114 protein-coding genes and 1 tRNA gene are annotated in these 110,328 nt (G+C 65.1%); 69 read left to right on the forward strand and 46 right to left on the reverse strand.

Annotated elements, in window-relative coordinates; translation table 11 throughout:
* Positions 1-787: cache domain-containing protein (locus ISS20_RS00620; protein WP_291432743.1), on the reverse strand; the 787-nt coding region annotated here is incomplete at its 3' end.
* 242 nt (positions 788-1,029) lie between these two features.
* Between ISS20_RS00620 and ISS20_RS00625 the strand changes: the two genes are divergently transcribed.
* Complete coding sequence (locus ISS20_RS00625; RefSeq protein WP_291432744.1) at positions 1,030-2,400, forward strand: dicarboxylate/amino acid:cation symporter; 1,371 nt, start codon at positions 1,030-1,032, stop codon at positions 2,398-2,400.
* Positions 2,401-2,523: 123 nt separating this feature from the next.
* Positions 2,524-2,970 carry a DUF2214 family protein gene (locus tag ISS20_RS00630; protein ID WP_291432745.1) on the forward strand — a complete coding sequence of 149 codons (447 nt, stop codon included), beginning with the start codon at positions 2,524-2,526 and terminating at the stop codon, positions 2,968-2,970.
* Between the two features lie 93 nt (positions 2,971-3,063).
* Here the strand turns inward: ISS20_RS00630 and ISS20_RS00635 are convergent, their stop codons facing one another.
* Complete coding sequence (locus tag ISS20_RS00635; protein WP_291432746.1) at positions 3,064-3,357, reverse strand: PsiF family protein; 294 nt, start codon at positions 3,355-3,357, stop codon at positions 3,064-3,066.
* A 132-nt stretch (positions 3,358-3,489) separates the two neighbouring features.
* Positions 3,490-4,011 carry a hypothetical protein gene (locus ISS20_RS00640; RefSeq protein ID WP_291432747.1) on the reverse strand — a complete coding sequence of 174 codons (522 nt, stop codon included), beginning with the start codon at positions 4,009-4,011 and terminating at the stop codon, positions 3,490-3,492.
* A gap of 110 nt (positions 4,012-4,121) precedes the next feature.
* On the opposite strand from ISS20_RS00640, the gene argS reads away from it, so the two are divergent.
* The 6 genes from argS to ISS20_RS00670 all read left to right on the forward strand — a co-directional run bounded on the left by argS (position 4,122) and on the right by ISS20_RS00670 (position 10,602).
* On the forward strand, positions 4,122-5,831 hold the full coding sequence (argS, locus tag ISS20_RS00645) for an arginine--tRNA ligase (protein WP_291432748.1): 1,710 nt from the start codon (positions 4,122-4,124) through the stop codon (positions 5,829-5,831).
* A 15-nt stretch (positions 5,832-5,846) separates the two neighbouring features.
* Entirely contained in the window at positions 5,847-6,503 is a 657-nt protein-coding gene (locus ISS20_RS00650; RefSeq protein WP_291432749.1) for an SPOR domain-containing protein, read from the forward strand.
* 92 nt (positions 6,504-6,595) lie between these two features.
* The gene (locus ISS20_RS00655) at positions 6,596-7,252 is read left to right on the forward strand and encodes a thiol:disulfide interchange protein DsbA/DsbL (RefSeq protein ID WP_146872007.1); all 657 of its coding nucleotides are present in this window, start codon (positions 6,596-6,598) and stop codon (positions 7,250-7,252) included.
* Between the two features lie 107 nt (positions 7,253-7,359).
* The gene (gene lptA / locus ISS20_RS00660) at positions 7,360-8,019 is read left to right on the forward strand and encodes a lipopolysaccharide transport periplasmic protein LptA (RefSeq protein WP_291432750.1); all 660 of its coding nucleotides are present in this window, start codon (positions 7,360-7,362) and stop codon (positions 8,017-8,019) included.
* An 11-nt stretch (positions 8,020-8,030) separates the two neighbouring features.
* Positions 8,031-8,828 (forward strand): LPS export ABC transporter ATP-binding protein, encoded by a 798-nt coding sequence (lptB, locus tag ISS20_RS00665; RefSeq protein ID WP_291432751.1) that lies wholly within the window; start codon positions 8,031-8,033, stop codon positions 8,826-8,828.
* Positions 8,829-9,000: 172 nt separating this feature from the next.
* Positions 9,001-10,602 carry an RNA polymerase factor sigma-54 gene (locus tag ISS20_RS00670; protein WP_291432752.1) on the forward strand — a complete coding sequence of 534 codons (1,602 nt, stop codon included), beginning with the start codon at positions 9,001-9,003 and terminating at the stop codon, positions 10,600-10,602.
* Positions 10,603-10,663: 61 nt separating this feature from the next.
* Here ISS20_RS00670 and ISS20_RS00675 read toward each other — a convergent pair whose 3' ends face one another.
* On the reverse strand, positions 10,664-11,143 hold the full coding sequence (locus ISS20_RS00675; RefSeq protein ID WP_291432753.1) for a glutaredoxin domain-containing protein: 480 nt from the start codon (positions 11,141-11,143) through the stop codon (positions 10,664-10,666).
* Between the two features lie 241 nt (positions 11,144-11,384).
* Between ISS20_RS00675 and ISS20_RS00680 the strand changes: the two genes are divergently transcribed.
* Genes ISS20_RS00680 through ISS20_RS00690 form a run of 3 tightly spaced genes read left to right on the forward strand, consistent with a single transcriptional unit; the run spans position 11,385 to position 13,647 of the window.
* Complete coding sequence (locus ISS20_RS00680) at positions 11,385-11,867, forward strand: thioesterase family protein (protein WP_291432754.1); 483 nt, start codon at positions 11,385-11,387, stop codon at positions 11,865-11,867.
* A complete protein-coding gene (locus tag ISS20_RS00685) occupies positions 11,864-13,159 on the forward strand; it encodes a THUMP domain-containing protein (RefSeq protein ID WP_291432755.1) in 1,296 nt (431 codons plus the stop codon). Before ISS20_RS00680 ends, ISS20_RS00685 begins: the two co-directional genes overlap by 4 nt.
* Entirely contained in the window at positions 13,156-13,647 is a 492-nt protein-coding gene (locus tag ISS20_RS00690; protein WP_291432756.1) for a putative toxin-antitoxin system toxin component, PIN family, read from the forward strand. The genes ISS20_RS00685 and ISS20_RS00690 overlap by 4 nt, the downstream gene beginning before the upstream one ends.
* Before the next feature lie 11 nt (positions 13,648-13,658).
* Here ISS20_RS00690 and ISS20_RS00695 read toward each other — a convergent pair whose 3' ends face one another.
* The 3 genes from ISS20_RS00695 to ISS20_RS00705 all read right to left on the reverse strand — a co-directional run bounded on the left by ISS20_RS00695 (position 13,659) and on the right by ISS20_RS00705 (position 18,227).
* A complete protein-coding gene (locus ISS20_RS00695; RefSeq protein WP_291432935.1) occupies positions 13,659-15,404 on the reverse strand; it encodes an ABC transporter ATP-binding protein/permease in 1,746 nt (581 codons plus the stop codon).
* 268 nt (positions 15,405-15,672) lie between these two features.
* A complete protein-coding gene (locus ISS20_RS00700; RefSeq protein WP_291432757.1) occupies positions 15,673-16,488 on the reverse strand; it encodes a hypothetical protein in 816 nt (271 codons plus the stop codon).
* Entirely contained in the window at positions 16,485-18,227 is a 1,743-nt protein-coding gene (locus ISS20_RS00705) for an FMN-binding glutamate synthase family protein (protein WP_291432758.1), read from the reverse strand. Before ISS20_RS00705 ends, ISS20_RS00700 begins: the two co-directional genes overlap by 4 nt.
* Positions 18,228-18,443: 216 nt before the next feature.
* On the opposite strand from ISS20_RS00705, the gene ISS20_RS00710 reads away from it, so the two are divergent.
* A complete protein-coding gene (locus ISS20_RS00710) occupies positions 18,444-19,295 on the forward strand; it encodes a UPF0149 family protein (protein ID WP_291432759.1) in 852 nt (283 codons plus the stop codon).
* A gap of 545 nt (positions 19,296-19,840) precedes the next feature.
* On the opposite strand, the gene ISS20_RS00715 is transcribed toward ISS20_RS00710, so the two are convergent.
* The 7 genes from ISS20_RS00715 to ISS20_RS00745 all read right to left on the reverse strand — a co-directional run bounded on the left by ISS20_RS00715 (position 19,841) and on the right by ISS20_RS00745 (position 25,719).
* Positions 19,841-20,329: a nuclear transport factor 2 family protein gene (locus ISS20_RS00715; RefSeq protein ID WP_291432760.1), complete on the reverse strand. Its 489-nt coding sequence runs from the start codon at positions 20,327-20,329 to the stop codon at positions 19,841-19,843.
* Positions 20,330-20,423: 94 nt separating this feature from the next.
* Positions 20,424-21,329 (reverse strand): alpha/beta hydrolase, encoded by a 906-nt coding sequence (locus tag ISS20_RS00720; RefSeq protein ID WP_291432761.1) that lies wholly within the window; start codon positions 21,327-21,329, stop codon positions 20,424-20,426.
* A 94-nt stretch (positions 21,330-21,423) separates the two neighbouring features.
* Positions 21,424-21,951, reverse strand: coding sequence for a CinA family protein (locus ISS20_RS00725; protein ID WP_291432762.1), 528 nt, complete (start codon positions 21,949-21,951; stop codon positions 21,424-21,426).
* Complete coding sequence (locus ISS20_RS00730; protein WP_291432763.1) at positions 21,951-22,475, reverse strand: phosphatidylglycerophosphatase A; 525 nt, start codon at positions 22,473-22,475, stop codon at positions 21,951-21,953. Before ISS20_RS00730 ends, ISS20_RS00725 begins: the two co-directional genes overlap by 1 nt.
* An 18-nt stretch (positions 22,476-22,493) precedes the next feature.
* Positions 22,494-22,973, reverse strand: coding sequence for a universal stress protein (locus ISS20_RS00735; protein ID WP_291432764.1), 480 nt, complete (start codon positions 22,971-22,973; stop codon positions 22,494-22,496).
* 110 nt (positions 22,974-23,083) lie between these two features.
* Complete coding sequence (locus ISS20_RS00740; RefSeq protein WP_291432765.1) at positions 23,084-24,766, reverse strand: DUF4139 domain-containing protein; 1,683 nt, start codon at positions 24,764-24,766, stop codon at positions 23,084-23,086.
* Positions 24,767-24,834: 68 nt separating this feature from the next.
* On the reverse strand, positions 24,835-25,719 hold the full coding sequence (locus ISS20_RS00745; protein WP_291432766.1) for a LysR family transcriptional regulator: 885 nt from the start codon (positions 25,717-25,719) through the stop codon (positions 24,835-24,837).
* A 142-nt stretch (positions 25,720-25,861) separates the two neighbouring features.
* Between ISS20_RS00745 and ISS20_RS00750 the strand changes: the two genes are divergently transcribed.
* The 3 genes from ISS20_RS00750 (at position 25,862) to ISS20_RS00760 (ending at position 29,587) form a co-directional block, all read left to right on the forward strand.
* The gene (locus ISS20_RS00750) at positions 25,862-26,902 is read left to right on the forward strand and encodes an NAD-dependent epimerase/dehydratase family protein (protein WP_291432767.1); all 1,041 of its coding nucleotides are present in this window, start codon (positions 25,862-25,864) and stop codon (positions 26,900-26,902) included.
* Positions 26,903-26,935: 33 nt separating this feature from the next.
* Positions 26,936-28,117, forward strand: a complete 1,182-nt coding sequence (locus ISS20_RS00755) for a twin-arginine translocation pathway signal protein (RefSeq protein ID WP_291432768.1) — start codon at positions 26,936-26,938, stop codon at positions 28,115-28,117.
* A gap of 153 nt (positions 28,118-28,270) precedes the next feature.
* Positions 28,271-29,587: a ferric reductase-like transmembrane domain-containing protein gene (locus ISS20_RS00760; RefSeq protein ID WP_291432769.1), complete on the forward strand. Its 1,317-nt coding sequence runs from the start codon at positions 28,271-28,273 to the stop codon at positions 29,585-29,587.
* Between the two features lie 23 nt (positions 29,588-29,610).
* Here the strand turns inward: ISS20_RS00760 and ISS20_RS00765 are convergent, their stop codons facing one another.
* The 4 genes from ISS20_RS00765 to ISS20_RS00780 all read right to left on the reverse strand — a co-directional run bounded on the left by ISS20_RS00765 (position 29,611) and on the right by ISS20_RS00780 (position 32,423).
* Positions 29,611-30,162 carry an RNA polymerase sigma factor gene (locus ISS20_RS00765; RefSeq protein ID WP_291432770.1) on the reverse strand — a complete coding sequence of 184 codons (552 nt, stop codon included), beginning with the start codon at positions 30,160-30,162 and terminating at the stop codon, positions 29,611-29,613.
* A 6-nt stretch (positions 30,163-30,168) separates the two neighbouring features.
* The gene (locus tag ISS20_RS00770; RefSeq protein WP_291432771.1) at positions 30,169-30,372 is read right to left on the reverse strand and encodes a DUF2892 domain-containing protein; all 204 of its coding nucleotides are present in this window, start codon (positions 30,370-30,372) and stop codon (positions 30,169-30,171) included.
* A 119-nt stretch (positions 30,373-30,491) separates the two neighbouring features.
* A complete protein-coding gene (gene thiL / locus ISS20_RS00775; protein WP_291432772.1) occupies positions 30,492-31,466 on the reverse strand; it encodes a thiamine-phosphate kinase in 975 nt (324 codons plus the stop codon).
* 48 nt (positions 31,467-31,514) lie between these two features.
* Positions 31,515-32,423 (reverse strand): LysR family transcriptional regulator, encoded by a 909-nt coding sequence (locus ISS20_RS00780; protein ID WP_291432773.1) that lies wholly within the window; start codon positions 32,421-32,423, stop codon positions 31,515-31,517.
* A gap of 315 nt (positions 32,424-32,738) precedes the next feature.
* Here ISS20_RS00780 and ISS20_RS00785 point away from each other — a divergent pair, with 315 nt between their 5' ends.
* On the forward strand, positions 32,739-33,137 hold the full coding sequence (locus tag ISS20_RS00785; RefSeq protein WP_291432774.1) for a 4-oxalocrotonate tautomerase: 399 nt from the start codon (positions 32,739-32,741) through the stop codon (positions 33,135-33,137).
* Between the two features lie 24 nt (positions 33,138-33,161).
* Here ISS20_RS00785 and ISS20_RS00790 read toward each other — a convergent pair whose 3' ends face one another.
* The 4 genes from ISS20_RS00790 to apaG all read right to left on the reverse strand — a co-directional run bounded on the left by ISS20_RS00790 (position 33,162) and on the right by apaG (position 38,208).
* The gene (locus tag ISS20_RS00790; protein WP_291432775.1) at positions 33,162-34,286 is read right to left on the reverse strand and encodes a YbdK family carboxylate-amine ligase; all 1,125 of its coding nucleotides are present in this window, start codon (positions 34,284-34,286) and stop codon (positions 33,162-33,164) included.
* Positions 34,276-35,535: a cation:proton antiporter gene (locus tag ISS20_RS00795; RefSeq protein ID WP_291432776.1), complete on the reverse strand. Its 1,260-nt coding sequence runs from the start codon at positions 35,533-35,535 to the stop codon at positions 34,276-34,278. Before ISS20_RS00795 ends, ISS20_RS00790 begins: the two co-directional genes overlap by 11 nt.
* Before the next feature lie 158 nt (positions 35,536-35,693).
* A complete protein-coding gene (locus tag ISS20_RS00800; RefSeq protein WP_291432777.1) occupies positions 35,694-37,712 on the reverse strand; it encodes a site-specific recombinase in 2,019 nt (672 codons plus the stop codon).
* Between the two features lie 88 nt (positions 37,713-37,800).
* Positions 37,801-38,208, reverse strand: a complete 408-nt coding sequence (gene apaG / locus ISS20_RS00805) for a Co2+/Mg2+ efflux protein ApaG (protein ID WP_291432778.1) — start codon at positions 38,206-38,208, stop codon at positions 37,801-37,803.
* Positions 38,209-38,296: 88 nt separating this feature from the next.
* Here apaG and rpe point away from each other — a divergent pair, with 88 nt between their 5' ends.
* A complete protein-coding gene (gene rpe, locus ISS20_RS00810) occupies positions 38,297-38,977 on the forward strand; it encodes a ribulose-phosphate 3-epimerase (RefSeq protein ID WP_291432779.1) in 681 nt (226 codons plus the stop codon).
* 69 nt (positions 38,978-39,046) lie between these two features.
* Here rpe and ISS20_RS00815 read toward each other — a convergent pair whose 3' ends face one another.
* The 3 genes from ISS20_RS00815 to ISS20_RS00825 all read right to left on the reverse strand — a co-directional run bounded on the left by ISS20_RS00815 (position 39,047) and on the right by ISS20_RS00825 (position 42,457).
* Positions 39,047-39,439 carry a hypothetical protein gene (locus ISS20_RS00815; protein WP_291432780.1) on the reverse strand — a complete coding sequence of 131 codons (393 nt, stop codon included), beginning with the start codon at positions 39,437-39,439 and terminating at the stop codon, positions 39,047-39,049.
* Positions 39,440-39,566: 127 nt separating this feature from the next.
* A complete protein-coding gene (locus ISS20_RS00820; protein ID WP_291432937.1) occupies positions 39,567-41,729 on the reverse strand; it encodes a HAMP domain-containing sensor histidine kinase in 2,163 nt (720 codons plus the stop codon).
* Between the two features lie 29 nt (positions 41,730-41,758).
* Entirely contained in the window at positions 41,759-42,457 is a 699-nt protein-coding gene (locus tag ISS20_RS00825) for a response regulator (RefSeq protein WP_291432781.1), read from the reverse strand.
* Positions 42,458-42,686: 229 nt separating this feature from the next.
* On the opposite strand from ISS20_RS00825, the gene ISS20_RS00830 reads away from it, so the two are divergent.
* The 4 genes from ISS20_RS00830 (at position 42,687) to gph (ending at position 46,696) form a co-directional block, all read left to right on the forward strand.
* A complete protein-coding gene (locus ISS20_RS00830) occupies positions 42,687-44,036 on the forward strand; it encodes an SPFH domain-containing protein (protein WP_291432782.1) in 1,350 nt (449 codons plus the stop codon).
* A 2-nt stretch (positions 44,037-44,038) separates the two neighbouring features.
* Positions 44,039-45,559 carry a hypothetical protein gene (locus tag ISS20_RS00835; RefSeq protein ID WP_291432783.1) on the forward strand — a complete coding sequence of 507 codons (1,521 nt, stop codon included), beginning with the start codon at positions 44,039-44,041 and terminating at the stop codon, positions 45,557-45,559.
* A gap of 51 nt (positions 45,560-45,610) precedes the next feature.
* Positions 45,611-45,910, forward strand: a complete 300-nt coding sequence (locus ISS20_RS00840) for a putative quinol monooxygenase (protein WP_291432784.1) — start codon at positions 45,611-45,613, stop codon at positions 45,908-45,910.
* 120 nt (positions 45,911-46,030) lie between these two features.
* Positions 46,031-46,696 (forward strand): phosphoglycolate phosphatase, encoded by a 666-nt coding sequence (gene gph, locus ISS20_RS00845; protein ID WP_291432785.1) that lies wholly within the window; start codon positions 46,031-46,033, stop codon positions 46,694-46,696.
* A 38-nt stretch (positions 46,697-46,734) separates the two neighbouring features.
* Here gph and ISS20_RS00850 read toward each other — a convergent pair whose 3' ends face one another.
* Positions 46,735-48,384: a methyl-accepting chemotaxis protein gene (locus ISS20_RS00850; RefSeq protein WP_291432786.1), complete on the reverse strand. Its 1,650-nt coding sequence runs from the start codon at positions 48,382-48,384 to the stop codon at positions 46,735-46,737.
* A 280-nt stretch (positions 48,385-48,664) separates the two neighbouring features.
* Positions 48,665-49,264, reverse strand: coding sequence for a chalcone isomerase family protein (locus ISS20_RS00855; RefSeq protein WP_291432787.1), 600 nt, complete (start codon positions 49,262-49,264; stop codon positions 48,665-48,667).
* A 361-nt stretch (positions 49,265-49,625) separates the two neighbouring features.
* On the opposite strand from ISS20_RS00855, the gene trpE reads away from it, so the two are divergent.
* The 8 genes from trpE (at position 49,626) to ISS20_RS00895 (ending at position 55,514) form a co-directional block, all read left to right on the forward strand.
* Positions 49,626-51,125: an anthranilate synthase component I gene (trpE, locus tag ISS20_RS00860; RefSeq protein WP_291432788.1), complete on the forward strand. Its 1,500-nt coding sequence runs from the start codon at positions 49,626-49,628 to the stop codon at positions 51,123-51,125.
* The gene (locus ISS20_RS00865; RefSeq protein ID WP_291432789.1) at positions 51,122-51,457 is read left to right on the forward strand and encodes a chorismate mutase; all 336 of its coding nucleotides are present in this window, start codon (positions 51,122-51,124) and stop codon (positions 51,455-51,457) included. Before trpE ends, ISS20_RS00865 begins: the two co-directional genes overlap by 4 nt.
* Complete coding sequence (locus ISS20_RS00870) at positions 51,454-52,038, forward strand: aminodeoxychorismate/anthranilate synthase component II (RefSeq protein WP_291432790.1); 585 nt, start codon at positions 51,454-51,456, stop codon at positions 52,036-52,038. Before ISS20_RS00865 ends, ISS20_RS00870 begins: the two co-directional genes overlap by 4 nt.
* Positions 52,035-52,706, forward strand: a complete 672-nt coding sequence (locus ISS20_RS00875) for a LysE family translocator (protein ID WP_121941201.1) — start codon at positions 52,035-52,037, stop codon at positions 52,704-52,706. Before ISS20_RS00870 ends, ISS20_RS00875 begins: the two co-directional genes overlap by 4 nt.
* Positions 52,707-52,723: 17 nt before the next feature.
* Positions 52,724-53,761: an anthranilate phosphoribosyltransferase gene (trpD, locus tag ISS20_RS00880; protein ID WP_291432791.1), complete on the forward strand. Its 1,038-nt coding sequence runs from the start codon at positions 52,724-52,726 to the stop codon at positions 53,759-53,761.
* A 20-nt stretch (positions 53,762-53,781) separates the two neighbouring features.
* Positions 53,782-53,931: a hypothetical protein gene (locus ISS20_RS00885; RefSeq protein ID WP_291432792.1), complete on the forward strand. Its 150-nt coding sequence runs from the start codon at positions 53,782-53,784 to the stop codon at positions 53,929-53,931.
* Positions 53,924-54,727, forward strand: a complete 804-nt coding sequence (gene trpC, locus ISS20_RS00890; RefSeq protein ID WP_291432793.1) for an indole-3-glycerol phosphate synthase TrpC — start codon at positions 53,924-53,926, stop codon at positions 54,725-54,727. Before ISS20_RS00885 ends, trpC begins: the two co-directional genes overlap by 8 nt.
* Positions 54,728-54,797: 70 nt before the next feature.
* The gene (locus ISS20_RS00895) at positions 54,798-55,514 is read left to right on the forward strand and encodes a uracil-DNA glycosylase (protein WP_291432794.1); all 717 of its coding nucleotides are present in this window, start codon (positions 54,798-54,800) and stop codon (positions 55,512-55,514) included.
* A 12-nt stretch (positions 55,515-55,526) separates the two neighbouring features.
* Here ISS20_RS00895 and ISS20_RS00900 read toward each other — a convergent pair whose 3' ends face one another.
* The gene (locus ISS20_RS00900; protein ID WP_291432795.1) at positions 55,527-56,438 is read right to left on the reverse strand and encodes a LysR family transcriptional regulator; all 912 of its coding nucleotides are present in this window, start codon (positions 56,436-56,438) and stop codon (positions 55,527-55,529) included.
* 152 nt (positions 56,439-56,590) lie between these two features.
* On the opposite strand from ISS20_RS00900, the gene ISS20_RS00905 reads away from it, so the two are divergent.
* Both ISS20_RS00905 and ISS20_RS00910 read left to right on the forward strand, forming a co-directional pair.
* Positions 56,591-57,574: a tripartite tricarboxylate transporter substrate binding protein gene (locus tag ISS20_RS00905; RefSeq protein ID WP_291432796.1), complete on the forward strand. Its 984-nt coding sequence runs from the start codon at positions 56,591-56,593 to the stop codon at positions 57,572-57,574.
* Between the two features lie 166 nt (positions 57,575-57,740).
* A complete protein-coding gene (locus ISS20_RS00910; RefSeq protein ID WP_291432797.1) occupies positions 57,741-59,342 on the forward strand; it encodes a gamma-glutamyltransferase family protein in 1,602 nt (533 codons plus the stop codon).
* Between the two features lie 107 nt (positions 59,343-59,449).
* Here ISS20_RS00910 and ISS20_RS00915 read toward each other — a convergent pair whose 3' ends face one another.
* From ISS20_RS00915 to ISS20_RS00930, 4 genes are all read right to left on the reverse strand, one after another.
* Positions 59,450-60,361: a DMT family transporter gene (locus tag ISS20_RS00915; RefSeq protein ID WP_291432799.1), complete on the reverse strand. Its 912-nt coding sequence runs from the start codon at positions 60,359-60,361 to the stop codon at positions 59,450-59,452.
* Positions 60,358-61,521 carry a tRNA preQ1(34) S-adenosylmethionine ribosyltransferase-isomerase QueA gene (queA, locus tag ISS20_RS00920; protein WP_291432800.1) on the reverse strand — a complete coding sequence of 388 codons (1,164 nt, stop codon included), beginning with the start codon at positions 61,519-61,521 and terminating at the stop codon, positions 60,358-60,360. Before queA ends, ISS20_RS00915 begins: the two co-directional genes overlap by 4 nt.
* A gap of 86 nt (positions 61,522-61,607) precedes the next feature.
* Positions 61,608-62,570 carry a 1-phosphofructokinase family hexose kinase gene (locus tag ISS20_RS00925; protein WP_291432802.1) on the reverse strand — a complete coding sequence of 321 codons (963 nt, stop codon included), beginning with the start codon at positions 62,568-62,570 and terminating at the stop codon, positions 61,608-61,610.
* Between the two features lie 3 nt (positions 62,571-62,573).
* Positions 62,574-63,854 (reverse strand): HD-GYP domain-containing protein, encoded by a 1,281-nt coding sequence (locus tag ISS20_RS00930; protein WP_291432804.1) that lies wholly within the window; start codon positions 63,852-63,854, stop codon positions 62,574-62,576.
* Positions 63,855-63,965: 111 nt separating this feature from the next.
* On the opposite strand from ISS20_RS00930, the gene recG reads away from it, so the two are divergent.
* The 5 genes from recG (at position 63,966) to ISS20_RS00955 (ending at position 70,220) form a co-directional block, all read left to right on the forward strand.
* Positions 63,966-66,125 (forward strand): ATP-dependent DNA helicase RecG, encoded by a 2,160-nt coding sequence (gene recG / locus ISS20_RS00935; protein WP_291432806.1) that lies wholly within the window; start codon positions 63,966-63,968, stop codon positions 66,123-66,125.
* A gap of 41 nt (positions 66,126-66,166) precedes the next feature.
* Positions 66,167-67,132, forward strand: a complete 966-nt coding sequence (locus ISS20_RS00940) for a LysR substrate-binding domain-containing protein (protein WP_056065331.1) — start codon at positions 66,167-66,169, stop codon at positions 67,130-67,132.
* A gap of 146 nt (positions 67,133-67,278) precedes the next feature.
* A complete protein-coding gene (locus ISS20_RS00945; RefSeq protein ID WP_291432811.1) occupies positions 67,279-69,012 on the forward strand; it encodes a dipeptidase in 1,734 nt (577 codons plus the stop codon).
* A gap of 151 nt (positions 69,013-69,163) precedes the next feature.
* On the forward strand, positions 69,164-69,682 hold the full coding sequence (locus ISS20_RS00950; RefSeq protein ID WP_056647935.1) for a Dps family protein: 519 nt from the start codon (positions 69,164-69,166) through the stop codon (positions 69,680-69,682).
* Between the two features lie 169 nt (positions 69,683-69,851).
* The gene (locus ISS20_RS00955) at positions 69,852-70,220 is read left to right on the forward strand and encodes a response regulator (RefSeq protein ID WP_291432821.1); all 369 of its coding nucleotides are present in this window, start codon (positions 69,852-69,854) and stop codon (positions 70,218-70,220) included.
* Positions 70,221-70,316: 96 nt separating this feature from the next.
* On the opposite strand, the gene ISS20_RS00960 is transcribed toward ISS20_RS00955, so the two are convergent.
* The 4 genes from ISS20_RS00960 to ISS20_RS00975 are packed head-to-tail and all read right to left on the reverse strand — an operon-like array spanning position 70,317 to position 76,402.
* Entirely contained in the window at positions 70,317-71,441 is a 1,125-nt protein-coding gene (locus ISS20_RS00960; RefSeq protein WP_291432823.1) for a hybrid sensor histidine kinase/response regulator, read from the reverse strand.
* Between the two features lie 52 nt (positions 71,442-71,493).
* Positions 71,494-72,117: a chemotaxis protein CheB gene (locus tag ISS20_RS00965; RefSeq protein ID WP_291432825.1), complete on the reverse strand. Its 624-nt coding sequence runs from the start codon at positions 72,115-72,117 to the stop codon at positions 71,494-71,496.
* Complete coding sequence (locus tag ISS20_RS00970; RefSeq protein WP_291432827.1) at positions 72,114-72,950, reverse strand: CheR family methyltransferase; 837 nt, start codon at positions 72,948-72,950, stop codon at positions 72,114-72,116. The genes ISS20_RS00965 and ISS20_RS00970 overlap by 4 nt, the downstream gene beginning before the upstream one ends.
* A gap of 8 nt (positions 72,951-72,958) precedes the next feature.
* Entirely contained in the window at positions 72,959-76,402 is a 3,444-nt protein-coding gene (locus ISS20_RS00975) for a response regulator (protein ID WP_291432828.1), read from the reverse strand.
* A gap of 205 nt (positions 76,403-76,607) precedes the next feature.
* Here ISS20_RS00975 and ubiA point away from each other — a divergent pair, with 205 nt between their 5' ends.
* Positions 76,608-77,501 carry a 4-hydroxybenzoate octaprenyltransferase gene (gene ubiA / locus ISS20_RS00980; protein WP_291432830.1) on the forward strand — a complete coding sequence of 298 codons (894 nt, stop codon included), beginning with the start codon at positions 76,608-76,610 and terminating at the stop codon, positions 77,499-77,501.
* A gap of 43 nt (positions 77,502-77,544) precedes the next feature.
* On the opposite strand, the gene proC is transcribed toward ubiA, so the two are convergent.
* From proC to ISS20_RS00995, 3 genes are all read right to left on the reverse strand, one after another.
* Positions 77,545-78,381 carry a pyrroline-5-carboxylate reductase gene (gene proC / locus ISS20_RS00985; RefSeq protein WP_291432832.1) on the reverse strand — a complete coding sequence of 279 codons (837 nt, stop codon included), beginning with the start codon at positions 78,379-78,381 and terminating at the stop codon, positions 77,545-77,547.
* Positions 78,382-78,454: 73 nt separating this feature from the next.
* Positions 78,455-79,948 carry a glycerol kinase GlpK gene (gene glpK / locus ISS20_RS00990; RefSeq protein WP_291432834.1) on the reverse strand — a complete coding sequence of 498 codons (1,494 nt, stop codon included), beginning with the start codon at positions 79,946-79,948 and terminating at the stop codon, positions 78,455-78,457.
* A gap of 21 nt (positions 79,949-79,969) precedes the next feature.
* Complete coding sequence (locus tag ISS20_RS00995; RefSeq protein ID WP_099729089.1) at positions 79,970-80,734, reverse strand: DeoR/GlpR family DNA-binding transcription regulator; 765 nt, start codon at positions 80,732-80,734, stop codon at positions 79,970-79,972.
* Between the two features lie 235 nt (positions 80,735-80,969).
* Here ISS20_RS00995 and ISS20_RS01000 point away from each other — a divergent pair, with 235 nt between their 5' ends.
* The 25 genes from ISS20_RS01000 to ISS20_RS01120 all read left to right on the forward strand — a co-directional run bounded on the left by ISS20_RS01000 (position 80,970) and on the right by ISS20_RS01120 (position 98,014).
* On the forward strand, positions 80,970-82,061 hold the full coding sequence (locus ISS20_RS01000; RefSeq protein WP_099729090.1) for an ABC transporter ATP-binding protein: 1,092 nt from the start codon (positions 80,970-80,972) through the stop codon (positions 82,059-82,061).
* A gap of 1 nt (position 82,062) precedes the next feature.
* Positions 82,063-83,154, forward strand: coding sequence for an ABC transporter ATP-binding protein (locus ISS20_RS01005; RefSeq protein ID WP_291432839.1), 1,092 nt, complete (start codon positions 82,063-82,065; stop codon positions 83,152-83,154).
* A gap of 58 nt (positions 83,155-83,212) precedes the next feature.
* A complete protein-coding gene (locus ISS20_RS01010) occupies positions 83,213-84,109 on the forward strand; it encodes a sugar ABC transporter permease (RefSeq protein ID WP_099729092.1) in 897 nt (298 codons plus the stop codon).
* Positions 84,102-84,914, forward strand: a complete 813-nt coding sequence (locus ISS20_RS01015) for a carbohydrate ABC transporter permease (RefSeq protein WP_099729093.1) — start codon at positions 84,102-84,104, stop codon at positions 84,912-84,914. The genes ISS20_RS01010 and ISS20_RS01015 overlap by 8 nt, the downstream gene beginning before the upstream one ends.
* Positions 84,915-84,926: 12 nt before the next feature.
* On the forward strand, positions 84,927-85,235 hold the full coding sequence (locus ISS20_RS01020; RefSeq protein WP_099729094.1) for a DUF2160 domain-containing protein: 309 nt from the start codon (positions 84,927-84,929) through the stop codon (positions 85,233-85,235).
* Positions 85,236-85,348: 113 nt separating this feature from the next.
* Positions 85,349-87,079: an ABC transporter substrate-binding protein gene (locus tag ISS20_RS01025; protein WP_099729095.1), complete on the forward strand. Its 1,731-nt coding sequence runs from the start codon at positions 85,349-85,351 to the stop codon at positions 87,077-87,079.
* 188 nt (positions 87,080-87,267) lie between these two features.
* Positions 87,268-88,860: a glycerol-3-phosphate dehydrogenase/oxidase gene (locus ISS20_RS01030; RefSeq protein WP_291432844.1), complete on the forward strand. Its 1,593-nt coding sequence runs from the start codon at positions 87,268-87,270 to the stop codon at positions 88,858-88,860.
* A gap of 194 nt (positions 88,861-89,054) precedes the next feature.
* Positions 89,055-89,423: a 50S ribosomal protein L14 gene (gene rplN / locus ISS20_RS01035; RefSeq protein ID WP_007861702.1), complete on the forward strand. Its 369-nt coding sequence runs from the start codon at positions 89,055-89,057 to the stop codon at positions 89,421-89,423.
* A gap of 9 nt (positions 89,424-89,432) precedes the next feature.
* A complete protein-coding gene (gene rplX, locus ISS20_RS01040) occupies positions 89,433-89,753 on the forward strand; it encodes a 50S ribosomal protein L24 (RefSeq protein ID WP_008906524.1) in 321 nt (106 codons plus the stop codon).
* A gap of 9 nt (positions 89,754-89,762) precedes the next feature.
* Positions 89,763-90,302 carry a 50S ribosomal protein L5 gene (rplE, locus tag ISS20_RS01045; protein ID WP_005793632.1) on the forward strand — a complete coding sequence of 180 codons (540 nt, stop codon included), beginning with the start codon at positions 89,763-89,765 and terminating at the stop codon, positions 90,300-90,302.
* 8 nt (positions 90,303-90,310) lie between these two features.
* Positions 90,311-90,616, forward strand: coding sequence for a 30S ribosomal protein S14 (rpsN, locus tag ISS20_RS01050; protein WP_015016017.1), 306 nt, complete (start codon positions 90,311-90,313; stop codon positions 90,614-90,616).
* Between the two features lie 20 nt (positions 90,617-90,636).
* A complete protein-coding gene (gene rpsH / locus ISS20_RS01055; RefSeq protein WP_291432885.1) occupies positions 90,637-91,032 on the forward strand; it encodes a 30S ribosomal protein S8 in 396 nt (131 codons plus the stop codon).
* Positions 91,033-91,057: 25 nt separating this feature from the next.
* Positions 91,058-91,591 (forward strand): 50S ribosomal protein L6, encoded by a 534-nt coding sequence (rplF, locus tag ISS20_RS01060; RefSeq protein ID WP_056065384.1) that lies wholly within the window; start codon positions 91,058-91,060, stop codon positions 91,589-91,591.
* 11 nt (positions 91,592-91,602) lie between these two features.
* Positions 91,603-91,968 carry a 50S ribosomal protein L18 gene (gene rplR / locus ISS20_RS01065; protein WP_005793639.1) on the forward strand — a complete coding sequence of 122 codons (366 nt, stop codon included), beginning with the start codon at positions 91,603-91,605 and terminating at the stop codon, positions 91,966-91,968.
* A gap of 17 nt (positions 91,969-91,985) precedes the next feature.
* Positions 91,986-92,504 (forward strand): 30S ribosomal protein S5, encoded by a 519-nt coding sequence (gene rpsE, locus ISS20_RS01070; protein ID WP_015016014.1) that lies wholly within the window; start codon positions 91,986-91,988, stop codon positions 92,502-92,504.
* 14 nt (positions 92,505-92,518) lie between these two features.
* Positions 92,519-92,701: a 50S ribosomal protein L30 gene (rpmD, locus tag ISS20_RS01075; RefSeq protein ID WP_005793644.1), complete on the forward strand. Its 183-nt coding sequence runs from the start codon at positions 92,519-92,521 to the stop codon at positions 92,699-92,701.
* A gap of 10 nt (positions 92,702-92,711) precedes the next feature.
* Positions 92,712-93,143, forward strand: coding sequence for a 50S ribosomal protein L15 (rplO, locus tag ISS20_RS01080; RefSeq protein WP_015016013.1), 432 nt, complete (start codon positions 92,712-92,714; stop codon positions 93,141-93,143).
* 24 nt (positions 93,144-93,167) lie between these two features.
* Positions 93,168-94,487 carry a preprotein translocase subunit SecY gene (secY, locus tag ISS20_RS01085; protein ID WP_291432892.1) on the forward strand — a complete coding sequence of 440 codons (1,320 nt, stop codon included), beginning with the start codon at positions 93,168-93,170 and terminating at the stop codon, positions 94,485-94,487.
* A gap of 137 nt (positions 94,488-94,624) precedes the next feature.
* Positions 94,625-94,738: a 50S ribosomal protein L36 gene (gene rpmJ, locus ISS20_RS01090; RefSeq protein WP_005793651.1), complete on the forward strand. Its 114-nt coding sequence runs from the start codon at positions 94,625-94,627 to the stop codon at positions 94,736-94,738.
* 23 nt (positions 94,739-94,761) lie between these two features.
* Positions 94,762-95,127, forward strand: coding sequence for a 30S ribosomal protein S13 (rpsM, locus tag ISS20_RS01095; RefSeq protein WP_008906516.1), 366 nt, complete (start codon positions 94,762-94,764; stop codon positions 95,125-95,127).
* 16 nt (positions 95,128-95,143) lie between these two features.
* Positions 95,144-95,548 (forward strand): 30S ribosomal protein S11, encoded by a 405-nt coding sequence (gene rpsK / locus ISS20_RS01100; protein ID WP_005793662.1) that lies wholly within the window; start codon positions 95,144-95,146, stop codon positions 95,546-95,548.
* Positions 95,549-95,638: 90 nt separating this feature from the next.
* Positions 95,639-96,262: a 30S ribosomal protein S4 gene (rpsD, locus tag ISS20_RS01105; protein ID WP_010466299.1), complete on the forward strand. Its 624-nt coding sequence runs from the start codon at positions 95,639-95,641 to the stop codon at positions 96,260-96,262.
* Between the two features lie 113 nt (positions 96,263-96,375).
* Complete coding sequence (gene rpoA / locus ISS20_RS01110; RefSeq protein WP_005793666.1) at positions 96,376-97,368, forward strand: DNA-directed RNA polymerase subunit alpha; 993 nt, start codon at positions 96,376-96,378, stop codon at positions 97,366-97,368.
* 154 nt (positions 97,369-97,522) lie between these two features.
* On the forward strand, positions 97,523-97,915 hold the full coding sequence (rplQ, locus tag ISS20_RS01115) for a 50S ribosomal protein L17 (protein WP_291432905.1): 393 nt from the start codon (positions 97,523-97,525) through the stop codon (positions 97,913-97,915).
* A 22-nt stretch (positions 97,916-97,937) separates the two neighbouring features.
* Positions 97,938-98,014, forward strand: a tRNA-Met gene (locus ISS20_RS01120).
* A 150-nt stretch (positions 98,015-98,164) separates the two neighbouring features.
* On the opposite strand, the gene nhaR is transcribed toward ISS20_RS01120, so the two are convergent.
* Positions 98,165-99,061 carry a transcriptional activator NhaR gene (gene nhaR, locus ISS20_RS01125; RefSeq protein ID WP_291432907.1) on the reverse strand — a complete coding sequence of 299 codons (897 nt, stop codon included), beginning with the start codon at positions 99,059-99,061 and terminating at the stop codon, positions 98,165-98,167.
* Positions 99,062-99,211: 150 nt separating this feature from the next.
* Here nhaR and ISS20_RS01130 point away from each other — a divergent pair, with 150 nt between their 5' ends.
* Positions 99,212-99,760: an Rrf2 family transcriptional regulator gene (locus ISS20_RS01130; protein WP_291432909.1), complete on the forward strand. Its 549-nt coding sequence runs from the start codon at positions 99,212-99,214 to the stop codon at positions 99,758-99,760.
* An 84-nt stretch (positions 99,761-99,844) separates the two neighbouring features.
* On the opposite strand, the gene ISS20_RS01135 is transcribed toward ISS20_RS01130, so the two are convergent.
* From ISS20_RS01135 to ISS20_RS01155, 5 genes are all read right to left on the reverse strand, one after another.
* Complete coding sequence (locus ISS20_RS01135) at positions 99,845-100,438, reverse strand: MarC family protein (protein ID WP_291432911.1); 594 nt, start codon at positions 100,436-100,438, stop codon at positions 99,845-99,847.
* Positions 100,435-100,848: a VOC family protein gene (locus tag ISS20_RS01140; RefSeq protein ID WP_291432913.1), complete on the reverse strand. Its 414-nt coding sequence runs from the start codon at positions 100,846-100,848 to the stop codon at positions 100,435-100,437. The genes ISS20_RS01135 and ISS20_RS01140 overlap by 4 nt, the downstream gene beginning before the upstream one ends.
* 51 nt (positions 100,849-100,899) lie before the next feature.
* Positions 100,900-101,274 carry a hypothetical protein gene (locus ISS20_RS01145; RefSeq protein WP_291432915.1) on the reverse strand — a complete coding sequence of 125 codons (375 nt, stop codon included), beginning with the start codon at positions 101,272-101,274 and terminating at the stop codon, positions 100,900-100,902.
* Between the two features lie 65 nt (positions 101,275-101,339).
* On the reverse strand, positions 101,340-101,711 hold the full coding sequence (locus ISS20_RS01150; protein ID WP_291432916.1) for a TraR/DksA family transcriptional regulator: 372 nt from the start codon (positions 101,709-101,711) through the stop codon (positions 101,340-101,342).
* 121 nt (positions 101,712-101,832) lie between these two features.
* Positions 101,833-102,480 (reverse strand): glutathione S-transferase, encoded by a 648-nt coding sequence (locus ISS20_RS01155; RefSeq protein WP_291432918.1) that lies wholly within the window; start codon positions 102,478-102,480, stop codon positions 101,833-101,835.
* Between the two features lie 122 nt (positions 102,481-102,602).
* Here ISS20_RS01155 and ISS20_RS01160 point away from each other — a divergent pair, with 122 nt between their 5' ends.
* The 6 genes from ISS20_RS01160 (at position 102,603) to ISS20_RS01185 (ending at position 108,886) form a co-directional block, all read left to right on the forward strand.
* On the forward strand, positions 102,603-102,968 hold the full coding sequence (locus ISS20_RS01160) for a DUF2946 family protein (protein ID WP_291432920.1): 366 nt from the start codon (positions 102,603-102,605) through the stop codon (positions 102,966-102,968).
* An 80-nt stretch (positions 102,969-103,048) separates the two neighbouring features.
* A complete protein-coding gene (locus ISS20_RS01165; RefSeq protein ID WP_291432922.1) occupies positions 103,049-105,379 on the forward strand; it encodes a TonB-dependent receptor in 2,331 nt (776 codons plus the stop codon).
* 14 nt (positions 105,380-105,393) lie between these two features.
* Positions 105,394-105,954 carry a YcnI family protein gene (locus ISS20_RS01170; RefSeq protein ID WP_291432924.1) on the forward strand — a complete coding sequence of 187 codons (561 nt, stop codon included), beginning with the start codon at positions 105,394-105,396 and terminating at the stop codon, positions 105,952-105,954.
* Positions 105,955-106,010: 56 nt separating this feature from the next.
* On the forward strand, positions 106,011-106,496 hold the full coding sequence (locus ISS20_RS01175; protein WP_291432925.1) for a copper chaperone PCu(A)C: 486 nt from the start codon (positions 106,011-106,013) through the stop codon (positions 106,494-106,496).
* Positions 106,497-106,601: 105 nt separating this feature from the next.
* Complete coding sequence (locus tag ISS20_RS01180; protein WP_291432927.1) at positions 106,602-107,471, forward strand: PhaM family polyhydroxyalkanoate granule multifunctional regulatory protein; 870 nt, start codon at positions 106,602-106,604, stop codon at positions 107,469-107,471.
* Positions 107,472-107,551: 80 nt separating this feature from the next.
* On the forward strand, positions 107,552-108,886 hold the full coding sequence (locus ISS20_RS01185; RefSeq protein WP_291432929.1) for an FIST N-terminal domain-containing protein: 1,335 nt from the start codon (positions 107,552-107,554) through the stop codon (positions 108,884-108,886).
* Positions 108,887-108,938: 52 nt separating this feature from the next.
* Here the strand turns inward: ISS20_RS01185 and ISS20_RS01190 are convergent, their stop codons facing one another.
* A complete protein-coding gene (locus ISS20_RS01190; protein WP_291432931.1) occupies positions 108,939-110,264 on the reverse strand; it encodes a hemolysin family protein in 1,326 nt (441 codons plus the stop codon).
* Between the last annotated feature and the right edge of the window lie 64 nt (positions 110,265-110,328).

Here is a 110,328-nt window from a genome sequence, read left to right on the forward strand (position 1 = left end):
GTTGCACGCGCACCAGCCGCCCACCGTTGTCCAGGCGGTCGTCCACGCGCACGTCGAGCGGGCGCAGCGGCTGGTCGGAGTATTGCCGCGTGGCGTTCAGCTCGCGGCGCTCCTCGTCGTCCAGCGGCTCCAGCAGGCGGTAGCGCCATGCGTCCTGGCTGGCGAGAAAGACCACGCCATGCGCGTCCGACGCGAGCACGATGTCGGGTGTCTGCAGCCATTCGCGCTCCAGCTCCTGCAGCGCAATCTTGATGGCCACCAGCCCCAGGATGTGGCCGCTGTCGTCACGGATGGCCTGCGACAGGAAGTAGCCCGGCTCGCCCGTGGTCACGCCAATGCCGTAGAAGCTGCCGCGCCCCTGGGCCAGCGCCTGCTGCACATAGGGGCGAAAGCTGTAGTCCACGCCCACGTTGCTGGTGGCCGTGCGCCAGTTGCTGGCGGCCACGGCCAGGCCGTCGCGGTCGAGCAGGGTGAGGGTGGAGGACTGGCTGGCGCCGTTGGCCTGCTCCAGCTTGCGGTTGAGCTGCGCTATCTCGTCGGTGCTCAGGGTGCGGCGCAGGGCGTCCTGCAACTGCGCGTCCAGGGCCAGCACCTCGGGCAGAGTGCGGTAGCGGTCGATGCGCTGGGCCAGCGTCTGCCCGTACAGGGCCAGCTGGCGCTGCACGCTCTCGCTTTCGTCCAGCAAGGACCGGTGCCAGGCCCACTGGCCGGCGGCGAACATGCTGGCCACCGTGCCCGCTAGCAGGATGAGCAGCGTCCAGAACTGGCGAAGGCGGGGCGTGGGCATGGGAATCCAGCGGGGTGGTTGTGCGGCACCAAGGCCAATTGGGTGCGGGTGGGAGGGTGCTGCACCAGGCTGGGGACTAAGTAGTTACCCTGATTTGGTGCACGCGCTCTCCTATGAAGCCGCTCTCGACTAATACCAATAGGTTATCGGCTGAAACAAAGTGCAGCGGTACAAACGGCACCCTTGACGCGCGCCGGAGGCACCCCGGTGGTGCAGACCCGTGACCCCAGGAGACCCGTTCCATGCACAACCATTCCGCTCCCGCAGCCTCGACCTTGAAGCTGCCTTTTTACCGGCAACTGTACTTCCAGGTGGTGTTCGCCATCGTCCTGGGCGTTCTGCTGGGCCATTTCGAGCCGTCCTACGGCGAGGCGCTCAAGCCGCTGGGTGACGCGTTCATCAAGCTGGTCAAGATGATCATCGCTCCGGTGATCTTCCTGACCATCGTGACCGGCATCGCTGGCATGTCGCAGCTCTCCACCGTGGGCCGCGTGTTCGGCAAGGCCATGGCGTACTTCCTGTTCTTCTCCACGCTGGCCCTGGTGGTGGGCCTGGTGGTGGCCAACGTGGTGCAGCCCGGCGCGGGCATGAACATCAATGTGGCCGACCTGGACCAGACCGCCGTGAAGGGCTACGTGGCCAAGTCGCATGAGATGACACTCACTGGCTTTGCGCTGGACATCATCCCCAAGACGCTGGTGAGCCCGTTCGTGGGCGACAACATCCTGCAGGTGTTGCTGGTGGCCGTGCTGTTCGGCATCGGCCTGGCCATGGTGGGTGAGGCAGGCCGGCCGGTGCTGAACTTTCTGGACGCGCTGACGACGCCCGTGTTCAAGGTGGTGGGCATCGTGATGAAGGCCGCTCCCATCGGTGCCTTTGGCGCCATGGCCTTTACCATCGGCAAGTTTGGCCTGGGCTCGCTGGTCAACCTGGCGTGGCTGGTGGGCTCGTTCTACATCACCTCGCTGCTGTTTGTGGTAGTGATCCTGGGCTTTGTGGCGCGCCTGTGTGGCTTCTCTGTGTTCAAGCTGTGCCGCTACCTCAAGGCCGAGCTGATGCTGGTGCTGGGCACTTCGTCTTCTGAATCCGCCCTGCCATCGCTGATGGAAAAGATGGAAAAGGCCGGTTGCAGCAAGTCGGTGGTGGGTCTCGTGGTGCCTACGGGCTACTCGTTCAACCTGGATGGCACCAACATCTACATGACGCTGGCGGCGCTGTTCATCGCCCAGGCCACCAACACCGAACTGACGCTGGGCCACCAGGTAGCATTGCTGCTGGTGGCGATGTTGTCGTCCAAGGGCGCAGCGGGTGTGACGGGCGCGGGCTTCATCACCCTGGCCGCCACCCTGGCCGTGGTGCCCGAAGTGCCGGTGGCTGGCATGGCGCTGATTCTGGGCGTGGACCGTTTCATGAGCGAATGCCGGTCGCTGACCAACTTCATCGGCAATGCCGTGGCCACGGTGGTGGTCTCGCGCTGGGAGAATGCGCTGGACCACGAGCGCCTGGACGCGGCGATGAACGGCCATCCGATGCCGCTCGCGGTGTCTGCGGCCTTGGGGCCTGTGGTGCCGGCGGATGTGCCCGTGGGTTCGGTGGCTCGCACCGTGGCCTGATTGCCGCTTTTGTGGTGGGTAGTGTCGAGTCAGCGCCATCAAGCACAATGACTGCCCTGCCTGACAGTACTGTGAGCGCTCTGAGCCGCTCAGGAGCCTGGGGCACTACAAGGAACTCCCACCATGACCCTCGAAGCCGTTCTGGCCGCCTTTCATCTGCTGGCCATCCTGACCTTTGTGGTTTTCCTGTCCAGCCAGGCGGCGCTGTGCCGCATCGAGTGGCTCAATGCCGCCGTGGTCGAGCGGCTGGCCCGGCTGGATGTGATCTACGGTGTGGCCGGGGCGGTGATGATTGGCAGTGGTCTGGCCCGGTTGATCTGGGGCGTCAAGGGCGCGTCGTGGTACCTGTCGCAGCCCCTGTTCCACATCAAGATCACCCTGGTGCTGGCCATGGTCCTGTTGTCGTTTGTGCCTTCGGCCGCGTTTCGCCGCTGGCGCCAGAACCTGCGCAGCACCGGCGCGCTGCCGCCCGCCACGGAAGTCGCGCGGGTGCGCCGCCTGGTGATGATCCAGTCGCATGTGCTGCCCGTGGTGGCTGTGATTGCGGTGTTCTGGGCGCGCGGCTGGTAAGTGCAAGTACCCCATAAAAAAAAGCCCGCCAGGCTTGCTGCTGGCGGGCTTTTCTTTTGAGGGCGCACCGAGGAAGGTGCACTGTGCGCGAATTTACTTCTTCAGGCACTCGCTCATGAAGGCCTTGCGCTCATCGCCCTTGAGGGTCTTGGCCTTGGCATCAGCGTTGCAGGTTTTCATCTTGTCCTGCTGGGTGGCGGGCTTGTTGCTCAGGCAGGTCTTCATGAACGCCTTGCGCTCGTCGCCTTTCATCTCTCCGGCGTCCTTGTTGCAGGTCGCCATCTTCGATTGCTGCTTGGTGGGGGCCTTGGCGTCTTCGGCGGCGTGGGCACCAAAGCCCACTGACAGGGCCAGTCCGAGTGCAGTCAAGGAAAGAAGCTTTTTCATGGAATCTCCTGGTGTGAATGCGTTATGGGGGGTCCCGGGGGCATTGCACCATAGAACATGGCGTGCGACAACGCGCACAAGTCCTGACAACCCAATACGCAGCGTGCGGCAAGAGCCGGGTGCGTTGATCTCTCAGAGAGTGCGGGGTTTGGGCGCTGCGGCTGCATGGAACGCCTTGAGCGCGGTCTGGATCTGCCGGGTGTCGTAGGCCAGGCCTCCCAGGAAAAACACCACATCTCCCCGCTGCTGCCAGCGTTGCAGCGCTTTGAAGATCACGCGCAACGCAGAGTCCTTGTGGCCAGGGCGCAGCTTGACAAGGATCACGTTCTCATAATTGTCCAGGTGCACACGTTCCATGGCCTCCCAGGGCACGGTGTGCGGGTCGTCCTGGCGCAGGTCGGTGATGCCGGTGGCGTCGATGACCACCGCAGGGTCTCGTACCCGGTAGGCCTCCAGGGTGGACCTGCCCAGGGTTCCGCCTACACAGAACGCCACAAACGCGGCGCACAAGCAGAGGATCGTGAGCAGCCGGTCATTCGATACAGCCGCCCAATACAGCGAAAAGGCCAGACACGCGAGCACCAGCAGGGTAAAAGGCACCTGAAACACCAAGGTCCAGCGGCGCCGGTAGAGCATGATGGGCTGAGGCTGCATGCGCTTTCTCCTGTGGAATGGGCACTATTGTCCATTGTGCCTTTGGCTGTGGGACCGCCTCTGGTGGCAGGTCCGGCGCCTTGCGGCTGGCGCACCCGTAAAATCCGCCGATGCTCACAGCCAAAAATGAATTGCTCGCTGCGCTCGCAGCCGAGCTGGAAAACCTGTCCCCCGGCGCTGGCGCCAAGGCGGCATTTGAATCTCCCAAGGTGGCGGCCCATGGCGACTTCGCCTGCACCGCAGCCATGCAACTGGCCAAGCCCCTCAAGCTCAACCCGCGCGCACTGGGAGAGCAGCTCAAGACCGCACTCGAAGCCACGCCTGCCTTTCAGCGCTGGGTGTCCGCCATCGAAATCGCGGGCCCTGGCTTTCTGAACATCCGCCTCCAACCCGCCGCCAAGCAGGAAGTGGTGCGTGAGGTGCTGGCTGCGGGCGAGCGCTTTGGTTACCAGGCCAGCAATGGCCAGCAGGTGCTGGTCGAGTTCGTGTCGGCCAACCCCACGGGCCCGCTGCACGTGGGCCACGGCCGCCAGGCCGCGCTGGGCGATGCCATCTGCAACCTGTTCAGCACCCAGGGCTGGAAGGTGCACCGCGAGTTCTATTACAACGACGCGGGCGTGCAGATCGACACTCTGACCAAGAGCACGCAGCTGCGCGCCAAGGGTTTCAAGCCCGGAGACGACTGCTGGCCTACCGACAGCGACAACCCGCTGGCCAAGAACTTCTACAACGGTGACTACATCGCCGACATTGCCGAGGCCTTCAAGGCCAAGGCCACCGTCAAGGCCGACGACCGCGAGTTCACGGCCAATGGCGATGTGGAGGATTACGACAATATCCGCCAGTTTGCGGTGGCCTACCTGCGCAACGAGCAAGACAAGGACCTGCAGGCGTTCAACCTCCAGTTCGACGAGTATTACCTCGAGTCCAGCCTGTATACCAGCGGCCGCGTCGAGGCCACGGTGAACAAGCTCATTGCCAACGGCAAGACTTACGAGCAGGACGGCGCGCTGTGGCTCAAGAGCACTGACTACGGCGACGACAAGGACCGCGTCATGCGCAAGCAGGACGGCACGTTCACCTACTTCGTGCCCGACGTGGCCTACCACATTGCCAAGTGGGAGCGCGGCTTCACCAAGGTCGTCAACATCCAGGGCACGGACCACCACGGCACCATCGCCCGCGTGCGCGCCGGCCTGCAGGCGGCCGATGTGGGCATTCCGCAGGGCTACCCCGACTACGTGCTGCACACCATGGTGCGGGTGGTCAAGGGCGGCGAAGAGGTCAAGATCAGCAAGCGTGCGGGCAGCTACGTCACGCTGCGCGACCTGATCGAGTGGACCAGCAAGGATGCGGTGCGCTTCTTCCTGCTCAGCCGCAAGCCCGACACCGAGTACACCTTCGACGTGGATCTGGCCGTGGCCCAGAACAACGACAACCCGGTGTACTACGTGCAGTACGCGCATGCGCGCATCCAGTCGGTGCTGCGCGCCTGGCAAGAGGCGGGCGGTGGTGATGTGGCTTCGCTCAAGGATGTGGACCTGTCCGCGCTGGAGGGCCCTCAGGCCCAGGCGCTGATGCTGCAGCTGGCCAAGTACCCCGAGATGCTGACCGCCGCCGCAGATGGCGAGGCGCCGCACGATGTGACGTTCTACCTGCGCGACCTGGCTGCCAGTTACCACAGCTATTACGATGCCGAGCGCATCCTGGTGGATGACGAGGCGGTGAAGAAGGCGCGCCTGGCGCTCGTCGCCGCCACCGCCCAGGTATTGCACAATGGCCTGGCCGTGCTGGGCGTGTCGGCCCCAGCCAGAATGTAAGCAGTTACTACCAATATGAAAAAGCAACAGACGGGCGGGACCATTGTCGGCTTCATCGTCGGGGTCATTGTGGGCCTGGGCGCGGCGCTGGCCGTGGCCGTGTATGTGACCAAGGTGCCGGTGCCCTTCCTGAACAAGGGCAACGGTCGGGGGGCAGACATGGACGCAGCCGAATCCCAGAAGAACAAGAACTGGGATCCGAACTCGCCGCTGTATGGCAAAAATCCGGCACGTCCTGCCGCGCCACCGGTTGCAGCCGCCGCATCGTCTCCTGCATCGGCACCTGCCCCCGAGGTGCGCGCTGCCGCCTCAGCGGCCAAGCCTGCAGCGAGCAAGCCAGAGGCCAAAGCCGACGCCAAGGCCGAGAGCAAGGCAGGCGCCGATCCGCTGGGCGATCTGGCCGTGGCCAAGGCAGCGGCCAAGGGCAGTGTGGACCCGTTTGACTACTTCGTGCAGGCGGGCGCCTTCCGCACCCAGGCCGACGCAGACGCCCAGCGCGCCAAGCTGGCCATGCTGGGCTGGGAGGCCCGCGTGAGCGAGCGTGAGCAAAATGGCCGTGCGGTCTTCCGGGTGCGCATCGGCCCCTTCACCAAGCGTGACGATGCCGAGGTGCTCAAGGAAAAACTCGATGGCGCCGGGCTGGAGTCGGCGCTGGTGCGTGTGCAGCGCTGACAGGCCTGCCAAAACGGCGTCAACGCCAGGGCTGAACTTTTTGTAAAGGGATGTCTCACATCCCCCATACCTGAACCAGGAGAGTCTTTGTCATGAAACGCCGTGAGTTTTCTTTGTCCGCCGCGTCGGCGGTTGCCGCTTCTGCCCTGACGCTGCCAGTGGCCAACCCCGCCATGGCGCAAGCCCGCCAGTTCAAGGAGGGCAAGGACTTCAAGCGGCTGGACAAGCCCGTCGCCCCCGATGCCCCCGCTGGCAAGGTCGATGTGATCGAGTTCTTCTGGTACAGCTGTCCCCACTGCAACGCCTTTGAGCCCACGCTGGACGCCTGGGTCAAGGCCGCGCCCAAGGACCTCTCCATCCGCCGCGTGCCCGTGGCGTTCAACGCCAGTTTTGTGCCCCAGCAAAAGCTGTACTACACACTCGAAGGCATGGGCAAGCTCGACGCGCTGCACGCCAAGGTATTCCGCGCCATCCATGTGGAGAAGGCCAAGCTCGCCAAGGACGACGAAATCCTGGCCTGGGTGACCCAGCAGGGCGTGGATGCCGCCAAGTTCAAGGAAGTCTATGGTTCCTTCAGCGTGGCCAACCAGGTGCGGCGCGCCTCGCAGCTGCAAGATTCGTATGGCGTCGAAGGTGTGCCGTCCATGGGCGTGGCGGGCAAGTACTACACCGACGGCACGATGGCTGGCAGCATGCAGACGGTGCTGCAAGTGGTCGAATACCTGGCGGCCACGGCGCGCAAAGCCTGACAAGGTGCCGACTCTGTCGGCAAGCTGTTCCAAAAGCCCGCTGATGCGGGCTTTTTTTCGGGGTGGGTACTATCGGGTGGCTACAATCATTGCAAGATTCGTGCCCTATGACCCACCGCCTACTCCCCCTCCTGTTGCTCGCAGCCCTGACCGGTCTTGCGGGTATGGCACACGCCGAAAAGGCCGACCGTGCCAAGCCCATGAACATCGAGGCCGACGCCCTGCGCCACGATGAACTCAAGCAGACCAGCGTGTTCTCGGGCCGCGTGGTGATGACCAAAGGCACCATCGTGTTGCGCGGTGCGCGGCTGGATGTGCGCCAGGACGCCGACGGTTACCAATACGGCGTGGTCACGGCCGAGGCGGGCAAACGGGCGTTTTTCCGCCAAAAGCGCGACACCGTAGCTGGAGTGCCAGACGAGTTCATCGAAGGCGAGAGCGAGGTCATCGAGTACGACGGCAAAGCCGACAACGTGCGCTTCATCACCCGCGCCGAACTCCGCCGCTACCGTGGGTCGGTACTGAACGACGAGATCACCGGTGCCGTGATCGTCTATAACAACCTCACCGACGTGTTCACGGTGGACGGCCAGAGGGCACCAGCGTCGTCTGCTGCCGCAGGCGACACGCCAGCGTCCGGTGGCCGCGTGCGTGCCGTGCTGGCGCCCAAAGACCCGCCGTCCGGCGCGGCGGCCCCAGCCGCAGTGCCTGACGCGCCCGCACCGGCGCTGCGCCCCAGCAACAGCCTTGGCGGCGGCGCCAAGTGAGCGGGCCCGCTGTGAGTACTGGTCCTGATACCCGGGCTGATAACCGCCTGGGGCCCGATTCCCAGTCGGGCAGCCGCCTGGAGGTTCAGCACCTGGCCAAGTCCTATGGCAGCCGCAAGGTCGTCAAGGATGTGTCGCTGGTGGTGCAAAAAGGCGAGGTCGTGGGGCTGCTGGGCCCCAACGGCGCGGGCAAGACCACGTCCTTCTACATGATCGTGGGCCTGGTGCGCAGCGATGCGGGCGACATCCGTATCGACGGCCACTCGGTGGCCCACATGCCCATCCACCGCCGCTCACGGCTGGGGCTGTCGTACCTGCCGCAGGAAGCCTCCATTTTCCGCAAGCTCACCGTCGAAGAAAACGTGCGTGCAGTGCTGGAGCTGCAGCGTGCCGACGACGGCCAGCCGCTGACGCGCGACGCCATCGAGGAGCGCCTGACGGCCCTGTTGCAAGAGCTGCGTGTGGACCACCTGCGTGCATCGCCTGCCCTGGCCCTGTCCGGTGGCGAGCGCCGCCGCGTCGAGATCGCCCGCGCCCTCGCCACCCAGCCGCGCTTTATCCTGCTGGACGAGCCCTTTGCGGGCATTGACCCCATCGCCGTGATCGAGATTCAGCGCATCATCGGCTTCCTCAAGGCGCGCGGCATTGGTGTGCTGATCACCGACCACAACGTGCGCGAGACGCTGGGCATCTGCGACCACGCCTTCATCATCAGCGACGGCCGCGTGCTGGCGCAGGGCACCCCCTCCGAGATCGTGGACAACGCCGAAGTGCGCCGTGTGTACCTCGGCGAACACTTCAGGATGTAGACATGGCCCCCACGCTTGTCACTTTGTGTACTGCGCTGCCTCCTGAGGGGGCTTTCGCGCCTTGGGGCGGCCCGGCGGCGCAGCACTGTGCCCCCACGCTCCCCGCTGCGCGTGGTTCGCTGCCCCCCAAGGGGGCTTTCGCGCCTTGGGGCGGCCCGGCGGCGCTCAATCAATGAAGCCTGGACTCTCGCTGCGCGTCTCGCAGCACCTTGCATTGACCCCCCAGCTCCAGCAGTCCATCCGGCTGCTGCAGTTGTCCACGCTCGAACTCTCGCAGGAAGTCGAGCAGATGCTCGACGAAAACCCGTTCCTCGAACGCAATGCCGACGAAGCACCGCGCGAGGAGTTTGGTCTGGAAGCCGCCGATACGCCCGCGCAGGCCGACGACTACGGTGCCGATGATGCTATGTTTTCAGGAGCTGTCAGTGCAAACAGTACCAGCACTGAGAGCCAAAACGAGGCTGAAATCCCCGGTGGAGGCGCCGACGAGCCCGACTGGAGCGGCGACGGCACCGTTGAGATGGCGCCCAACGACGCCGAGTGGGGCGGCGACGCCCCGGCACGCACCCGCAACGATGCGGAAGGCGACGGGGCCGACGCTACCGAGCTGGCCCGCTCGCAAGAATCGCTCACCGCCTTTCTGCACCGCCAGGCGCTGTCGCTGCGGCTGTCTGAAGTGGACACGGCCGCGCTGCGTTTTCTCATCGAATCGCTGAACGACGATGGCTACCTCGAAGAGCCGCTCGAAGAGCTGGCCATCAGCCTGGCCGGGCCCGACGATCTGGAGCAGATTGAGGAGCTGGTGCACCGCTTCACCGTGGCCCAGCGGCTTCTGCAAAGCCTGGAGCCTGTGGGCGTGGGCGCGCGCAACCTGGCCGAATGCCTGACGCTGCAGCTCACGGCCCTGGCCGCCGACGAAGACAGCGATGCCGACCCGGACACGGTGCGTACAGCACTCTCGATCTGCCAGCAGCCGCTGGAGATGCTGGCCCGCCGCGACATCCGTCGCCTGACGCTGCTGTGCAGCGAAGGCGGCGCCAGCGGCGAAGAGCGCACGCGTGCCGCCATGGCGCTGATCGCACGGCTGGAGCCCCGCCCCGGCCGCCGCTTTGCCGATGTAGAGCGCAACATCATCATCCCCGACGTCATCGTGCGCAAAGCCGGGCGTGCCAATGGGCACAGCGGGCAGCACAACTTCATCGTGCAGCTCAACCCCGACGTGATGCCGCGCCTGCGCGTGCACGACATCTACGCTGGCGCACTGCGCGGCCACAAGGGCGGCGAGGGACATCAGGGCATGCAGCAGCGCCTGCAGGAGGCGCGATGGTTCATCAAGAACATCCAGCAGCGCTTTGACACCATCCTGCGCGTCTCGCGCGCCATCGTCGAGCGGCAGAAGAACTTCTTCACCCACGGCGAACTGGCCATGCGCCCGCTGGTGCTGCGCGACATCGCCGACGAGCTGGGCCTGCACGAGTCCACCATCAGCCGCGTGACCACCGCCAAGTACATGGCCACACCGATTGGCACCTACGAGCTCAAATATTTCTTTGGCTCGGGTCTGGGCACCGAGACCGGCGGCAACGCATCGAGCACCGCCGTGCGCGCGCTCATCAAGCAGTTCGTGTCTGCCGAAAACCCCGCCAAGCCGCTGTCCGACAGCCAGATTGCCGAGATGCTCAAGGAGCAGGGCATCGAGTGCGCACGCCGCACGGTGGCCAAGTACCGCGAGGCGCTCAAGATAGCGCCGGCCAATCTGCGCAAGGCGTTGTAGTGCTCAACGCATTGAAGAGCATAAGCCTCCCTCAACGCCCTGAACGCAGGATGCTGACGGATTACTTGCGCGCCATGAATACCGCGTCATACGCCTGGGGTGTGAACCCGGCGATTTTCTGGCCGTTGGTCAGCAAGACTGGCACACCTCTGGCACCCAGTTGCTTGAACGCAGCCTTGCCAGAAGGCGTGTCGATGTCCAACTCCCGGTAGGCGATGCCCTTGTTAGTCAGATAGGCCTTGGCCGCCTTGCAGTAACCGCACCAGGTGGCCATATAAAGCACCACATCGCCTCGTGCGATTGCGACCTGTGGGGTGTCGGGGGTTGCTGCTTGGGGAGTGGAGGCCGCGCCTGGCACCACGCTGACTGGCAGGTTTTCCAGCTTCATCGTTTTCTCTACGGCTCCAGTCACCGGTGGCTGGTCGCTGTAGACCACCCTGCCGTCTACTCCCACTGATTTGTAGAGTGTTTGAGCGTTGGCAGCCAGAGGCATCACTGCCAGCGCCAGGGTGGTCAGCAGGGTCCGAACAAAAAGGCGCATGAGGGGGCTCCGGTAAAATCCACTGCCCGAGAGCATACGAGACAGTGGCGCCCGGCTCACAGGACTCGTGCGCAACACCCCCATGCAGCGGCACGGGCGCCACGGTGTGGATGGGCTGGTGACCCCCGCGTGCTTCTCATCGGGTGCCTGGAAGGCAGACATTGTCTGTCGCGCAATGCGCTATGTCCGCCGTTGGTACCCGTCCCCCCGCTTCCTGTTTTGCCCTACCACTTTCCGCCCCATGGCCCGCATCGTCTTCGACCTTCCCGCGCACTTCGGTTTTGCCACCGAACTGCAGATCTACATCAGCCACGTCAACCAGGGCGGGCATCTGGACAACGCCCAGCTGCTCAGCCTGGTGTCCGAAGCGCGCGTGCGCTTTTTCCAGTCCCTGGGCTACCCTGAGGCCGATGTGGGCGGGCTGTCCATCGTGGTGGGCGACATCGTGGCGCAGTACAAGTCCGAAGGTTTCCATGGCGAGACCATGCGCGTCGAGATGGCGCCTGCGGACTTCAACCGCTATGGGTTTGACCTGGTCTTTTGCATGACCGAGAAGGCCTCGGGCCGCGAGGTGGCGCGCGGCAAGATCGGCATCGTCTTCATCGGCAAGGCCAGCCGCAAGGTCGCCCCGATCCCTGACTCCATCCGCCAGTTGCTGCTGGCCCGCGCGGGCACGCCGGATTCCCATGCATTTTCCGAGCGCGTATCCTCCCCATCGACATGAACCAACTCCAACTTTTTCTCCCTTGCGCCGCCGGTGTCGAGGGCTTTCTGGCCGACGAGGTGCATGGCATCACCGGCCTCACGGGACAAGACTTGCTGGTGGGGCGGGGCGGTGTGCTGCTGCGCGCCTCGTGGCGCCAGGCGCTGCTGCTCAATTTGCACAGCCGCCTGGCGCAGCGCGTGCTGGTGCAACTGGCGCACCGCCCGTACCGGTCTGAGAACGACCTCTATGCCATGGCCAGCGATGTGGCCTGGGAGATCTGGTTCACCACGCGACAGACGTTCAAGGTCGAGGTGACGGCCCAGCACAGCCCGCTGCAGAGCCTCAACTTCGCGGGCCTCAAGGTGAAAGACGCTGTGGCCGACCGCTTCCGCCACAAGAGCGGCGTGCGCCCCGATGTGAACACCCAGTGGCCCGATGTGCGCATCCACCTGCACCTGACCACCGACGAGGCCACGATCTACATCGACACCTCGGGCGAGCCCCTGTTCAAGCGCGGCTGGCGCGAGGACAAGGGCGATGCGCCGCTGAAGGAAACCCTGGCCGCCGCCATGATCGCCGCCAGTGGCTGGGACCCGCACGGCGACAACCCCCAGCCGCTGTACGACCCCTGCTGCGGCAGCGGCACCATCGTGGTCGAGGCTGCGCAGATCGCCTGCCGCATCCCGGCGGGCATGCTGCGGCGCTTTGCGTTCGAGAAACTGCTGCCGTTCCAGGCCCATGTCTGGAGTGCTATAAAAAACGAAGCTGAAAGTGCAATATGCACTAGCGCTGTCCCCCTGTTTGGCAGTGATGTCGCCTTCCGCATGGTTGATTTCGCCCAGCGCAACGCTGAGCGCGCGGGCGTGGCCGATGCCGTGCAGCTGCGCGGCGGCGACGCCCTGCAGCGCATGCCGCCCTGCGATCAGCCCGGCGTGATGCTGCTCAACCCGCCCTACGGCGAGCGCATTGCTGCTGCAGGGAGCGCAGGCCGTAACGCCAGCGAACGCGCCGCCGACCGTGCCCAGGGCATGGCTGTGGGCCGCGAAGAGGCGCAGACCGAAGACGGCGGCGAGTTCTTCAGCCAGCTGGCCACCCACTGGAAGAAGAACTACAGCGGCTGGACGGCCTGGATGCTCACGCCCGACCTCAAGCTGCCCGGCAAGATGCGCCTGAAAGAATCGCGCCGCGTGCCGATGTGGAACGGCCCCATCGAATGCCGCATGTTCCGCTTCGACATGATCAAGGGCGCTGTGCGCGAGCGTCCTGCAAAGCCATCGGCTGCCCAAGACCCCGGCAACGGCGCGCCATGAAGGTCGAATTGCGCCTGCCCGCCGAGGCCCCGGCGGGCGAGCCCGCACGCCCGGTAGTGGTGGATACCAATGTGGCGCTGGACCTGCTGATCTTCAGCGACGCGCGCACTGCCCCGCTGCGCACGCTGCTGGCCCAGGGGCGCCTGACCTGGATCGCCACGCAAGTCATGCGCGATGAACTGGAGCGTGTGCTGGCCTATCCGCACATCGCCGGGCGCATGGACTACTACCGAGTGGATGCGGCCCAGGTGCTGGCGGCGTTTGACGCGCAGGTGCGGCGGGTGGAGATAGCGCCCAAGGTGGCCTACGTGTGCAAGGACGCGGACGACCAGAAGTTCATTGACCTGGCGGCAGCTCACCAGGCCATCTTGCTGAGCAAGGACAAGGCCGTGATCTGCATGCGCAAGCGGCTGCTCACGCTCGATGCCCATGTGGCGACGGAGCTGGTGCTCGTCAGCGCGGGAGAGGTCGCGCCCGCTGACGCCTGAGCCTGCTGCGCTCAGCGATCAAACCTGAAATCCGCTGCCGCATGCAGCTCCCAAGCCCCTTCGCCCTTGAATTCCAACACGCGCGTGTGGTGTTTGAGCACGGCGGGGCGGTGGGCGATGCTGATCAGGGTGGTGCCGCTGGCGCGCAGGCGTTCGTAGAGGGCGGTCTCGTTGGCGCTGTCCAGCGCGCTGGTGGCTTCATCCAGGATGACGATGCTGGGCTGGCGCGCCAGCACGCGGGCAAAGGCCAGGCGCTGCTGCTCGCCCACGGACAACAGTTTCTCCCAGTCGTGGGACGCGTTGAGCCCGCCCACACGCTCGGCCAGGGATTCGAGGTGCACCTCCTGCAGCAGCTCCAGCAGCCGTTCGTCGCTCAGCGTGGTCTGCTTGCTCGGGTAGATGATCTGGCTGCGCAGCGTGTCGATCTGCATGTAGGGGCGCTGGGGCAGGAAGAACATGTCCCCCAGCGGCGGGTGCTGTACGGTGCCGCTGCCCGTGCGCCACAGGCCGGCAATGGCGCGCAAGAGCGAGCTTTTGCCGCAGCCGCTCGGGCCGGTGATGAGCAGCGCATCGCCGGGCTGCAACTGCAGCGAGAGGTCCGCCACGAGCAGGCGGCCAAACTGGGGGGTGTACAGCGAGAGTCCTTCGATAACCAGTGTGTCGCCGATGCGCGTGATGATTTGCGGCGAGGGTTTGAGAGGCTCGGTGGATATTGCGGGCACCGGTGCGACGTCCGCAGTCTTGCCCGCTGTTGTGCCTGGCTCGGCCCACGGGGTAGGGGCGGCAGGGGTTTTGAGCACTACCTGAGACAGGGTATGCAGTCGGTCAATGCCTGCCACAAACCGGCTCAGGCTCTCAAAGTTGTCCACGATCAGCGAGATGGCGCCCAGCACGGCCGCAAAGGCGCCTGCGGCCTGGATGGCCCGCCCCACCTCCAGTTCGCCTGAGAGCACCGCGTTGGCCAGGATGATGCTGGGCAGGATCAAGGTGAGCTGACTGAAAGAGCGCTGGTACAGGTTCAGGGAAAGCTGCTTTTTGATGAGCCGGGCGAAGTTGGTGAAAACGGCCTCAAACCGGTGATCGATCTGCACGCGCTCCTGGGCTTCGCCCCGGTAGAAGGCGATGGATTCGGCGTTTTCGCGCAGCCGCATCAGTCCAAAGCGGAAGTCCGCCTCGCGGCGGATTTGCCAGAAGTTCAGCCGTATCAGCGGCGCGCCAAACCAGTAAAGCGCCCCGAACGTTCCCAGCAGGGCATACACAGCCAAAAACGCCACCAGCGTCCTGGAGATTGACCACAGCACCGCGCTAAATGCCACCAGCTGCATCAGCGAGCTGATGAAGACCAGCAAGAAGTGCGTGGACCGGCTGGTGAAAGTGTTGATGTCTTCGCTGATGCGCTGGTCGGGGTTGTCGATGTCGCCACCTGCACCGATCTCGTAGTACTTGCGCTCGCTCAGGTAACCATCCAGGAAGCGGTGCGTCAACCAGCGCCGCCAGTGGTTGGAGAACGCGTCGCGCATGTAGTAGTAGATAGCGTACACAGGCACCGCAAACCCCAGCACCACCAGGCTGGTGATCACCGCGGCCCAGAAGCGGTCGGCCTGCTTGGCGGCCAGGGCCGACGTCATCTCCCCCGTCTTGTCGATGAGCATGACGGCCAGCTGGGTCTCACACACCATGAGAGCGATCAGCAGCGCCATCAGACCCCAGGCGGTCCCTTTTTTGTCTCCCGCCCAGTAGGGGCGTGCCACGCCCATGAACTGATTCCAGGCAGCACGCGACAGGGTGGGCGGGCGTTGGCGGCTGAGATTGTCCGTTGCGGGGGGCAAAGGCGCAGGGTCGGGGGCAGCGGCAGGCAGGGGCATGAAGAGATGGAACAAGGGCGGGAGGGAGGCTCAGCCTGCACCATAGCGGTTGAACAGGCTGCAGCGCTGTCAGCGAAAGACGGCAGCTAGCCAAGGACGGCCGCGCTTGTCGCTCCGTTCATCCACTGGTTACCTGTCCGCATCGGGCGCAGCAGCGTTTTTACCCGCTCAGCAAGTCATACGCCGCGCGCACCCGCTGTAAATCCCGCCCCAGCCTGCGGCTGGCGGGCAGGTGCCGTATCCATCCCATCCTGCGAATGCTGGTGGCCAGCACCGCCTGCATCTCCGCACTGCCCCGTGCCACCCATGCCGCCCAGCGCTCACGCGCCTCGGGGAGGCTGCCGCTCTGTTGCAGAAAAATGGCAGTGGAGTGCGCGTAGCACAGCGCATCGCGCACATGGCACAGGGGCAGTGGCAGTACGGCGGCCGGGTCGTCTTCAAAGTCGATGCAGACCACCTCGCCGCTGGGGTCGCGCACCATGTTGCGTGCAAACGCCTGGCTCAGGCAAGTACCCTGGTGGTGTACGTGGAGCAGCGCGTCCATTCCCTGCTGCCACAGCGTCAGCACGGCGGCTGGGTTGTCGGCACGCAGGGTCCGCTCGATCGCATTGCCCAGTGAGTGGGCCTCTTCGCCCACACGACCCAGGTGGCGCATGGCAAAGCCGTTTTCCTGCACGGCCAGGACCTCGGGCACGTGCACACCGCGCGCGGCCAGGTCCTGCAGGCGCCGCACTTCGGTGGCAATGGCCACCGGGCCGCCCGGGTTAGGCACGGGGCGCAGCACTTCCAGCCGCAGCAGGCCCGCCAGAACGGCCATGGCGCGGTAGCGGCCCATGCCGTGGGGCGCGCCTGCGCGCTTGATCCAGATCTGTTCATCGCCCAGCACATGGGCCATCACGTTGTGGGGCTGCGTGGCCAGCTGCTGCTGTAAGAAGGCGCTGTAGTCGATAGTGCGCGGCGTGGTGTCCATCGTCATACGGCTGCGTCCCCGGCCACCACGGCAGCGGTGCCTGCAGCCGCGGCGTGGACCATTTCCACATGGTGTGGCACGGAAGGCTCCAGCGCAGGCTCGCTGGCCTGAAAGCTGTGGGCGCTGGCCAGGGGCCAGTACAGGCGGAATACGTTGTGCTGCGCATCCAGCGGGCCCAGCAGTGCGCCGGGTTGCATGCGGGTGATGAGGTTGGACAGCAGGCGCACCTCTGTGTCGCTGATGCGGCGCACGATGTGGTGGGCCGTGATGTCCTTGGGGTGGCGCAGCCCGGCGGCCTGCACCAGCTCTTGCAGCGCGTGTAATGTGCTGCGGTGAAACTGCGCCACGCGCGTGGCTTTGTCGGGCACCACCAGGGCCTGCTGGCGCAGCGGGTCTTGCGTGGTCACGCCTGTGGGACAGTGGCCGGTGTGGCAGCTTTGCGCCTGGATGCAGCCCAGCGCCATCATGAAGCCGCGCCCCGCGTTGCACCAGTCGGCTCCCAGCGCCATCATGCGCGCGATGTCAAAGGCGCTGATGACCTTGCCCGCGCAGCCCAGCCGCACGCGGTCGCGCAGATTCACGCCCACCAGCGTGTTGTGCACCAAGAGCAGACCCTCTTGCAGCGGTGCGCCCACGTGGTCGGTGAACTCCACGGGCGCAGCGCCCGTGCCGCCCTCGGCACCATCGACCACGATGAAGTCGGGCGTGATGCCGGTGACCAGCATGGCCTTGACGATGGCAAACCACTCCCACGGGTGGCCCAGGCAGAACTTGAAGCCCGTGGGCTTGCCGCCCGACAGCGTGCGCAATTTGGCGATGAACTGCATCATCTCTACCGGGTTGCTGAACGCACTGTGGCTGGCGGGCGAGATGCAGGCTTCGCCTGCCTTCACTCCGCGCGCAGCCGCGATCTCGGCCGTCACCTTGGCGCCGGGCAGCACGCCGCCGTGGCCGGGCTTGGCGCCCTGGCTGAGCTTGAGCTCGATCATCTTGACCTGCGAGTCGGTGGCGCTGGCCGCAAAACGCTCTTCGCTGAAGCTGCCATCGGGGTTGCGGCAGCCAAAGTAGCCCGAGCCGATTTCCCAGATCAAGTCGCCGCCATGCACCCGGTGGTGCTGGCTGATACTGCCCTCGCCCGTGTCGTGCGCGAAGCTGCCTTTTTTTGCACCCTGGTTCAAAGCCAGGATCGCATTGGCCGACAGCGCACCAAAGCTCATGGCCGAGATGTTGAACACGCTCGCGTGGTAGGGCTGGGTGCAGGGCGCCACAGACGGCGACGGCGCATCGGGGCTGCCTCCGATCCACACGCGAAAGTCGTGCGACGGCAGCTGTGTGGGCGCGAGCGAATGGTTCACCCATTCATAACCTTGTGCACCCACGTCCAGGTGGGTGCCAAACGGGCGGTTGTCCGGGTCGCCTTTGGCGCGCTGGTAGACCAGCGAGCGCTGCGCACGCGAGAACGGCGCGGCCTCGCTGTCGCTCTCGATGAAATATTGGCGCACCTCGGGCCGCACATACTCGAGCATGAAGCGGATGTGGCCGATGACCGGGTAGTTGCGCAAAATGGCGTGGCGCGACTGCTGCAGGTCGTACACACCCAGGGCTACCAGGGCGACAAACACCAGCACCACCGGCAGCCCCACGCCAAACGCCACCAGCGCAAACAGCGACAGCAGCAGCCCGAAAACGCACAGCGCAAAGGCCGTGTAGCGCACCGGGTACAGGGAGTTCAGTTGGTGGATCATCGGATGTCCTGGTTGGGGAGGATCGGTGCGAGGGGGCTACACTGGCCGCCTTTTTGTCGGGTTGCAATGTGGCTCACGGCGTTCTTGCGGGCCCGGCTCCACCCCCCGGCCGCTTTGCCGCCGCTGCACCCGCGCCGTGGCACAAGGCCTGCGCATCATAAAAGTAAAAATTTGCTTTACCGCCCCCACTTTCTCGCTTGACGACCGGAGTCCCTCATGACCGAACCCACATCGCCCACCCCCGCCACCGACGATCTCGACCCCACCACAGCCCCGGCCGCCGCGCTGGGCCCGGACGAGCTGGAAGAGATCGACAACATCCTCGACGACCTGCGTGCGCGCGGCGAGGAAATCCCGCAGTGGGAGTTCTGCGACGGCTTCATGACTGCGCTGATCTGCAGCCGCCGCCCCATCGCCCCGGCCGAATACCTGCCCATGCTGCTGGGCGACGGTGCCGAACTGGATGTGGCCGAAGGCGCTCCGCTGCCCGTGCTGCCTGCGTTTGCTGATGCCGCCCAGCAGGCGCGTTTCCTGGAGCTGTGGGACCGCCGCTGGGCCGAGATCACCACCCAGCTCGACACCGATGTGAAGACGCTGGACGACGACCGCACCTTCCAGCCCGAAGCCATGGACATGCGCGGCGCCGTGGCCAGCCTGCCCGAGGCAGAGCGTGCTGAAATGGAAGGACAGGAGATCCCGTCCTTTGGCCAGGTCTGGGCCCTCGGGTTCATGTTTGCGGTCGAAAACTGGCCCGAGGACTGGGCCGCCCCGCGCGACAAGGAAGCCGCCAAGTGGCTGGACGACGCGCTGGACCGCATCGTCGCCCTGACCGAAGACGACACCGGCAAGCCCGAAGTCTGCATGTACGACGAAGACGGCCCCCCCAGCACCAGCCAGGCACGTGTCGAAGCCTTCGGCGAAGCCATCTGGGCCGTGTACGACCTACGCCAGCTGTGGAAGAGCATGGGCCCGCGCGTGGAGACCGTGCGCAAGGCGCCCGAGCCTGGGCGCAACGACCCTTGCCACTGCGGTAGTGGCAAGAAGTACAAGAAGTGCCATGGGGCTTGAGTAGTATTTGCTACTGATTTGATAGCGTCTGGTGCTTATGATTTAAGCGCTAAATATCAATTTGGCCTGAAATTTTTCTGCTGCCGCTGCAGATGTGGCTGATGTTCAGTGTCGGTGGCTGCCTATCATTTGTCGAGTGAGGTGATGGGGCGCTTCAGGTCCGTTGCAGCCGCTGCGCCTATTTTGTGCAACAAGCAAGAACCAAGTCACCGAACGAGGCCAAAAGAAAAACGGTGATACACGCGATGGCTACGTTCCAAGCAAAGAAAGACACGCGCGCCACCGTCTCTCCCCCCGCCCTCGTTCACGCAGTTCGAAGTAGCCCACAAGTGTCCTTGCGCGTATCACCACATAAACATGTGACGCGATCCACACGGGCAGCGCCATAAGAAAAACCAGAGCAACTATCGTCAATATCGGGTACGTCACTTGGCAGCTCACCTGCACCAATGTCAGCGCCTGGCCGTGAGCTAAAACGCTAGATGCTTTGTTCTGTCTGTGTTGCCATAGCGCCATGGCGCGCACGGCGCCCGACAACCCTCGCTTCACCCCTGCGCCAGAAACTTCTTCAGATTGCCCGCCGCCGTACTCCGCACCTTGCGCTTGAGCGAGGGCGACCAGCCCAGCAACAACCCCGGCGCACCCAGCGCCTGCCGCGCCCAGCGCCAGAAGTTGAAGCGGTCGCGGTGTGTGGCAATCAGCCCGTCAGGCGTGAAGGTGAAGGTGCCGTCGATGATGTTGTGCACCTTGCGCCCCGTGGCGCTGAAGAGGTAGTGGGCCTCCCAGTGGGCCTTGCCGCCTGTGGCATTGGCATCGATGCCGCTGAATTCCAGCTTCCAGTGCTCTGCGGCGCCGGGCTTTTTGGTGGCGGTGCACAGCATGCGCCACATGCCGGCCACCTCGTTGCGGCCCTTGAGCGAAAAGGCCTCGTCGTCAAACGTGGCGTTGGGTGCATAGCAGGCCGCCATGGTGGCGTGGTCGAGCTGCGCGAAGGCGGTGTAGAAGCGTTGCAGGGTCTGGGCGTTGGGGTGCATGGGGTCTCCTCCTCAAGGGCGCCCATGCTACACCGGGGCACACACACCACATGCCGCCGGGGCGACCCTGGTTTGGCGTCCGGCGCAGGCCCGCTCAGCGCATGAAGCTGCGCAGCGCATCGGCTGTTTCGCCGGGCAGTTGCTCGGGGATAAAGTGCCCCGCTGGCACGGCCAAGCCCGTCACCACGCCCGCACATTGCGCCTGCCACAGCGCCAGTGGATCGAAAAGCCGGTGCACCACGCCGTGCTCACCCCAGATCACCAGGGTGTCGCACGCGATCTTCTCGTTGCGCGCGCGGCTTTCGCGGTCGTGGGTGAGGTCGATGCCCGCGCTGGCGCGGTAGTCCTCGCACGCAGTGTGGATGGCCTCGGGCGCGCAAAAGCAGCGTTCGTAGTCGGCCAGGGCCTGGGGCTCGATGTGGACCAGGCCCGCGCTGCCCCAGCCGCCCAGCTTGGCGTGCAGGTAGGCGCGGGCGTTGCCGCCGATCATGGTTTCGGGCAGCGGGGCGGGCTGGATCAGGTGGAACCAGTGGTAGTAGGCGCGCGCAAAGTCCATGTCGGTGCGCGCGTACATGTCGAGCGTGGGCGCGATGTCGATCACGCAGAGCTTCTTCACGCGCGCGGCGTGGTCCAGCGCCAGGCGGTGGGCCACGCGGCCGCCCCGGTCGTGGCCGCACAGGTAGAAGTGGTCATGGCCCAGCGCGGTCATCACCTCGGCCATGTCTTGCGCCATGGCGCGTTTGCTGTAGTTGCTGTGGTCGGGCAGACCGGGGGCGTGCGATGAGTCGCCATAGCCACGCAAATCGGGCATCACCAGAAAGTAGTCGCGCGCCAGTTGCTGCGCCACGCGGTGCCAGAGGGCGTGGGTCTGCGGAAAGCCGTGCAACAAGAGCAGCGGCGGGGCCCCCACGGCGCCCCCAGTGCGCACAAAAATTTCAGCGCCCGAAGTGGTGATGCGCTGGGTGGTGAAGCCGTCAAACCAGGGAGATGTCGTTGTCATGGCCATATGTTGTGGCAAGGGGCGGGTGAAGCCCTGTCTTGTGGACGACAGCCGCCGCCCATGCCGGGGCAGGGCGCCTTGCCGGCTGGGTCAGTCAGGCAGGCAGCAGGCTCAGCAGCCGCTTCAGCGCGTACCGCAGCGTGGCCGTGCGGACTGCAGCACGGTCACCCGCAAAGTGCTGCATCTCGCTGTGGGTTTCGCCGCCCACGCACCAGGCAAACCACACCATGCCCACCGGTTTGGCCTCGGTGCCGCCCGTGGGGCCCGCGACGCCGGTCACGGCCAGGCTGACCTGCGCGCGCGAGTGGGCCAGCGCCCCGTCGGCCATGGCGCGCGCCACAGGCTCGCTGACCGCGCCGTGCTGCTCGATCAGGCCGGGGGGCACCCCCAGCATCTCGGCCTTGGCCTCGTTGGAATAGGTCACAAAGCCGCGCTCGAACCACTGGCTGGAGCCCGACCGGTCGGTGCAGGCGGCTGCGATCATGCCGCCGGTGCAGCTCTCGGCAGTGGTCAGCATGTGGCGGCGGGCCAGCAAACGCAGCGATATTTGCGTCAAATTGGCCTCAAGCGCTTGTAATTCTTGCGCTAGCAGCTCACTTTTTGATAGTGAATTGGATGCCATCAGAACCTCCACAGTGCGATGACCAGCAGGGTACAGAAGGCTGCCACAAAGTCGTCCCACAAGATACCCCAGCCGCCGCGCCAGCCAAAGCCCTTGAACAGACTGTCAGCCCAGCCCACCGGGCCGGGTTTGGCAGCATCAAAAAAGCGGAACAGCCCAAAGGCCACCACCTGCCCCCACAGCCCCATGGGCATGGCCAGCCACAGCACCAGCCAGAAGGCCACCACCTCGTCCCACACGATGCTGCCGGGGTCGGCCACGCGCATGTGGCGCGCCGTGGTAGTGCAAGCCCACCAGCCCACCACGGTGCTGGCAGCGATCAGCAGGCCCATGTGCCGCTGGTTCAGCCACTGCTGCAGCACCAGGTAGGCCAGCCATGCCCACAGCGTACCCACGGTGCCCGGCGCCTTGGGGGCCAGGCCCGCGCCAAAGCCTAGCGCCATGAAGTGGGCCGGGTGGGACAGCATGAAGCGCACGCTGGGGCGCAAGGGTGCAAGGGGTGGCTGGGGCTCGGAAACGGTCATGGCACTGAAGAAAAAGGGTCAGGTACTGGCGGAGCTGCCGTCTGCCCCGGCGGGCAGGCGCACCAGCAGCACGGGCACGGTGGCGGTGCGGGCAATCTGCTCGGCATCGCTGCCCATCAGCACGCGCGCCAGGCCACGGCGCCCGTGGGTGCCCAGCACGATCAGGTCGGCGCCCCAGGCCCGCGCGTGTTCCACCACCAGGTCAGCCACCCGGGCATCCAGGTTTTCGATCAGCACCGTGTCCACCGGCACACCGCTTTGCGCCACGCGCTCTTGGGCGCGGCGCAGCAACGCCTCGCCCGCCTGGCGCAGGCGGGGCAGCACCTCCTGGCTGTAAACCTCGGGCCGCTCAAAACCGCTGATGTGGGCCAAAGGGTCCATCACGTTCAGCAGGCGAATGCGTCCACCCGTTGCCTTGGCCAGGCCCGTGGCTTCGTTCACAGCGTGGTCAGCGGTGGGGCTGCCGTCAACGGCAACAAGGAGGTGTTGGTAACTCATGGCGGCGGGCTCCTGGGGGCTTGGTGGCACCAATGTGATCGCTGGGGCGGATTGTGACCGACACGCCGTTGCGCGGGGTCTTTGGAGGGCCAGTCACCGTGTTGCCAAGGTCACTGGCGTTCGATCAGCTCCACGTCCTTGGGGTAGCGGATGGTGTGCTCGGCACTGAACTGTGCGCTGGCCCCGGCTGCCAAAGTCTGCTGCCAGGACACGGTGCCGGGCGTGCGGTTCCAGGCTGTGTCCGACGGCTGGGGCTGGTAGCGCGATTCGACCTCGATCTTTTCGTTGCGCGACACTGGTGCGGCATGCAGCACCTGCAGCGTGATGGCCGTCTTGTGGCGGTTCTCCACGCTGTAGGCCCGGCGCGTCTTGCGCTCCACGCGCGAGCCGGTAAAACCGCTGCTGCCCGTCAGGTCCTGCACGGGCTCGGCCCGCACGGTGACCAGTTCATCGCGGCCAAATGACAGGCTGGTGCTGCCGGCTGGTGCGCCCGCACTGGGCGCGCCAAAGTCGATGCGGCCGTTGCCCACAAAAGCGCCGTCGCGGTACAGGCCCGCCGCGCCCGCAGGCCACACGCCGGGCGGCTGGGCAATGTGGGCAACCAGGTAGGCGGCTTCTTCCATGGCCGGTGCTGTGCGCGTGACCAGCGTGGCGGGGGCGCTGTGATTGCCCAGCGCCAGCGTCACGCGCTGGCCGCTGGAGGGCACGGTGATGCGCTGCGGCACGGCGAACTCGGTGGCAAACCCTTTGTCGAGGGCGCTCACTTCAAACGTGGGCATGGCTTCCTCGGCGGCATTGCGGGACCGGGACAGGGACGCAATGGCCGGTGCGGGCGCAGGCGCCATCGCCATGGCCGGCGCGGGCGAGGCCTGCGGGGGCGGTGCCACGTTCAGCCACCAGGGGCGGGGCAGTTGCCCTTGAGTGGCGCGGCCCGGCTGGCCGGTGGACAGGGTCAGCTGCACATTGCCCCAGTCTTCGCCGCTGTTCTGGGCCACCAGCGCCTGGCGTTCGATCAGCACCGTGGATTTGTTCGCATCCAGCGTGGCGCGGTAGCTGGGCTGCCAGCCGGGGCCGCGCACCTGGTAGGACAGGCGCAGCTCAGCCTCGCGCTCGGTAGCCAGGTTGATGGTGACTGACACCACCCGCGCACGCTGGCTGGCCACGCGGTCGCGCTCTGCCACGAGCGGCTTGAGGGACAGTTCCAGTGCCTCCTGCTTGCGCTGGAGCTGGTGCGCGCGTGCAAAGCTGTCCTGCCCGGATTTGCGCAGGACCTCGGCAGTGGCGGTGATCTGTGCGGGCGTCGGTGTGGCAGCACGGGGGGCGGAAGTGGCAGGCGCTGCCGACTCCGGGCCCGCGCCGGTTTGCGCCACGCTGCGCAGATAGCCATCCACCAGCTGCAGGGCCGAGGCCTCGGCCTTCACGCCTGCGATCTGGTCCTCCAGCTCTCGGATGCGGCCGTCCCGCGGACTGGCGCAGCCTGCCGCCACATCGCGGTCCTCGGTGAGCACATTGAACTCGCCCACGCGCACGGCGGGGTCGGCGTGGATCTGCAGGCTTTGCACATCCAGCGACGCGGGCAGGCAGGCCAGCGTGAGGCTGCGCGCGCCAGAGGCCACCTTGGCCACGCGCTCTGCCGTGGCGCTGCCGGGGTAGACGGTGACGCGGGCGATGCGGGAGGTGTCTTGGGCCTGGGCGGCCACAGACAGCGGGGCCAGGACGGCCAGGCCCAGTGCCTGCAGGGCGGGGCGGGCTGGAAGGCGAAGGAAAGGGGATGGGGGGCTCACGGGGCGCATGGGGCTCCTTGGGCGCAATGGACAAAGGGACTGGGATGCTAGCAGCCAGGCAGTGAGCCGCTGGTGGTTCACAGCACCAGAGGCACCTCCGCCGCCAAAAAGTCATACACCGCCCGGATCTTGCGGCTGGTGCGGATCTCGCGGTGCACCGTGAGCCAGATGGGCAGATCGGGCAGGGGCAGCATGGGCAGCACGGCCACCACGTTCGGGTCGGTGCGGGCCAGGTAGTTGCCCACAAAGCCAATGCCCAGCCCTGCGCGCACAGCCTCCCAGTAGGCCATGAGGTCGTCGGTGCGGAACGCGAAGTGCCCGCGTTCCACCGGATAGCCCATGGCGGCAAAGCCTTGCAGGATGTCTTCGTGCCGGTCGTTGCCCACCAGCTCGTGCTGCAGCAGGTCGGGCGGTTGGCGGGGTGTGCCCTTGCGGCGCAGGTAGTCGCGGTGGGCGTAGGCGCCCAGGGTCACCGCGCCGATGCGCTTGGCCACCAGGCTGGCCTGGTCGGGGCGCACCATGCGCAGCGCAATGTCGGCCTCGCGGCGCAGCAGGTTGGTGACCTGGTTGCTGGCCACCAGCTCCACCTGCACCTCGGGCAGCGCCAGGCGCATGTGCGCCAGCACCGGGGGCAGCAGCACGCAGGCCACAGGCTGGCTGGCGGTGATGCGCACCGTACCGCTCACGCCCTCCTCGGCGCCCGACACGCTGCGCGCGAGCTGGTGCGCTCCGGCCTCCATGGTGCGCGCCGAGTCGGCCAGTCGCAGCGCTGTGGCAGTGGGCAGCAGGCCGCGCCCGGTGCGCTCGAACAGCACCACGCCCAGTTGCGACTCCAGTTCTGCGATATGGCGGCCGATGGTGGGCTGGCTGGCATTGAGCACACGGGCTGCGCCCAACAGGCTGCCTTGGTCCAGCGCGGCCAGGAAAGACTGCACCAGGCTCCAGTCAAAAGTTTGATTCATGGCGATAGCGTGCCCGCAATGGCGTGGCCGTGGGGTAATTGGAGGTATTCATATTTGCATTGCTGTTATGAATGCTTAGCCAATTGTGTAACCGGGTCTGCGTTTTCACAATCGCTTCATCCCTTGTGAATGGAGCCCTGGCATGACCCCCCATCCCTTTTCTCGACCCTCCACGGACCACCCGTCCACCGTTCTGATTCTGGGTGCACGGGGCCGCCTGGGCCTGGCGGCCGCCCGGGCATTTGCGCAGGCGGGCTGGCAGGTGCTGGCCCAGGTGCGTTCCAGTGCGCAGAGCGCTGCATTGCCCGCCATTCCTGGCGTGTGGTGGATGCCGGTGGCAGTGGAAGACACCGCCGCGCTGGCGGCCCAGGCACAGGGCGCGCAGGTGGTGGTGCATGCGCTCAACCCTGCCTACACCCACAAGGCCTGGCGCGAGCAGGCCCCGGTGCTGATGGAGGCGGCCATCGCCGTCACCCGCCAGCTGCGCGCCACGCTGATGCTGCCGGGCAACGTCTACAACTTTGGCGAAGCCATGCCGCCCGTACTGCGCGAAGACACATCCCAGGCCGCCACCGGTTTCAAGGGCCGCATGCGGGTGCAGCTGGAGCAGCACCTGCAGGCCGCCACGCGACAGGGCGAGATGCGTGCTGTGGTGTTGCGCGCCGGGGATTTTTTTGGCACCGGCACGGGCAGCTGGATCGACCAGGCCATTGCCAAGGACTTGCCCCGGGGCCGTATCACCTGGCCCGGCCCGCTGGACGTGGCCACGCCCTGGGCCTATCTGCCCGACCTGGCCCGCACCTTCGTGCGCGTGGCGCAAGCGCGTGAACGGCTGGCCGCGTTCGAGTGCCTGCATTTCGCTGGACACCACGTTACCGCGCAGCAGTGGCTGCACAGCTTCACGGCCATTGCAGCAGAGCAGGGCTGGTTGCCCGATGCGGGCGCGCTGCGGGTGGGCCAGCTACCGTGGCCGCTGCTGCGCGTGATGGGGCTGGTGGCACCCACGTTCGCTGCGCTGGCGGACATGCGCTATCTGTGGCGCACGCCCCACCGTCTGGACAACACCCGCCTGCGCGCGCTCATCGGCGACGAGCTCCACACCCCCTTCGATCAGGCCGTGCGCCAGGCGCTGGTCGATTTGGGGCTGGTGTCCACCCGTTTGCCCCGCGCCGCGCTGGCCTGACCGCATCACCTTTTGAATCACCGGAGCATTCTCATGAACCGTCGCAACTTCATCCGTTTGGCAGGGGGTGGCACCATCGCCGCCGCTACTGCGGGCACGCTGGTCGCCTGTGGTGCCGTGGGCTCGCACTATCCCGCCGAGGCGGTGGAGGCCTGGAAAGGTCCGGTGGGCGAGACCGACCTGCGCCGCCGTGCCGTGGCCTATGCCATCACCGCACCCAATTCGCACAACTTACAGCCCTGGCTGGTGGACTTGCGCGAGAGCGGTGTCATCACCCTGCGCACTGACCCTGCGCGGGTGCTGCCACAGACGGATCCGTGGGGGCGCCAGATCCTGATCGGCCATGGCGCCTTTCTGGAGCTGCTGGTGATGGCGCTGGCTCAGCAAGGCGTGGCCAGCGAGGTGTTGCTGTGGCCACAGGGCGAGATGCCTGGGGCCCTGAAGGACTGGGACGACCGTCCCGTGGCGCGCATCACCCTCCAGCCGGGTGGCCAGCCCGACCCGCTGTTTGCGCAGGTGCTGCTGCGCCGCACGCCCAAGACGGATTTCGATACCACCCGGGCCATCGCGCCCGGGGTGCTGGCCCAGTTGCTGGGCAGCGCCCCGGCTGAAGCCCCGCTGCGCGTGGGCGGCACCGTCAGCGCTGACCAGTTGCCCGCGCTGCGCACGCTGTGCTGGGAATCTGCCCGGGTAGAGCTGCTCACGCCGCGCACCATGATGGAAAGCATCCAGCTCACCCGCGTGGGGCCAGGCGAAATCCTGCAGCACCGCGACGGCATCTCGATCAACTCGCCCTTTGTGCGCGCCGTGGACGCTTTGGGCATGTTCGACCGCACGCAGCCCCCGGCCGAAGGCAGCTCCGCCTACAAAAGCGCCATGGGGCGTTTTGAGGGCCATAGCCGCACGGCCATGGGTTTTGTGTGGATCACCGGCCCCAACACCCGCAGCGACCAGATCCGTACCGGGCGCCTGTATGTGCGCCAGCAGTTGCAGGCCACGGCGCTGGGTGTGGGCATGCACCCCATGAGCCAGGCGGTGCAGGAGTTTGCCGAAATGGCCCCGCACTTCGAGCGCGTGCACCAGCTGTTGCTGGGGCGGCCCGCGCCGCGCACGCCCCAGGAGCCCACCGTGCAGATGTTCTGCCGCATGGGCTACCCGCAGGGCGAGGTGCCTGCCACGCCGCGCAGGCCGCTCGCGCGTTTTGTGCGGACTTGATTGCGGGGAGGTCGGTTCCCGCGCAGCGGGCTGATGCAGATCAACCTCCGGCCACAAGCTGCCGCGCTTTGCCGCTGCTTCACACGCCGTTCAGGTGGCGTTCATCGCAGGTTTCTATATTTGCTGCATTGCAACAAATGGTTGGGACTGGTGATGTGGAAGAAGGTTTTGGGAGGCACTTTGGCGGTGGCCATCGGCGTGTGGATGTTGGCTTTGATCGTGCCCCAGCCTGCCCCGCCCGCGTGGGCCGATGTCTGGTGGTGGCGCAACCAGCTGATTCTGCTCACCGGGGTATCGGCCTGGGCACTCATGTCGCTGATCATGGTGCTGGCCGTGCGGCCCGCGTGGCTGGAAAAGCCGCTGGACGGCCTGGATAAGAGCTACCGCCTGCACAAGTGGGCGGGCATTGGCGCGATTGTGCTGGGGTTGGCGCACTACGGGCTGCAACTCTCGCGCAGCCTGCTGGCCGACTGGGTGGGCCGCCCGGTGCGCACGCCGCGCGCAGACTGGTGGCTGAACACCTTCCGCCACCTGGCCGAGGAGATGGGGGAATGGGCGGTGTGGTTCCTCGCGGCCATGCTGGTCATCACGCTGTGGCAGCGGTTTCCGTACCACGTGTGGCGCTACCTGCACAAGCTGCTGGCCGTGGTGTACCTGGTGCTGGCCTTCCATGCTGTAGTGCTCACGCCGCCTGCTTGGTGGCCGCAGCCTGCGGGTGTGCTGGTGGGCCTGTGCACGCTGGTGGGGGTGCTGTGCGCCGTACGCTCGCTGGCCGGGGCCATCGGGCGCCGCCGCCGCCATGCAGCCCGTGTGGTGAGCGTGTCGCCCCAAGGGGCTGGGGTGCTGGAAGTGATCTGCCAGGTCAGCCCCGCCAGTGGCTGGAAGCATGCGGCCGGTCAGTTTGCGTTTGTCACCTTTGGCCGTGCCGAGGGGGCGCACCCCTTCACCCTGCTCAATGCCGACCAGGGCGACGGCGTGCTGCGGTTTGCGATCAAGGCGCTGGGCGACCACACGAGCCAGTTGCCCCTGCATGTCCGTCCCGGGCAGCAGGTGAGCATCGAGGGGCCGTATGGCTGCTTTGACTTTCGCAGCGACAGCGCCACCGAGCAGGTGTGGGTCGCCGCAGGCATTGGCGCCACGCCGTTCATGGCCTGGCTGGAGTCGATGCAGTCCACGCCCGCGCTGGCGCCCCGGGTGCACCTGCACTACTGTGTGCGCCATGCGGGCGAGGCCGTGTTTGCCGAGCGCATGGCTGCACTGTGTGCCCGCTTGCCCAGCGTGACGCTGGAGATCCACTACAGCGACGATGCAGGGCCCGTGACTCCCATAGCGCTGCTGGCGGGCACCAGCCAGGCGGCGAGTGTGTGGTTCTGCGGGCCGCAGGGTTTTGCCGAGGTGGTGCGCCAAGGCATGGAGCAGCTGGGGCGCTCGCCTGCGCGCTTTCACCAGGAGCTGTTCCAGATGCGCTGAGGCGGGTTCTCCGCGCCGCAGCGCTATGTGGTGCCGGTGCCGTCCGTGGGTGCCAGGTACTCCCGCACCAGGGCCCGCGCGCGGTGCAGGCGGCTTTTGGCCGCCTCGCGCGTCACACCCAGCCGCTGCGCCATCTCCTCGATGGTCAACTCCTCGAAGTCGCGCATCAGCAGGGCCTCGCGGTACAGGGGTGGCAGCGAGTCGATGGCGAGGGCCAGGTCATGGCGCAGTTCGTGGTCGGGGCGGTGCGACCAGGCGAGGTTGTCTTCCACCTGTGCCAGCGGCTCGCCCTTGAGCCAGGCCAGCATGGGCTGCATGCACAGCCGCTGCACGATGCGCACCACCCACCCGCCGAACGCAGCCACCTCGCGCAGCGCGCCCACGCGGCGGTACACGATGATGAGCGCCTCCTGCACCACGTCGTCCGTCGCTGTGGTGGCGGCGCAGTGGCGCAGCGCATAGCGGCGGATGTCGGGACGGGTGAGGCGCAGCAGCTGCTCCATGGCGGCCGCGTCACCGCTGCGTGCGGCGGGCAGCAGCTGGGCCACGGTGGGGGCTGGGTGGGTGGTGGCCATGGGCGGTCACTCGACAGGCTTGCGGCCCACCATGGCACAGGCGGGGCAGTAGCCAAAGGCGCCGCTCAGGATGCTGCCAACGCCCGAGGAGGCCAATGCCAGGCCCAGGGGCGATGCGGACATCCACCACAGGCCTGCAGCGATGAGGGCGACGCCCCCTGCAACGCGCAGCAGGCTTTCGGGGCGGGTGATGTTCTTGCGGTACAGCATGGTGAAAAACTCCTTGGTGGGGAAATGAAGGCGCCGGCACAGGGCGCCTTCCCTACCAAGAGCGGCTGGTTGCGCAAAAGGATTCATGGGTTGCAAAAAAATTTTCCTGCCACCACCCTTCACCGGAAATGGTCGAACGAGGCGTAACGGTTCTCCACCGCCTGCCCCTGCGCGTCCACCAGCTTCAGGCCTGGCTCAGCCAGCACGGTACCAATGCGGGTGACGGGCGTACCGCTTGCCTGCGCCGAGGCGGCCACCGCGTCACGCCGCGCGGGCGGGGCGGTGAAGGCCAGCTCGTAGTCGTCACCGCCCGCCAAGGTGCATTGGTGGACCAGTTCAGGGTCCAATGGGCCGGTTGCGCTAGTCAAATATGCCTCTTCTGCTATCAAAAGTATAGTTTTGGAGGTGTCGATACAGGCCCCTGCCCCCGAGGCCTGGAGGATGTGCGACAGGTCGCCCAGCAGTCCGTCGCTCACATCCATGGCGCTGGTGGCCACGCCGCGCAAGGCCAGGCCCAGGGCCACGCGCGGGGTGGGGCGCTCCAGCCGCTGGCGGGCGCGGGCCAGCACCTCGGCGGGCAGGGCGATGTGGCCGAGCAGCGCCTCCAGCGCCAGCCGGGCGTCGCCCAGCGTGCCACTCACATAGATGTCGTCGCCGGGCTGTGCGCGGCTGCGCAGCAGGGCCTGGCCGGTGGGTACCTCGCCAAACACGGTGATGCAGATGTTGAGCGGGCCTTGCGTGGTGTCGCCGCCCACCAGCTCGCAGCCGTGGGCATCGGCCAGCGCCAGCAGCCCGCGCGAGAAGCCTGCCAGCCAGGCCTCATCGACCCGAGGCAGCGACAGGGCCAGGGTGAACGCGAGCGGTTTGGCACCACACGCCGCCAGGTCCGACAGGTTCACGGCCAGCGCCTTGTGGCCCAGGGCTTCGGGGTCCACGTCGGCAAAGAAGTGGCGGCCCTCCACCAGCATGTCGCTGGAGATGGCCAGTTGCATGCCGGGGGTGGGCGCCAGCAGCGCGCAGTCGTCGCCCACACCCAGTGCAGCCTTGCGAACGGGGCGCGTGAAGTAGCGGGCGATCAGGTCGAACTCACCCATGGCGCTGCCTGGTGATCCAAGAAAAAAAGGTCAAAAAGGTCAAAGGCATCAGGTATTGCTTTCTGTCTGAGAAAACCACGCCGCCCAGTGGTCGATGCAGGCCTGGATCTTGGGCAGCCGGTGCCTGCGGGTGAGGGTGATCGCGTGAATGGTGCTGGGCTGCGGGTCCACGCAGTTGGCCAGCACCGCGGTCAGCAGGCCCTGGCGCACCAGGGGCTCCGCCACCACCGTGGCCAGGCGCGCAATGCCCAGGCCCTGCAGCGCCAGCCGCGCGGTGATGGCCGTGCTGCCCGAGCGCCATTGGCCCTCGGCCACCAGCACGTGGGGTTCGTCATCGATCTGGAAAGGCCAGTGGTTCAGAAACGCCACCGCGCTGTTGGTGATGAGCCGGTGCTGGCGCAGATCGTCGATGTGCCGTGGCACGCCGTGCGTCTGCAGGTAGCCGGGTGTGGCGTACAGGGCGCGGGCCAGCGTGCCCAGCGGGCGCGCCACCACGGTGTCGGTCTGCGGCGGGCCGGTGCGGATGGCAATGTCGATGCCATCACGTGCCATGTCGGCCATGCGGTCGTCCACCACCAGTTCCACGCGCAGTTGCGGGTGTTTTTGCTGCAGGCTGTCAAAGCTGGGGATCAGCAAGTGTTCGGCCACCACCGAACTGGACGCCACGCGCACCCAGCCGCTGGGCTGGCCGCTTTGTTGGGCGAACTCGCCCTCCAGCTCGTCAAGCGTACTGGTGATGCGGCGGCAGTAGTCCAGAAACGTCTGCCCCTCGGCCGTGAGCGTGAGGCCATGGGTGGTGCGGTGCAGCAGCCGCGCGCCACAGGCTTTCTCGATGCGCGCCAGGGTGCGCGAGACCTGGCTCACAGGCGCATCGCGCTCGCGGGCCACGGCCGACAGCGAACCCAGGTCGGCCACGCGGGCGAACAGGTGCATGTCTTCAAAGCGGATGTCGCGCATCGGGCGATGGTAACGGCGGGGCTTTGCGCCCGGCGCAAAACAGTCTTGCATGGGCTGCGGTTTCCGCTGTGCGCTGTGCTGCCTACAGTGGCCTCACCCTGAAAGGAATGCCATGGCCCCCCACCTGTACCCCGACGACTATCAGCGTCTGCGCGACGCGGCCCAGCGCCACGCCGTGCAGTTGCGTCAGGAGGCGATTCGTGAAGCCCAAGCCTGGGTGGTGCGGGGGATTGTGCGCATGAGCCGCCGGGTTTTCCACTCACTGCGGACCCCGTCCGCGCCCACGACCCAAGCCACTCCGGAGGCCCCCACACCATGCCAACCCTTGTTCTGAAACTGTCTCCGCTGCAAAACCCCGAGCGCTACCAGGCGCTGGCCAGCGCACTCACCGACCTCACGGCCCAGCTGTTGCGCAAACGTCGCGAGGTGACTGCTGTGATCATTGACGACCTGCCCGGCGCGCGTTGGCACATTGGTGGTGCCCCCGTGGCACAGCCGACGGCCTTGCTGGAGATCAGCATCACCGAGGGCACAAACACCGAGGAGGAGAAGGTCGCCTTCATCGCTGCCGCGTTCGCTGAGCTGCAGCGCCAACTGGCCGGTGACGGCGTGCTGGCTACGGCCAGCTATGTGGTGGTGCGGGAGCTGCCCGCCAGCGACTGGGGCTATGGCGGGCGCACGCAGCAGGCGCGCAAGCTGGCGCTGGCGGGGTGAGGTGGCAAGCGCGCGCGGGGCTCCCTAGGCCGCCGCGCCGCGAAAACGCTGCGCCGCCTGGCGGCTTACCTCGGCCAGCAACTGCTCTTCGCTCTGGCGCTGGCGCAGCCAGCGGGCGTCGTTCTGGCCCGCCTCGACCTCGGTGCGCAGCATGTGCATGGCGCTCGATGCCCCCTGCACGGCCGCGTGCCCGGCGATCTTGTCCATGGTGCGCAGGATGTGCTCGCGCAGCGGCATGTGGTCGCCCGTGGCCGGGTCTACGTACACCGCGTCCATGCCAAAACGGCAGGCCTGGAAGCGGTTGTAGGTGTACACGAGGTAGTCGTCTTCTTCAGGCATGAAAGGCTGGTCGGCCAGGAACCATGCGCCCAGCGACTGCACATAGCCCGCGAGGGCGGCGGCGCGCTCGATGGTGAGCGGCGTGTCGAACACGCGGATCTCGATGGTGCCGAACTCGGGCTTGGGGCGGATGTCCCAGTAGAAGTCCTTCATGCTCTTGACCACCCCGGTGCGCGTCATCTTGTTGAAGTAGGTCGTGAAATCGTCCCAGGTCAGCGCAAACGGGGCCCTGCCGGACAGCGGAAAGGCAAACACCGAGTTCAGGCGTGCCGAATCAAAGGCCGTGTCCTGGCCCTGCACATAGGGGCTCGATGCCGACAGCGCAATGAAGTGCGGGATGTAGCGGCTCATGCGGTGCAGCATCAGCAGCGCGGCGTTCGCGTCCGGGCAGCCAATGTGCACATGCTGGCCGAAGATGGTGAACTGCTTGGACAGGTAGCCGTACAGCTCCGACAGCTCGCGAAAGCGCGGCTTGTCGTAGATGCGGCGCTCGTGCCACTGCTGGAACGGGTGCGTGCCCCCGCCCACCACGGCAATGTTGAGCTTGTCCGCACTCTTGACCAGCGCATCGCGGATGGGCGTGAGCTGGCCCAGCACCTCGCTGGCCGAGTGGCAGATGCCGGTGGAGATTTCGATCATGCTGTTCGTCATCTCGGGCACCACGCTGCCGGGCAGCGGGGTTTTCTGCATGAGGCGCAGCATGTCCTCGGCGTAAGGGGCCAGGTCGTAGTCGTTGGTGTTGACCAGCTGCAGCTCCAGCTCGACGCCCAGCGTCAGCGGCTCGGAATGGGTAAAGGCTTCAAGACTCACGGGGGGAATCTCCGTTGTTGCTGCGGGTCAGGGGCGCCCAGGGTTTGGAGCTTTCGCCCGCACGGTAAATGGCCACGGTGGCAATGACGGCACCAAACACTTCCATCAGCAAGATGGCGGGAAGCGCCACACCGGCAATCACATGGCCGGTCGAAGGCGATGCGAGCACGAACTGCGAGGCAATCAGCAAGGCGATGGACGACATCGGCGTCATCGCGCAGCCCACCCACAGCGCCTGCTTCCAGCTGGCGCCGCTGCCCACATTGCCCAGCGCCACACCGGTGGCCTTGGCCAGCAGGCGCACGGCGATCAGTGCCAGCACCACACCGACCACCGGCGCACTCCAGTCGGCCTGCGCCGCCACGGTGGACACCAGCACGAACATCAGCATGGTGAGCAGGGACGATGCATTGCCCAGCTGCCGTGGCCAGGCCCAGGGGCGGGGGTTGAGCTGCTTGAGCAGCATGCCCCCCAGCAGTGCGGCCAGCGGTGCCGAGCCACCCATGTGTGCCGCCACCGCCGTGCCTGCAGCCACCAGGGCCAGAAACAGCATGGAGGTGTTTTCGCTGGTGGGGCTCATGAAGCGCAGCGCCATGCGCAGCACCAGGGCCAGTACGGCGGCCACCACAATCGATACGCCCAGCACCACCACCACGGGCGACACGGCCTCCAGCACCGTGAGGCTCTGGCGGTTGATGAGTTCTGCCTTGGCGCTGCCCAGCGTCAGGGCATACAGCGTGGAGAGCGTGGTGAGCACAATGGCGCGTTCGGTCACCGGGCCGGCGGCACGGGTGTCGGCCACCACACGGGTCAGCACTGCAGGAGATGCCGCCAGCGCCACCAGGGCCAGTGGGCCTGCCGCCTGGGTGGGCAGCTGCAGCCACACCAGCACCCAGTACACCGCGAAATAGGTCAGCACGGATTCAGCAATGCTCTGCACCAGCACCATGGGGTTGTGGCGGAACCAGCGCAGCGGAATGCGGCCGCCGCATTCAAACAGCACAATGGCTACGCCCAGCTCCAGAAGGAACAGGCCAATGCCCTGCAGCGGCCAGACAGCGCCGCTGAAGCCCGCCAGGCCCGCTGCTGTACCCACCAGCGAATAGCCCACCACCTTGGGCAGGCCGGTGTGGCGTTGGGTGAGATAGCCTGCCATGGCGGCCACCGCCAGCAGCAGTGACCATTGCACCGTGGGCAGCCCGGCCGAGGGGCGCAGCCACTGCGCCCAAAAGCTCAGGATTTCATTCATGTCATCGGACCTCTGCGTCAGACGGGCGCTGCCCGTTGGAGTGGAGGCCCCGGCGCACAGGCCCTCCGCAGTTGGGACGGGGTGCGCTGGGGCGTTGGGCCCTCGAATTTACAGGGGGACACACTCCACCCTTGTAGGACAGAGGCGGCGGTTTCGCCTCAGCCCTGTGCGGTTGTCGCCAGCGGCGGCCGCCGCTCGGGCACAAAAAAGCTCAGAGGCGCGGTACGCAGGCGGGCGCGGATGGCGGCATAGATGTGCGATCGGTCCACGCCACTCACGTTCTGTGCACGCAGCGCCAGGCTGAAGGCCAGGTAAAAGCTCACCGACACATTCAGTGCGCCCAGGAACGGGAGCGAGGCCACCGCCCACCAGAATGGGGGTAACTGCAGCACCTGCAGGCCCAGCGTGGCACTGGCAGCCGCCACCTGACCTGTAGACAGCGTGACGTGCCGCACGTCCAGCCCCAGACCGAAGAACGCAGCAAACGCAGGCACCAGGCCCAGCATGAAGCCTAGCGAGATATTCGCCGCAAAGCCCGACAGGTTCTCGCGCAGGAACCGTGCCCAGCGCGCGGCACGCTCGGTACCCAATAGCCCGGTGATGCTCGGGTTGTAGTGCAGGGCCGAGTCCATGCGGTGCAGCACAAACCAGTTCTCCGTCCAGCCCGCGATGATGCTGGACGCAAACAGCAGCACCCCGGTGAAGGCGGCAAAGAACAGCGACGGCCCCAGCAAATGCAGGGACTCGAACACATGCTCAGCCTGTTTCTCGCTGATGGCCGGGCCGCCGGTGGCCAGCGCAATCAGCGCGGCCAGCGCCAGCACGGCCGGGAATACCACCAGCACATTGCCCAGCACGGCGGCAACCTGTGAGCGCACCAGGTGCGTGATTTCGTCCACGAACGACTCGATGGCATCGCCGGTGCCCAGCTCCTTGAGCTTGGCTGCCATGGCTGGCGCCGTCATGGCTGGTTGTTTTGTGGCCACCGTGAAGTGCAGCAGCTGGATCAGCACAAAGCTCACGGCGTAGTTGATGCCTGCCATGAAACCACCCCAGAAGGCCGATAGTGCCAGCGCATACAGGCCAAATTTGGCCAGCGTGGTGAAGGCCATCAACGCACCGCCACCGGCCGCCTTGCGCAGCATGGAGCGGTATTCGGCGCTGGTGCGGGTGATGTAGTGCTCGCCTGTTTCAGCGCTGCGCTCCGCCACCTTGGCTGCCAGCAGCGACGAGTTGGACGCCAGCAGCGCGCGCAGGCTGCGCCGCTCTTGTCCCACCATCACCAGCTGCGCCATGAGCTGCGCCGCTGTGAGGGCCGGCTGTGCAGACAGCAGGCAGTCGAGCAGCACCCGCACTCGCAGGATGCGCTCGCGCAGCTGCCGCAGCCGGAACACCAGCCCCACCGAAATGCCGTTGTCCTCGAAATGCGCATACACGGTGGCCGCCGCCGCGCGGCAGGCCTCCAGGCGTTCGCGCAGGCGCTGGGCGGACGCGTCCAGCCGGTCGGGGGTGCGCAGGGCGTGCAGCACTTCCACACGAAGGCTTTCCACGTCGCGGATGAGTGCGTGGAAGGGCTGTGCCTCGCGCGCGGACTCGCTCATGCGCAGCCGCAACTCGGGCGCAAAGCCGGTCGAGAGGATTTGCCCCGCGCAGTAGGTGATGGCGTCAAGCAGGGCCTTGTGCCAGCGCGTGGCGCCGCCTGGGCTTTCGCCCGTGCCGTTCTGGGCCAGCAGCATCACCAGCCGATTCAGCGTGGCTTCGTCCAGTGCCGTCAGCCATTGGGCATCAAAGGCGCTGGGCAGTGCCAGCATGAAAAGCTCTGAGGCATCGATGGTTTCGGGGCTGCCGGGCAGCAGCTTGGTGCGCAGGCGCTCGGCCACCTCGCTGACCAGGGCAGTGCGGGGGGCAAAGCCAAAGTCCGCCAGCAAGGTGGTGATGTCCACCTGGTCCACCAGCGTCGCCCACCAGGCCTGCAGCCGCTGCTGGATATCGGGCCGCGCCGCGACCGCATCGATGAAAAGCTGCACCCGGCCCACAGCGGCGGGCACGGAATCACGCTTGCCGCGCACCCAGTCCAGCAGGTGGATGAGCCACAGGTGGCGATGGGCCAGGTCGGCGGCAGGGTCCAGCGCCGCCAGCAGGTGGGCCAGGTCTTTGGGCTCGGCGGAATTTTTCATAGGTGGCCTGCCCCCATAGGAAAAGCAGCCCATCCGATGGATAGCGGTCTCATGGAAGGGTGGGTGTGGGGGCTGTGGGAATGGTTCTTCAATGCAGCACCCGGCCGCTCAGGGGCTCACCCGACGGGCCGTGGCTGATCGCCTCCAGCACAAACAAGGGCACCGGGGTGTTGAAAGGCTCGCCGTCTTCGGCCACGCAATGGAAGGTTCCATGCATGGTGCCACTGGAGGTGCGCAGCCTGCAGCCACTGGTGTACTGGAACGACTCGCCCGGCTTGAGCAAGGGTTGCTGTCCCACCACGCCCAGGCCCTTGACCTCTTCCGTATGGCCGCGGGCGTCGCTGATGATCCAGTGGCGCGAGATCAACTGGGCGGGCTTGTCGCCCGTGTTGGTGATGGTGATGGTGTAGGAGAAGCTGAACACCCCCGTGTCCGGCGCAGACTGCTCGGGCAGGTATTCGGGCAGTACTTCCACGTCAAACTGGTACTTTGGCATGGGCCGCATGGTAACCGTGCCGCCCCTTGTGTGGGCGGCTCCCAGGCGTCAAAACCCCAGTGGTTCTGCGCTTTGCGACAATCGGGGGATGAGCCGCACATTCCGAATCGCCCCCTCCATCCTTTCCGCCGACTTTGCCCGCCTGGGCGAGGAAGTGGGCAATGTCATTGCCGCTGGCGCCGACTGGATCCACTTTGACGTGATGGATAACCATTACGTGCCCAACCTGACTTTTGGCCCCATGGTCTGCCAGGCCTTGAAGCCTCACGCCAAAACGGCAACGGGCGTGGCCGTGCCGATTGATGTGCATCTGATGATCCAGCCCGTGGACGCCCTGGCCGCTGCCTTTGCAGACGCGGGGGCTGACTACATCAGCTTCCACCCCGATGCCTCGGGCCATGTGCACCGTAGCATCCAGGCTATCCGGTCCAAGGGCGTCAAGCCGGGCCTGGTGTTCAACCCGGCCGAGCCGCTGGACGTGCTGGACTGGGTGATCGACGACATCGACCTCATCCTGATCATGAGCGTGAACCCCGGCTTTGGCGGCCAGAGCTTCATTGACTCCGCGCTGCGCAAGATCGAAGCCGTGCGCAAGCGCATTGATGCTTCTGGCAAGGACATTCGTCTGGAAGTCGATGGCGGCATCAAGACCGACAACATCCGCCGTGTGGCCGATGCGGGCGCAGACACCTTTGTCGCAGGCAGTGCCATCTTTGGCAAACCGGACTACCGGGGTGTGATCGACGCGATGCGTGTGGCCTTGGGCTGATCGCACGGGCCGCCGCGAAGACTCGGCGCTGCTGCCTCTGTGACAGACCGGGCCTGACTGGAGGTCTGGTTACTGTTGCGCAGGCACGGTGATGGTGGTCGTGGTCGATTCGCGCAGCACGCCGCCGCCGGATACCGAGCCACTCGCCGGGCTGCTTTGCACGCGGCGCATGCAATCCGCCTGGTCGGCAGCCGTCTGGAACGCTGCGCAACGCTGGGTGGCGTTGTTGGTGGCGGCGGCTCCAGGGTTACTCAGATCACCCTTGCGCGAAGCGTCCAGTGCGTTGTTGGCCTCGCGCAGACAGGTGGCCAGGCTGTCCTGGGTGTTGTTGGTCATGCACTTTTCCCGCTCCTGCTCGTAGCGTGCCTGCGCGTCCTGCGGTGGAGTTTGTGCGGATGCGCCCGTGCAGGCCAGCAGCAAGGCAGCGGTGAAGACGGGACTGGCAAAGGAAAAGCGTTTCATGGAGGGCTCCTGAGGCAATGGCAGACGAAGGTCTGAACCTATGCAAGCAGGGTAGGTCCCGTGACGATGTGCCCCTGTCGGACAGCGCCGCCCTTGCCCGTGCGCGGGTTGCGCGTCTTGTGCCTGGTCAGCCCAGGCGCTGAAACGTCAGGACGAATGCCACGCCATCGGACATATTGCGCGCATTGATGGTGCCACCCATCTTGGCCATGTAGGTTTTGGCCACAAACAGGCCCTGGCCCCGGTGCTCGCCCTCGCCCATCGGGGTGGGGCTGTCGGGGTCGGATACGCCCAGTTCGAATATCCGCTCCAGCAGGTCGTCGGCAATCGTCGATCCCTGGTTGTGCAGCGTGGCGCTGGCGGTGGATTCTGACGCCGTCAGCGTCAGCGTAATGGCGCTGCCCGTGGGGCGGTAGCGGTCGGCATTGCGCAGGATATGGGTCACCACGTCTTCGAGCGCAAACTCGTCGGCTCGCACGATGACAGGGCCAGGGCGGGTGGTGCTTGGCGTGTACTTCACACCCAGAATGCCCGCAAAGTGCGCGTTGTCCGCCACGTTGCGCAAGAAGGAATCCAGGTCCAGCCGCCCCTCGGGCACATCGGCGGCCTGCAGCGCCTCGGCGGGCGATGCTGTGCCGTACAGCACATGGATGGCCTGCTGCATGCGCTGCACATAGCGGTGGCCGGGGTCTTGCGGGCCGTTCAGTGCCATCAGAGACTGCAGGGGCGACATGATCTCGTGCCCCACGGCGTGCCACATGTCGCGCTCTTGCTGGGCGCGCAGTTGCTCGCGCTGCAGGTCGTCCTTCACCCGCTGCAGCAGGTCGGCCAGACCCCCGGCCAGAATGCCCAGCTCGTCCGAGCCGCGCAGGTCCGACACATCCAGATCGCCCAGCCGGGGCCCGGTGTGGCCAGGCTGCACGTTGTACGACACGGCGGCGGCGCGGCGGGTAAGGGCCGTCACGCGGCGGATCAGGCCCACCTCCACCACCAGCCAGGCCAGTGCAATGGCGGCCAGCATGGCGCCCAGGTACCACGACAGGCGCGTGGCCACAGCGGCCAAGCCTTGCTCCACGCCGCGCAGGTGGCCGGTGAAGTTGACCACGTAGTTGCCGGTGGGCGTGTCCAGAATGTCCAGCGCGGTAGGTGCCGCAGGCGTGGCCGCCGCCGGGCCTACGCCTGCGGCCTCCAGCGGCAGCCAGCGGATAAGGCGCAGCAGCCAGGGGGCTGAGGGATCGGCCTGCACTTCGACGCCCTTGAGTGTGATGGCGCTGGCCTCGTCACTGCCCAGCCTGCGGATTTGCACACGCTCGCCCGGCAGGAGGCTGCGCGAGAGGTCGCCCAGCGATGCGGCCAGCTGCGCGCCGGGCGCATCGCTGTCGAACAGCGGTTTGGTGTCCTCGCCCGGCGCCAGCATCTCCACCCGCACGCGCATCTGCCCCAGGTCTTCCGGCGGCCAGACCATGCGCTCGTCCTTGCGGAACAACGCTTCGCGGAACAGTTCGACCGGCAGGCGGATGGAGTAATGCGTGCGGCGCAGGCAGTCTGGGGTAGTGGTTGTGGGGACTGTGGTGGTGGCCTCGCCAGCGGGTGGGCTGGACGATGGGGGCGGTAAGTCGCGGCACTGGCCGTTTTGCCACAGCCAGCCGCGAAAGTCGCGCACCGGCCGGGCTCGCACATCGAGCTGTGGCGTGCCGTTGTCCACGAACCCTGTGAGCCGCCCGCGCACGGCCGCGTTGCCTTGCGGGGGCATGGCCTCGTACGGCGCAACCCAGCGGTGGGTGGTCCCGCGCATGTCGAGGGTGATGCGCGCACGGTGCGCCTCGGCGGGCACCAATGCGCCGCGCTCGCGGGGTATCAGCTCGCCTGCGTAAAAGCTGCCCACCAGATAGATGAAGCCGCCCGCATAGGGGTTGTTGCCAATCGCCGCGCACACCGAGGCCCCGTCGGGGTATTGCACCGAGCAGCCCGCCATCTCTACGGCTTGCTGTGATTTTTGCGGGTCGTCAAAGTCGATGGCGGCGTAGGGCAGCAGCAGCGGCGCCAGCGGCGTCACGCCCTGGCCCAGCTGGCTGGCGTTGAGCAGCGCCAACTGGCCCGAGGGGTGGCGCAGCCGCGCCATGACCTCGGCCTGGCTGCGCAAAAAGCCGTGCTGGTATGCCTGCCAAGCGCGCTCTTTTTCGTCCTTGAGCACCACCACGCTCAGCGCCACCGTGGCCAGGGCCAGCAGCACAAACACGCCGCGCACCAGAATGCGCAGGCGGAACGCGGGCAGGCCCAGGCGGGGCATTTCCAGCGTGGGGCGGCGCAGCAGGCGTTTCACTTGCCTGTCCAACGAAAACCGCGCATGGGCACGTTTTCGATGCCTTCAAAGTTGGGGTCTACTTCACGGAGCGCCTCGCGAATGGTGCTCACATGCTTGCGCACGTTGTCGCGGTTGCGCCCGCTTTTCACCACCTCGAACAGTTCGTCGTAGGACACCACTTCGCCACTGCGCTGGTGCAGCGTGGCCAGGATGCGCTGGGCCGTCAGCGGCAGGTTGATGCGCTCGCCGCGCCAGGTGGGGGTGCGCTGCCACAGCGGGTCCAGCACCAGCGCATCGCCCGCCGGGGTGGGGGCTGCGCTGGCCGGGGCCTGTGCCTGCGTGGTGCGCAGGATGTCGAGAAAGGTCTCGATGAAATCGGCCTCTTCAAACGTGGTTTTCTGCAGGTAGTCCCACGCGTCCAGCGCCTTCATGATGCTGCGGTAAATGGCCGCTGGCATGGCCGACACCACCAGCACCGGCGTGCCCTGGCGCAGCTTGTTGATGGCGTTGATGAGGGCCACGCCCGCATGGCGCTCGCGGCCCAGTTCGATGTCCAGCACCACGGCGTCATAGTGCTCGCGGGCCAGCGCGGCCTCGGCCTCGTCGCGGGTGAACCACTGGTCGATGACGATGCCGCTCTTCGCACTGCGTATCCACCCGGCCAATTGATTGCTGGTGGGCAGGTCGTCTTCGATCACGGCAATGCGGGTCATGGGCAGGGCGGGCAGTGGAGAGGTGGGCGGATTATCCCGGTGCGCCGCTTTGGACGGTGTGAGTTTTTCTTCCGGGGCCGGAAGGTTTGTGCGGGCGGTGTGAGCGCATTGGGGGCTGCGCCGCATTGTTGCTTCCGGGGGGGATCCGAACAATCGGTCCTCAATGAGCCAGCCACAGCAGCGGCTCAGAACCGACAACAACACCGAACCAACCTGAGAGAGAAACGCCATGAAAGCTACCTGGAACCGCATCGTGCAGACCCTGAAGGGCCGCTCTTCTACCCCGTTGCCCGAAGCGGGCACGGAGCCCTTGCTGGACGCTGAATCGCAAAGCCCTATGGCAGTCGACGCACGCGGTGCCGATGCTCCTCGCCTGAACTGGGCCTACCTGCTGCCCACCGCCCGCACCGTGCGCTGGCTGGCCATTGGCACCATAGTGGCCGCTGCGGGCCTGATGGTGTATCGCAATCCCCCGGTGCAACACCTGGCGCAAGGCGACCTGGGTGTGCGCCTAAACCAGTTCACCGGTGCCGTGAGCCTGTGGCGCGATGGCGGCGTGTGGGTGGTGCCCGGCCTGCACTCGGTGCGCGTGTTCTCGCTGCGTGACCAGAGTTACCGCCCCGAAGCCATGCGCCAGGCCACGGGCAGCGCGCCGCTGCAGTCGGTGGAAGGCCTGTCGCTGGGCCTGGACCTGAGCGTGCGCTATGCCCTGGACCCCAACTCGCCCGCCGTCAAGGCCGGCAACCTGCCCGACAACGTGGGCGTCGACATCGTGGAGCCCGCCGTGCAGGGCCTGGTCTACAAGGTGTTTGCCCGCTACACGGTGCGTGAAATCTTCTCGTCCAAGCGCGCCGAAATTGCACAGATCATCGAAACCGAACTGCGTGCCCGCCTGGCTGCCGATGGCGTGACGCTTCGCAGCCTGCAGATCGGCAAGGTGGACCTGCCCGCCGAATACCGCCGTGGCATGGATAGCCTGCTGGCCGAAGAGTTGGCGTCCGAAAAAATGCGCTACACGCTGGAGCTGAAAGACAAGCGCGTGAAGGAAACCGAGCTGGACGCCAACGCCGACAAGGTGCGTCGCGAAGTGGCCGCCGAAGCCGCCGCGCGTGAGCAGGTCATCGCCGCCAAGGCCCAGGAAGAGGCCATGAAGCACGTGCTGCCCTTCAAGCAGCGCCAGATCGAACAGCGCCAGCTGGAGGCCGAAGCCGAGCGTGTGGCCCGCGTGAAAGCTGCTGAAGGCGCCGCCCAGGCCCGCCGCATCGAAGCCAACGGCGAAGCCGACGCCCGCCAGAAGCTGGCCGAAGCCGAGGCCTACCGCATGGACCGCGTGGGCAAGGTCAACGCCGAGCAAATGGCCCGCGAAGGCGCGCTGGTGACCAAACACCCGCTGCTCATTCAGAAGACGCTGGCCGACAAGCTCTCGGACAAGATCCAGGTCATCATCGCGCCCCCGCCCACCAATGGCGACTTCATCGGTGCCGCGCTGCTGGGCGGCAACCGCAACGCCCAGGCTGGGGCCGCACAGGCTGCGGCCGTGGCCGACGACGCCACCACCACCCAAGCCGTGGAGCAGTGAACATGAACGCCACCTTCGCAACTTTGCTGGCAGCCTTTGCCAGCGCTGCGGTGACCGTGGCGGCTGAGGCCGCGCCCGCTCCCGTAACCAACACCCCAGGCGTCGCCATCGTGGTGCAAGACCAGGCCAGTCTGCGCGCTGCACCGCGCGATGGTGCCCAGCAGCAGGCCAGCCTGTGGCAGGGCGAAGTGCTCGAAGTGCGCGGCGAGCGCCTCGACTATTTGCAGGTGTGGGACCACAAGCGCGAGCGCGGTGGCTTCGTCCGTGCCAGCGATGTGCGCCGCGTGGCCCTGAACGAGGCGGAAGGCCCCGCGCTGCTGGCCGTAATGCGCTTTGTGCAGGACACGCCGGGCGCTGAAGCGCTGGGCATTGGCCTCACCGCCGCCTACTTGCAAGCCGCGCCCGCCAAGGCCCTGGCGGGTGTGGAGGGTGCCCAGGCTTTCGATGCCCTGGGCACCTTTGCCGACCGCCTGGCTCGCCGTGCCTCGGTGGCCGTGCCGGGCAAAGCCTCTGGCGCCACGCTATCCGCACACCTGGATGTGGCCAATGGCTACGGCGTGCGCTTTGCCACCTATGAGGTCGAAGGCCGTATGCAGGTCTGTTACGAAGGCGAGGCCTTTCGCCGCCTGCTGGCCATGCCCGTGGCCGATGCCGAGCAGCGCGCCCGCGCCGTCCTGGCGCTGACCCGCCCCGAATGCATCAACCCCAATCTGCCCGAACACGAGCGTGCCAAGGTCACCACCTGGCAGGCGGAGGTCCTGGAGCGCGTGGACGTGGCGGGCCTGCCGGGCTATCTGCGCAACCGCGTGCAGATGCGCCGCGCCAGCGTGTGGGGTGCCACCGCCTTTCAGCAGGCGCGCAAGAACGCAGCCGACCCCGCAGTGGCTGCTGCCGCCGCCCGTGCGTTGACCGAACTCAGCGGCGTGAGCAAGGCCGATTTGCCCGATGAAGACCAGAGCGCCTACAACGATGCCGCCATGCGTGTCAGTGCGGTGCGCTGGGCATTGGTGCCTGCTGCGGCTCCCGTGGTGGCTGCGGGCACCCGCCCCACACTGCTGACCGAGCCCGGTGCCCCCGGCGAAACCTGCGTGCTGCTGGTGGACGCACAGCACAGCGCCAAGGCCCCGCTGCTGCGCCGCTGCACCTACGGCGTGGTGTGGACTGCATCGGCCAGCACCAACCGCGAAGGCACAGCCTTGGCCCTGGCCGTGCAGCCCATGGAAGGCTGGCGCGAGCTGTGGGTGCTGCGCAAGACGGAAGGTGGCTGGCTGGCCGATGTGCTGCCGCCCGCCGCCGCCACGCCCGAAACCGGCGTGGCCGAGTGGGCGGGCTGGGTGCCCGGTGGCCAGCAGATGCTGGTGGCGCGCGAAGCCCGGGGCCAAGGGCGCTACCGCAAGAGCTTTGAGGTAGTGCGGCTGGACGGCCTGACCACCGAGCGCGTGACGGGCGATGTGCCAGCGCTGCCTTTGTTCCAGCGCTGGCAAGACCCGGCATGGAAGCGGCAGACACTGAGCCTGCGGTAAGTGCGGGCTCGCGGAATAATCCGCTCATCCCCATCCACCACAAGGCACACCATGATCCTCGTTAGCGGCCATGCCATCGCTCGCAAAGAAACCGAAGCCGCCGTAGAGCGCCTTGCCGTGGAGCATGTGCTGCGTTCCCGCGCGGAGACGGGATGTGTGTCCCACGACGTGAGCCGCGATGTGTTGCAGCCGCTGCGTTTCGTGTTTGTAGAGCGCTGGAGCGACATGGCGGCCCTGCAGACCCACTTCCGGTTGGAGGCTTCGCGGAAGTTTGCGCACGCCATCACAGAACTCTGCGAAGCCAGCCCGCAGATGACCATCTACCAGGCCGAAGTCCTTCACACAGGTTGACGAGGCCGGTGGCCGCGTGTGCCGCCACCGGCCCCGGGGGCGTTGGCGCCCTTACCATGCACGGCATTCCAAACTTCTTCCTCGGCCGTTGTGAACCTTATTCCGCTTCCCCCGTCCTGCGTGGACGCTGCGATCATCGACCTGGACGGCACCATGGTGGACACGCTGGGCGACTTCAGCGAAGCGCTCAACCGCATGCTGCAGGACCTGGGCCTGTCGCCCATCGACGCGGGCTCGATCGAGTCCATGGTGGGCAAAGGCTCCGAACATTTGCTGCGTTCAGTGCTAAAACATGTGCTTCCGCTCGAAGGTATTGATGATGTTGCTATCAAAATTGAATCGCTTTATCCCTCTGCCTGGGCCAGCTACCAGCGCCACTACCTAGCGATCAATGGCCAGTTTGCCGGGGTGTACGACGGCGTGGAGGCCGGATTGCAAGCGCTGCGCGCCCGGGGGCTGCGCCTGGCCTGCCTGACCAACAAACCCACCAGTTTTGCGCTGCCTTTGCTGGAGTTGAAGGGGCTCGCCGGGTACTTTGAATATGTGTTTGGCGGAGATGCGTTCGAACGCAAGAAGCCCGATCCGTTGCCGCTTCTCAAGACTTGCGAGGCCCTGGGCACCAGCCCAGCACGCACGCTGATGGTGGGCGACTCCAGCAACGATGCGCAGGCCGCGCGCGCTGCCGGGTGCCCGGTGGTGCTGGTCACCTACGGCTACAACCACGGCCAGCCGGTGCGGGCCGTGGATGCCGATGGGTTTGTGGATTCGCTGGCGCAGCTGGCCTGAGCGCGCCTATTCTGTCCTCTTTCTTTCCTTCTTTTCTCTCAGGCCGTTAACTGGCGCGGCGCCACGGCGCGGTAGTCCAGCCGCGATGCGCTGGTGCCACCACTGCGCGCGGGGGCGGGCATGGTGTCGCCTTGGCGGGCTGCGTGGGCTGACAGCCGGAACACTGCCACCGCATCCACGAGCTGCCCCGCCTGGGTCTTGAGGCTGTCGGCCGCAGCGGCGCTTTGCTCCACCAGGGCGGCGTTCTGCTGGGTGGCCTGGTCCATCTGGGTGATGGCCTCGCCCACCTGGCTGACGCCCTGGCTCTGCTCGCTGCTGGCGGCGCTGATCTCGCCCATGATGTCGGTCACGCGGCGGATGGAGGCGACTACTTCGCTCATTGTGGCGCCCGCCTTGTCCACCAGGGCCGTGCCGCGCTCCACGCGTTCCACGCTTGTGCCGATCAGGCCCTTGATCTCCTTGGCCGCCTCAGCGCTGCGCTGGGCCAGGCTGCGTACCTCGCCCGCCACCACCGCAAAGCCCCGTCCCTGTTCGCCTGCGCGCGCGGCTTCGACGGCCGCGTTCAACGCCAGGATGTTGGTCTGGAAGGCGATGCCATCGATCACGCTGATGATGTCGGCAATTTTGCGGCTGCTGTCGTTGATGCCCTTCATGGTGTCCACCACCTCGGCCACCACGTCGCCGCCCTGCTGGGCCACGGTGGATGCACTCACGGCCAGCTGGTTCGCGGTGCGGGCGTTGTCGGCGTTTTGGCGCACGGTGGAGCCCAGTTCTTCCATCGATGCGGCAGTTTCTTCCAGTGCGCTGGCTTGTTGCTCTGTACGGGCACTCAGGTCGTTGTTGCCCGATGCGATTTCGGCACTGGCAGTGGCCACACCTTCGGCGCTGTGGCGCACGTTGCCCACGATGGTGGCCAGGCGTGATTGCATGGTGGACAGCGCCTGCAGCAACTGGCCGGTCTCGTCACTGCCACTGGCGGTGATGGGGTGAGTCAGGTCGCCATCTGCGATGCTCTCGGCAGCTTGCTGACCCTGCTGCAGGGGGCGCACGATGGAGCGGGTAACCGTCAGGCCCATCAATGCACCGAGCGCAACGGCTACCAGCGTGCCCACGCCCAGCAGCACCTGGCTGGCCTTGGCCAGGGTGGAGGTGTCGGCCTGGCTTTCGGCCAGCTGGGCGGCCATGGTCTTGCGCAGGTCGTCGAGGGATTGGAGGTATTTGTCTGCCAGCGGGCGCAGGTCCTTGTCTACCAGGGAGGGCACATTGGGTTCGCCACCACGGTGCAGTTCGCGGATTTCGTTGAGCTTGTCGTTGTAGGCCTGCCGGGCCGTCGCAATCGCTGCAAGAAGCCCCTTGGCCCGGTCACCTTGCACGAGGGCCTCAATGCGCTTGACCTTGGCTTCCATGTCCTTCGCCGTTGCCTGCGTGTCGGCGGTGAGCTTGTCCATGTAGTCGCGGTCGATGGCCTTGAGGAAGGCCTCGGTGCGCACCCAGTTCAGGCGGATGTCCGACGCCCAGTCTTCCACCAGGGTTTGCTGCTCGATCTCCTGGGTGGCTACGCGCTCACTGGCACTTTGAAGGCTGTCAATGCGCCACATCCCTGTGGCCGCAATGAGCGCCGTGATGAGAAGAATGGCGCCGAAGGATGCGCCCAGGCGCAGGCCGACGGAAAGGTTGCTGAGTTTCATGATGGTGTCTGGCGCGAAAGGGGGCAGGGGGCAGAAGGGGCGTTACAGACGGCTCGTTGCGGGGCGCGGGTAGCGCACAAAGCTCGGTTCAGGCCGTGGCCTCGGGCGCTGCGGGTGCACGCAGCGGGAGGCCGGTTGTCGAGTTATCAAAAATAAGCTGGAAGGGTTGTGCAATGGCTGAAGCGAATACTGAGGCACAGGCTACTCCCGGGTAGGGGGCGCGTCTGTCGGGCGCGCGACAGCCTTTGCCGGGAGCGCGTGGGTGTTTGCCCTAGCACAACTAGGACGAGGACTGGGCGGTCTTGCCTAGCAAGGCGTCCTTGAGCTTCCAGTCGGCAGGCGCATTGCCCAGCCAGATACCCAGCAACGCGTTGAAGAACTCAGGCTCCTTGAACGGCTCTCCCTGCGGCTTGCCCTTGACGGTGATGATGGTGCCGGTACCCGGAATCCAGTCGATCTGGAACTGGTCTCCCGCCACCAGCTTCTTGTGGTCCGAGAAGATCTGGCTCATGCGGAGCACCCCAGGAATGAGCTTGGAGAATGCCGCGCGGTCCATGTTGTCCTCCATGCCGCGCGAGAACAGCTTGCCCAGCTCGGTGGAGTCGATGTCGCGCAGCATGGTGATGCTCATGCGCTTGGGGCCCTTCTGGGCCATGACATCGGCGGGCGTGCCGGCTTTCTTTTCAAGATAAAGCCCCGCCGTGTACACCTTGAACACTGCCTTGTAGCGCACCCCTGCGCCGTTGAGCTGCAGGTTGCTGCCGCTCAGGCTGGCGGTTTCTTCGTATTTCACGTCGGCCACGGTAATGGGCTGGGCAATGGCACTGGCTGCCAACAGGCAGGCTCCGGCCATCACAGCGCATCGCGTCAGGAATTTCATGCGCAGTTCCTAAAAAAGAACGGTCGTTCGTTTCAAATTGTTGCAGCGCTCCTGTCGGGCCGCAACAGGGTTTTCGAGTGGTTGTGCGATCTCGCCTTGAGAGTCGTCAACTCAGGCCATGAAAAAAGCTTTGCTACACTTTGGCCCATGTTCATTCACCACGTGTTCATCACAGGTTGCAGCGACCGGGGAGCCTGGCCCTGGCGTCAGCCTGTCGCTTTGAACGCCTGATGGCACCTGGGCAGCAGCCCCAGCGTGCACCCGTGGCCTCCACCCGCAGCGGTGGGGCCGATTGAATGGACCGCAGCGCCCCTTTTTCATTGCACAGGGACACGCGCTGCGACAGCTGGGAGCCCTCCCCGTGATCACAGAACTTGAATTCAAAAGCCTGGCCAGCGAAGGCTACAACCGCATTCCGCTCATGGCCGAGGCCTTTGCGGACCTGGAAACTCCGCTCTCGCTCTATCTGAAGCTGGCGCACACCAAAGACGGCGGCAAGCACAGCTTCCTGCTCGAATCCGTGGTGGGCGGCGAGCGCTTCGGGCGCTACAGCTTCATTGGCCTGCCCGCCCGCACCCTGCTGCGCGCCAGCGGCTTTGGCGACCAAGCCAAGACCGAGGTGGTGACCGACGGTCAGGTGGTCGAGACCGCGCTAGGCAACCCGCTCGATTTCATCGAGGCCTACCAAAAGCGTTTCAAAGTGGCTTTGCGCCCCGGCCTGCCGCGTTTTTGTGGCGGCCTGGCCGGTTACTTCGGCTACGACGCGGTGCGCTACATCGAAAAGAAGCTGGAGACCACCTGCCCACCCGACACCCTGGGCTGCCCCGACATCCTGCTGCTGCAGTGCGAGGAGCTGGCCGTCATCGACAACCTCTCGGGCAAGCTGTACCTCATTGTCTACGCCGACCCGGCCCAGCCCGAGGCGTACGCCAAGGCCAAGAAGCGCCTGCGCGAGCTGAAAGAGCAGCTCAAGTATTCGGTGAGTGCCCCCGTGGTCAAGGCCACCGAAAGCCACCCCGCCCAGCGCGACTTTGCCAATGCCGACTACCTCGCCGCCGTGAACCGTGCCAAGGACCTGATTGCCGCCGGTGACTTCATGCAGGTGCAGGTGGGCCAGCGCATCCACAAGCGCTACACCGAGTCGCCCCTGTCGCTGTACCGCGCGCTGCGTTCGCTGAACCCTTCGCCGTACATGTACTTCTACGACTTTGGCGATTTCCATGTGGTGGGCGCCAGCCCCGAGATCCTGGTGCGCCAGGAGAAGACCGACGAAGGCACCAAGGTCACCATCCGCCCCCTGGCCGGCACCCGCCCGCGCGGCGCCACGCCCGAGAAGGACAAGGCCACCGAGGTTGAACTCATCAACGACCCCAAGGAACGTGCCGAGCACGTGATGCTGATCGACCTGGCGCGCAACGACATCGGCCGCATCGCCAAAACCGGCACCGTGAAGGTGACCGAGGCCTTTGCCGTGGAGCGCTATAGCCACGTGATGCACATCGTGAGCAACGTGGAAGGGATCCTGCACGACGGCATGACCAGCATGGACGTGCTCAAGGCCACCTTCCCCGCCGGCACACTCACCGGCGCGCCCAAGGTGCACGCCATGGAACTCATCGACCAGCTGGAACCCACCAAACGCGGCCTGTACGGCGGCGCCTGCGGCTACCTGAGCTACGCGGGCGATATGGACGTGGCGATTGCGATCCGAACCGGCATTATCAAGAACGGCACGCTGTACGTGCAGGCCGCCGCCGGTGTGGTGGCTGACTCGGTGCCCGAGCTGGAATGGAAAGAAACCGAACACAAGGCCCGTGCGCTGCTGCGTGCAGCAGAGCTGGTCGAGGAGGGGCTGGAATGACCCTCGCTATCACCCGAGTCAAACCCTGCACCACGATGGAGGACGTGCGCCGCGAAGTGAACGCGCTGGACGACGTCCTGGTGCCCTTGCTGGTGGAGCGCGTGGGCTACATGACCCAGGCCGCCCGCATCAAGCAAGGTGTGGAACAGGTGCGCGATGAAGCGCGCATCGAGGCCATCGTGGCCCGCGTGCGCGAACGCGCTGGGGCCGAAGGCGGCGACGCCGACGTGATGGAAGCCATCTACCGCAGCCTCATGGAAGCCTGCATTGCCTATGAACACCGCGAGTTCGCCCGTCTGCGCGAGCCCGCCCTTGCCGGGAGCGCCGCATGAAACTCTTGATGGTCGATAACTACGACAGCTTCACCTACAACATCGTCCAGTACTTTGGTGAACTGGGTGCCGAGGTCGAGGTGTTCCGCAACGACGAGATCACCGTGGCCGAGATCGAGGCGCGCCTCAACGCGGGCCAGCTCGACCGCCTGGTGATTTCGCCCGGCCCCTGCTCCCCGGCTGAGGCGGGCATCTCCGTGGCCGCGATCAAGCACTTTGCCGGCAAGCTGCCCATCCTGGGCGTGTGCCTGGGCCACCAGAGCATTGGCGCGGCCTTCGGCGGCAACATCATCCGCGCGCAGGAGCTGATGCACGGCAAGACCAGCGTCATCACCACCACGCAAAAGGGCGTGTTTGCCGGGTTGCCCGAGCAGTTCACCGTCAACCGCTACCACTCGCTGGCCATTGAGCGCGCCACCTGCCCTGATGTGCTGGAGGTGACGGCGTGGACGGAAGACGGCGAGATCATGGGCGTGCGCCACAAGACGCTGGCGATCGAAGGCGTGCAGTTCCATCCCGAAAGCATCCTCACCGAACACGGCCACGCCATGCTCCAAAACTTTCTGGAGCAGCGCGCATGAGCTTCATCGACGCCCACCAACTGGTGATGTTCATCGCCGCAGGCTGGCTGCTCAACCTCACGCCGGGCCCCGATGTGCTTTACATCGTGACCAATGCGCTCAAGTCCGGCACCCGCGCGGGCATCGTGGCGGGGCTGGGCATCACGGCCGGTTGCTTCGTGCACATCTTTGCGGCCGCCGTGGGCGTGGGTGCGCTGCTGGCCGCATCGGCCACGGCGTTCACCGTGCTCAAGTGGATCGGTGCGGCGTACCTGATGTGGATGGGTGTGCGCATGCTGTTGTCCAAGCCCGGTGCCGATGGGGGCAACAGCGCAGCGCTGGCGGCGGCGCAGGCGGCCCCTGCGCAGCACACACCGCTGCGCAAGGTGTTCCTCGGTGGCTTCTGGACCAATGTGCTCAACCCCAAGGTCGCCATCTTCTTCCTGGCCTTTGTGCCGCAGTTCATCGCGCCGGGCGCGGACAACAAGGCGCTGGCCTTTGTGCTGTTGGGCGTGCTGTTCAACCTCAACGCCATCCCCGTCAACGTGGGCTGGGCGCTGGCGGCATCGTGGATGGCACGGCGCGCCGGGGTGATCCAGCGCGGCATGCACTGGCTGGACCGCGTGGCCGGGGCCATGTTCATCGGCTTCGGGCTCAAGCTGGCCTTCACGGACCAGCCCTCAGCATAAATACCAGGAGACATTCCATGCCCATTACCCCCCAGGAAGCGCTGCAGCGCACCATCGAGCACCGCGAAATCTTCCACGACGAGATGCTGCACCTGATGCGGCTCATCATGAACGGCGAACTCTCGCCCGTCATGACCGCGTCCATCATCACCGGCCTGCGCGTGAAGAAGGAAACCATCGGCGAGATCACCGCAGCCGCGCAGGTGATGCGCGAGTTCAGCACCAAGGTGCACGTCAAGGATGCGACCCACATGGTGGACATCGTGGGCACGGGCGGCGACGGTGCCAACACCTTCAACATCTCCACCTGCTCGATGTTCGTGGCCGCCGCCTCAGGCGCCAAGGTCAGCAAACATGGCGGGCGCGGTGTGTCGAGCAAAAGCGGCAGCGCCGACGTGATGGAGGCCCTGGGCATCCACATCAACCTGAAGCCCGAGCAGATCGCCCAGTGCATCGCTGAAGTGGGCATCGGCTTCATGTTTGCGCCCAACCACCACCCGGCCATGAAGAACGTGGCCCCGGTGCGCAAGGAACTGGGCGTGCGCACCATCTTCAACATCCTGGGCCCGCTGACCAACCCGGCGGGCGCGCCCAACATCTTGATGGGCGTGTTCCACCCCGACCTCGTCGGTATCCAGGTGCGCGCGCTGCAGCGCCTGGGCGCCGAACACGCGCTGGTGGTGTACGGCCGTGATGGCATGGACGAAGTGAGCCTGGGCGCCGCCACGCTGGTGGGCGAGCTGAGAAACGGCCAGATCACCGAATACGAAATCCACCCCGAAGACTTCGGCCTGCCGATGGCGAGCAACCGCGCGCTCAAGGTCGAAACACCCGAGCAGTCGCGCGAGATGCTGATCGGCGTGCTCCAGGGTGAGCCCGGCGCTGCGCAGGACATCGTGTGCCTGAACGCCGGTGTTGCGCTGTACGCCGCCAATGTGGTCGATTCCATCCCAGGCGGCATTGCCAAGGCGCGTGCCGCGATTGCCTCCGGCGCTGCGCTGGCCAAGCTGGAGCAGGTGGTCACGCGCACGCACGCGCTGGCCACAGCGGTCTGATACTGCGGCCTGACCCAGCCATGTGGCACGACCCGAGCACTTGGATCGCATTGGGCGTCTCTGCCCTGTTCATCGCGGCCGGGGTCGTGATGCACCGCGTGTTCACGCGCATTCTGAAACAGGGCTCCGCTGAGCCCACTGAAACCGACAAGGCAGCCAACCATGAGTAGTGACATCCTCAACAAAATCGTGGCCGTCAAGCACGAAGAAGTGGCCGCCGCCAAAAAGCGCCTGCCGTTCGATGCCATGCGCGCCGATGCCGAGAGCCGCGTGCTCACGCGCGACTTTGAAGGCGCATTGCGCGCCAAGATCGCCAAGGGCCAGGCGGCGGTGATTGCCGAGGTCAAGAAAGCCAGCCCCAGCAAGGGCGTGCTGCGCGCTGACTTCGAGCCGGCCGACATTGCGCAAAGCTACATGGAAGGCGATGGCAAGGTCAGCGCGGCCTGCCTGTCGGTGCTGACTGACCGGCAGTTCTTTCAGGGCCAGCCCGACTACCTGAAGCAGGCCCGCGCCAGCACCCTGCTGCCCGTGCTGCGCAAGGACTTCATGGTGGATGCGTACCAGATCTACGAATCCCGCGCCATGGGCGCCGACGCCATCCTGCTGATCGCCGCGAGCCTGGATGACGCCCAGATGGCTGACTTCGAGGCCATTGCCCGCAGCCTGGACATGGCCGTCCTGGTGGAGGTGCACGACCGCGCCGAACTGGAACGGGCGCTCCAACTCAAGACCCCGCTGGTCGGCATCAACAACCGCAACCTGCGCACATTTGAGGTGACGCTGGACACCACGCTGGGCATGTTGAAGGACGTACCTGCTGACCGCCTGCTGGTCACCGAGTCCGGCATCCTCAAGCCCCAGGACGTGAAGACCATGCGCGACGCGGGTGTGCACGCCTTCCTGGTGGGCGAGGCCTTCATGCGGGCGGATGACCCCGGCCTGGCGCTGGCCAAGCTGTTCGCTTGACTGTGATCAATCACTATGTTTTTGATAGCTGCGGGAGCATATGTAACTAGCGCTACCAGCCCATTTCGCCATGAATTCCTCTGAAATGCCCGCCACGCAACTCCAGACGGCCCAACCCGCCGACTGGCCGGTGGCCCCTGGCTGGCAGCCCTTGGTGGACGCCTTTTTTGCAGGCGCGCGTGGGCAGGCGTTGCTCGCTCACTTGCAGGCGCGGCTGCAGGCCGGGGCTGCGATCTTTCCGCCTCAGCCGTTGCGCGCGCTGGACCTGACGCCACCCGAAGACGTGCGCGTGGTCATCCTGGGGCAGGACCCGTACCACGGCCGGGGCCAGGCCGAGGGGCTGGCATTTTCGGTGGCGCCGGGCGTGCGGCTGCCGCCCTCGCTGCAGAACATCTTCAAGGAAATGCAGCGCGACCTGGGGGTGGCGTTTCCCCCGTTCCCGAACCCCGGCGGTAGCCTGGTCAAGTGGGCGAAGAATGGCGTGCTGCTGCTCAACACCTGCCTCACGGTGGAAGAGGGCCAGGCCGCCAGCCATGCAGGCAAGGGCTGGGAAGAGCTGACCGACACCGTCATCCGCCATGTGGCCGAAGGCCCGCGCCCGGTGGTGTTCATGCTCTGGGGCTCGCACGCCCAGTCCAAGCGCGCCTGGATTCCGGCAGACCGGGGGCACCTGGTGCTCACCTCCAACCACCCCTCGCCACTGTCCGCGCTGCGTCCGCCCCTGCCCTTCATCGGCAACGGGCACTTTGGCAAGGCGCGAGATTTTCGCGCGCAGCACGGGTACTGAGCGGCCTTTGCCTCACCCGGGCCCCGGCAACCGCCCCCTGAGCAACTCCAGAAACGCCTGCGCCGCCACCGGCAGGCTGCGCCCGGCCAGGGTCTGGATCTCGACATCGCGCAGGTCCATGCCGGGGTCGCTGATGGGCAGGGCCACGATGGCGTGTTCTGCCACCAGGTGGCGCACGGCGATCTCGCTGGCTACAGACAATCCGCCCCCCTGCTGCACAAAGTTGACCACCGTCTTGACATGGTTGCTGATGAGCACAGCCTCCAGCTGCAGTCCCTGGCGGCTGCAGACGATGTCGATCATCTGGCGGACCGTGGTTTCGGCGGGAGGCAACGCCAAGGGGTATTCGGCCATCTGCGCCAGGGTCACGCTGCCTGCGCCGGCCAGGGGGTGGCCGGGGGGCAGCAGGGCCAGCACCGGGGCGCTCTGGCGGTAGGCCACGTCGATGTCCTTGTGCGGCGCGCGGCTGAAGCACAGTCCAATGTCGGCCGCGCCGCTTCGCACGGCGTCGGGCACCTGGGCGGTCGGCAACGCGATCACGCTGAACTGCACGCCCACATGGGTGCGCTGAAACTCCACACACAGGCGCGGCACCAGCTCGTTGGCAAAGGCGTCGGACGTGGCCAGGCGCACCCGGCCCGCACGAAGGCCCTGCAGGGCACCGATCTCGCCCAGCGCGCGTTCGGCGTCCAGCACCGTTCGGCGCGCGTGCACAGCCAGAATCTCGCCAGCTGCCGTCAGCACCATGCCACGCGGGTGGCGTTCAAAGAGGGGCGTGCCCAGCTGGGTCTCCAGCCCCGCGATCTGGCGGCTCAACGCCGAGGCGGCCACATGCAGGCGGGCTGAAGCTTCGGTGAGCGATCCGCTCTGCGCCACTTCCAGAAAGTAGCGCAGTGTGGTGTCTTGCAGCAGGTGAGGGCGCATGCGGGAGGGTTCTCAGGGGGAGGTGCCCAGTATGCGTCGGTTTGCCGTGATGGCAAAGCAGCTTGCTGAAATGCTGGTGGTCAAGCAAGGCACAGCTTCCTAAGATGAATGAGTCCATCCGTTGTTGTCCGTTTTTTGCTGGAGTGTTGTGTATGCGTCTATTTTCCTGGGGCCGTGGTGTCTGGGGCCTGGCCGGCCTGCTGGTGCTGGCGTCTGCTGCGCAGGCGCAAGCCAACTGGCCAGACCGCCCTGTGCGGGTGATCGTGCCCTTCCCGGCCAGCGGCGCGACCGACCTGGTGGCCCGCGTGGTCACGCAACGTGTAGCGGCAGACCTGGGCCAGCAACTGGTGGTGGACAACAAGCCCGGCGCGGGCGGCACCCTGGGCACGGCCGAGGCGGCCAAGGCCGCCCCCGACGGCTACACCCTGTTGCTGACCACGAGCAGCACGCACGCCATCTCGCCCCACCTTATGCCCAAGCTGGCCTATGACCCGCGCAAGGACTTCACGCCGGTGGCCCATGTGGCCGACGCACCCAGTGTGCTGCTGGTCACCAACTCGCTGCCCGTGAAGACCGTGGGCGAGTTGATTGCGTATGCCAAGGCCAACCCCGGCAAGCTCAACTACGCTACCAGCGGCAACGGCACCATCGTGCACCTGAACACTGCGGCCTTCAGCGCCCAGGCGGGTGTGGAGATGACCCACATTCCCTACAAGGGCACGGCGCTGGCCATCCCCGACCTGATTGCCGGGCAGACGCATGTGCTGTTCGACTCCCTGCCCACCGGCATGCCGCACGCCAAGGCCGGGCGCCTGCGCGCCCTGGCCGTGACCAGCGAAAAGCGCAGCTCGCTGGCCCCCGAGCTGCCCACGCTGGCCGAGTCCGGCCTGCCCGGCTACTCGTCGGTGACCTGGTTCGGTGTGTACCTGCCTGCGGGCGCGCCACCCGCGCTGGTCGAGAAGGTGCACAAGGCCTTTGCCAAGGCCGTGCAGGCGCCCGACGTGGCCGAGAGCCTGGCCAAGCTGGGCGTGGAGCCCGCAGCGCCGCGCACGCCCGCGCAGTTCGCGGCGATGGTGCAGGCCGACAGCAACCGCTGGGCCACGGTGATTCGCCAGCGCAAGATAACCTTAGAATGACATCCCCCTGAGCGGCTTCGCCGCTTACCCTTCTCTCGAATGGCGTTGCCATTCGGGACGGGGGACGACACCCTCGGTGCGGGGCGGCCCTTCCTCGGTGTCCCTCGCCGCCGGCCGTGCCAGTTTTAAACAGACCGCCCTACGCAGGCAACAGATTCGGAACCCTATGAATACCGCATCCCTCGACTGGTCCCTTCCTTACGCATCCCATCGCAGCGCGGTCATGGGCCGCAACGTGGTTTCCACCTCGCAGCCGCTGGCGGCGCAGGCGGGTCTGCGCATGCTGCTGGCCGGGGGCAATGCGGTGGACGCCGCCATTGCCGCCGCCATGGCCCTCACGGTGGTCGAGCCCACAGGCTGCGGCTTGGGCAGCGACGGGTTTGCCATCGTGTGGGACGGCAAGGAGCTGCACGGCCTCAACGCCTCGGGCCGCTCGCCTGCAGCGTGGACGCCGGCGTATTTTGAAAAGCTCGGCGGCATCCCCGAAACCGGCTGGAATGCCGTCACCGTGCCCGGTGCCGTGTCGGCCTGGGTGGCGCTGTCCGAGCGCCTGGGCAAGCTGCCGTTTGCGCAGCTGGCACAGCCTGCCATCGACTACGCCCGCAACGGCTTTCCCGTGTCGCCCACCATTGCGCGGCTGTGGGCGCTGGGTGCGGCCAAGCTGGGGGCCCAGCCCGGGTTTGCCGAGTGCTTCATGCCGAACGGTCGGGTGCCTCAGGCCGGCGAGGTCTTCCGCAGCGAGGCGCACGCCCGCACGCTGGAGCTGATTGCCGAAACCGAGGGCGAGGCCTTTTACCGTGGTGTGATCGCCGAGCGCATCGCGGCGCATTCGCAGGCCCACGGCGGCGCCATGACGCTGGCCGACCTGGCCAGCCACCAGGCCGACTGGGTGGGCACCATCCAGCAGCGCTTCGGTGACTCCGTGATCCACGAGATCCCGCCCAACGGCCAGGGCATCGCCGCGCTGATGGCGCTGGGCATGCTTGATGCTCACGGCGTCGGCACGCACCCGCTGGACAGCGTGGAGACCGTGCACGCCTGCATTGAGGCCATGAAGCTGGCGTTTGCCGACCTGCACCAGTACAACGCCGACATCGACGCCATGCCCGTGAAGCCCGATGCGCTGCTGAGCCCCGACTACCTGCGCAGCCGCGCCGCGCTGATCGACGCCACGCGCGCTGGCGACCCCGGCTACGGCGCGCCGCGCCCGGGCGGCACGGTGTACCTGGCGGCGGCAGATAGCCAGGGCATGATGGTCTCGTTCATCCAGTCCAACTACATGGGCTTCGGCTCGGGCGTGGTGGTGCCAGGCACGGGCATCAGCCTGCAGAACCGGGGCCACGGCTTCAACCTCATCCCTGGCCACGCCAACCAGGTGGCGCCGCGCAAGCGCCCCTCGCACACCATCATCCCCGCGTTTGCCATGCATGCCGATGGCACGCCCCAGATGGCGTTTGGCGTGATGGGCGGCCCCATGCAGAGCCAGGGCCATACGCAGATGGCGCTGCGCGTGCTGCGCTACGGCCAGAACCCACAGGCGGCGGCCGATGCGCCCCGCTGGCGCGTGACGGGCGGCAAGGGCGTGGCCGTGGAGCCGGGCTTTGACCCGTCCGTGGTCGCCGCGCTGCGCGCGCTCGGCCATGAGGTGACCGTGGAAGAGGGCAACGGCGTGTTTGCCTTTGGCGGCGCCCAGCTGGTGCTCAAGAATGGCAACAGCTACATCGCAGGCTCCGACCCGCGCAAGGACGGGCACGCGGCGGCGTTTTGAGCAGAGCCGGGCGCACGCCCGGTTTAGAGTGAATTGCTATTGAATAGATAGCTGCTTGGGCATGTTGCACTAGCGCTACCGGCCAATTTGGCACTTCGAGCAGGCCCTTAGCGAGTCTCGCGCACGGTCAGCCACGCGCTGGCTGCGCCGCTGAACACGATGGCGGCAATGCCCGCCATCGACCAAGCGTCCGGCACATGGCGGTAGACCAGCCAGCCCGCCAGCATCGCAAAGCCGATCTGTGAATACAGAAACGGCGCAATCGTCACCGGCGTTGTGCGCGCATAGGCGTTGAGCAGCAGCATGTGGCCCACTGCGCTGGACAGGCCCATGGTGAACATGCCGGCCCACATCCACGGGTCGGTGATGGACTGCCACACAAACGGCACCCCCAGCGACACCAGCGCCGTGGCGATCCAGCTGGTGTAGAGCTGGGTGGTAGCGGGGCTCTCGTGCCCGGCCATCTTGCTGCTGATGACCTGGTAACCCGTGCCCGATGCCAGCAGGCACAGTGGCCACAGCAGGGCCCAGGTGAAGGCGTCGCTGCCCGGGCGGATGATGGCCAGCGTGCCCGTGAGGCCGATGGCCACCAGCAGCCAGCGCCAGGCGCTCACGCGCTGGTGCAGCCACAGCGCGGCCACCACCGTCACGCACAGCGGCGTGGTGGCCACCACCGCCGTGAACTCGGGCAGAGGCATGTGCATGATGCTGATGAAGCCAAACAGGCTGGTGGCCGTGAACAGCGCACCGCGCAGCGCCTGAAAACGCGGCTGTGTGGTGCGCAGCGCGGCCAGCCCCTCGCGGTGCAGCACAAAGGCCGTGGTTAGCAGCGACTGGAACAGGTAGCGCATCCACAGCGCCATCAGCAGCGGCACGCCCACGCTCACCAGCTTGGTGGCGGTGTCCAGCAACGCGAAGCATGCGCAGGCCACCACCGTCAGCACAATGCCCACCAGGGCTGATCGCAGCCGGGTGCGGCGGGCGTGCAGGTCATCGGTGGCGGGATGCGTGGGACTCACGGCGTGCTGCGTGCGCGCTCCAGCAGCATCGCGTCGCCGTAGCTGAAGAAGCGGTACTGCTGCGCGATCGCGTGCCGATACAGGCCCATGATGTGGGCGTAGCCCGCAAACGCGCTCACCAGCATCATCAGCGTGCTCTTGGGCAGGTGGAAGTTGGTGATCAGCACATCCACCACCTGGAACGCAAAGCCCGGCGTGATGAAGATGTTGGTGTCGCCCGTGGACAGGCCGGTCTTGGCCCAGGATTCGAGCGTGCGCACGGTGGTGGTTCCTACAGCCACCACGCGGCCGCCGCGCTGGCGGCAGCGCTCCAGCGCGGCCAGCGTGGCCAGCGGCACCTCGTACCACTCGCTGTGCATCTGGTGCTCGGCCAGGTTTTCTGTCTTGCAGGGCTGGAAGGTGCCCGCGCCCACATGCAGCGTGACGCTGGCACGCTCGATGCCGCGCGCGGCCAGGTCGGCCAGCACCCCTTCGTCAAAGTGCAGCGCGGCAGTGGGCGCGGCCACGGCGCCAGGGTTGCGCGCAAACACGGTCTGGTAGCGCTGGCTGTCCTCGGCCTCGTCGGGATCGTGGTCGGTGTTCTGGTGGCGCTCGATGTAGGGCGGCAGTGGCAGGTGGCCGTGGCGGTCCATCAGCTCCCAGGGCGACTCGCCTCTCGGGCCGTGCAGCGCAAAGCGGAACAGCGGGCCGTCCTCGGTGGGCCAGCGGCCCAGCAATTGCGCGTCAAAGCCGCCTGCCTTGCGGCCACCGGCCATGTGCACCACGCTGCCGGGCAGGGGTTTTTTGCTGACCTTCATGTGGGCCACGACTTCGTTGCCCTGGCCACCAGCCTCGGCGGGCAGCACGCGCTCGATCAGCAACTCCAGCTTGCCGCCGCTGGCCTTCTCGCCAAAGATGCGCGCCTTGACCACGCGCGTGTCGTTGAACACCAGCAGGTCGCCCGCGCGCAGCAGGCCGGGCAGCTCACGAAAGATGCGGTCCACCGGCTGCATGGCGCGACCATCGAGCAGGCGCGAGGCGCTGCGCTCGGGTGCGGGGTGCTGGGCAATGAGTTCGGGGGGCAGCGAAAAGTCGAAGTCGCTGAGGGTGAACACGCGGGGCGTGAAAGGGCCGCCGGAGGCGAGGGGCGCACTGGTTGCGCCGCTGTAGAGATCAGTCATCGTGCTTGAGGGCCGAACGGGCCCGTGCCAAGGTAAAAATTGCGGAAGGCGCGATTGTCCCACGGGGCTGCGCGCCCTGCAGACTCTCAGTGTTGTGGCTGGGGCGTGAACGCCACGGGCGCGGGCACGTTGTGCACCAGCCGCTGCACATCGTCGGCCTGGGCCAGCGTGGTACCCGGGTGCAGCAAGGCAGCAGCACCAGCGGCCACACCCCAGCGCAGTGCCTCGGCGGGCGCGTCGCCCCTGTCCAGCGCCCAGACCAGCGCTGCCAAAAAGCAGTCCCCCGCGCCCGTTGTGCCGGTGGTGGCGGGCACGTTGAGGGCAGGCGCCTGCCACACGCCCTCGCGCGTGGCCAGCACTGCGCCTTGCTCGCCCACCGACAGGGCCACGGTGTCGGCGGCGCCGCTGTGCACCAGCGACTGGGCGGCAGCGCACCAGTCGGCCGCATGTTCCAGCGGCTGTTGCATCACATCGCGCAGCTCGCGCAGGCTGGGCTTGACCAGGGCCACACCAGCTTGCAGCGCGGCAGTCAGCGGTGGGCCCGAGGTGTCGATCACCACGCGCACTCCCCGGGTCGAGAGCAGTCGCGCCAGTTGTGCATAGAAGTCGTCAGGCGTACCCGGGGGCAGACTGCCACTGGCAATGAGCCAGCGCGGCGATGGGGCATGTGCCGTCAGCGCATCCAGGCAGGCCTGCCACTCGGTGGTTTGCAGCGTGGGGCCGGGCAGTACAAACCGAAACTCCTGGCCCGTGCTGGTCTCAACCACCGAGAAGTTTTCGCGCGTGTCGCCCGCAATGCGCTGCAGCCGCGTGGACACGCCCTCGTCGGCCAGCAGCTGCTGCACCTGTGCGCCCGCTGCGCCACCCGCCAGCGCCCAGGCCAGCACGTCGGCGCTCAGGCGGTGCAGCACCCGCGCTACATTGATGCCGCCGCCGCCCGCAAACCGCCGCACCGGGCCGCAGCGCAGCTTGTGTGTGGGGGCTACGTGGTTGGTGGTGGTCGCCAGGTCGAGCGCGGGGTTGAGCGTCAGGGTGATCAGCGCAGACATGGGCTACCAGACCTTGTCGGGGAAGCCGGACCACAGCTCGTTCAGGTCGGGAAAGCGCCACTTCTCGGGGTCTTCCCGCGCCACGATCTTCTCGGTGCAACCCGGGGCGGACAGGTCCACCATTTCGGGCGGAATGCGCAGGTCGGATTTGGTCGAGAAAAATACCTTGACGATGGGGGTGGTCAGCGCGGTGGGCGATTGCTCCGTCACGATTCCGATGCGGCCCGATGCCAGCCGCACCAGCGAGCCCACGGGGTAGATGCCGATGCTTTTGACAAACGCCTGGAAGATGCGTGCGTCGAAATGGTCCTTGGTCCACTCGGCCATGCGGCGCAGCGACTCGGCCGGGTCCCAGCCGCGCTTGTAGGGCCGGTCGGAGGTGATGGCGTCGTACACATCGCAAATGGCCGTCATGCGTGCGATCACGCTGATGCCGTCGCCCTGCAGTTTGTCCGGGTAGCCCGAGCCATCGATTTTTTCGTGGTGGTGCAGGCAGGCGTCCAGCACCGCGTCGGGCACGTTGCCGCCCTCCTTGAGCATGTGGTAGCCCTCTACCGGGTGGCCGCGCACCACGGTGAACTCCTGGTCGGTGAGCTTGCCGGGCTTGTTGAGCACGGCCAGCGGGATGGCCGCCTTGCCCAGGTCGTGCAGCAGCCCCGCCATGCCAGCGAGCCGCTGCTGGTCTTCCTTGAGTTTGAGCTGCTTGGCCAGGGCCACCATGAGTGCGCACACCGCCACCGAATGCATGTAGGTGTAGTCGTCGGCCGTCTTCAGCCGCGCCAGGCTGATGAGTGCGCCGGGGTTGCGCGTGACGGAGTCCGAAATTTCCTCCACCAGGCTTTGCGCGCCTGCAGAGTCCACCGCCCGGCCCATGCGGGCCTCGTGGAACATGGACACCACGGCTTCCTTGGACTTGACGCAGATGGCGGCGGCCATCTTGAGCTCGCTTTGCATGTCCGCCGGTTTATGGTCCCGCCTGGGTGGCGGCGGTGGAGACGGCAGCGTCACTTTGATGGGAGGCAGGTCTTGCAGCTGGCTGAAGTCGGTCTCGATCTGCGCATCCACCTCCTCGCGGGACATGGATGCAGTGCCCTCCGCCACGTCCAGGCCCTTGTCGGTGTCGATCCAGATTTCCTGGATGGCCGTGGCCTGGATGCGGGCGAGGTCCTTGGGATCCTTGAGCAGGAACTTGGCCCGCCAGAAGGGGTGGTCCATCCACGAGCCGCAAAACTCGTGTAGGTACATGCCCAGGGTCAGGTGTTGGATTTGAATGCGCTTGAGCATGGCGGGGGCCCCGGACTCGAAAACACGCCGTTATCAGGCGTTAGCAATGGTAACCATGGTAGCCTTTTCGGGCTGCGATCTCCGCTCGTTTTCCCTAGCAATTTGCTCCATATGCCCGCCGCCACCCCAGCCCTCGCCAAAACCACCGTGCCTGCTGCCGCACCGGCAGCGCGCGGCCAGGGCGCTGCCTCGGTGGCACAGAAGGCGCTACAGAAGCTGGGCTTGCGCCGCGACATCGACCTGGCACTGCACCTGCCTTTGCGCTACGAGGACGAAACCCGCATCACCCCGCTGGCCAATGCGCGCGATGGGCAGACGGTTCAGATCGAGGCCACGGTCACTGCCAGCGAGATCCAGCTGCGCCCGCGCCGCCAGCTGCTGGTGCAGGTGGAGGACGACACGGGGTCGTGCGAACTGCGCTTTTTCAGTTTCTACCCCTCCCACCAGAAGACGCTCGCCGTAGGCGCGCGCCTGCGCATCCGGGGCGAGGTCAAGGGTGGCTTCTGGGGCCGGCAGATGCTGCACCCGGCGTTCCGTGTGGCAGGGGGCGAGTTGCCTGCGGCATTGACGCCGGTGTACCCCACGACGGCGGGGCTGCCCCAGCCCTATCTGCGCCGCGCCGTGGTCAGTGCGCTGACGCGGGTGGATTTGTCGGACACCCTGCCACCCGGTGCGGAGCCACCGGTGGCACGGATGTATAGCCTAAATGGCCTGCAGCGCAGGTTCAGCTTGCGCGAGGCGCTCACTTTTTTGCACCACCCCACCCCGGATGTGGCGCTGTCTACGCTGGAGGACCACAGCCACCCCGCCTGGCAGCGCCTGAAGGCCGAGGAGTTGCTGGCCCAGCAGCTGTCGCAGCAGCAGTCGCGGCGCGAACGCGACATGCTGCGCGCGCCGGTGCTGCGGCCCCGGCGCAGCGCCGACGGCGCCTTGCCCTTGCACGAACAGCTTTTGGCCGTGCTGCCGTTTGACCTGACCGCCGCCCAGCGCCGCGTGGGTGAGGAGATCGCGGCTGATCTGGCCCGCCAGGTGCCCATGCACCGATTGCTGCAGGGCGATGTGGGCTCCGGCAAGACCGTGGTGTCGGCCCTGGCTGCCTGCCTGGCCATGGACGCTGGCTGGCAGTGCGCGCTGATGGCGCCCACCGAAATCCTGGCCGAGCAGCATTTCGCCAAGATGATTGGTTGGCTGGAGCCACTGCTGGCGCAGAGAGGCCGCAAGGTGGCCTGGCTGGTGGGGGGGCAAAAGAAGAAGGACCGCACCGCCATGCTGGCGATGGTGGCCAGCGGCGAGGCCGCGCTGGTGGTGGGCACCCATGCCGTGATCCAGGAGCAGGTGCAGTTCAAGAACCTGGCGCTCGCCATCATCGACGAGCAGCACCGCTTTGGCGTGGCCCAACGGTTGGCCTTGCGGCAGAAACTCGCAGCCCACGGCATGGAGCCGCACATGCTCATGATGAGCGCCACACCCATCCCGCGCACCTTGGCGATGAGCTACTACGCCGACCTGGATGTGTCCGTCATCGACGAGCTGCCCCCGGGCCGCACGCCCATCGTCACCAAACTCATTGCTGACAGCCGCAAGGACGAGGTGATCGCACGCATCGGCGCGCAGGTCGAGGCCGGACGGCAGGTGTACTGGGTGTGCCCGCTGATCGAAGAGAGCGAGGCGCTGGACCTCTCCAACGCCACCGCCACACACGCCGACCTGAGCGAGGCCTTGCCGGGCTGCATGGTCGGCCTGTTGCACTCGCGCATGCCCACCGCCGAGAAGAAGGCTGTGATGGCGCTCTTCACCAGTGGCCAGATGGGCGTGCTGGTCAGCACCACCGTGATCGAGGTGGGCGTGGACGTGCCCAACGCCTCGCTCATGGTCATTGAACATGCCGAGCGCTTTGGCCTCTCGCAGCTGCACCAGCTGCGCGGCCGGGTGGGGCGGGGCGCTGCGGCGTCGGCGTGTGTGCTGCTGTACGCCACCAACGACAGCGGCCGCGTGGGCGAAACCGCCAAGGAGCGCCTGCGCGCCATGGCCGAGACCAACGACGGCTTTGAAATCGCCCGGCGCGACCTGGAGATTCGCGGCCCCGGCGAGTTTCTGGGCGCACGCCAGTCGGGGGATGCGCTGCTGCGGTTTGCCGACCTGGCGACCGACACGCACCTGCTCGAATGGGCGCGCGAACTGGCGCCGCAGATGCTGGATCGGTATCCTGAACTGGCCGCAAAGCACGTCGCGCGCTGGTTGGGTGGAAAATCAGACTATCTCAAGGCATGAGACGCTCAGAACGACGCTGACGTGGCCCGCAGGAACACACCATGACCCTCACCGAACTCAAGTACATCGTTGCGGTGGCCCGCGAGAAGCACTTTGGCCATGCGGCCGATGCCTGCTATGTGTCGCAACCCACGCTCTCGGTGGCCATCAAGAAGCTGGAAGAAGAGCTGGATGTGAAGCTTTTCGAGCGCAGCGCAGGCGAGGTGACGGTGACGCCGCTGGGCGAGGACATCGTGCGCCAGGCGCAAAGCGTGCTGGAGCAGGCGGCCGCCATCAAGGAAATCGCCAAGCGCGGCAAGGACCCGCTGGCCGGGCCGCTGACGCTGGGGGTCATCTACACCATCGGGCCCTATTTGCTGCCCGAGCTGGTGCGCCAGTCCATCACGCGCACCCCGCAGATGCCGCTGATGCTGCAGGAGAACTTCACCGTCAAGCTGCTGGAGATGCTGCGCACGGGCGAGATCGACTGCGCCATCCTGGCCGAGCCTTTCCCCGACACCGGCCTGGCCATGGCGCCGCTGTATGACGAGCCCTTCATGGCGGCCGTGCCCAGCACGCACCCCTTGGCGGTTAAGAAGTCGGTCACGGCTGCCGAGCTGAAAAACGAGACCATGCTCCTGCTGGGGGCGGGCCATTGCTTCCGGGACCATGTGCTGGAGGTGTGCCCCGAGTTCGCGCGCTTTGCGAGCAACGCCGAGGGCATCCGCAAGTCGTTTGAGGGCTCATCGCTGGAGACCATCAAGCACATGGTGGCCGCCGGCATGGGGGTGACGCTGGTGCCACGCCTGTCGGTGCCGCGCGATGCGTTGCTCACGGTGTCGCGCCGCCGCAAGAGCGACGAGACCTACATCCGCTACCTGCCCATCCGTGAGGAAGACGGTGGCCCGCCGCCCGTGCGCCGCGTGGTGCTGGCGTGGCGCCGCAGCTTCACGCGCTACGAAGCCATTGCCGCCCTGCGCAACGCCATCTATGCGTGCGAGCTGCCAGGCGTGACGCGACTGTCCTGAACGTCTGCTGGGCACTGATTCGCTTCCTGGAATCGGCGCTACACTCCCGCCGCCCCTGCGCAGGTCCACCCGGCCCGGGCAGGCCCTGCTCCACGGCGCCCTCTGCCCATCGGCGGTCGGTGCCTTTGCCCCCACAAGAGGTTCCTATGAAGACGCTTTGGCTCACCGCCACGCTGGTTGCCGCCCTGACGGCTTGCTCCACCCCCACCCCCCCACCCGCAGCCCAGACGCTGAAGAAGCCTGCGCTCGACCGCATTGCGGCCGCGCCTGCCGCCGCTGCCGCAGCGGACTTCCGGCAGTTCCTGACGCTGGCTGCACCGATTCAGCCGCAGCTGCAGACCGCCGTGTCGGCTTATCTGGCCCACAAACCCCTGGCGGGAGATGACCTGGTCAACATCAGCCGCTTGCTGGGTCTGCACAACCGCTTGCGCAACCAGGCGGCTGTGATCGACGCCAAGGCGAAGATGGTGGCCATTCCCACGGTGCGGGCCGACAAGGTGCCGCCGCACGAAGACAAGCACATCATCGCGTTCGGTGCCTTGGTCGAAGGGATGGCCAAGGACTTTGGCCTGCAGTACCGCAATGTGGACAACCGCATCTTTGAAGTGAAGCTGCCCGGCAGTGGCCCCGAAGAATTCGGCATCCTCACCCATGCCGACGTGGTGCCCGTGGTGGCCGACGAATGGGTGCTGGACGATGGCACGAAGCTTGACCCCTTCCAGCTGACCCGCGTGGGCGGCAACTTGTATGGCCGGGGCTCCATTGACGACAAGGGCTCCATCGCCACCGTGCTGTTTGCGATGAAGGCCGTCAAGGACAGCGGCCTGCCGCTGGCGCGCACCATCCGACTCATGATCGAAACCACCGAGGAAACCGGTGGCGATGCGATGAAGTACTACCGCGCCAAGACCTCGCTGCCTGAGTACAACATCGTGCTCGATAGCAAATATCCTGCGGTGGTGGCCGAGAAGGGCTCGGGCGCGCTGCGCACCACCTTTGCCTTGGGCGCCGCTGCAGGCAACCAGCCCACCATCGTGGCCATGGCGGGCGCCGCATCGGCCAACGCCGTGCCCCAGACGGCCACGGCCCGCCTGCGTGGCGGCAACGCCGATGCCACCACCCGCCAGCTCAGCGCTGGCAAGGACGCCTTTATCGGCAAATACACCAGCCAGGGCGGCAAGTTCAGCATCGATGTGGCGCGTGAAGGCGCAGACGTCTTGGTCAAGGTCACGGGCGCATCGGCCCACGGCTCTCGCCCCGAAGAGGGCGTGAACCCGCTACCGCGCCTGGCGCTGTTCCTCAAGGAGTCGGGCCTTGTGCTGGCCCCCAACGGCTACGCGCAGGCCGTGCGTTACCTGACCGACCTGTATGGCACCGACTACCTGGGTCGTACGATGGGGCTGGCCTACAGCGATGACTTCATGGGCCCGCTCACGATGTCTCCCAACCTCATCCGCGAAAAGGATGGCAAGGTCGATGTGCTGGTGAACGTGCGCATGCCCCGTGGCAACACGCCCGAAGCACTGGCCAAAGCCACCACCGAACGCATCAAGGCCTGGGGCACCCAGGCCGGCGTGGCGGTGGAGGTGGACCACAGCCAGGGCAACTGGATGGCGCGCGACCCCCAGGGCGCCTGGCTGGCCACGCTACTCAACACTTTTGGCGACACCACAGGCCTCGAAGCCAAGCCCGTGCCCACCGCCGGCAGCACCACGGCCAAGCTGATGCCCAACGCCATCAACTTTGGCCCCGCCATGCCTGGCAAGAAGTACACGGCCCACAACGCCAAGGAGTTCAAGGAAGTGGCCGACCTGGATGCCGACATGCAGATGTTCACCGAGATGCTGGTGCGCATCGGCAACTTGCCGCAGATGCAATAAGCCTGCGGTGCTTGCCCCCGCGTGTTTTCTTGACCCAGGTGCAGGGCATCGATGTTGGCTGACACTGTGGGGCTTTTGCTTGCGCTACAGTGTTTGAGGACCCCGCACCGCGCGGGGTGTTTCATGTTTTCCGCACGGAAGGAACCTCCCCATGGCCAAAGCTCCTGGAAAAGCCGCACCTGGCAAGACCTCTGCCCCCAGCATCAACATCGGCATCAGCGACAAGGACCGCGCTGCCATCGCCCAGGGCCTGTCGCGCCTGCTGGCCGACACCTACACCCTGTACCTCACCACCCACAACTTCCACTGGAACGTGACGGGCCCTATGTTCAACACGCTGCACACCATGTTCATGGCGCAGTACACCGAACTGTGGAACGCGGTGGACCCGATTGCCGAGCGCATCCGCTCGCTGGGCCATGTGGCGCCGGGTTCTTACGCCGAGTTCGGCAAGCTGGCGACGGTACCCGACGCGCCCGCCAAGCCGCCCAAGGCGTTGGACATGGTGCGCGTGCTGGTTGAAGGCCACGAGGCCGTGGCCCGCACGGCGCGCAGCCTGTTCCCTCTGGCCGACAAGGCCAGCGACGAGCCCACGGCCGACCTGCTGACCCAGCGCCTGACGGTGCACGAGCAGACGGCGTGGATGCTGCGCTCATTGCTCGAAGAGTAAAAGGGTTCGCAGCTTCCAAGCGCATGACCCGAGGGGCGCAGAACAGTGCAGCACAGCGAAGAAGAGCGCCTTGTCCTACATGGCGCATGTCCATCGCCTGCGCATGATGCGGGTTTTGGTCATGCCCCTTCTTCGCAGGGTGGCATGGCGTATCAATCCCCTCTGATGTATGCGAATCCTGTACGTTGAAGACAACCCGGAGCTGCGCGAGACCATCGGCATGCTCATGGAAGGTGAAGGCCGGACGGTCACGCCCTGCGCCACTGCCGAGGAGGCGCTGGCGCTGGATGCTGGGGACGTCTTTGATGTGGTGGTGACCGATGTCAGCCTGCCAGGCCTCTCGGGCACGGAACTGGCCCGCCAGCTGCTGGCGGGTGATCCGCAGCGGTGGGTGGTGCTGTGCTCCGGCTACGAGCTCGGTAGCCACCCGCGCAGTTGGGGGCCCAACGTGCGCGCCTTGCTCAAACCTTTTGAGCTGGAAGAGCTGGAGCAGTTGCTCGAGTGCATCCATACAGCGCTGGCTTCAGCCGCCGGCTGAGTCTTGCGAGCGCCGATCGCTCGCTGTTCATCCTTTATTCATCACGCCACCCCCCCGGTCGTGGCGATCTGCGCTGTTGTGCTGGGCTGCGCGCAGTCAATTGCGGGGGCTGCGTGCTGGCGAGTGGCGCGGCAGTCTCACACGAAAGGTCGTGACATCGTCCCGTGACTGGGCCTCGATGGTTCCACGGTGGGCCCGCACGATCTGGTGCGCAATGAAGAGGCCCAGCCCCAGCCCCTGGTGGCGGCCGGGCTCACGCTCTCTACCCCGGAACGGGTCGAACAGATGCGGCAGCAGCTCAGGGGGAATGGTGCCGCCGTTGGACACTGTGATGCTCACCTCCTCAGGGCTGGTACCGTCCACTGCAATCTGCACAGGGTGGTCGACTCTGCCGTGGTGCAGAGCGTTGCCAACCAGGTTGGTGATTACCTGACACAGGCGTTCGGCATCCCAGGTGCCGGCCAGGTCGCCTTGCAGGGTGGACCCGATGTAGCGTTCCGGGTGGCTGGTGGCCACCTCATCCAGCGTGCGCTGCACCAGCGCCTGCATGTGGGTGGAGCCCAGCTGCAGCGCCAGCCCGCCCGCCTGGCGAATGCGGGTCACGTCCAGCAGGTCTTCGATCATGTGGCCCATGCGCTGGCTGGCGCTTAGAACCCGGTCGGCCATCAGCGCGGCCTTGTCGGGGGACGGCTGGCGCTTGAGCACCGTGGCTGCTGCGACGATGGACTGCAGGGGGGTGCGCAGGTCATGGCTCAGCACCGCCATGAACATTTCATTGATGCGCAACGCCTCGGTGCGCGCGCGCAGCTCATGCGCCAGCGCCTGATTGCGCCGGTGCAGTTCAAAGAACACGCTCGCCTTGTTGGTGAGCATGTGCGGGTCGATGGGTTTGTACAGAAAGTCCACCGCACCACTCTCGTACCCCCGGAACTGCCAGTTCTGCTCCCGCGAACCCGCCGTCATGAAGATGAGGGGAATGTGTCGGGTGCGTTCGCTGCCCCGGATCAGCTCCGCCAGCTCAAAGCCGTTCATCTCGGGCATTTGCACGTCCAGCAAGGCCAGTGCCACGTCGTCGTGGGCCAGCAGCAGCTCCAGGGCCTCGGGGCCAGACTGGGCCTTGAGGATATCCAGCCCGTCGCGTTGCAGCAGGGCCTCCAGGGCGATGAGGTTTTCCTCGACATCGTCAACGAGCAGGCATTTGGTGCGGTCGGTCTGGGGCATGGGCGGTGGGGAGGGTGGATGGGGTTCTCAAGGAAGGACGCATATGCCCGTATCAAAGCTGCTGGCGCTGGTGCAGGTCCGCCAACAGCCTGGCAATGCCTTCAGGGGGCAGGATGTGGTCAACCGCCAAGGCCGCGATGGCCGCCTGCGGCATGGTGGGCATGCTGGCGCTGGCGGGGTCTTGCACGATCGTGAGGCCGCCCGCCGCCTGAATGGCTTGCAGGCCGTGCACACCGTCTTCGTTGGCGCCCGACAGCAGGATGCCCACCAGCCGGGGGCCGTAGTGGTCTGCCGCCGATTCGAACAGCACGTCGATGGAGGGGCGGGAAAAATGCAGAGGGGCGTCCAGCGACAGCCCCACATGCGGTCCCTGGGGCCCGGCATCGACCAGCAGGTGGTAGTCCGGGGGCGCAAAGCTGACCGAGCCTGGCGTGATGGCGTCCTTGTCCTGCGCCTCTCGCAGCGCCAGGGCGCAGCGGGGCTGGAAGATATCCACCAGCAGGCTGCGCCGGTCCCGGGGCAGGTGCAGCACGACCAGAACCGCAGCCTGCAGTGTGGTGGGCAGCGCGGGCAGCAGCTGCAAGAGGGCATCAATACCGCCCGAAGAGCCACCCACCACGACGGCGTGGTAGCCCCCCGGTGGCGATGGCCTTGGCGCTAGGGCGGGGCTGGTCATCGTCCGGCCCTTTTTCGGTAGATGCGGTCCTCCAGCACGAAGTCCTCGAAGGCATCGGTGTGCGCAGAAAACCGCAATGACTCCTTGGAGCCCAGGCCCAGGAAGCCCCGGTGGCACAGCGACTCGCGGAACAACCCGAGTGCACGGTTCTGCAGGTCGCGCTCGAAGTAGATGAGCACATTGCGGCAGGACACCAGATGAACCTCGGCAAACACGCTGTCGGTGGCCAGGCTGTGGTCAGAGAACACCATGTGCTCGCGCAAGCCCTTGTCGAACACCACGCGGCCATAGCCGGCAGCGTAGTAGTCCGACAACGAACTGCGTGCGCCGGATCGCGCATGGTTCTCGGTAAAAGCCGCCACCCGCGACACGTCGAACACTCCAGACTCTGCCGCGCGCAGCGCGTGCGGGTTGATGTCCGTGGCGTAGATCAGCGTGCGGTCCAGCAGGCCTTCTTCCTGCAGCAGGATGGCCAGCGAATAAACCTCTTCTCCCGCGCTGCACCCGGCCACCCAGACCTTGAGCGACGGGTAGGTGCGCAGCAGCGGCACCACCTCCTGGCGCAGCGCCTGAAAGTAGCTGGGGTCGCGGAACATGTCGCTCACCTGCACGGTGAGGTATTCGAGCAGCGCAGGGAACACGGCAGGCTCGTGCAAGACGCGGTCTTGCAGCTGCGACAGCGTCTTGCAGTCGAACTGGACCAGCGCCGACGCCAGCCGCCGCTTGAGCGACGCCTGCGCGTAGCCCCGGAAGTCGTAGTGGTAGCGGTGGTAGATGGCATCGATCAGCAGGCGCTGCTCAATGTCTGCGGTGCGGGCCTTGCGATGGGGCATGGCGGGGCCTACTTGGGCATCCACACCCGCACCAGGGACAGCAGCTTCTCCACGTCCAGCGGTTTGGCGATGTAATCATTGGCCCCGGCGGCCAGGCATTTTTCCTGGTCGTCCTTCATGGCCTTGGCGGTCAGCGCGATGATGGGCAGGCGGCGCCACTCGGGGCGGTTGCGGATCTCGCGCATGGCGGTGTAGCCGTCCATCTCCGGCATCATGATGTCCATCAGCACCAGGTCAATCGCAGGGTGGCCGCCGCTGCCGGCGCGCTCCAGCGCCTGCAGGGCCTCCAGGCCGTTGCGCGCAATCTCCACGCGGATGCCGGTGGGCTCCAGGATGCTGGAGAGCGCAAACACGTTGCGCACATCGTCTTCCACCACCAGCACGTTGCGGCCTTCCAGGGCAGTCTCGCGGTTGCGGGCCACCTGCAGCATCTGGCGGTGCTCGGCCGACAGCTCCGACTCCACCTGGTGCAGGAACAGCGTGACCTCGTCGAGCAGCCGCTCGGGGGAGCGGGCGTCCTTGATGATGATGGACTTGGAGAACCGGCGCAGCTGCTGCTCCTCGTCGCGCGACAGGGCGCGGCCTGTGTACACGATGACGGGCGGGAAGGAGACGCCGTCCTGCTCCGTCATCTGCTGCAGCAATTCGTAGCCGCTCAGGTCGGGCAGGTTCAGGTCCATCACCATGCAGTCAAAGGTGGAGCCGCGCAGGTGCGCCAGCGCCTCGGCTGCCGTGCCGGCGCCCACGATCTCCACGTCGTCGTTGGTGAGCAGGTGGCGCACGCTCTCGCGCTGGCGTTCGTCGTCTTCCACCACCAGCACGCGCCGCAGGTTCTGGGTGAACTTGGCTTCCAGCCGCTGCAGGGCATGCACCAGTTCGTCGCGCTTGACGGGCTTGAGGGCGTAGCCCACGGCGCCCCGACCCAAGGCTTCTTGCGAGTAGTCGGCCACCGAGACCACATGCACCGGGATGTGGCGCGTGTCCGGGTTGCGCTTGAGCTGGTCGAGCACGCCCAGGCCCGAGAAGTCGGGCAGGTTCACATCCAGCACGATGGCGCTGGGCAAGCTGTGCACCGCATACGCCAGGCCGTCGGCGGCGTTGTGGGCCAGGTGGCAATCAAAGTCCATCTCGCCGGCCAGGTCGCTCAGGATCTGCGCAAAGCGCTCGTCGTCCTCAATCACCAGAATGCTGCGGGCGCTCGCGCGGCGCGGGGCTGGCGACGCGAGAGGCGCCGCTGACGGTGGCAACGCAGGGGTAAAAGGAGCAGGGGCGACGACCGGTGCAGGCGCGCGAGCAGGTACTGCGGCAGCCAGCGGCGCCGTAGGTTCTGCTTCCGGCGACGAAGGCACCAGCTTCTGGGGCAGCACCAGGGTGAAGACGCTGCCCTCACCCGGCGTGCTGTGAACGTGGATGGACCCACCCAGCAGCTGCGCCAGGTCGCGCGAGATCGACAGGCCCAGACCCGTGCCGCCGTATTTGCGATGGGTGCTGCCATCGGCCTGGCGGAAGGCTTCGAAAATCAGCTCCTGCTGGTGCGCCGGGATGCCGATGCCCGTGTCCTTGACGGCAAACGACAGCGTGTCGTCCGGGTTGCGCGACACATGCAGCGCCACCGAGCCTTTCTCGGTGAACTTGAGCGCGTTGGACAGCAGGTTCTTGAGCACCTGCCCCAGGCGCTGCGGGTCGGTGTCCAGCGTGGCGGGTGCGTCGGGTGCGACGGTGGCCGTGAGTGTCAGGCCCTTCTCTTGCGCCAGCGGGCGCAGCGGGTCGATCAGGGTTTGCAGGGCCTTGGACAGCGTCACCGTTTCCACCGACACGGTGGCCTGGCCAGCCTCGATCTTGGACAGGTCGAGGATGTCGTTGATGAGTGCCAGCAGGTCGTTGCCCGCCGCGTAGATGGTCTGCGCGTACTTCACCTGGTCGGCGCTCAGGTTGCCCGGCTTGTTGTCTGCCAACAGCTTGGCCAGGATCAGGGTGGAGTTGAGCGGTGTGCGCAGCTCGTGGCTCATATTGGCCAGGAACTCGCTCTTGTACTGGCTGGCCAGCTCCAGTTCGCGCGCCTTGTCCGTCATGGCGCTTTGGGCGCGCAGCAGTTGCTCGCGCTGGTATTCCAGCTGCTGGGTCTGCGCCTCCAGGTGGGCGTTGGTCTGCTCCAGCTCGGTCTGCTGCACCTCCATCTGGGCCTGCGACTCTTGCAAGATGCGGCTTTGCTGCTCCAGCTCCTCGTTGCTCACACGCAGCTCTTCTTGCTGGGTCTGCAGCTCCTCGGACTGGCGCTGGGTTTCTTCCAGCAAGGCTTCGAGCCGGTTGCGGTCGATGCCCGCGCGCACGGCCACTGCCAGCATCTGCGAGGCGCGTTCCATCAGGGTGCGCTCGGGCTCGGTCACCGGGCGATGAAAGCCCAGTTCGATCACGGCAAACACTTCGCCGTTCTCGATGGCGGGGGCCAGCAGCAGCTCGGTTGGCGCGGACTGGCCGGTGCTGGACGACACCATCAGGTGCCCGGCGGGCACATCGCGCACATGCAGCATCTGGCGCGAGCGCGCGACCTGGCCCACCAGGCCTTCGCCGGGCAGCAGGCGCTGCTCCAGCCGTTCGCGGGGCAGGGCGTAGCCACCAAACAGGGTGAGTGCGCCGTTGCAGTCGGCCACATAGCCTGCCCCCACAGCCGCGCGCAGGTATTGCGCCAGGTATTCAAGCGTGAGCTGGCCCAGGTCCTCCAGCCGGTGGTCGCCCTGGATGCGCTGGCTCAGCCCGTTGAGGCCGGCCGCCACCCACGACTGCTGCGCCTTGAGGCGGTACTCCCGTGCATTGGCGGCAGCCGACAGGCAGATGAGCACCAGCAGCACGAACGAGCCGCCCCAGGAGTAGTAGGTGGACATCGAGGCGGCCTCTACCCACTGCTTGCGGTCACTTTCCAGCTGCTGGTTCAGCAGCGTGGACAGGTCCGATGCCAGGTCGCGGATGCGGTCCATCAGCACCCTGCCGGCATCACTGCGGGTTACGGCCACGGCGGCCTCCTGGCCCTTTGAACGGCGCAGTTCAATGGTCTCGCCCAGCTCGCGCAGTTTTTCGTGGCGCAGGTCATCGATCTGCAGCACCAGGCGGCGCTGCACGGCGCTGTCGTTCGTCAGCTCCTTGAGGCGCGCCATGTTGCGCTCCATGGCGCCCAGAGACAGGTTGTAAGGCTGCAGATAGGTGTCGTCCCCCGTGAGCAGATAGCCGCGTTGCCCGGTCTCGGCGTCTTTCAGCGAGGACACGAACAGGTTGAGGTGGCGCATGGTCACCGTGGTTTCGTCCATGGCTTCCACCGCTTGCGCCCGCACCTGGGCGGTGCGGAAGTTCACCAGCGCGATCAGCACCGTGGCGAGGGCGGCAATCACAAATCCCACCAGCATTCCGCGGGGAACAGCAAAACGCTTGGCGGCCTGGGAGGTCGATGTATGGGGCATGCGTTGAGGCCCCAAAAGGGCGGGTGCGTTGGGGGAGGACCGAAGACTGTAACGGGTTTTACGCGCAAGTAGGGCGCTGTTGCTTTGCCTGGGCGTGGTGCGCGATGGTCGGCGGCGCTGCTGCTACATTCGGTGCGCCCGTGGTCCCCCACCCGTAGCAGCGCACTGCTGCCGAGCCTCTTTTTTTGCTTTCGATCGCCCCACCATGTCGCCGCACCCTGTCACTGCTCGGAGTCGTTCTTCGCTCTACCTCGACCTGATCCGCTGGGACCGCCCTGCAGGCTGGCTGGTGTGCCTGTGGCCCACGCTGTCTGCGCTGTGGGTCGCAGCCGATGGATTTCCAGGTTGGCACTTGCTGGCCGTATTCGTGCTGGGCACTTTCTTTATGCGCAGCGCGGGCTGCTGTGTGAACGATGTGGCCGACCGCGACTTTGACAAACACGTCAAGCGCACGGCGCAGCGCCCGGTCACGACCGGAGCCGTGTCGGTGAAGGAGGCGCTGGGCCTGGGCGCCGTGCTGGCGCTGGTGTCGTTTGGCCTGGTGCTCACCACCAACACTGCCGCCATCCTCTGGTCTGTGCCCGCCGTGCTGGTGGCCATTGCCTACCCTTTCACCAAACGCATCATTTCCATGCCCCAGGCAGTGCTGGGCATTGCGTTCAACTTCGGCATCGTCATCGCCTTTGCCGCCGTGCAAGGCAGCGTGCCTGCGGTGGCGTGGTGGATGTGGCTGGGCAACATGTTCTGGGTGCTGGCCTACGACACCGAATACGCCATGGTGGACCGCGACGACGACCTCAAGATCGGCATCAAGACCTCGGCCATCACCCTCGGGCGGCTGGATGTGGCCGCCATCGCGGTGTTTTATCTGCTTTTCTTGAGTATTTGGGCGGTAGCGCTACAACCGTATGCCTTGGGTGCTATTTTTTATGTAGCGGTTACAGTGGCGCTGGCCCAGGCCGTGTGGCACTTCACCCTGATCCGCACACGCACCCGCGAGGGCTGCTTCAAGGCGTTCCGCATCAACCACTGGCTGGGTGCCACGGTGTTTGCGGGCATTGCGGGTAGCTATCTGGTGCGGGCGGTACTCACAAATTAATAGCAGTCAGCGCTTGATCGACTAGCGCTACTGCCCCAAAACATCAAGATCCGAACTCGTTGCCGAGTTCGTTGGCACGCTTTTCGGCGGCGCGCATGGCAGCTTCGAACGCCTGCGACACGCCGCTGGCTTCCATCGACTGCAGCGCGGCATAGGTGGTGCCGCCCTTGGAGGTGACGCGTTCACGCAGCACGGCCGGGGGTTCATGGGAGCGGCGGGCCAGCTCCGAGGCGCCCACAAAGGTGCCCACGGCCAGCTGGTGCGCCTGCGCCTCGCTCAGGCCCATGCCCACACCAGCGCGCGTCATGGCTTCGAGGAAATAGAACACATAGGCCGGGCCCGAGCCCGAGAGGGCGGTGACAGCGTCGAGCTGCGTTTCGCTTTCCACCCAAAGGAACTCGCCGGTGGACGCCATGATGGCTTCCACACTCTGGCGCTCGGCGTTGGTCACGGCGGGGCGCGCGTAGATCGCGCTCATGCCCTTGCCCACCAGCGCGGGCGTGTTGGGCATGGTGCGCACGATGCGCTCGGTGCCCAGCCACTGGGCGATGCTGTCCGAGCGGATGCCCGCCGCCACGCTCAGGTGCAGGGCCTGCTGGGTGTGTGCCTTGGCCTGCGCGGCGGCGTCCTTGAAGGTCTGGGGCTTGACGGCCCAGACCACGATGCTTGCGCGCTGCAGCGCTGGGCCCGCCTCGGGCTGAGCGGTGAGACCAAAGTTCTTGAGCAGCGCCTCGCGTGTAGGGGCGTAGGGCTCGACCACCTCGATCTGGCTGGCCGGGTGGCCCTGGTGGATCAGCCCGCCAATGATGGCGCTGGCCATGTTGCCGCCGCCAATGAAAGCGATGGTGGGAAGCGAGGGGGATGCGGCGGTTTGGCTCATGGGAGGTGCAAGGTGGCAACAACAGGGGCCACGATGGTAGCGCCGCCGCGTTGCCACCCGGCGCGCGGCGGGTTCAATCGGCTGTCGTTTGGCGAACGGCGTGTTCCCAGTTCGCCATCAGCTCCTGCGCACGCGCGCTGCTGAGCGTGGGCACAAAGCGGCGGTCGGCGCGCCACAACCGCGAGAGTTCATCCGTGCTGCGGTACACGCCGCTTGACAGCCCTGCCAGGTAGGCGGCGCCCAGGGCGGTGGTCTCGATGACGGCCGGGCGCACCACCGGGATGCCCAGCAGGTCGGCTTGGAACTGCATCAGCAAGTCGTTGATGCAGGCGCCACCGTCCACGCGCAGTTCGCTCACGGGCGCACCGCCCGCAGCCACTGCGTCGCGGCTCATGGCCAGCAGCAGGGCAGCGCTCTGATAGGCAATGCTTTCGAGCGCTGCGCGCGCAATGTGGCCCAGTGTGGTGCCACGCGTGAGGCCCGTGATGGTGCCGCGTGCGTCAGGCTTCCAGTAGGGGGCGCCCAGGCCGGTGAAGGCGGGCACCATCATCACGCCGCCCGAATCGGGCACGCTTTGGGCCAGTGACTCCACCTCGTTGCTGGTGGAGATGGCGCGCAGGCCGTCGCGCAGCCACTGCACCACTGCGCCGCCGACAAACACACTGCCTTCCATCGCAAATTCAGGTTGCGCCGTCGCCTGTGCCGCACTGGTGGTGAGCAGGCCGTTCTGCGATGTCTGGAACGTGCCGCCTGTGTGCATGAGCATGAAGCAGCCTGTGCCATAGGTGTTCTTGGCCATGCCCGCCGTGAAGCAGGCCTGGCCGAACAGCGCGCTTTGCTGGTCACCTGCCACGCCGCCAATGCGGATGGCGTGGCCCAGCAGGTCGGCCGCGATGTCGCCAAAGTGGGCGCTGGACGGCAGCACCTCGGGCATCAGCGCCTTGGGAATACGCAGCAGCGCCAGCAGCTCGTCGTCCCACTGGTTGGTGTGCACATTGAACAGCATGGTGCGCGAGGCGTTGCTCACGTCCGTCACATGCACCTGGCCGTGGGTGAGCTTCCACATCAGCCAGCTGTCCACCGTGCCAAAGGCCAGCTCACCGCGCTCGGCCGCATCGCGTGCGCCCGGCACATGGTCCAGCAGCCATTGCAGCTTGGTGCCCGAGAAGTAGGCGTCCACCAGCAGGCCGGTCTTGGCCTGGATGGTGGCGGCATGGCCTTGTTCGCGCAGCTGGGCGCAGGCGGGTTCGGCGCGCCGGTCCTGCCACACGATGGCGTGGTGCACGGGCTGCCCGGTTTGGCGGTTCCACAGCACGGTGGTTTCGCGCTGGTTGGTGATGCCGACAGCGCGTATGTCGCTGGCCGCAATGCCCGCCTTGGCCAGCGCATCGCGTGCGGTAGCGAGCTGGGTGCGCCAGATCTCCAGCGGGTCGTGCTCCACCCAGCCGGGCTGGGGGTAGATCTGCGGCAGCTCCAGCTGCGCCTGCGCCACGATGTGGCCGCCTTCGTCAAAAACGATGCTGCGGGAGCTGGAGGTGCCTTGGTCGAGAGCGAGCAGGTAGGTCATGAGGGCAAAGGATAGGTGAAGCTACGCAGCTACCGTGCAGATGACTTCAGCATCTTGCAGAAGGGCCGGGAAGGGCTCGGGCGGCGGTGCGTCGGTGAACAGGCGGTCGATCTGCGCCAGCGTGGCCAGCTGCACCATGGCCGGGCGGTTGAACTTGCTGAAGTCGGCCGCCAGCCAGACCTCGCGCGCGTGCTCGATGATGGTTTGCGCCACCTTCACTTCGCGGTAGTCGAAGTCGCGCAGCGACCCGTCGGGCTCGATACCCGAAATGCCGATGAGCGCAATGTCCACCTTGAACTGGCGGATGAAGTCCACGGCGGCTTCGCCCACGATGCCCCGGTCGCGGGCGCGCACCACACCGCCGGCCACGATCACCTCGCACTCGGGGTTGCCGCTCAGGATGGCCGCCACATTGAGGTTGTTGGTGATCACGCGCAGGCCCCGGTGGTGCAGCAGCGCCTTGGCAATGGCCTCGGTGGTGGTGCCGATGTTCAGGATCAGCGAGCAGTCGTTGGGCACCTGTTCGGCCACGGCGCGCGCAATGCGCGCCTTGCCTTCGGCATGCAGGTTTTCGCGCTGGGTGTGCGCCAGGTTCTCCACCGTGGAGCTGGGCACGCGCACGCCGCCATGAAAGCGCGTGAGCAGTCCCGACTCTGCCAGGCGCTGCACATCGCGGCGCACCGTCTGCAGTGTGACCCCCAGCGTTTCGGCGAGCTGTTCCACCGTGGCGGACTTGCGCGCGCGCACTTCTTCGAGGAGTTGGAGTTGGCGGGGATTGGTGTTCACGGTGGGGTGTTGTGCGCAGTGTTATGTCACCGAATCGTAACGAATCTGAAACATTCGCTTTGGTGGCTGGCGACACGCTAAAGACTGTAAATCGAACAAAAACGAATTGATTAAGGGTAAACCTTGATTCAATTCGAACAAAAAGGAACAAAAATGAAAAAGTTCGAAATTTGAGGGCTGCCGCGAGTGTGTGCAGTCCTTTCACACAGGCCCAAGGGCCGGAAGAGGATGCTTCATGCAGCTGGCGTTGGACAGCATCAGCAAAAAAGTCGGGGCGCAGACCTGGCTGTACGACATGAATTTGTCGCTGCAGCCCAATGCCGTGACAGTGTTGCTGGGGGCGACCCAGGCGGGCAAGACCAGCCTGATGCGCATCATGGCGGGGCTGGATGTGCCCACCCATGGACGCGTGTTGGTTGATGGCCGGGACGTGACGGGCACCCCTGTGCGCGACCGCAATGTGGCCATGGTGTACCAACAGTTCATCAACTACCCCTCGATGAAGGTGGCGGCCAACATTGCGTCGCCCCTGAAGCTGCGCGGCGAAAAGAACATCGACGCCCGGGTGCGTGAGATCGCAAGCCGCCTGCACATCGACATGTTTCTGGACCGCTACCCGGCCGAGCTGTCGGGAGGGCAGCAGCAGCGCGTGGCACTGGCCCGCGCCCTCGCCAAGGGTGCGCCGCTGATGCTGCTGGACGAACCCCTGGTGAACCTGGACTACAAGCTGCGCGAAGAGCTGCGCGAGGAGCTGACCCAGCTGTTTGCTGCCGGCCAGTCCACTGTGGTTTATGCCACTACCGAGCCGGGCGAGGCCCTGCTGCTGGGTGGCTACACCGCCGTACTCGACGAAGGTCAGTTGCTGCAGTACGGCCCGACGGCCGAGGTGTTCCACGCGCCCAACTCGCTGCGTGTGGCGCGCGCTTTCAGTGACCCGCCGATGAACCTGATTGCTGCCTCGGCCGCCACTGCCGGTGTCCGCCTGCAGGGCGGGGTGGAGCTGGCCGTGCACCTGCCGCAAGGTGTGGCCACGGCGGCTGGGCTCACGGTGGGCGTGCGCGCGAGTGCGCTGCGCGTGGTGGCGCGCCAGGGCGACATCAGCGTGGGTGGGGTGGTGGAGCTGGCGGAAATCTCGGGGTCGGATACCTTTGTGCACGCGACCACACCCTGGGGCGACTTGGTGGCACAGCTGACCGGTGTGCATTACTTTGAACTGGGCACGCCCATCACGCTGCACCTGGACCCAGCCCAGGTCTATGTGTTTGGCGCCGACGGCCGACTGGCGTGGGCGCCTGCGCGGCCTGTTACTGCACAAGGAGGGCGTTGAGATGGCCCGCATCAGTCTGGATTTGGCGCATTCGTACAAGCCGAACCCGCAGCAGGACAGCGACTACGCCCTGCTGCCTTTGAAGATGGAGTTCGAGGACGGTGGCGCTTACGCGCTGCTCGGTCCCTCGGGCTGTGGCAAGACCACCATGCTCAACATCATGTCGGGCTTGCTTGTGCCGTCACACGGCAAGGTGCTGTTTGATGACCGCGACGTGACGCGTGCCAGCCCGCAGGAGCGCAACATTGCGCAGGTGTTCCAGTTCCCGGTGATCTACGACACCATGACGGTGGCCGAGAACCTGGCGTTCCCGCTGCGCAACCGCAAGGTGCCCGAGGCGCAGATCAAGCAGCGTGTGGGCGTGATCGCCGAGATGCTGGAGATGAGTGGCCAGCTCAACCAGCGTGCGGCAGGCCTTGCGGCCGATGCCAAGCAGAAGATTTCTCTGGGCCGTGGACTGGTGCGCGCCGATGTGGCGGCCGTGCTGTTCGATGAGCCGCTCACGGTGATCGACCCGCACCTCAAGTGGCAGCTGCGGCGCAAGCTCAAGCAGATTCACCACGAACTCAAACTCACGCTGATCTACGTGACCCATGACCAGGTGGAGGCGCTGACCTTTGCGGACCAGGTGGTGGTGATGACGCGCGGCAAGGCCGTGCAGGTGGGGTCTGCCGACGCCTTGTTCGAGCGACCTGCGCATACTTTTGTGGGGCACTTCATTGGCTCGCCGGGCATGAACTTTTTGTCTGCGCACAGCGAGGGCGACAGTATCGCTGTGGCCGGGCATCGCCTGGCCAGCCCCGTGGGCCGTACGCTGCCGAACGGTGCCCTGCAGGTCGGCATCCGGCCCGAATACCTGGCCCTGGCCCAGCCGCAGCAGCCGGGCGCATTACCTTGCATGGTGGTGCAAGTGCAGGACATTGGCACCTACCTGATGCTGACCGCCAAGGTGGGCGAGCACACCGTCAAGGCGCGTTTCACACCCGAGACGCGCCTGCCGTCGGCCGGTGACACGGCGTGGCTGCAGGTGCTGGGCAACCACACCTGCTTCTACCAGAACGAACAGTTGCTGACCGCGGAGGTCGCCCCATGAGCGCCGCCCGGCCGCCCGAAGGCGCTCAGCACCGCAGTGCGCAGCACGGAGGTTTCCAATGAGCACCACGACCAAACCCGTGAACCAGAAGGCCTGGTTCCTGATCCTGCCCGTGATTTTGTGTGTGGCCTTCTCGGCCATCCTGCCGTTGATGACGGTGGTGAACTACTCGGTGCAGGACATCATTTCGCCCGAGCGCCGTGTCTTTGTAGGCACGGAATGGTTTGTGCAGGTGATGCGCGATGAGGAGCTGCACTCCGCGCTGCTGCGCCAGTTGACCTTCTCGCTGGCGGTGCTGGCGGTGGAGATTCCGCTGGGCATCATGCTGGCGCTATCCATGCCTGCGCAAGGCTGGAAGTCGTCCGCCGTGCTGGTGGTGGTGGCCCTGTCCTTGTTGATCCCCTGGAACGTGGTGGGCACTATCTGGCAGATCTATGGCCGCGCCGACATCGGCCTCATGGGCCGGCTGCTCCAGGAGATGGGCATTGAATACAGCTACACCGGCAACGCCACGCAGGCGTGGCTCACGGTGCTGCTGATGGACGTGTGGCACTGGACGCCGCTGGTCGCTCTGCTGGCCTTTGCCGGGTTGCGCTCCATCCCCGACGCTTACTACCAGGCGGCCCGCATCGACGGTGCCAGCAAGTTCGCCGTGTTCCGCTACATCCAGCTGCCCAAGATGCGCGGCGTGCTGATGATTGCGGTGCTGCTGCGCTTCATGGACAGCTTCATGATCTATACCGAGCCTTTTGTGCTCACAGGCGGCGGGCCGGGCAATGCCACCACCTTCCTGAGCCAGTACTTGACGACCAAGGCTGTGGGCCAATTCGATCTGGGCCCTGCCGCAGCGTTCTCGCTGATCTATTTCTTCATCATCCTGCTGCTGTGTTTCATCCTCTACAACTGGATGCAGCGCGTGGGTACTGCCAGCAACGAAGGAGCCGGCCATGAATGAAAAGCGCTTCCAGAAGCGGTCGATCTTCCTTGTTGTCTACCTGCTGTTCGCCCTGTTGCCCATCTACTGGATGGTCAACATGAGCTTCAAGACCAATGAGGAGATCCTTTCGACCTTCACGTTCTTTCCACAGCATTTCACCTGGGCCAACTACAAGACCATCTTCACGGATGAATCCTGGTATTCGGGCTACATCAACAGCCTGATCTATGTGGCTATCAACACGGTGATCTCGCTCACCGTGGCGCTGCCCGCAGCCTATGCATTCAGCCGCTACCAGTTCCTTGGCGACAAGCATGTGTTCTTCTGGCTGCTGACCAACCGCATGACGCCACCAGCCGTGTTTTTGCTGCCGTTCTTCCAGCTCTACACGACTGTGGGGCTCATGGACACGCACATCGCAGTGGCGCTGGCGCACTTGCTGTTCAACGTGCCGCTGGCCGTGTGGATTCTGGAAGGTTTCATGAGCGGCATTCCGCGTGAGATCGACGAGACGGCCTACATCGACGGTTACAGCTTTCCGCGCTTTTTCATGACCATCTTCTTGCCGCTTATCAAGGCCGGCGTGGGCGTTGCAGCGTTTTTCTGCTTCATGTTCAGCTGGGTGGAGCTGCTGCTGGCCCGCACGCTGACCAGCGTGAATGCCAAGCCCATCGTGGCCACCATGACGCGCACGGTGAGCGCATCGGGCATGGACTGGGCGACGCTGGCGGCAGCGGGCGTGCTGACCATCGTGCCGGGTGCGATCGTGATCTGGTTTGTTCGCCACTACATCGCAAAAGGCTTTGCGATGGGGCGGGTTTGAGGAGGCAGCGAGATGTTTGACTGGATGGCCTGGACGCTGCCCGTGGCGGTGTTCTTCATTTGCATCGTGCTGATGCTGATCGGCATGACGGTGTGGGAGATCAAGTCGCCCACCACGATGCGCAAGGGCTTTTTGCCGCTGGAGACGACGCGCGGTGATCGGCTGTTTATTGGGCTGCTGTCAGCGGCTTACGTGAATCTTATTTTTGTGGGCATCAGCGGCAAGCTGGCCCAGTGGTTCAGCCTGCAGGGCGATCCGTCGATCTGGATCAGCTTTGTGCTGTCGATGGCAGTGCTGCTGCTCATCCTGCGCAAGGGGTGAGGTGCCTGCAGGCAGCCTTGATTTCAATGGTTCCCGTCGCGCGGCTCAACCCTTCCCCGGAGCCGCGCGACCCTTGCATCCAAAGGGGAGATGACTATGAGGAGACAGGCACTATGAAGACGCGGTACACAGCGCTGGCACTGGCAGTAGCGGTCATGACGGGTCAGGCCGCCATGGCGGGCGAGGCGGAGGCCAAAAAATGGATCGACACCGAGTTCCAGCCCTCCACGCTGAGCAAAGACCAGCAGATGGCCGAGATGAAGTGGTTCATGGACGCAGCCAAGAAGCTGCAGGCCAAGGGTGTGAAGGAAATCTCGGTGGTGTCCGAAACCATCACCACCCACGAATACGAATCCAAGACGCTCGCCAAGGCGTTCGAAGAAATCACCGGCATCAAGGTTAAGCACGACCTGATCCAGGAAGGTGACGTGGTCGAGAAGCTGCAGACCTCCATGCAGTCGGGCAAATCCATCTATGACGGCTGGATCTCGGACTCGGACCTGATCGGTACGCACTACCGCTACGGCAAGATCATGAACCTGACCGACTACATGGGCGGTGCAGGCAAGGAGTGGACCAACCCCGGCATCGACATCAAGGACTACATCGGTACCAAGTTCACGACCGGGCCGGACGGCAAGCTGTACCAGCTGCCTGACCAGCAGTTTGCCAACCTGTACTGGTTCCGCGCCGACCTGTTCGACCGCAAGGACATCAAGGACAAGTTCAAGGCCAAGTACGGCTACGACCTGGGCGTGCCGCTCAACTGGAGCGCCTATGAGGACATCGCAGAGTTCTTTACCAACGACGTGAAGAATATCGACGGCAAGCCCATCTATGGCCACATGGACTACGGCAAGAAGGACCCCTCCTTGGGCTGGCGTTTCACCGACGCCTGGCTGTCCATGGCTGGCACGGCCGACATCGGCGCGCCCAATGGCCTGCCGATCGACGAATGGGGCATCCGCGTGGCTGACGATAAGTGCACACCCGTGGGCGCCTCAGTGGCCCGTGGTGGTGCGACCAATTCGCCTGCCGCCGTCTACGCCCTCACCAAGTACGTGGACTGGATGAAGAAGTACGCGCCCAAGGAGGCCACGGGCATGACCTTCGGCGAAGCTGGTCCCGTGCCTGCACAAGGCCAGATCGCGCAGCAGATCTTCTGGTACACCGCCTTCACGGCCGACATGACCAAGCCCGGCCTGCCAGTGGTGAACGCCGACGGCACCCCCAAGTGGCGCATGGCCCCCGGCCCCAACGGTCCGTACTGGAAGCAAGGCATGCAGAACGGATACCAGGACGTAGGCAGCTGGACCTTCTTCAAGGACCATGACGCCAACAAGACGGCTGCCGCCTGGCTCTACGCACAGTTCGTGACAGCCAAGACCACGTCGCTCAAGAAGACCATGGTCGGCCTGACGCCGATCCGCGAATCCGACATCCAGTCCAAGGCCATGACCGACATGGCGCCCAAGCTGGGAGGTCTGGTCGAGTTCTACCGCAGCCCGGCCCGCGTTGCATGGTCGCCCACTGGTACCAATGTGCCTGACTACCCCAAGCTGGCGCAGCTGTGGTGGAAGAACGTGGCACAGGCTGTGACGGGTGAAAAGACCCCCCAAGGCGCCATGGACACGCTGGCTGACGAGATGGACCAGGTGATGGCCCGTCTGGAGCGTGCGGGCATGGCACATTGCGCACCCAAGCTGAACCCCAAGAGCGATCCCTCCAAGTGGCTCAGCGACAAGCAAGCGCCTTGGGCCAAGCTGGCCAATGAGAAGCCAAAGGGCCAGACGATTGCCTACAACACGCTGCTGCAGGCGTGGAAGGACGGCAAGACGCGCTGATCCTCAGATCAAGGTGTTGTTGTAATCACCATTGATCGGCAGCCAAGGCCCAAAAGGTCTCTGGCTGCCTTTTTTGCTCCATACCGCCCTCGGCCCCTGTGCGGCTGCGGGGCGGGTTTTCACCCCGGGAGTGTCAGGAATTCAAGGGTAAACCCTTGGTTTTTACTCCGCCCATGGACAATCACCCCATGACCATTGCCACCGCTCCCCTTCCCACACGGCGCGCCGACCTCCTGGCCCGCCTCGCCCAGCCGCACCACTATGACCTCGCCGTGATCGGCGGCGGCGCGACGGGTCTGGGGGTAGCTCTGGATGCTGCCGCGCGTGGTTTCAGCGTGGTCCTGGTGGATTCGCACGACTTCGCCAAAGGGACTTCGTCCCGCGCCACCAAGCTGGTGCATGGCGGTGTTCGTTACTTGGCGCAGGGCAATATTGCGCTGGTGCGCGAGGCGCTGCATGAGCGCACAACGCTGCTGCACAACGCGCCCCATCTGGCGCAACCGCTGCCTTTTGTGATGCCGTCGTACCGTTTCTGGGAAACGCCGTTCTATGGCATCGGTCTCATGATGTACGACGCTCTTGCTGGCAAGGCCGGTCTGGGCGCTACCGAGTTTCTGGGGCGCGCTCGAACCCTGCAATGCCTTCCGACAGCCCGTACCGAGGGTCTCAAGGGTGGTGTCAAGTATTGGGACGGCCAGTTTGATGACGCTCGCTTGGCCTTGGCTCTGGCGCGTACGGCTGCGAGCCTGGGGGCGTTGGTTGTCAATTACTGTCCCGCACGGTCGCTGGTCCACGAGGCGGGCAAGGTCGTGGGTTTTGTCTGCGAGGACACGGACAGTGGCCAGCAGTTCACGGTGCGCGCCCGGTCGGTGGTCAACGCCACGGGTGTGTGGGTGGACACGCTGCGCCAGATGGACGGTGAAGCCATCGGGCGGCCCGTCAAGCCCATGGTGGCACCCAGCCAGGGGGTGCACATTGTGGTGGACCGGGAGTTCCTGCCGTCTGACCACGCGCTGATGGTGCCCAAGACTGCCGATGGCCGCGTGTTGTTTGCCGTGCCATGGCTCGGCAAACTCATTTTGGGGACCACCGACAGCCCGCGCCAGGACGTGGTGCGTGAACCTGAACCCTTCCAGGAGGAGGTGCGGTTCATTCTGGAGGAGTCTGCGCGCTATCTAACCCGTGCGCCCCGTGTCGAGGACATTCGCAGTATCTGGGTGGGCTTGCGTCCGCTGGTCAAGCCGCAGGACGACGATGGTGACAACACCAAGAAGATCAGTCGGGAGCACACCGTACTGGCCAGCCGCAGTGGCCTGATCACCGTGACCGGTGGAAAATGGACCACTTACCGGGCAATGGCGGAAGATGTGTTGCAAAAATGCTTCACCACGGGCCTGCTGCCGGAAAAGCCGGCCGGTGTGACCAACCATCTGCCCCTGGTGGGAACCCCCGGAGAGCCCGTGCAGCACCGCATCAGCGATGCCCAGGGCCTCCACTCTTACGGCAGTGAAGCGGCCGCAGTGTTGGGAATGCCGGGTGCGCAGGCCGATCTGGGCGGCGGCTTGACGGAGGCTATGGTGCGCTTTGCGGCCCGCTATGAATATGCCTGCACGGTGGAAGATGTGCTGGCGCGGCGTTCGCGCCTGCTGTTCCTGGATGCCCGCAAAGCCATAGACCTGGCGCCGGTTGTCGCGGGCATCCTGCGCGAGGAACTGGGCGCCGACCCGCAATTGGAGGCCTTTCTGGCCCTGGCGCAACAATATCTGCATGTGCCTGCATAACACTCGCTTGACTTCCCAAAAGTCTTTTGCAATAATCGAGGGCTTCGCGTTTCCTACGTGAAGTTTCTGCCCAGCGGGAAGTGCTGCAAATGGTTTGCGGTGCGGACGACGGGCCCAAGACTGACTGGCTGATCTTCAGCCCTCGAGAAGTTCTCTGGGGCTGTTGTCTTCTGGTGCAAGTTGGGAATATTGAAATGATCCAGACAGAATCTCGGTTAGAGGTTGCCGACAATACCGGCGCCAAGTCCGTCCTTTGCATCAAGGTGCTGGGTGGCTCGAAGCGTCGCTATGCAAGCGTTGGCGACATCATCAAGGTGAGCATCAAAGAAGCCGCTCCACGTGGCCGCGTCAAAAAAGGCGAGGTTTACAGTGCAGTGGTGGTTCGCACGGCGAAGGGTATTCGTCGCGGCGATGGTTCGCTCGTCAAATTCGATGGCAACGCCGCAGTGTTGCTGAATGCAAAGTTGGAGCCTATCGGCACCCGCATCTTTGGACCCGTGACGCGTGAACTGCGTACCGAAAAGTTCATGAAGATCGTGTCCTTGGCTCCTGAAGTTCTCTAAGGACGCGCCATGAACAAGATTCGCAAGGGCGACGAAGTCATCGTGCTGACCGGCCGTGACAAGGGCAAGCGCGGCACTGTGTCGCTGCGCAAAGATGACTCCCACCTCGTCATCGACGGTATCAATTTGGTCAAGAAGCATGCCAAGCCGAACCCGATGAAGGGTACGACCGGCGGCATCATCGAAAAGGCCATGCCGATTCACCAGTCCAATGTGGCCATCTTCAATGCTGCTACCGGCAAGGCTGATCGCGTGGGCATCAAGGTGCAGGCTGACGGCACACGCGTTCGTGTGTTCAAGTCCAGCGGCGCTGAAATCAAGGCGGCCTAAGGGGTAAACATGGCACGACTCCAAGAAATTTACCGCGACAAGATCGCACCCGAGCTGACCAAGCAGTTCGGTTACACCTCGCCGATGCAGGTTCCCCGTCTGACCAAGATCACCCTGAACATGGGCGTGAGCGAAGCAGTCTCGGACAAGAAGGTGATGGACAACGCCGTGGCCGACCTGACCAAGATTGCTGGTCAGAAGCCTGTGGTGACCAAGGCCAAGAAGGCTATCGCCGGTTTCAAGATCCGCGAAGGTCAAGCCATCGGTTGCATGGTCACGCTGCGTGGCGTGCAGATGTATGAGTTCCTGGATCGTTTCGTGACCGTGGCGCTGCCTCGCGTTCGTGACTTCCGTGGTATCTCCGGTCGCGCCTTCGATGGCCGTGGCAACTACAACATCGGCGTCAAAGAACAGATCATCTTCCCTGAAATTGAGTACGACAAGGTTGACGCCCTGCGCGGTCTCAATATCAGCATCACCACGACGGCCAAGTCCGACGAAGAAGCCAAGGCGCTTCTCGCTGGTTTCCGTTTCCCGTTCAAGAACTGAGGCGAAGCATGGCTAAAGTAGCTTTGATCCAGCGCGAACTGAAGCGCGAAAAACTGGCAGCCAAGTACGCAACCAAGTATGCGGAACTGAAGGCAATCGCTGGCGATGCCAAGCGCAGCGACGAAGAGCGTGATGCAGCCCGCCTGGGCCTGCAAAAGCTCCCGCGTAACGCCAACCCCACACGTCAGCGCAACCGTTGCGAAATCACCGGTCGTCCACGTGGCACCTTCCGTCAATTCGGTCTGGCTCGCGCCAAGATCCGCGAACTGGCTTTCAATGGCGACATCCCTGGTGTCACCAAGGCCAGCTGGTAAGCAGGCAGGAGAGATTAAACATGAGCATGAGTGATCCCATCGCTGACTTGCTGACCCGCATCCGTAATGCACAGATGGTCTCCAAGGCCACGGTTCAGGTGCCTTCTTCCAAAGTGAAGATTGCCATCGCCCAGGTGCTGAAGGACGAAGGTTACATCGACGGCTTCCAGGTCAAGACCGAAGCTGGCAAGTCCGAACTCGAAATTGCCCTGAAGTATTACGCAGGCCGTCCAGTGATTGAACGCATCGAGCGCGTCAGCCGCCCTGGTCTGCGTGTCTACAAAGGCCGTGATTCCATTCCACAAGTCATGAACGGTCTGGGTGTGGCAATTGTCACAACTCCCAAGGGTGTGATGACTGATCGCAAGGCGCGCGCTACCGGTGTCGGTGGCGAAGTGCTCTGCTACGTGGCCTAACCCGCGGCATTGAGGAGAAACTGAAATGTCCCGAGTAGGAAAAATGCCCGTGACCATCCCCGCAGGTGTGGATGTGTCCGTGAAGAGTGACCAGATCTCCGTGAAGGGCTCTGGCGGCACGCTGTCGCTGGCGCAAAACGCGCTGGTGAAGGTGTCGAGCAATGAAGGCAAGCTCAGCTTTGAGCCTGCCAATGATTCCCGCGAAGCCAATGCCATGAGCGGCACGATTCGCCAGTTGGTCAACAACATGGTGGTCGGCGTCAGCAAGGGCTTCGAAAAGAAGCTGAGCTTGGTAGGCGTGGGTTACAAGGCTGCTGCAGCCGGTTCCAAGCTGAACCTGGCCGTCGGCTATTCGCACCCGGTCAACATCGAGATGCCCGCTGGTATCACGGTTGCCACCCCTACCCCCACTGAAGTGGTGATCAAGGGTGCTGATCGTCAACGCGTCGGTCAGATCGCCGCTGAGATCCGTGCTGTTCGTCCACCCGAGCCCTACAAGGGCAAGGGCATCCGCTACGCGGACGAAAAGATCACGATCAAAGAGACCAAGAAGAAATAAGGAGCTGCAACATGTTGACCAAGAAAGAGCAGCGTCTTCGTCGTTCGCGCCAGACCCGCATCCGCATTGCACAGCAAGGCGTGGCTCGTCTCACCGTGAACCGTACGAACCTCCATATCTACGCCAGTGTGATTTCCGGCGACGGCAGCAAGGTGCTGGCAAGCGCTTCGACGGCAGAAGCCGATGTGCGCAAGTCGCTCGGCGGTTCGGGCAAGGGTGGCAATGCCGCTGCAGCCCAGATCATCGGCAAGCGTATCGCTGAGAAGGCGAAAGCTGCGGGTGTCGAGAAGGTTGCATTTGATCGCGCAGGCTTTGCCTACCACGGTCGCGTCAAGGCCCTGGCCGACGCAGCCCGTGAAGCCGGCCTGCAGTTCTAAGCGGAGCGGAATAAAAAATGGCTAAATTTCAACCCAAAGTGCAAGACGAAGGTCGTGACGACGGTCTGCGCGAAAAAATGATCGCGGTCAACCGCGTGACCAAAGTCGTGAAGGGTGGCCGTATCCTCGGTTTCGCCGCACTGACTGTGGTTGGCGACGGTGACGGCCGCGTGGGCATGGGTAAGGGCAAGTCCAAGGAAGTGCCTGCTGCCGTGCAGAAGGCGATGGAAGAAGCCCGCCGCAACATGGTCAAGGTGTCCCTGAAGAACGGCACCATTTATCACAACGTTACCGGCCACCATGGCGCGGCAGTAGTGATGATGGCTCCCGCTCCCAAGGGTACCGGTATCATCGCTGGCGGCCCAATGCGCGCTGTCTTTGAAGTGCTGGGTGTGACCGACATCGTGGCCAAGAGCCACGGCTCGTCGAATCCCTACAACATGGTCCGTGCTACCTTTGACGCGCTCGTCAACTCGACGACTCCGTCGAACGTGGCAGCCAAGCGCGGCAAGACAGTCGAAGACATCTTCGCCTGAACCGGAGCCTGAATATGACAACGCAACAAACAGTCAAGATTCAACTGGTGCGCAGCCCGATTGGCACCAAGGAATCGCACCGCGCCACCGTTCGTGGCCTGGGTCTGCGCAAGCTGAACAGCGTCAGCGAATTGAAGGATTCGCCCGAAGTTCGCGGCATGATTAACAAGATCAGCTACCTGGTCAAAATCGTCTGAGAGATAGATCATGGAACTCAATAGCATCAAGCCCGCAGACGGCGCCAAGCATGCCAAGCGCCGCGTAGGCCGTGGTATCGGCTCCGGTCTGGGCAAGACCGCTGGCCGTGGTCACAAGGGCCAAAAGTCCCGCTCTGGTGGCTACCACAAGGTGGGCTTCGAAGGCGGTCAAATGCCTCTGCAACGTCGCTTGCCCAAGCGCGGCTTCAAGTCGCACCTGCTCAAGTTCAATGCAGAAGTTACGCTGACGGCGCTGGACCAACTGGGCCTGGCCGAAGTGGATGTGCTGGCACTGAAGCAAGCTGGTCTGGTGGGCGAACTGGCCAAGGTGGTCAAGGTCATCAAGAGCGGTTCCCTGACCAAGGCAGTCAAGCTGTCTGGCGTGGGCGCTACGGCTGGTGCCAAGGCAGCCATCGAAGCTGCTGGCGGCAGCGTCGCCTGAGTGTGGCACTGAAGGAAGGCATCTGTGGCTACTAGCGCGGCTCAAATTGCAAAGACCGGAAAATTCGGCGACCTGCGTCGTCGTCTGGTTTTTCTGTTGTTAGCGCTGGTCGTATACCGCATCGGGGCTCATATCCCTGTGCCAGGTATCGATCCAGCCCAACTTCAGCAGCTGTTCAGTGGCCAGCAGGGCGGCATCCTGAACCTGTTCAACATGTTCTCGGGCGGTGCGCTGTCGCGTTTCACGGTGTTCGCTCTGGGGATCATGCCGTACATCTCTGCATCGATCATCATGCAGTTGATGACATACGTGCTGCCGGCCTTTGAGCAGTTGAAGAAGGAAGGCGAAGCAGGTCGCAGAAAGATCACGCAATACACCCGTTACGGGACCTTGGGCCTGGCGCTGTTTCAGTCTCTGGGTATTGCTGTTGCTCTCGAAAGCTCTGCTGGCTTGGTTCTGAGCCCCGGCTTTGGCTTCCGCCTGACTGCAGTGGTCAGTTTGACGGCAGGAACCATGTTTCTGATGTGGTTGGGTGAGCAGATCACTGAGCGTGGCCTGGGCAACGGGATTTCGATCCTGATCTTCGGTGGTATCGCTGCCGGGTTACCCAGTTCGATCGGTGGTCTTCTGGAGTTGGTTCGTACCGGCGCCATGAGCATCCTGGCAGCCATCTTCATCGTTATCGTGGTGGGTCTGGTGACTTACTTCGTGGTGTTCGTAGAGCGTGGTCAGCGCAAGATTCTGGTGAACTATGCACGGCGACAAGTCGGCAACAAGGTGTATGGCGGTCAATCGTCGCACTTGCCCTTGAAACTGAACATGGCCGGTGTGATTCCTCCGATCTTCGCGTCGTCGATCATCTTGCTGCCTGCGACGGTGGTGAACTGGTTCAGTGCTGGTGAATCGATGCGTTGGCTCAAGGACATCTCGGGTGCACTGACTCCAGGTCAGCCAATCTACGTGATGTTCTATGCTGCTGCGATCATTTTCTTCTGCTTTTTCTACACGGCGTTGGTGTTCAACAGTCGCGAGACAGCAGATAACCTGAAGAAGAGCGGTGCGTTCATCCCAGGCATTCGTCCCGGTGAACAAACGGCCCGCTACATCGACAAGATCTTGGTTCGCCTGACCTTGGCCGGTGCTGTGTACATCACTTTCGTGTGTCTGTTGCCGGAGTTTCTGATCCTGAAGTACAACGTACCGTTTTACTTTGGTGGAACTTCGCTGCTGATTATTGTGGTGGTGACCATGGACTTCATGGCCCAGGTCCAGAACTACATGATGTCGCAACAGTACGAATCGCTGCTCAAGAAGGCTAACTTCAAAGGCAGTACAGGCGGTTGACAGCACGAGGGTAGCGCCCAGCGCTGCCCACAAAGAGTTGGATATCGATTGAGTTGGCGCCCCACGATTTTTCGCGGGCACAAATTGTGTTCCGTGCGAAGCAGCCGGGACGGATGGAAAAGTTTTAGGAGAATGCAATGAGAGTTTCGGCTTCGGTCAAAAAAATCTGCCGCAACTGCAAGATCATCCGCCGCAAGGGTGTGGTGCGCGTGATCTGCACGGATCTGCGTCACAAGCAGCGCCAAGGTTGATTGGAAAGTATTAGAGGACGCATATGGCACGTATCGCTGGCATTAACATTCCGCCGCACAAGCACGCGGAAATCGGTTTGACCGCCATTTTTGGCATTGGTCGCACCCGCGCTCGCAAGATCTGCGAAGCAACTGGTATCGCTTACTCCAAGAAGATCAAGGATCTGACGGACGGCGATCTAGAAAAAATTCGCGAGCAAATCGAGCAGTTCACCATTGAAGGTGACCTGCGCCGCGAAACCACGATGAACATCAAGCGTTTGATGGACATCGGCTGCTATCGTGGCTTCCGCCATCGCCGCGGTCTGCCAATGCGTGGTCAGCGCACCCGTACCAATGCTCGCACTCGCAAGGGTCCGCGCAAGGGTGCAGCTGCACTGAAGAAATAAAGATTGAAAGATCATCATGGCTAAGTCTCCTGCCAATAACGCAGCTCAGCGCGTTCGCAAGAAGGTCCGGAAGAATGTTTCGGACGGCATTGCACACGTGCACGCCTCGTTCAACAACACCATCATCACGATCACCGACCGTCAGGGCAACGCCCTGTCGTGGGCTTCGTCCGGTGGCCAAGGTTTCAAGGGTTCGCGCAAGTCCACCCCATTCGCAGCCCAGGTGGCTTCGGAAGTGGCTGGTCGCGCTGCCATCGATCAAGGTATCAAGAACCTGGACGTCGAAATCAAGGGCCCAGGTCCTGGTCGTGAGTCTTCGGTGCGCGCATTGGGCGCACTGGGCATCCGTATCACATCGATCTCCGATGTGACCCCGGTGCCACACAACGGCTGCCGCCCTCAAAAGCGCCGTCGTATCTAATCTCTCTAAGCCCACCGCCGCCTGTGAACGCGCAAGCGCCTCAGGCGGCTCCCGCAATGGTTTGCGGTAGATGACACAAAGGAAGCTCAAGTGGCACGTTACCTCGGCCCCAAGGCCAAACTCTCCCGCCGTGAAGGCACCGACCTGTTCCTGAAGAGCGCACGTCGTTCGATTGCCGACAAGTCCAAGTTCGACTCCAAGCCTGGTCAGCACGGCCGCACTTCGGGTGCCCGCACCTCTGACTACGGTCTGCAACTGCGTGAAAAGCAGAAGGTCAAGCGCATGTATGGCGTGCTGGAAAAGCAGTTCCGCCGTTACTTCGAAGCCGCCGACGGCAAGAAGGGTAACACTGGTGCCAACCTGCTGTTCCTGCTGGAATCCCGTCTCGACAACGTCGTGTACCGTATGGGTTTCGGCTCCACTCGCGCTGAAGCGCGTCAGCTGGTGTCGCACAAGGCGATCACCGTGAACGGCAAGTCCGTGAATATCGCTTCGTACCTCGTGAAAACGGGTGATGTGGTGGCTGTGCGCGAAAAGTCCAAGAAGCAAAACCGCGTGGTGGAAGCCCTGCAACTGGCGGCCCAAGTGGGCATGCCCGCCTGGGTGGAAGTGAATGCCGAGAAGGCAGAAGGCATCTTCAAGAAGGTGCCGGACCGCGATGAATTTGGCGCCGACATCAACGAATCGCTGATCGTTGAGTTGTACTCGCGCTAATCGGTCGAGTACGTAATTCAAGAAAACCGTCCCTAAACCGCGAGGCATCGCGGTTTAGGCGCTTCACCAGCCTTACCGGTGTAACGAGCTGGGGGTATTGAGAGGAAGTCTGAATGCAAACCAATTTGCTGAAACCCAAGGCGATCAATGTCGAGCAGCTTGGCCACAACCGTGCCAAGGTCGCACTGGAGCCGTTCGAGCGTGGGTACGGCCACACGCTGGGCAACGCCATTCGGCGCGTCCTGCTCTCGTCCATGGTGGGTTACGCAGCGACGGAAGTCACGATTGCAGGAGTGCTGCACGAGTATTCGTCCATTGACGGCGTTCAAGAGGACGTGGTCAACATCCTGTTGAACCTCAAGGGTGTGGTGTTCAAGCTCCACAACCGTGACGAAGTGACGTTGAGTCTGCGCAAGGATGGCGAAGGTGTGGTCACTGCCCGTGACATCCAGACCCCTCACGACGTGGAAATCGTCAACCCTGATCACGTGATCGCCAACCTGTCTGCTGGCGGGAAGCTGGACATGCAGATCAAGGTCGAGAAGGGCCGTGGCTATGTGCCGGGCAATCTGCGTCGCTATGCTGACGAATCGACCAAGTCGATTGGGCGCATTGTGCTGGATGCATCGTTCTCGCCAGTGAAGCGCGTGAGCTACACGGTGGAAAGCGCTCGTGTCGAGCAGCGTACCGACCTGGACAAGTTGGTTGTCGAGATCGAGACCAACGGTGCGATCACTGCCGAAGATGCCGTGCGCGCATCGGCCAAGATCCTGGTGGAACAGCTGGCGGTATTCGCACAGCTGGAAGGCGGCGAACTGGCTGCTTTCGACGCACCCGCAGGCCCACGTGGCAATGCGACGTTCGATCCGATCTTGCTGCGTCCTGTGGACGAGCTGGAACTGACCGTGCGTTCTGCCAACTGCCTGAAGGCGGAGAACATCTACTACATCGGTGATCTGATTCAGCGCACCGAGAACGAACTGCTCAAGACGCCTAACCTCGGTCGCAAGTCGCTCAACGAAATCAAGGAAGTGCTGGCATCGCGTGGTCTCACCTTGGGCATGAAGCTTGAGAACTGGCCGCCAGCAGGTCTGGACAAGCGTTAAGCCAAAGCTATAATCGAAGGCTGCCCGAAGTTTGGGCGCCCGGTTTGATGTCCCCCGCAAGGGGGACTTTTCGTTCCCTGCGGGGAACAGTGCCTCGGGCAGTACCTGATACGGCTGCCTGATTTAATTACATAGACAGTAGAAAGAAAGCACCATGCGCCACGGACACGGCCTTCGCAAACTCAACCGCACCAGCTCGCACCGCCTCGCGATGCTGCAGAACATGATGAACTCGCTCATCGAGCACGAAGTCATCAAGACCACTGTTCCCAAGGCAAAGGAACTGCGCCGCGTGATCGAGCCCATGATCACCCTGGCCAAGGAAGATTCTCTCGCCAACCGTCGCTTGGCATTCAACCGTCTGCGTGACCGTGACAGCGTGACCAAGCTGTTCAACGACCTGGGCCCGCGTTTCAAGGTGCGTCCTGGCGGCTACACCCGTATTCTGAAGATGGGCTTCCGCGTGGGCGACAATGCGCCTATGGCCCTGGTCGAATTGGTCGATCGTGCTGCAGAAACTGAAAATAATTCGGCAGCAGCTGAATAATAGGGTATAATTTATTTCTTATCGCGCGATGGAGCAGTCTGGTAGCTCGTTGGGCTCATAACCCAAAGGTCGGAGGTTCAAATCCTTCTCGCGCAACCAAAACATAGCAAATACTGCTAAAGCAAAACGCCCACTTTTTAGTGGGCGTTTTTGTTTGTGCTCTTGGTCCACGGTCAGTGGGTGGACGAGCAGACCTGTCCGGCGACAATTGTTTTGTCCTGTGGAAGGTGGTGTCGGGCCTCGACAGGCTCACCGTCCAAACAGATCCGCCTTGGCGGCCTTGGTGATGGCCACCACACAAGGGTGTGTGATGCGCCTTTCGATGGAGATCGCGAAAAACTCCTCCACCAAGTCTGAGGAGCGGCCAATAACCTCTACCCCAAACTGAGCAGTGGTCTCCTCATCCAGCACGGAGGGGGATGTGAAGATACCCCGGCCTTCCCGGCCAAAAGCATTCATCAGTGCGCTGTCGTCAAATTCACCGACCAGACGGGGTTGCAGGTGGTGCTTGTTCAGCCAGTGGTCGAGTTGCTGGCGTACGGACGACATAGGGCCCTGGATGAGCATGGGCGCACCGTGCAGGCATTCTGGGAAGGGCCCATCCAGCTGCGCCCGCAAAGCCGGGGCGCACAGAAAACTCATGCTGCTGGTGCCCAGGGGGTGGTTGAACGCTTTGACGCCGATTTTCTTGGACACTGGCTCGTCTGCCAGCACCAAGTCCAGCTTGTGCAGGCTCAGCTGCGCAATCAATTCTGGAAACTTGCCTTCGTGGCAGGTCATGTGCACGCGCTGGGGCATACCCAGCGCAGGCTCCAGCAGGTGGTAGGCCACCGACTTGGCGATCGAGTCGGCCACGCCCACCCGGAACTCCAGTGGCTTCTCCTGTCCGCGCGACAGCCGGATCGATTTTTCCAGTTCGTCACCCAGCGCAAAGATCTGCTCGGCATACCCCAGGGCCACCCGTCCCTCGCTCGTCAGCTCCAGGCCGCGCCCCCTTTTGCGGAACAGGTCGTGGCCCAGCCATTCTTCCAACTGCTTGATCTGGCCGGACAGCGTTTGCGGGGTGGTGTTGAGCTGCTCACCGGCGCGCATCACACCGCCTGCCTTGGCCACCGTCCAGAAATAGCGCAGGTGCTTGAAGTTCATACCGTCCCAACACTTCGTGTAATTCGAAGAATAAAACTCAATAAAACGAATATACGCGAAGTATAAAACTCTCTACATTGACGTTTGGCAGCTTCCGTGGCGATCTGCGCCGCGGTCTGGAGCTGCCTGTGTTCACAAGGAGTAGCAACGATGCGTATCACGACCCGAGGACAGCTGGCGGTGTCCGCCATGACCGACCTGGCACTGCGCCAGAAGATGCGGCCGGTGCCCTTGTCCACCATCAGCACACGGCAGGGGATTTCTCTGTCTTACCTTGAGCAGCTGTTCAGCGCACTGCGCCGCGCCGGCTTGGTGGACAGCACCCGGGGGCCCGGTGGCGGCTACACGCTGGCGCGGCGCGCGGAGCAGGTATCGGTGGCTGAAATCATCTTGGCGGTGGAGAACCTCAAGACCGACGAGCTGCAGAACCTGGGGCCCAGCCAGGCCGCCCAGGTCAAATCCATGACCGGTGAACTGTGGACCAGCTTCAATTCCCGGGTGATGGAATACCTGCAGTCGGTGACGCTGCAGGACCTGGTCACCCAGGCGCTGGAGCAGGGTGCTGTCGTGGAGGAGAAGACCCCCGCTGCGCGCACCAAGTTGCCCCTGGCGCACAAGCCCCGCCCGTTGATGGCGCGGGTCAACGTGCCCAACTCGGTGTTTGCTCTGGGGACCGTGCCGATCCTTCAGCGCCGCTGAAGCGGATGTCGCGATATGGTGGTGCGGAGCGCTGTCAGCGGCGCCATGCACACGATCGCCCTGGCGCGGTGCCCCAGGCGGTGGCTACAGCTGGTGGGCCAGCTGCTTGATCCCCCGGATCAGCATCTCCACCGAGATAGCTACCAGGATCAGGCCCATCAGGCGCTCAAACGCCATCACCACGCGTTCGCCCACCAGGCGCTGGATGCGTTCGGCCAGTAGCAGCACCACGGCACACACGGCCATGGTGACGCACAGCGCGGCCACCCATTCCCACCGGCGTTCCGGCGCCTGGGCCACCAACAGCATGACCGTGGCCAGTGCCGACGGGCCTGCCAGGGCAGGGATGGCGAGAGGAACGATCAACGGCTCGCCTGGCAGCTCTGTTTGCGGTCCGTCCGCCGACGGAAAGATCATGCGCAGTGCGATCAGGAACAGCACCACCGCGCCCGCAATCTGCAGCGACAGATCGCTCAGGTTCATTACCCGCAGAAACTCAGCGCCAAAAAACAGGAACACCAGCAGCAGCGCAAACGCAATCAGCACCTCCCGCAGGATCACCCGCGCCCGGCGCTCGGGCGCCACGCCGCGCAGCGCGTTGGCAAAGATGGGGATGTTGCCCAGCGGATCGGTGATCAGCAGGAGCAGGATGGTGGCTGACGCGAAGGTGTAGCTCACGCTGCGTACACCGCGTCCAGCGAGCGAAAGCCCTTGATCTCGATCGGGTTGCCGCTGGGGTCGTGGAAGAACATCGTCCACTGTTCGCCGGGCTGGCCCTCAAAACGCACCTGGGGTTCCAGCACAAAGGCGGTGCCGGCGGCCTTGAGCCGTGCGGCCAGTGCATGCCAGTCGGTCAGCTCCAGGATGGCGCCGAAGTGCGGCATGGGCACCAGATGGTCGCCCACATGCCCGGTGCGGGCGCTGGCAAACGGGATGCCCAGGTGCAACGAGATCTGGTGACCAAAAAAATCGAAGTCCACCCAGGTGTCGGTGCTGCGGCCCTCCTGGCATCCGAGCACACCGCCGTAAAAGCGTCGGGCGGCGTCCAGGTCGGTGACGTGAAAAGCGAGGTGAAAGAGGCTGCGCATCCTGCAAAGGATAGCAGCCGGGGCTGTGTTCCGGTCGCAGCGCTGAACCTGTCAGGCGACAGACGGATCGGCGGCCATGTTGTCAAACTTCTTGAAATACTGGCGCGCCATGGCCACCAGCTGGGCGTCGGTCGGGTGGTCGGCGGCCACCGAGTCCACCACCACATCGGCCACTGCCGCATGGTGCTTGGTCGCCCAGTCGCGGAACTGGTTGCGCACCAGGCCTGGGCCTGCCAGCAGCACCTCGCGGGTGTGGGTGAGTGCCTGGGCCACATCGGCAAAAAACGGCGTGAGGTCGTCGGCCTTGCCCTGGTGCTTGTGGTGGCTGCGGGACTTGATGCGCTGGGCTTCGGCGTGTTCGCGGTCGAACATCACCACATGGGCTTCGGACTGGTCCATCCAGACAACGGCGTGAAAAGTGCTCATGGGTCGGCTTTCTTGAAGTGGTGGCAAAAACGGGAAAGGAAATGGCCTGTATGCGCGAACTCTGCTCACGCAGCTCGGCGGTGTTGTTCGGCCTTTTCCTGGCAGTGCACGCAGCGTGCCGCCTCGGGCGTAGCGTGCAGGCGGGCGGCCGTGATGTGGGTACCGCAGTCCGTGCACTCGCCATAGGTGCCTGCTTCAATGCGGGCCAGGGCAGCCTCGACAGCTGCCAGATGCGCGGTTTCGCGTTCGTCGAGGGCAAATTCCAGCTCGCGCTCGGTGGCGACCTGGGCGCGGGGGTCTTCGGGTTGTCCGAAATGGTCGGCAGCGGCCTCTGCGCGGCCGATGACACCGCCGCGCTGTGCGGCCAACTGGGCCAGCAGCTCGGATTGCTGGGCCAGCAATTGCTGGAGGAACGGTGCGGCTTGGGTCTTGTCCATGCGGGGTCTCCTCTGGGTGATCGGATACCTGCATGGTGCGCCTGTGCGCCATGCCCTGCGTTGACCAAGGTCAAGGGATGGCGCTCCGTGCCCGCCTCCCTGTTTTCACCGCTGGGCGGACTCAGCGCTTGGGCGGCCGCGCCAGCATCTCGGCGGTGTTGGTCTTGCGGTCAGCGTTCACACGCTGCACGTGGGGGCGCTCGGCCATGCGGGCCAGGTATTCGCGCACCGGCAGGTCGGCCAGATAGTCGCGGCCATAGATGATTTTGGTGGCCGAGCTGACCAGCGGCAGGTGCACGATGGCAGCGCAGTCGGCCAGGGTGAAGGCGTCGCCGCCCACGTAGGGGCTGAACTTGGCCAGCTCGCCGAAGGCGGCAATGTTTTTCTCAAGCTGCGCTCCCACCTTCTCCTTGGTGGTGTCGCTCACGGTTCCGCCAAAGAAAGCCTGGGGATACAGGTTGCGTGCCACCAGCTCCAGATGCAACTCCAGAAAGGTGATCAGCTCGCGCACCTTGGCGGCCTGGTAGGGGTTGGCAGGGATCAGCGCTGGCTGCGGGTGGGCTGCCTCGATGTAGTCGGCCATCACGGCCGATTCGCACAGCGGCCCCTCGGGTGTGCGCAGGTAGGGCACCTTGCCCAGCGGGCTGGCGCTGCGGTCGGTCTCTCCCACCCAGGCCAGTTCTTCGGTGAAGGGCAGGCCCTTTTCGAGCAAGGCAAGCTTGACCTTGTTGTAGTAGTTGCTGGCCGAAAAGCCGCAGAGTGTGAGCATGGTGTTGTCTCCGTTGTGGTGGTGAATGCAGCACGCATCCTAGGTGGGGGCGGGGGCGCAGTCCGTCGCGCAGATGACCCCGGTCAAGGACTGCCCACCCAGGCCCCCTACAATCCGCACCCATGCCCTCCCTGCAAACCATTCGCAGCCTTCGCTGGCTCGCCCGCCTTGTGCTGGCGTGGTTTGTGTTGTCGATCGGCGTGGCGGTAGCGTCGCCGCTGGTCAATCCGCAGGCGATGGAGCTGATCTGTTCGGGTTCGGGCGCCATCAAGGTACTGGTCAAGACGGACGACGGCGCCAAGGAAGTGTCCGGCCACACGCTGGACTGCCCGCTGTGCGCCCAGGTGGGCGCCCCCCCTCCCGCATCGCAGGCCCAGCTGCCTGTGGCGCACCCCCTTGCGCATGCCCTGCGCCCCATCCCCGCCGCGCACATTGCTGCGCGCACTGCCGCTCCGCTGCCGCCGCGCGGGCCTCCAGTTATCTCCTGAGATTGCTATTGATTCGATAGCTTCTGGCGCATGATTTATCTGCGCTGGCGGCCTATTTGGCTTGATTTTCAGGAGTTTCCATGCGCAAAAGCCGCATGGCGCTGGCCGTGGCCAGTGCCTTTCCCCTCGCCCTTACCTTCACGGTCATCTGGGCCGTGCCCGCATTCGCCCAGAGCGCTGACAGCACCGGTGTTGGCTCCAACGCCCCCGTCAAGGAACTGGGCGTGGTTACCATCACCGGCGGCCAGCCCACCTCGCTGCCCACGCAGATCCCCACTACCATCGAGGGCGTGACGCGTGAGCAGATCGAGCATGCGATCAACGCCACCGACAGCGAAGACGCGCTCAAGTACCTGCCCAGCCTGCTGGTGCGCAAGCGCTACATCGGCGACTACAACCACGCCGTGCTGTCCACCCGCGCCTCGGGCACGGGCAACCCGGCGCGGTCCATGGTGTTTGCCGATGGCATTTTGCTGAGCAACTACCTGGGCAACGGCCCCACCAACGCGCCGCGCTGGATGCTGGTCACGCCGGAAGAAATTGAGCGCGTGGACGTGCTCTACGGCCCGTTTTCGGCCGCCTACGCAGGCAACTCGGTGGGTGCGGTGGTGGATTACGTCACGCGCATGCCGACAAAGTTCGAGGCGCACGGGCAGGTCAGCTATCAGCACCAGCCCTTTGACCTTTACAACACCAGCGGTACCTACGGCGGCAAGCAGGTGAGCGCCTCCGTGGGCAACAAGAATGGCGACTGGTCCTGGTTCCTCAACTTCAACAAGACGGACAGCGAAGGCCAGCCGCTCACCTTCCCCACGCGCCTGGTGTCTGCAGGCACCGTGGGCAATGCAGGCACGCCGGTGACGGGCGCGGTGCTGGGCAACAACCGCAGCAACCAGCCCTGGTACCTGCTGGGCACCGCCACGCAGTACCACACGCAGCAAGACCACATCAAGGCCAAGATCGCCTACGACTTTTCGCCCACCGTGCGCGCCGCCTACACCTTCGGCTGGTGGCACAACGAATCCGAGGGGCGCCCCGCCAGCTACCTGCGCGATGCCAATGGCAATGCGGTCTACAGCGGCACGGTCAACATCAATGGCCGCTCATTTGCGCTCGCGCCCACGGACTTCAATGTGTCCAACGAAGACCTCACACATTTCATGCACGGTCTGTCGGTCAAGAGCCGCACGCAGGGCGTGTTTGATTGGGAGGTGGCCGCCAGCCTGTACGACTACCAGACCGACACCCTGCGCGCCGCTACCGTGGCGCTGCCTGCCGCGCTGAACGGTGGGGCAGGGCGCATCGTCAACAGCAAGGGCACGGGCTGGAACACGCTGGCCGCCAAGGGCACCTGGCGGCCCGATGGGCTGCAGGGCACGCACATCGTGGACTTTGGCCTGCAGCGCGACAGCTACAGGTTGCGCACCATAGAGAACGCCACCAGCAACTGGATCAGCGGTGATGCAGGCGCCCGCAACCAGGCCTTCAACGGCGACACGCAGCTCATTGGCCTGTGGGCGCAAGACACCTGGAAGATCGCGCCACGGTGGAAAGCCGTGCTGGGCGCCCGCGCCGAGCGCTGGAGCGCCAGCAACGGCCAGACGGGCAACGCCACCAACACGCTGAGCCACCCCGAGCGCAACGAAACCTATCTGTCGCCCAAGGCTGCCGTGGCCTACCAGGCCAATGAGCTGTGGGTGCTCAAGGCCTCCACCGGCCGCGCCGTGCGCATGCCCACCGTGGCCGAGCTGTACCAGGGCGGCATCAGCGGCAGCGGCACACTCATCAACAACGACCCCAACCTGAGGCCCGAAAAGAGCTGGACCACCGAGCTGACGGCGGAGCGTGACTTGGGCAACGGCTTGCTGCGTCTGACGGCTTTCTTTGAGCGCACCAAGGACGCGCTTTACTCGCAAACCAATGTGCTCGTCACGCCCAATGTGACCAATGTGCAGAACGTGGACGCCATCGCTACCCGTGGCATTGAGCTGTCGTACCAGGCCGCCAATGTGTTCGTACGCGGACTGGAGCTGGGCAGCAGCCTGACCTGGACGGACTCCAAGATCACCAAAAACGACAAGTTCCCCGCCAGTGTTGGGAAGTGGCAGCCCCGCATCCCCGAGTGGCGTGCCACTGCCGTGGCCACTTATCGGCCCGATGACAAGTGGTCGTACACCCTGGGCGCGCGTTACAGCGGCAAGCAGTACAGCACGCTCGACAACAGTGACCCCAACGGTTTTGCCTACCAGGGCGCGAGCCGCTACTTCACCACCGATGTGCGCGTGCGCTACCAGATCACCAAAGCGGTCAGCGCCGCCGTGGGCATCGACAACCTCAACAACTACCAGTTCTGGAACTTCCACCCCTACCCGCAGCGCAGCTACATGGCCGAGCTGAAGGTAAGCCTCTGAAAGGAAAATATCCCATGTCTCTGAATACTATGAAAAAGATAGCTGCTGCCGCATGTTTGACTAGCGCTACAGCCTTGTTTGGCATTGCATCTGCCCATGTGGTGCTTGAATACCAAGTGGCCCCGGCCGGCGCCAGCTACAAGGCCGCGTTCAAGGTCGGCCACGGCTGCGGCGCGTCGCCCACGCGGCAGGTCGTGGTGGACATCCCCGCAGGCATGCGCGGTGCGCGCCCCATGCCCAAGCCGGGCTGGGCATTGGATGTGCAGCGCGACAAGCTGGCCCAGCCCTACAGCAGCCACGGCCGCAGCATCACCGAAGACGTGGTGCGCATCACCTGGACAGCCAAGACGCCGGAGGACATGCTGCAGAGCGCTCACTACGACGAGTTTGTGCTGGTCGCCCAGGCGCCGGAGCAGGCCGGCACTGTGTACTGGCCGGTGCGCCAGGTCTGCACCGAGGGCCGCAACGACTGGACCGAGGTGCCCAAGGCGGGCCAGAAGCTGTCAGACCTGAAGTCCCCTGCGGCAGCGCTGGAGATTCTGCCCACCGGCGGCGCCACTGCCCACAATCATTGACAGTCGGGCCCAGTCCCCCATCCCTTTTTCTTTGAGCCAACCGAAAGATAGTCACCATGAAAACACTTCTTCACACTGCAGCCGTCGTTGCCGTACTGCTCAGCACCCCTGCATGGGCGCAGACTGCCGCCGTCAAGGTCGAAGGCGCCTGGGCACGCGCCAGCGTGCAGGGCCAGAAGGCCACGGGCGCATTCATGCGCCTCACCGCCAAGGACGGCGCCCGCCTGGTGCGCGCCGAGTCGCCCGCTGCGGGACTCACCGAAGTGCACGAGATGAAGATGGAAGGCGACATCATGAAGATGCGCGCCGTGCCTGCGCTGGACCTGCCCGCAGGCAAGACGGTGGAACTCAAGCCCGGCGGCTACCACGTCATGCTGCTGGACCTGAAGGCGCCCCTGGCCAAGGACAGCTCGGTACCCATCACCCTGGTGTTCCAGGACGCCAAGGGCGTGGAAAGCAAGCTCAACCTCACAGTGCCCGTGGGCACGGCAGCCCCCGGAGGCGCTACGGCGGGCAGCATGATGGATGGGCATAAACACTGAGGTGACAGCCGCCGTAGCGCCTTCGCGGGCGCAACGCATTGGAGTAAGCTGTGACTCCTCAGAACCTTCAGCAGGTTCTCACGACCCATCTCTTGCGGAGCGGCCATGAGCGACACATCCAACTTCGGTTTCGGCAAATTCGTCCCCGGTTTTGACTTTCTGCAAAGCCTTGCCAAGGGGGCGTCCAGCAGCATTCCGCAGTTGCCCAACCTCAGCAATTGGGTGGCGCCCACCATCAGCGTCGAAGAGCTGGAAAAGCGCATCGACGAACTCAAGGCCGTGCAGTTCTGGCTGGAGCAGAACTCGCGTGCACTCTCTGCCACCATCCAGGCGCTGGAGGTGCAGAAGATGACCCTGGCCACCCTCAAGGGCATGAACTTCAGCATGGGCGATGTGGCCAACGCCTTCAAGCTCAAGACGGCCGACACTGTGATGAGTGGTGTGCAAAAGGCTGCCGATACCGTGAGTGGCGCCGCCGAGGCTATGGCTGGCGCTGCTGCCCGCGTGACGGGCCGCGCCAGTGCCGCCAACGAGTCCGAGGAAGAGGCCGATGACGCTGAGCCCGCCGCTCCACCGGCCAAAGGCAAAGCCAAGGGCAACGCAACGGCTGCGGCCGAGCCTGCGGTGGTGGACCCGATGCAGTGGTGGGGGGCGCTCACCAGCCAGTTCCAGCAGATCGCCACCAACGCCATGAAGGACGCGGCCAAGCAGACGGCCATCGACACCACCAAGAATATGGCCACAGGCCTGGCCAAGGAAGCGCTCAAAACGGCGACCGGCATGGCCAGCCAGTTCGCGGCCAAGGGCATGCAGACCATGCAGGGCGGTGCCAAGCGCGCTGCAGCATCATCAGCGGGCACTGCCAAAAAATCCGCTGCAGCCAAGAAGCCCGCAGCCCGCAAAACCACCACGAAACCCGCCGCCAAAAAGGCCAGCAGCACCCGCAGCCCGGCCGCCCGCAAGCGAGCGGGCTGACGCCAAGGCGGGGGCGGGTGTGGCAACCCGCAGGTGGCGCAACACTGGCCCACCCCCGCCCCGGCATGGAGATCATCACCATGAAACTATTCCCCACTGGTCATGCCACCCACCCGCAGTGGCGCATGGCCGCTGCGCTGGTGCTGGCGCAGTTGCGCGCCCAGATGGCGCTGCCCGACTACGCATCGGCGCCCACCCTGGGCCTGCTGTACATCACCGACCACTATGCCAACGAGGCCCAGGCGCTGCTCGACTACTTGAGCAGTGAACTGCCCGAGGTGACCGACTGGAGCGGTACCGTGGGCGTTGGCGTGTCGGCCAACAACGCCGAATACTTTGACGAGCCCGCGCTGTCGGTCATGCTGCTGGATGTGCCCTCCGACCAGTACCGCGTGTTTTCTGGCGTGGCGCCGCTGCCCGCCCATGCGCCGCATGCCGGCGCAGGCTTTGTGGCCCACACGGCGCTGGTGCATGCCGACGGCCACACGCCGGAACTGGCCGAACTGCTGACCGAGATGGCGGCGCGCACTGACACGGGCTACCTGTTTGGTGGCCTCAGCGCCAGCCGCACGGCCAGCGTGCAGTTTGCCGTGGGCGGCGACGGCAACATGGCTGGGCAGGGCGGTGCCAGCGGGGTGTTTGACGGCGGCCTCTCGGGCGTGGCGTTTGGCGCAGGTGTGTCGCTGGTGTCGAGGGTCACGCAGGGCTGCCAGCCCGTAGGCGCACTCCACACCATCACTGCCGCGCAGGACAACGTGGTGCTTGCGCTGGATGGCGAGCCTGCGCTGGATGTGCTGCTCGATACGCTGCAGGTCTCGCTCGACGGTGGCGACCCGCAGCCCGCGCTGCGCAAGGTGCGCGCCACGCTGGCGGGGCTGGTCAGTGCGGGTGAGCAGCCACAGGGCCAGCGTCGCACCGGCCACTTTGGCACCGACACGCGCGTGCGCCATATTCTGGGGTTGGACGGCTCCCGCCGGGGCGTGGCCCTGGCCGACCATGTGGAGCCCGGCATGCACCTGGCGTTCTGCCAGCGCAACGTGGCTGCCGCGCGGGCGGACCTCATGCGCATCTGCGCCGAGATCCGCGAAGAGCTATCGCCCGAGGAGCTGGAGCCCGCGCCGATGGTGGCGTCCGGCGCGCCAGGAGAGCTGGCCGCAGCGCCGGGCGTTGCCGGACATGCTGGAGCGCAACCCCAGATGGGGCGGCGCATTTGCGGCGCGATCTATGTGAGCTGCTCGGGCCGGGGCGGGCCGCATTTTGGTGGGCCCAGCGCCGAGCTGCAGATCGTGCGCCATGCGCTGGGCGATGTGCCACTGGCCGGTTTTTTTGCGGGCGGCGAGATCGCCCACCACCATCTGTACGGCTACACCGGCGTGTTGACCGTGTTTGTGGACGGCGAACCCTCACCGTCCTGATGTAGACGAGGGGGCTGGCTGGCGCAGCAGCCCCCGCCATCGTCAACGCCGGTCAGCCCGCGCCGTTCTCGTCGGACTCGGCTTTTTCTTCGGGCGTCAGCCGCGTGGCCAGGATCTTGTCGATGGTCTTGCCATCCATGTCCACCACCTCGAGCTTCCAGTCCTCCCACTGCACCGTGTCGGTCACCTTGGGCAGGCGACCGGTCAGCAGCATGATCATGCCGCTCAGCGTGTGGTAGCGGCCGCGCTCTTCCTCGGGCACGGTGTCCAGGTTCAGGCGGTCTTTCAGTTCGGGCACGGGGATGTGGCCGTCCAGCAGCCAGCTGCCGTCCTCGCGCTGCAGCGCCCACGAGGTCTCCGGGTCGCGCGGCTGGAACTCGCCCGTGATCGCCTCGATGAGGTCCTGCAGCGTCACGATGCCCTGCACCTCGCCGTATTCGTCGATGACAAAGGCCATGTGCACGTCGGACAGGCGGAAGTTGTCCAGCAGCTCCATGCCCGTGATGGTCTCGGGCACATACAGCGCTGTCTGCAGTGGCTGGTCGGCCAGGCTGCCACGCGCCTTGTCGCGCAAGGTGCGGGACAGCCACTGGCGCGCGTTGATCACGCCCAGAATGTTGTCCATGCCGCCGCGCACCACTGGAAAGCGTGCGTGGTCGGACTCTTCAATGCATTGGAGGTTGTCTTCAAACGGGGCATCGATGTCCAGACACACCACATCCCCGCGCGGCACCATCAGCGAGCCGATCTGGCGGTCGTCCAGGCGGAACACGTTGCGCACCATGGTGTGCTCGTGCGACTCGATCACGCCGGCGGTGGTGCCTTCGACCAGCATGGCGTGGATCTCTTCCTCAGTCACCGGGCTGCCGCTGGTTTCCTTCACGCCCATCAGGCGCAGCAGCGTGCGTGTGGACGTGGACAGCAGCAGCACAAAGGGCTTGGTGGCCAGCGCCAGAAAGTTGATGGGCCGCGCCACCAGGCGGGCGAAGGTCTCGGGGTACGACTGGCCGATGCGCTTGGGCACCAGTTCACCCACCACGATGGAGAAGTACGTGATCAGCACCACCACCAGGCCGGTGGCTGCATAGCCACCGTAGGGCAATGGCACCCCCAGGCGTTCCAGCCATGAGGCCAGCGGCGCGGCCAGCGCGGCCTCGCCCACGATACCGTTCAGGACACCGATCGACGTGATGCCGATCTGGATCGTGGAAAGAAAACGCGTGGGGTCTTCTCCCAGCTTCACGGCAGCGGCGGCGCCGCTATCGCCCTCATCAATCAGCTTTTGCAACCGCACCTTGCGGGCCGTGACCAGAGCGATCTCTGACATGGCAAACAGGCCGTTGAGACAGATGAGGGCGAACAGTATTGCTATTTCCATACAAAGGGCGCCTTGCGCGCCCTTGGGAGTTGATCAACGGGACATTGTAAGAACCTGTGGCGAC

This window comes from Acidovorax sp. (assembly GCF_016783915.1).
Classification (GTDB): domain Bacteria; phylum Pseudomonadota; class Gammaproteobacteria; order Burkholderiales; family Burkholderiaceae_C; genus Acidovorax.

Coding starts and splice junctions, on each gene's coding strand:
- ISS20_RS00625 (WP_291432744.1), top strand. CDS start 1,030: ATGCACAACCATTCCGCTCCCGCAGCCTCGACCTTGAAGCTGCCTTTT.
- ISS20_RS00630 (WP_291432745.1), top strand. CDS start 2,524: ATGACCCTCGAAGCCGTTCTGGCCGCCTTTCATCTGCTGGCCATCCTG.
- ISS20_RS00635 (WP_291432746.1), bottom strand. CDS start 3,357: ATGAAAAAGCTTCTTTCCTTGACTGCACTCGGACTGGCCCTGTCAGTG.
- ISS20_RS00640 (WP_291432747.1), bottom strand. CDS start 4,011: ATGCAGCCTCAGCCCATCATGCTCTACCGGCGCCGCTGGACCTTGGTG.
- argS (WP_291432748.1), top strand. CDS start 4,122: ATGCTCACAGCCAAAAATGAATTGCTCGCTGCGCTCGCAGCCGAGCTG.
- ISS20_RS00650 (WP_291432749.1), top strand. CDS start 5,847: ATGAAAAAGCAACAGACGGGCGGGACCATTGTCGGCTTCATCGTCGGG.
- ISS20_RS00655 (WP_146872007.1), top strand. CDS start 6,596: ATGAAACGCCGTGAGTTTTCTTTGTCCGCCGCGTCGGCGGTTGCCGCT.
- lptA (WP_291432750.1), top strand. CDS start 7,360: ATGACCCACCGCCTACTCCCCCTCCTGTTGCTCGCAGCCCTGACCGGT.
- ISS20_RS00670 (WP_291432752.1), top strand. CDS start 9,001: ATGAAGCCTGGACTCTCGCTGCGCGTCTCGCAGCACCTTGCATTGACC.
- ISS20_RS00675 (WP_291432753.1), bottom strand. CDS start 11,143: ATGCGCCTTTTTGTTCGGACCCTGCTGACCACCCTGGCGCTGGCAGTG.
- ISS20_RS00680 (WP_291432754.1), top strand. CDS start 11,385: ATGGCCCGCATCGTCTTCGACCTTCCCGCGCACTTCGGTTTTGCCACC.
- ISS20_RS00685 (WP_291432755.1), top strand. CDS start 11,864: ATGAACCAACTCCAACTTTTTCTCCCTTGCGCCGCCGGTGTCGAGGGC.
- ISS20_RS00690 (WP_291432756.1), top strand. CDS start 13,156: ATGAAGGTCGAATTGCGCCTGCCCGCCGAGGCCCCGGCGGGCGAGCCC.
- ISS20_RS00695 (WP_291432935.1), bottom strand. CDS start 15,404: ATGGGCGTGGCACGCCCCTACTGGGCGGGAGACAAAAAAGGGACCGCC.
- ISS20_RS00700 (WP_291432757.1), bottom strand. CDS start 16,488: ATGACGATGGACACCACGCCGCGCACTATCGACTACAGCGCCTTCTTA.
- ISS20_RS00705 (WP_291432758.1), bottom strand. CDS start 18,227: ATGATCCACCAACTGAACTCCCTGTACCCGGTGCGCTACACGGCCTTT.
- ISS20_RS00710 (WP_291432759.1), top strand. CDS start 18,444: ATGACCGAACCCACATCGCCCACCCCCGCCACCGACGATCTCGACCCC.
- ISS20_RS00715 (WP_291432760.1), bottom strand. CDS start 20,329: ATGCACCCCAACGCCCAGACCCTGCAACGCTTCTACACCGCCTTCGCG.
- ISS20_RS00720 (WP_291432761.1), bottom strand. CDS start 21,329: ATGACAACGACATCTCCCTGGTTTGACGGCTTCACCACCCAGCGCATC.
- ISS20_RS00725 (WP_291432762.1), bottom strand. CDS start 21,951: ATGGCATCCAATTCACTATCAAAAAGTGAGCTGCTAGCGCAAGAATTA.
- ISS20_RS00730 (WP_291432763.1), bottom strand. CDS start 22,475: ATGACCGTTTCCGAGCCCCAGCCACCCCTTGCACCCTTGCGCCCCAGC.
- ISS20_RS00735 (WP_291432764.1), bottom strand. CDS start 22,973: ATGAGTTACCAACACCTCCTTGTTGCCGTTGACGGCAGCCCCACCGCT.
- ISS20_RS00740 (WP_291432765.1), bottom strand. CDS start 24,766: ATGCGCCCCGTGAGCCCCCCATCCCCTTTCCTTCGCCTTCCAGCCCGC.
- ISS20_RS00745 (WP_291432766.1), bottom strand. CDS start 25,719: ATGAATCAAACTTTTGACTGGAGCCTGGTGCAGTCTTTCCTGGCCGCG.
- ISS20_RS00750 (WP_291432767.1), top strand. CDS start 25,862: ATGACCCCCCATCCCTTTTCTCGACCCTCCACGGACCACCCGTCCACC.
- ISS20_RS00755 (WP_291432768.1), top strand. CDS start 26,936: ATGAACCGTCGCAACTTCATCCGTTTGGCAGGGGGTGGCACCATCGCC.
- ISS20_RS00760 (WP_291432769.1), top strand. CDS start 28,271: ATGTGGAAGAAGGTTTTGGGAGGCACTTTGGCGGTGGCCATCGGCGTG.
- ISS20_RS00765 (WP_291432770.1), bottom strand. CDS start 30,162: ATGGCCACCACCCACCCAGCCCCCACCGTGGCCCAGCTGCTGCCCGCC.
- ISS20_RS00770 (WP_291432771.1), bottom strand. CDS start 30,372: ATGCTGTACCGCAAGAACATCACCCGCCCCGAAAGCCTGCTGCGCGTT.
- thiL (WP_291432772.1), bottom strand. CDS start 31,466: ATGGGTGAGTTCGACCTGATCGCCCGCTACTTCACGCGCCCCGTTCGC.
- ISS20_RS00780 (WP_291432773.1), bottom strand. CDS start 32,423: ATGCGCGACATCCGCTTTGAAGACATGCACCTGTTCGCCCGCGTGGCC.
- ISS20_RS00785 (WP_291432774.1), top strand. CDS start 32,739: ATGCCAACCCTTGTTCTGAAACTGTCTCCGCTGCAAAACCCCGAGCGC.
- ISS20_RS00795 (WP_291432776.1), bottom strand. CDS start 35,535: ATGAATGAAATCCTGAGCTTTTGGGCGCAGTGGCTGCGCCCCTCGGCC.
- ISS20_RS00800 (WP_291432777.1), bottom strand. CDS start 37,712: ATGAAAAATTCCGCCGAGCCCAAAGACCTGGCCCACCTGCTGGCGGCG.
- apaG (WP_291432778.1), bottom strand. CDS start 38,208: ATGCCAAAGTACCAGTTTGACGTGGAAGTACTGCCCGAATACCTGCCC.
- rpe (WP_291432779.1), top strand. CDS start 38,297: ATGAGCCGCACATTCCGAATCGCCCCCTCCATCCTTTCCGCCGACTTT.
- ISS20_RS00815 (WP_291432780.1), bottom strand. CDS start 39,439: ATGAAACGCTTTTCCTTTGCCAGTCCCGTCTTCACCGCTGCCTTGCTG.
- ISS20_RS00820 (WP_291432937.1), bottom strand. CDS start 41,729: ATGCCCCGCCTGGGCCTGCCCGCGTTCCGCCTGCGCATTCTGGTGCGC.
- ISS20_RS00825 (WP_291432781.1), bottom strand. CDS start 42,457: ATGACCCGCATTGCCGTGATCGAAGACGACCTGCCCACCAGCAATCAA.
- ISS20_RS00830 (WP_291432782.1), top strand. CDS start 42,687: ATGAAAGCTACCTGGAACCGCATCGTGCAGACCCTGAAGGGCCGCTCT.
- ISS20_RS00835 (WP_291432783.1), top strand. CDS start 44,039: ATGAACGCCACCTTCGCAACTTTGCTGGCAGCCTTTGCCAGCGCTGCG.
- ISS20_RS00840 (WP_291432784.1), top strand. CDS start 45,611: ATGATCCTCGTTAGCGGCCATGCCATCGCTCGCAAAGAAACCGAAGCC.
- ISS20_RS00850 (WP_291432786.1), bottom strand. CDS start 48,384: ATGAAACTCAGCAACCTTTCCGTCGGCCTGCGCCTGGGCGCATCCTTC.
- ISS20_RS00855 (WP_291432787.1), bottom strand. CDS start 49,264: ATGAAATTCCTGACGCGATGCGCTGTGATGGCCGGAGCCTGCCTGTTG.
- ISS20_RS00865 (WP_291432789.1), top strand. CDS start 51,122: ATGACCCTCGCTATCACCCGAGTCAAACCCTGCACCACGATGGAGGAC.
- ISS20_RS00870 (WP_291432790.1), top strand. CDS start 51,454: ATGAAACTCTTGATGGTCGATAACTACGACAGCTTCACCTACAACATC.
- ISS20_RS00875 (WP_121941201.1), top strand. CDS start 52,035: ATGAGCTTCATCGACGCCCACCAACTGGTGATGTTCATCGCCGCAGGC.
- trpD (WP_291432791.1), top strand. CDS start 52,724: ATGCCCATTACCCCCCAGGAAGCGCTGCAGCGCACCATCGAGCACCGC.
- ISS20_RS00885 (WP_291432792.1), top strand. CDS start 53,782: ATGTGGCACGACCCGAGCACTTGGATCGCATTGGGCGTCTCTGCCCTG.
- trpC (WP_291432793.1), top strand. CDS start 53,924: ATGAGTAGTGACATCCTCAACAAAATCGTGGCCGTCAAGCACGAAGAA.
- ISS20_RS00895 (WP_291432794.1), top strand. CDS start 54,798: ATGAATTCCTCTGAAATGCCCGCCACGCAACTCCAGACGGCCCAACCC.
- ISS20_RS00900 (WP_291432795.1), bottom strand. CDS start 56,438: ATGCGCCCTCACCTGCTGCAAGACACCACACTGCGCTACTTTCTGGAA.
- ISS20_RS00905 (WP_291432796.1), top strand. CDS start 56,591: ATGCGTCTATTTTCCTGGGGCCGTGGTGTCTGGGGCCTGGCCGGCCTG.
- ISS20_RS00910 (WP_291432797.1), top strand. CDS start 57,741: ATGAATACCGCATCCCTCGACTGGTCCCTTCCTTACGCATCCCATCGC.
- queA (WP_291432800.1), bottom strand. CDS start 61,521: ATGACTGATCTCTACAGCGGCGCAACCAGTGCGCCCCTCGCCTCCGGC.
- ISS20_RS00925 (WP_291432802.1), bottom strand. CDS start 62,570: ATGTCTGCGCTGATCACCCTGACGCTCAACCCCGCGCTCGACCTGGCG.
- ISS20_RS00930 (WP_291432804.1), bottom strand. CDS start 63,854: ATGCTCAAGCGCATTCAAATCCAACACCTGACCCTGGGCATGTACCTA.
- recG (WP_291432806.1), top strand. CDS start 63,966: ATGCCCGCCGCCACCCCAGCCCTCGCCAAAACCACCGTGCCTGCTGCC.
- ISS20_RS00940 (WP_056065331.1), top strand. CDS start 66,167: ATGACCCTCACCGAACTCAAGTACATCGTTGCGGTGGCCCGCGAGAAG.
- ISS20_RS00945 (WP_291432811.1), top strand. CDS start 67,279: ATGAAGACGCTTTGGCTCACCGCCACGCTGGTTGCCGCCCTGACGGCT.
- ISS20_RS00950 (WP_056647935.1), top strand. CDS start 69,164: ATGGCCAAAGCTCCTGGAAAAGCCGCACCTGGCAAGACCTCTGCCCCC.
- ISS20_RS00955 (WP_291432821.1), top strand. CDS start 69,852: ATGCGAATCCTGTACGTTGAAGACAACCCGGAGCTGCGCGAGACCATC.
- ISS20_RS00960 (WP_291432823.1), bottom strand. CDS start 71,441: ATGCCCCAGACCGACCGCACCAAATGCCTGCTCGTTGACGATGTCGAG.
- ISS20_RS00965 (WP_291432825.1), bottom strand. CDS start 72,117: ATGACCAGCCCCGCCCTAGCGCCAAGGCCATCGCCACCGGGGGGCTAC.
- ISS20_RS00970 (WP_291432827.1), bottom strand. CDS start 72,950: ATGCCCCATCGCAAGGCCCGCACCGCAGACATTGAGCAGCGCCTGCTG.
- ISS20_RS00975 (WP_291432828.1), bottom strand. CDS start 76,402: ATGCCCCATACATCGACCTCCCAGGCCGCCAAGCGTTTTGCTGTTCCC.
- ubiA (WP_291432830.1), top strand. CDS start 76,608: ATGTCGCCGCACCCTGTCACTGCTCGGAGTCGTTCTTCGCTCTACCTC.
- proC (WP_291432832.1), bottom strand. CDS start 78,381: ATGAGCCAAACCGCCGCATCCCCCTCGCTTCCCACCATCGCTTTCATT.
- glpK (WP_291432834.1), bottom strand. CDS start 79,948: ATGACCTACCTGCTCGCTCTCGACCAAGGCACCTCCAGCTCCCGCAGC.
- ISS20_RS01000 (WP_099729090.1), top strand. CDS start 80,970: ATGCAGCTGGCGTTGGACAGCATCAGCAAAAAAGTCGGGGCGCAGACC.
- ISS20_RS01005 (WP_291432839.1), top strand. CDS start 82,063: ATGGCCCGCATCAGTCTGGATTTGGCGCATTCGTACAAGCCGAACCCG.
- ISS20_RS01010 (WP_099729092.1), top strand. CDS start 83,213: ATGAGCACCACGACCAAACCCGTGAACCAGAAGGCCTGGTTCCTGATC.
- ISS20_RS01015 (WP_099729093.1), top strand. CDS start 84,102: ATGAATGAAAAGCGCTTCCAGAAGCGGTCGATCTTCCTTGTTGTCTAC.
- ISS20_RS01020 (WP_099729094.1), top strand. CDS start 84,927: ATGTTTGACTGGATGGCCTGGACGCTGCCCGTGGCGGTGTTCTTCATT.
- ISS20_RS01025 (WP_099729095.1), top strand. CDS start 85,349: ATGAAGACGCGGTACACAGCGCTGGCACTGGCAGTAGCGGTCATGACG.
- ISS20_RS01030 (WP_291432844.1), top strand. CDS start 87,268: ATGACCATTGCCACCGCTCCCCTTCCCACACGGCGCGCCGACCTCCTG.
- rplN (WP_007861702.1), top strand. CDS start 89,055: ATGATCCAGACAGAATCTCGGTTAGAGGTTGCCGACAATACCGGCGCC.
- rplX (WP_008906524.1), top strand. CDS start 89,433: ATGAACAAGATTCGCAAGGGCGACGAAGTCATCGTGCTGACCGGCCGT.
- rplE (WP_005793632.1), top strand. CDS start 89,763: ATGGCACGACTCCAAGAAATTTACCGCGACAAGATCGCACCCGAGCTG.
- rpsN (WP_015016017.1), top strand. CDS start 90,311: ATGGCTAAAGTAGCTTTGATCCAGCGCGAACTGAAGCGCGAAAAACTG.
- rpsH (WP_291432885.1), top strand. CDS start 90,637: ATGAGCATGAGTGATCCCATCGCTGACTTGCTGACCCGCATCCGTAAT.
- rplF (WP_056065384.1), top strand. CDS start 91,058: ATGTCCCGAGTAGGAAAAATGCCCGTGACCATCCCCGCAGGTGTGGAT.
- rplR (WP_005793639.1), top strand. CDS start 91,603: ATGTTGACCAAGAAAGAGCAGCGTCTTCGTCGTTCGCGCCAGACCCGC.
- rpsE (WP_015016014.1), top strand. CDS start 91,986: ATGGCTAAATTTCAACCCAAAGTGCAAGACGAAGGTCGTGACGACGGT.
- rpmD (WP_005793644.1), top strand. CDS start 92,519: ATGACAACGCAACAAACAGTCAAGATTCAACTGGTGCGCAGCCCGATT.
- rplO (WP_015016013.1), top strand. CDS start 92,712: ATGGAACTCAATAGCATCAAGCCCGCAGACGGCGCCAAGCATGCCAAG.
- rpmJ (WP_005793651.1), top strand. CDS start 94,625: ATGAGAGTTTCGGCTTCGGTCAAAAAAATCTGCCGCAACTGCAAGATC.
- rpsM (WP_008906516.1), top strand. CDS start 94,762: ATGGCACGTATCGCTGGCATTAACATTCCGCCGCACAAGCACGCGGAA.
- rpsK (WP_005793662.1), top strand. CDS start 95,144: ATGGCTAAGTCTCCTGCCAATAACGCAGCTCAGCGCGTTCGCAAGAAG.
- rpoA (WP_005793666.1), top strand. CDS start 96,376: ATGCAAACCAATTTGCTGAAACCCAAGGCGATCAATGTCGAGCAGCTT.
- rplQ (WP_291432905.1), top strand. CDS start 97,523: ATGCGCCACGGACACGGCCTTCGCAAACTCAACCGCACCAGCTCGCAC.
- nhaR (WP_291432907.1), bottom strand. CDS start 99,061: ATGAACTTCAAGCACCTGCGCTATTTCTGGACGGTGGCCAAGGCAGGC.
- ISS20_RS01130 (WP_291432909.1), top strand. CDS start 99,212: ATGCGTATCACGACCCGAGGACAGCTGGCGGTGTCCGCCATGACCGAC.
- ISS20_RS01140 (WP_291432913.1), bottom strand. CDS start 100,848: ATGCGCAGCCTCTTTCACCTCGCTTTTCACGTCACCGACCTGGACGCC.
- ISS20_RS01145 (WP_291432915.1), bottom strand. CDS start 101,274: ATGAGCACTTTTCACGCCGTTGTCTGGATGGACCAGTCCGAAGCCCAT.
- ISS20_RS01150 (WP_291432916.1), bottom strand. CDS start 101,711: ATGGACAAGACCCAAGCCGCACCGTTCCTCCAGCAATTGCTGGCCCAG.
- ISS20_RS01155 (WP_291432918.1), bottom strand. CDS start 102,480: ATGCTCACACTCTGCGGCTTTTCGGCCAGCAACTACTACAACAAGGTC.
- ISS20_RS01160 (WP_291432920.1), top strand. CDS start 102,603: ATGCCCTCCCTGCAAACCATTCGCAGCCTTCGCTGGCTCGCCCGCCTT.
- ISS20_RS01165 (WP_291432922.1), top strand. CDS start 103,049: ATGCGCAAAAGCCGCATGGCGCTGGCCGTGGCCAGTGCCTTTCCCCTC.
- ISS20_RS01170 (WP_291432924.1), top strand. CDS start 105,394: ATGTCTCTGAATACTATGAAAAAGATAGCTGCTGCCGCATGTTTGACT.
- ISS20_RS01175 (WP_291432925.1), top strand. CDS start 106,011: ATGAAAACACTTCTTCACACTGCAGCCGTCGTTGCCGTACTGCTCAGC.
- ISS20_RS01180 (WP_291432927.1), top strand. CDS start 106,602: ATGAGCGACACATCCAACTTCGGTTTCGGCAAATTCGTCCCCGGTTTT.
- ISS20_RS01185 (WP_291432929.1), top strand. CDS start 107,552: ATGAAACTATTCCCCACTGGTCATGCCACCCACCCGCAGTGGCGCATG.
- ISS20_RS01190 (WP_291432931.1), bottom strand. CDS start 110,264: ATGGAAATAGCAATACTGTTCGCCCTCATCTGTCTCAACGGCCTGTTT.